Origin of the sequence: Aeromonas sp. FDAARGOS 1407, assembly GCF_019048725.1 — a bacterium.
GTDB lineage: Bacteria > Pseudomonadota > Gammaproteobacteria > Enterobacterales > Aeromonadaceae > Aeromonas > Aeromonas enteropelogenes.
This window is the reverse complement of record NZ_CP077399.1, coordinates 3,723,962-3,839,304: the sequence shown is the minus strand read 5'-3', so window position 1 is coordinate 3,839,304 and position 115,343 is coordinate 3,723,962. Positions and strand designations below refer to the sequence as shown.

The 115,343-nt window shown below is 58.8% G+C and carries 101 protein-coding genes, 4 tRNA genes, 1 other RNA gene and 1 pseudogene (2 of these 107 running past the window's edge); 71 read left to right on the top strand and 36 right to left on the bottom strand.

The window, feature by feature from the left end:
- The 30 genes from kdsB to selB form a co-directional block, all read left to right on the top strand.
- On the top strand, positions 1–156 hold the 3' end of the coding sequence (gene kdsB, locus I6L37_RS18010) for a 3-deoxy-manno-octulosonate cytidylyltransferase (RefSeq protein WP_042028670.1). 606 nt of this gene lie to the left of the window's left edge; only the last 156 of its 762 coding nucleotides appear in the window; its start codon lies off the left edge, out of view; the stop codon is at positions 154–156.
- Between the two features lie 211 nt (positions 157–367).
- On the top strand, positions 368–1,012 hold the full coding sequence (gene uvrY / locus I6L37_RS18005; RefSeq protein WP_026457117.1) for a UvrY/SirA/GacA family response regulator transcription factor: 645 nt from the start codon (positions 368–370) through the stop codon (positions 1,010–1,012).
- A gap of 129 nt (positions 1,013–1,141) precedes the next feature.
- Positions 1,142–2,995 carry an excinuclease ABC subunit UvrC gene (gene uvrC / locus I6L37_RS18000; RefSeq protein ID WP_216992585.1) on the top strand — a complete coding sequence of 618 codons (1,854 nt, stop codon included), beginning with the start codon at positions 1,142–1,144 and terminating at the stop codon, positions 2,993–2,995.
- 222 nt (positions 2,996–3,217) lie between these two features.
- Positions 3,218–3,772, top strand: coding sequence for a CDP-diacylglycerol--glycerol-3-phosphate 3-phosphatidyltransferase (gene pgsA, locus I6L37_RS17995; RefSeq protein WP_026457115.1), 555 nt, complete (start codon positions 3,218–3,220; stop codon positions 3,770–3,772).
- Between the two features lie 180 nt (positions 3,773–3,952).
- A tRNA-Gly gene (locus tag I6L37_RS17990) sits at positions 3,953–4,028 on the top strand.
- 35 nt (positions 4,029–4,063) lie between these two features.
- A tRNA-Cys gene (locus tag I6L37_RS17985) sits at positions 4,064–4,137 on the top strand.
- A gap of 41 nt (positions 4,138–4,178) precedes the next feature.
- Positions 4,179–4,265 (top strand) — tRNA-Leu (locus tag I6L37_RS17980).
- Positions 4,266–4,377: 112 nt separating this feature from the next.
- Complete coding sequence (locus I6L37_RS17975) at positions 4,378–5,406, top strand: site-specific integrase (protein ID WP_216992584.1); 1,029 nt, start codon at positions 4,378–4,380, stop codon at positions 5,404–5,406.
- Between the two features lie 493 nt (positions 5,407–5,899).
- Positions 5,900–6,037, top strand: a complete 138-nt coding sequence (locus tag I6L37_RS17970; protein ID WP_216992583.1) for a hypothetical protein — start codon at positions 5,900–5,902, stop codon at positions 6,035–6,037.
- Positions 6,038–6,283: 246 nt separating this feature from the next.
- Positions 6,284–6,523 carry a hypothetical protein gene (locus tag I6L37_RS17965; protein ID WP_199428770.1) on the top strand — a complete coding sequence of 80 codons (240 nt, stop codon included), beginning with the start codon at positions 6,284–6,286 and terminating at the stop codon, positions 6,521–6,523.
- 192 nt (positions 6,524–6,715) lie between these two features.
- A complete protein-coding gene (locus I6L37_RS17960; RefSeq protein ID WP_216992582.1) occupies positions 6,716–7,075 on the top strand; it encodes a hypothetical protein in 360 nt (119 codons plus the stop codon).
- The gene (locus I6L37_RS17955; RefSeq protein WP_216992581.1) at positions 7,068–7,256 is read left to right on the top strand and encodes a hypothetical protein; all 189 of its coding nucleotides are present in this window, start codon (positions 7,068–7,070) and stop codon (positions 7,254–7,256) included. Before I6L37_RS17960 ends, I6L37_RS17955 begins: the two co-directional genes overlap by 8 nt.
- Complete coding sequence (locus tag I6L37_RS17950) at positions 7,253–8,830, top strand: DUF3987 domain-containing protein (RefSeq protein WP_216992580.1); 1,578 nt, start codon at positions 7,253–7,255, stop codon at positions 8,828–8,830. The genes I6L37_RS17955 and I6L37_RS17950 overlap by 4 nt, the downstream gene beginning before the upstream one ends.
- 490 nt (positions 8,831–9,320) lie before the next feature.
- Positions 9,321–9,965 (top strand): hypothetical protein, encoded by a 645-nt coding sequence (locus I6L37_RS17945; protein ID WP_216992579.1) that lies wholly within the window; start codon positions 9,321–9,323, stop codon positions 9,963–9,965.
- Positions 9,966–9,967: 2 nt separating this feature from the next.
- Positions 9,968–10,366, top strand: a complete 399-nt coding sequence (locus I6L37_RS17940; RefSeq protein WP_216992578.1) for a hypothetical protein — start codon at positions 9,968–9,970, stop codon at positions 10,364–10,366.
- Positions 10,367–10,520: 154 nt separating this feature from the next.
- Positions 10,521–10,754, top strand: a complete 234-nt coding sequence (locus I6L37_RS17935; protein ID WP_182925707.1) for a hypothetical protein — start codon at positions 10,521–10,523, stop codon at positions 10,752–10,754.
- A 750-nt stretch (positions 10,755–11,504) separates the two neighbouring features.
- Entirely contained in the window at positions 11,505–12,422 is a 918-nt protein-coding gene (locus I6L37_RS17930) for an IS5 family transposase (protein WP_216992193.1), read from the top strand.
- Between the two features lie 1,404 nt (positions 12,423–13,826).
- Positions 13,827–14,852, top strand: coding sequence for an L-threonine 3-dehydrogenase (gene tdh / locus I6L37_RS17925; RefSeq protein ID WP_216994201.1), 1,026 nt, complete (start codon positions 13,827–13,829; stop codon positions 14,850–14,852).
- Positions 14,853–15,006: 154 nt separating this feature from the next.
- Positions 15,007–15,843: a sodium:alanine symporter family protein gene (locus I6L37_RS17920; RefSeq protein ID WP_216992577.1), complete on the top strand. Its 837-nt coding sequence runs from the start codon at positions 15,007–15,009 to the stop codon at positions 15,841–15,843.
- Between the two features lie 10 nt (positions 15,844–15,853).
- The gene (locus I6L37_RS17915; RefSeq protein WP_367948769.1) at positions 15,854–16,396 is read left to right on the top strand and encodes an alanine:cation symporter family protein; all 543 of its coding nucleotides are present in this window, start codon (positions 15,854–15,856) and stop codon (positions 16,394–16,396) included.
- A 1,063-nt stretch (positions 16,397–17,459) separates the two neighbouring features.
- Positions 17,460–18,713: an FAD-dependent oxidoreductase gene (locus I6L37_RS17910; protein WP_216992575.1), complete on the top strand. Its 1,254-nt coding sequence runs from the start codon at positions 17,460–17,462 to the stop codon at positions 18,711–18,713.
- Between the two features lie 6 nt (positions 18,714–18,719).
- On the top strand, positions 18,720–19,043 hold the full coding sequence (locus tag I6L37_RS17905; protein ID WP_216992574.1) for a co-chaperone YbbN: 324 nt from the start codon (positions 18,720–18,722) through the stop codon (positions 19,041–19,043).
- Between the two features lie 26 nt (positions 19,044–19,069).
- Entirely contained in the window at positions 19,070–19,546 is a 477-nt protein-coding gene (gene grdA, locus I6L37_RS17895) for a glycine/sarcosine/betaine reductase complex selenoprotein A (RefSeq protein ID WP_082043357.1), read from the top strand.
- A gap of 46 nt (positions 19,547–19,592) precedes the next feature.
- Positions 19,593–21,125 carry a glycine/sarcosine/betaine reductase complex component C subunit beta gene (gene grdC / locus I6L37_RS17890; RefSeq protein ID WP_216992573.1) on the top strand — a complete coding sequence of 511 codons (1,533 nt, stop codon included), beginning with the start codon at positions 19,593–19,595 and terminating at the stop codon, positions 21,123–21,125.
- On the top strand, positions 21,118–22,251 hold the full coding sequence (gene grdD / locus I6L37_RS17885) for a glycine/sarcosine/betaine reductase complex component C subunit alpha (protein ID WP_216992572.1): 1,134 nt from the start codon (positions 21,118–21,120) through the stop codon (positions 22,249–22,251). The genes grdC and grdD overlap by 8 nt, the downstream gene beginning before the upstream one ends.
- A gap of 10 nt (positions 22,252–22,261) precedes the next feature.
- Entirely contained in the window at positions 22,262–23,551 is a 1,290-nt protein-coding gene (locus I6L37_RS17880) for a glycine/sarcosine/betaine reductase component B subunit (protein WP_216992571.1), read from the top strand.
- A gap of 13 nt (positions 23,552–23,564) precedes the next feature.
- Positions 23,565–24,863 carry a glycine/betaine/sarcosine/D-proline family reductase selenoprotein B gene (locus tag I6L37_RS17875; RefSeq protein WP_254203509.1) on the top strand — a complete coding sequence of 433 codons (1,299 nt, stop codon included), beginning with the start codon at positions 23,565–23,567 and terminating at the stop codon, positions 24,861–24,863.
- A 48-nt stretch (positions 24,864–24,911) separates the two neighbouring features.
- Positions 24,912–25,301 (top strand): GrdX family protein, encoded by a 390-nt coding sequence (locus I6L37_RS17865; protein WP_082791937.1) that lies wholly within the window; start codon positions 24,912–24,914, stop codon positions 25,299–25,301.
- A 25-nt stretch (positions 25,302–25,326) separates the two neighbouring features.
- Positions 25,327–25,417 (top strand) — tRNA-Sec (locus tag I6L37_RS17860).
- A gap of 48 nt (positions 25,418–25,465) precedes the next feature.
- Positions 25,466–27,253, top strand: a complete 1,788-nt coding sequence (gene selB / locus I6L37_RS17855; protein ID WP_216992568.1) for a selenocysteine-specific translation elongation factor — start codon at positions 25,466–25,468, stop codon at positions 27,251–27,253.
- A 241-nt stretch (positions 27,254–27,494) separates the two neighbouring features.
- On the opposite strand, the gene I6L37_RS22245 is transcribed toward selB, so the two are convergent.
- Positions 27,495–27,932 (bottom strand): 4Fe-4S dicluster domain-containing protein, encoded by a 438-nt coding sequence (locus I6L37_RS22245; RefSeq protein WP_367948805.1) that lies wholly within the window; start codon positions 27,930–27,932, stop codon positions 27,495–27,497.
- Between the two features lie 107 nt (positions 27,933–28,039).
- On the bottom strand, positions 28,040–28,450 hold the full coding sequence (locus I6L37_RS17845; protein WP_302057035.1) for a molecular chaperone: 411 nt from the start codon (positions 28,448–28,450) through the stop codon (positions 28,040–28,042).
- 78 nt (positions 28,451–28,528) lie between these two features.
- Here I6L37_RS17845 and I6L37_RS17840 point away from each other — a divergent pair.
- The 4 genes from I6L37_RS17840 to I6L37_RS17825 all read left to right on the top strand — a co-directional run bounded on the left by I6L37_RS17840 (position 28,529) and on the right by I6L37_RS17825 (position 34,123).
- Positions 28,529–29,616 (top strand): IS3-like element ISKpn10 family transposase gene (locus tag I6L37_RS17840; protein ID WP_099368947.1). Its coding sequence is split into 2 segments (ribosomal slippage): positions 28,529–28,781 and positions 28,781–29,616, totalling 1,089 coding nucleotides; the frame shifts between segments, so codons are not numbered across the junction.
- A gap of 588 nt (positions 29,617–30,204) precedes the next feature.
- A complete protein-coding gene (locus tag I6L37_RS17835; RefSeq protein WP_254203507.1) occupies positions 30,205–32,649 on the top strand; it encodes a DmsA/YnfE/YnfF family dimethyl sulfoxide reductase in 2,445 nt (814 codons plus the stop codon).
- 9 nt (positions 32,650–32,658) lie between these two features.
- Positions 32,659–33,273 carry a DMSO/selenate family reductase complex B subunit gene (locus I6L37_RS17830; protein ID WP_061477193.1) on the top strand — a complete coding sequence of 205 codons (615 nt, stop codon included), beginning with the start codon at positions 32,659–32,661 and terminating at the stop codon, positions 33,271–33,273.
- Between the two features lies 1 nt (position 33,274).
- Positions 33,275–34,123 carry a DmsC/YnfH family molybdoenzyme membrane anchor subunit gene (locus I6L37_RS17825; protein ID WP_216992565.1) on the top strand — a complete coding sequence of 283 codons (849 nt, stop codon included), beginning with the start codon at positions 33,275–33,277 and terminating at the stop codon, positions 34,121–34,123.
- Between the two features lie 307 nt (positions 34,124–34,430).
- On the opposite strand, the gene I6L37_RS17820 is transcribed toward I6L37_RS17825, so the two are convergent.
- From I6L37_RS17820 to I6L37_RS17805, 4 genes are all read right to left on the bottom strand, one after another.
- Entirely contained in the window at positions 34,431–35,252 is an 822-nt protein-coding gene (locus tag I6L37_RS17820; RefSeq protein WP_216992564.1) for a hypothetical protein, read from the bottom strand.
- 188 nt (positions 35,253–35,440) lie between these two features.
- Entirely contained in the window at positions 35,441–36,973 is a 1,533-nt protein-coding gene (locus I6L37_RS17815; RefSeq protein WP_216992563.1) for a tripartite tricarboxylate transporter permease, read from the bottom strand.
- 9 nt (positions 36,974–36,982) lie between these two features.
- The gene (locus tag I6L37_RS17810) at positions 36,983–37,414 is read right to left on the bottom strand and encodes a tripartite tricarboxylate transporter TctB family protein (RefSeq protein WP_216992562.1); all 432 of its coding nucleotides are present in this window, start codon (positions 37,412–37,414) and stop codon (positions 36,983–36,985) included.
- 15 nt (positions 37,415–37,429) lie between these two features.
- A complete protein-coding gene (locus I6L37_RS17805) occupies positions 37,430–38,416 on the bottom strand; it encodes a tripartite tricarboxylate transporter substrate binding protein (protein WP_156130285.1) in 987 nt (328 codons plus the stop codon).
- Between the two features lie 159 nt (positions 38,417–38,575).
- On the opposite strand from I6L37_RS17805, the gene tctD reads away from it, so the two are divergent.
- Entirely contained in the window at positions 38,576–39,250 is a 675-nt protein-coding gene (tctD, locus tag I6L37_RS17800) for a transcriptional regulator TctD (RefSeq protein ID WP_042024946.1), read from the top strand.
- Between the two features lie 43 nt (positions 39,251–39,293).
- A complete protein-coding gene (locus I6L37_RS17795) occupies positions 39,294–40,640 on the top strand; it encodes a sensor histidine kinase (protein ID WP_216992561.1) in 1,347 nt (448 codons plus the stop codon).
- A gap of 59 nt (positions 40,641–40,699) precedes the next feature.
- Here I6L37_RS17795 and ssrS read toward each other — a convergent pair.
- Both ssrS and zapA read right to left on the bottom strand, forming a co-directional pair.
- A non-coding RNA gene (ssrS, locus tag I6L37_RS17790) (6S RNA) lies at positions 40,700–40,882 on the bottom strand.
- A 15-nt stretch (positions 40,883–40,897) separates the two neighbouring features.
- Positions 40,898–41,233, bottom strand: a complete 336-nt coding sequence (gene zapA / locus I6L37_RS17785) for a cell division protein ZapA (RefSeq protein ID WP_026458364.1) — start codon at positions 41,231–41,233, stop codon at positions 40,898–40,900.
- A gap of 173 nt (positions 41,234–41,406) precedes the next feature.
- Here zapA and I6L37_RS17780 point away from each other — a divergent pair, with 173 nt between their 5' ends.
- The 6 genes from I6L37_RS17780 (at position 41,407) to gcvP (ending at position 49,845) form a co-directional block, all read left to right on the top strand.
- Positions 41,407–41,976 (top strand): UPF0149 family protein, encoded by a 570-nt coding sequence (locus I6L37_RS17780; protein WP_042024943.1) that lies wholly within the window; start codon positions 41,407–41,409, stop codon positions 41,974–41,976.
- Positions 41,977–42,189: 213 nt separating this feature from the next.
- Entirely contained in the window at positions 42,190–43,428 is a 1,239-nt protein-coding gene (ubiH, locus tag I6L37_RS17775) for a 2-octaprenyl-6-methoxyphenyl hydroxylase (protein WP_216992560.1), read from the top strand.
- A gap of 86 nt (positions 43,429–43,514) precedes the next feature.
- Positions 43,515–44,783, top strand: coding sequence for an FAD-dependent 2-octaprenylphenol hydroxylase (locus tag I6L37_RS17770; RefSeq protein ID WP_216994199.1), 1,269 nt, complete (start codon positions 43,515–43,517; stop codon positions 44,781–44,783).
- Between the two features lie 429 nt (positions 44,784–45,212).
- On the top strand, positions 45,213–46,310 hold the full coding sequence (gcvT, locus tag I6L37_RS17765; protein ID WP_216992559.1) for a glycine cleavage system aminomethyltransferase GcvT: 1,098 nt from the start codon (positions 45,213–45,215) through the stop codon (positions 46,308–46,310).
- Positions 46,311–46,387: 77 nt separating this feature from the next.
- On the top strand, positions 46,388–46,777 hold the full coding sequence (gcvH, locus tag I6L37_RS17760; RefSeq protein ID WP_026457262.1) for a glycine cleavage system protein GcvH: 390 nt from the start codon (positions 46,388–46,390) through the stop codon (positions 46,775–46,777).
- A gap of 191 nt (positions 46,778–46,968) precedes the next feature.
- The gene (gcvP, locus tag I6L37_RS17755) at positions 46,969–49,845 is read left to right on the top strand and encodes an aminomethyl-transferring glycine dehydrogenase (RefSeq protein ID WP_216992558.1); all 2,877 of its coding nucleotides are present in this window, start codon (positions 46,969–46,971) and stop codon (positions 49,843–49,845) included.
- A gap of 166 nt (positions 49,846–50,011) precedes the next feature.
- On the opposite strand, the gene I6L37_RS17750 is transcribed toward gcvP, so the two are convergent.
- From I6L37_RS17750 to I6L37_RS17740, 3 genes are all read right to left on the bottom strand, one after another.
- Positions 50,012–51,664, bottom strand: coding sequence for a methyl-accepting chemotaxis protein (locus tag I6L37_RS17750; RefSeq protein WP_216992557.1), 1,653 nt, complete (start codon positions 51,662–51,664; stop codon positions 50,012–50,014).
- A gap of 577 nt (positions 51,665–52,241) precedes the next feature.
- Positions 52,242–53,540 carry an anaerobic sulfatase maturase gene (locus I6L37_RS17745; protein ID WP_216992556.1) on the bottom strand — a complete coding sequence of 433 codons (1,299 nt, stop codon included), beginning with the start codon at positions 53,538–53,540 and terminating at the stop codon, positions 52,242–52,244.
- Between the two features lie 115 nt (positions 53,541–53,655).
- Positions 53,656–55,149, bottom strand: coding sequence for an arylsulfatase (locus tag I6L37_RS17740; protein ID WP_302057033.1), 1,494 nt, complete (start codon positions 55,147–55,149; stop codon positions 53,656–53,658).
- A 567-nt stretch (positions 55,150–55,716) separates the two neighbouring features.
- Between I6L37_RS17740 and I6L37_RS17735 the strand changes: the two genes are divergently transcribed.
- Positions 55,717–56,466 carry a class I SAM-dependent methyltransferase gene (locus I6L37_RS17735; protein WP_216992555.1) on the top strand — a complete coding sequence of 250 codons (750 nt, stop codon included), beginning with the start codon at positions 55,717–55,719 and terminating at the stop codon, positions 56,464–56,466.
- A gap of 121 nt (positions 56,467–56,587) precedes the next feature.
- Here the strand turns inward: I6L37_RS17735 and I6L37_RS17730 are convergent, their stop codons facing one another.
- Positions 56,588–56,833, bottom strand: a complete 246-nt coding sequence (locus I6L37_RS17730) for a hypothetical protein (protein ID WP_042024934.1) — start codon at positions 56,831–56,833, stop codon at positions 56,588–56,590.
- A 92-nt stretch (positions 56,834–56,925) separates the two neighbouring features.
- Entirely contained in the window at positions 56,926–58,257 is a 1,332-nt protein-coding gene (locus tag I6L37_RS17725) for a GAF domain-containing sensor histidine kinase (RefSeq protein WP_216992554.1), read from the bottom strand.
- Positions 58,258–58,441: 184 nt separating this feature from the next.
- On the opposite strand from I6L37_RS17725, the gene I6L37_RS17720 reads away from it, so the two are divergent.
- On the top strand, positions 58,442–59,779 hold the full coding sequence (locus I6L37_RS17720; protein WP_223378083.1) for an MFS transporter: 1,338 nt from the start codon (positions 58,442–58,444) through the stop codon (positions 59,777–59,779).
- Positions 59,780–59,882: 103 nt separating this feature from the next.
- Here the strand turns inward: I6L37_RS17720 and I6L37_RS17715 are convergent, their stop codons facing one another.
- Positions 59,883–61,265 carry an amino acid permease gene (locus tag I6L37_RS17715; protein WP_216992553.1) on the bottom strand — a complete coding sequence of 461 codons (1,383 nt, stop codon included), beginning with the start codon at positions 61,263–61,265 and terminating at the stop codon, positions 59,883–59,885.
- A 342-nt stretch (positions 61,266–61,607) separates the two neighbouring features.
- Between I6L37_RS17715 and I6L37_RS17710 the strand changes: the two genes are divergently transcribed.
- The gene (locus I6L37_RS17710; RefSeq protein WP_254203505.1) at positions 61,608–61,925 is read left to right on the top strand and encodes a hypothetical protein; all 318 of its coding nucleotides are present in this window, start codon (positions 61,608–61,610) and stop codon (positions 61,923–61,925) included.
- A gap of 167 nt (positions 61,926–62,092) precedes the next feature.
- Here the strand turns inward: I6L37_RS17710 and I6L37_RS17705 are convergent, their stop codons facing one another.
- The gene (locus tag I6L37_RS17705; protein ID WP_026456094.1) at positions 62,093–62,905 is read right to left on the bottom strand and encodes a pyruvate, water dikinase regulatory protein; all 813 of its coding nucleotides are present in this window, start codon (positions 62,903–62,905) and stop codon (positions 62,093–62,095) included.
- A gap of 319 nt (positions 62,906–63,224) precedes the next feature.
- Between I6L37_RS17705 and ppsA the strand changes: the two genes are divergently transcribed.
- Positions 63,225–65,603, top strand: coding sequence for a phosphoenolpyruvate synthase (gene ppsA / locus I6L37_RS17700; protein WP_201941139.1), 2,379 nt, complete (start codon positions 63,225–63,227; stop codon positions 65,601–65,603).
- 80 nt (positions 65,604–65,683) lie between these two features.
- Here ppsA and I6L37_RS17695 read toward each other — a convergent pair whose 3' ends face one another.
- The 4 genes from I6L37_RS17695 to I6L37_RS17680 all read right to left on the bottom strand — a co-directional run bounded on the left by I6L37_RS17695 (position 65,684) and on the right by I6L37_RS17680 (position 69,097).
- Complete coding sequence (locus I6L37_RS17695) at positions 65,684–66,145, bottom strand: hypothetical protein (RefSeq protein ID WP_061477213.1); 462 nt, start codon at positions 66,143–66,145, stop codon at positions 65,684–65,686.
- 18 nt (positions 66,146–66,163) lie between these two features.
- Positions 66,164–68,041 (bottom strand): S8 family serine peptidase, encoded by a 1,878-nt coding sequence (locus I6L37_RS17690; protein ID WP_061477214.1) that lies wholly within the window; start codon positions 68,039–68,041, stop codon positions 66,164–66,166.
- A gap of 315 nt (positions 68,042–68,356) precedes the next feature.
- Complete coding sequence (locus I6L37_RS17685; protein ID WP_026457610.1) at positions 68,357–68,539, bottom strand: hypothetical protein; 183 nt, start codon at positions 68,537–68,539, stop codon at positions 68,357–68,359.
- A gap of 6 nt (positions 68,540–68,545) precedes the next feature.
- The gene (locus I6L37_RS17680) at positions 68,546–69,097 is read right to left on the bottom strand and encodes a hydrolase (RefSeq protein WP_216994198.1); all 552 of its coding nucleotides are present in this window, start codon (positions 69,095–69,097) and stop codon (positions 68,546–68,548) included.
- A 303-nt stretch (positions 69,098–69,400) separates the two neighbouring features.
- On the opposite strand from I6L37_RS17680, the gene I6L37_RS17675 reads away from it, so the two are divergent.
- Positions 69,401–70,222, top strand: a complete 822-nt coding sequence (locus tag I6L37_RS17675) for a MetQ/NlpA family ABC transporter substrate-binding protein (RefSeq protein WP_216992552.1) — start codon at positions 69,401–69,403, stop codon at positions 70,220–70,222.
- A gap of 62 nt (positions 70,223–70,284) precedes the next feature.
- On the opposite strand, the gene I6L37_RS17670 is transcribed toward I6L37_RS17675, so the two are convergent.
- Both I6L37_RS17670 and I6L37_RS17665 read right to left on the bottom strand, forming a co-directional pair.
- Complete coding sequence (locus tag I6L37_RS17670; RefSeq protein ID WP_042069726.1) at positions 70,285–72,141, bottom strand: DUF3413 domain-containing protein; 1,857 nt, start codon at positions 72,139–72,141, stop codon at positions 70,285–70,287.
- A gap of 47 nt (positions 72,142–72,188) precedes the next feature.
- Entirely contained in the window at positions 72,189–72,416 is a 228-nt protein-coding gene (locus I6L37_RS17665; RefSeq protein ID WP_005344699.1) for a YejL family protein, read from the bottom strand.
- Between the two features lie 73 nt (positions 72,417–72,489).
- Here I6L37_RS17665 and yejK point away from each other — a divergent pair, with 73 nt between their 5' ends.
- The 5 genes from yejK to I6L37_RS17640 all read left to right on the top strand — a co-directional run bounded on the left by yejK (position 72,490) and on the right by I6L37_RS17640 (position 78,963).
- Positions 72,490–73,551 (top strand): nucleoid-associated protein YejK, encoded by a 1,062-nt coding sequence (gene yejK / locus I6L37_RS17660; protein ID WP_061477216.1) that lies wholly within the window; start codon positions 72,490–72,492, stop codon positions 73,549–73,551.
- 396 nt (positions 73,552–73,947) lie between these two features.
- On the top strand, positions 73,948–75,129 hold the full coding sequence (malE, locus tag I6L37_RS17655; protein ID WP_216992551.1) for a maltose/maltodextrin ABC transporter substrate-binding protein MalE: 1,182 nt from the start codon (positions 73,948–73,950) through the stop codon (positions 75,127–75,129).
- A 72-nt stretch (positions 75,130–75,201) separates the two neighbouring features.
- Positions 75,202–76,854: a maltose ABC transporter permease MalF gene (gene malF, locus I6L37_RS17650; RefSeq protein WP_216992550.1), complete on the top strand. Its 1,653-nt coding sequence runs from the start codon at positions 75,202–75,204 to the stop codon at positions 76,852–76,854.
- Positions 76,855–76,866: 12 nt separating this feature from the next.
- Positions 76,867–77,757, top strand: coding sequence for a maltose ABC transporter permease MalG (malG, locus tag I6L37_RS17645; protein WP_005299600.1), 891 nt, complete (start codon positions 76,867–76,869; stop codon positions 77,755–77,757).
- Positions 77,758–77,826: 69 nt separating this feature from the next.
- Positions 77,827–78,963 carry an ABC transporter ATP-binding protein gene (locus tag I6L37_RS17640; RefSeq protein ID WP_216992549.1) on the top strand — a complete coding sequence of 379 codons (1,137 nt, stop codon included), beginning with the start codon at positions 77,827–77,829 and terminating at the stop codon, positions 78,961–78,963.
- Positions 78,964–79,059: 96 nt separating this feature from the next.
- Here I6L37_RS17640 and I6L37_RS17635 read toward each other — a convergent pair whose 3' ends face one another.
- Complete coding sequence (locus tag I6L37_RS17635; RefSeq protein ID WP_216992548.1) at positions 79,060–80,457, bottom strand: PLP-dependent aminotransferase family protein; 1,398 nt, start codon at positions 80,455–80,457, stop codon at positions 79,060–79,062.
- 111 nt (positions 80,458–80,568) lie between these two features.
- Here I6L37_RS17635 and I6L37_RS17630 point away from each other — a divergent pair, with 111 nt between their 5' ends.
- Together I6L37_RS17630 and I6L37_RS17625 are read left to right on the top strand one after the other, a co-directional pair.
- Positions 80,569–81,330, top strand: coding sequence for a transporter substrate-binding domain-containing protein (locus tag I6L37_RS17630; protein ID WP_216992547.1), 762 nt, complete (start codon positions 80,569–80,571; stop codon positions 81,328–81,330).
- Positions 81,331–81,339: 9 nt separating this feature from the next.
- Entirely contained in the window at positions 81,340–82,413 is a 1,074-nt protein-coding gene (locus I6L37_RS17625) for a succinylglutamate desuccinylase/aspartoacylase family protein (RefSeq protein WP_216992546.1), read from the top strand.
- A gap of 68 nt (positions 82,414–82,481) precedes the next feature.
- Here the strand turns inward: I6L37_RS17625 and ppk2 are convergent, their stop codons facing one another.
- Complete coding sequence (gene ppk2 / locus I6L37_RS17620; RefSeq protein WP_216992545.1) at positions 82,482–83,309, bottom strand: polyphosphate kinase 2; 828 nt, start codon at positions 83,307–83,309, stop codon at positions 82,482–82,484.
- 102 nt (positions 83,310–83,411) lie between these two features.
- On the opposite strand from ppk2, the gene I6L37_RS17615 reads away from it, so the two are divergent.
- Complete coding sequence (locus I6L37_RS17615; RefSeq protein ID WP_216992544.1) at positions 83,412–84,212, top strand: alpha/beta fold hydrolase; 801 nt, start codon at positions 83,412–83,414, stop codon at positions 84,210–84,212.
- 81 nt (positions 84,213–84,293) lie between these two features.
- Here I6L37_RS17615 and I6L37_RS17610 read toward each other — a convergent pair whose 3' ends face one another.
- The 3 genes from I6L37_RS17610 to I6L37_RS17600 form a co-directional block, all read right to left on the bottom strand.
- A complete protein-coding gene (locus tag I6L37_RS17610) occupies positions 84,294–85,103 on the bottom strand; it encodes a MipA/OmpV family protein (RefSeq protein ID WP_216992543.1) in 810 nt (269 codons plus the stop codon).
- 260 nt (positions 85,104–85,363) lie between these two features.
- On the bottom strand, positions 85,364–86,434 hold the full coding sequence (locus I6L37_RS17605; RefSeq protein WP_216992542.1) for an AI-2E family transporter: 1,071 nt from the start codon (positions 86,432–86,434) through the stop codon (positions 85,364–85,366).
- Positions 86,428–86,691 (bottom strand): sulfurtransferase TusA family protein, encoded by a 264-nt coding sequence (locus tag I6L37_RS17600; protein WP_124239970.1) that lies wholly within the window; start codon positions 86,689–86,691, stop codon positions 86,428–86,430. Before I6L37_RS17600 ends, I6L37_RS17605 begins: the two co-directional genes overlap by 7 nt.
- A 374-nt stretch (positions 86,692–87,065) precedes the next feature.
- On the opposite strand from I6L37_RS17600, the gene I6L37_RS17595 reads away from it, so the two are divergent.
- Complete coding sequence (locus I6L37_RS17595; RefSeq protein WP_354689014.1) at positions 87,066–88,520, top strand: M48 family metalloprotease; 1,455 nt, start codon at positions 87,066–87,068, stop codon at positions 88,518–88,520.
- A gap of 103 nt (positions 88,521–88,623) precedes the next feature.
- Here the strand turns inward: I6L37_RS17595 and I6L37_RS17590 are convergent, their stop codons facing one another.
- Positions 88,624–89,106: a TlpA disulfide reductase family protein gene (locus I6L37_RS17590; RefSeq protein WP_216992541.1), complete on the bottom strand. Its 483-nt coding sequence runs from the start codon at positions 89,104–89,106 to the stop codon at positions 88,624–88,626.
- A gap of 60 nt (positions 89,107–89,166) precedes the next feature.
- Here I6L37_RS17590 and arsC point away from each other — a divergent pair, with 60 nt between their 5' ends.
- Complete coding sequence (gene arsC, locus I6L37_RS17585; protein ID WP_042024913.1) at positions 89,167–89,517, top strand: arsenate reductase (glutaredoxin); 351 nt, start codon at positions 89,167–89,169, stop codon at positions 89,515–89,517.
- Positions 89,514–89,897 (top strand): DUF2069 domain-containing protein, encoded by a 384-nt coding sequence (locus tag I6L37_RS17580; protein WP_026457653.1) that lies wholly within the window; start codon positions 89,514–89,516, stop codon positions 89,895–89,897. The genes arsC and I6L37_RS17580 overlap by 4 nt, the downstream gene beginning before the upstream one ends.
- A gap of 40 nt (positions 89,898–89,937) precedes the next feature.
- Here the strand turns inward: I6L37_RS17580 and I6L37_RS17575 are convergent, their stop codons facing one another.
- Positions 89,938–90,558: an ACP phosphodiesterase gene (locus I6L37_RS17575; RefSeq protein WP_216992540.1), complete on the bottom strand. Its 621-nt coding sequence runs from the start codon at positions 90,556–90,558 to the stop codon at positions 89,938–89,940.
- 11 nt (positions 90,559–90,569) lie between these two features.
- Entirely contained in the window at positions 90,570–91,472 is a 903-nt protein-coding gene (locus tag I6L37_RS17570; RefSeq protein WP_216994197.1) for a lysine exporter LysO family protein, read from the bottom strand.
- A 533-nt stretch (positions 91,473–92,005) separates the two neighbouring features.
- Between I6L37_RS17570 and I6L37_RS17565 the strand changes: the two genes are divergently transcribed.
- The 11 genes and pseudogenes from I6L37_RS17565 to I6L37_RS17515 all read left to right on the top strand — a co-directional run bounded on the left by I6L37_RS17565 (position 92,006) and on the right by I6L37_RS17515 (position 102,860).
- Complete coding sequence (locus tag I6L37_RS17565; protein WP_026457651.1) at positions 92,006–92,776, top strand: ABC transporter ATP-binding protein; 771 nt, start codon at positions 92,006–92,008, stop codon at positions 92,774–92,776.
- Positions 92,777–92,825: 49 nt separating this feature from the next.
- On the top strand, positions 92,826–93,599 hold the full coding sequence (locus tag I6L37_RS17560; RefSeq protein ID WP_042024910.1) for an ABC transporter substrate-binding protein: 774 nt from the start codon (positions 92,826–92,828) through the stop codon (positions 93,597–93,599).
- Positions 93,600–93,738: 139 nt separating this feature from the next.
- Positions 93,739–94,479 (top strand): ABC transporter permease, encoded by a 741-nt coding sequence (locus tag I6L37_RS17555; protein ID WP_042024909.1) that lies wholly within the window; start codon positions 93,739–93,741, stop codon positions 94,477–94,479.
- Between the two features lie 3 nt (positions 94,480–94,482).
- Positions 94,483–95,175, top strand: a complete 693-nt coding sequence (locus I6L37_RS17550) for an ABC transporter permease (RefSeq protein ID WP_026457515.1) — start codon at positions 94,483–94,485, stop codon at positions 95,173–95,175.
- A 170-nt stretch (positions 95,176–95,345) separates the two neighbouring features.
- On the top strand, positions 95,346–96,005 hold the full coding sequence (locus tag I6L37_RS17545) for a TIGR01621 family pseudouridine synthase (protein WP_216992539.1): 660 nt from the start codon (positions 95,346–95,348) through the stop codon (positions 96,003–96,005).
- A 15-nt stretch (positions 96,006–96,020) separates the two neighbouring features.
- A complete protein-coding gene (locus I6L37_RS17540) occupies positions 96,021–96,701 on the top strand; it encodes an HAD family hydrolase (protein WP_216994196.1) in 681 nt (226 codons plus the stop codon).
- A 224-nt stretch (positions 96,702–96,925) separates the two neighbouring features.
- Positions 96,926–98,056 (top strand): 4-hydroxyphenylpyruvate dioxygenase, encoded by a 1,131-nt coding sequence (hppD, locus tag I6L37_RS17535; RefSeq protein WP_216992538.1) that lies wholly within the window; start codon positions 96,926–96,928, stop codon positions 98,054–98,056.
- Positions 98,049–99,205: pseudogene (locus I6L37_RS17530) on the top strand (homogentisate 1,2-dioxygenase). Before hppD ends, I6L37_RS17530 begins: the two are co-directional and overlap by 8 nt.
- Positions 99,206–99,214: 9 nt before the next feature.
- On the top strand, positions 99,215–100,210 hold the full coding sequence (locus tag I6L37_RS17525) for a fumarylacetoacetate hydrolase family protein (RefSeq protein ID WP_216992537.1): 996 nt from the start codon (positions 99,215–99,217) through the stop codon (positions 100,208–100,210).
- A 72-nt stretch (positions 100,211–100,282) separates the two neighbouring features.
- On the top strand, positions 100,283–100,918 hold the full coding sequence (gene maiA / locus I6L37_RS17520; protein ID WP_216992536.1) for a maleylacetoacetate isomerase: 636 nt from the start codon (positions 100,283–100,285) through the stop codon (positions 100,916–100,918).
- A gap of 445 nt (positions 100,919–101,363) precedes the next feature.
- Entirely contained in the window at positions 101,364–102,860 is a 1,497-nt protein-coding gene (locus I6L37_RS17515; protein ID WP_216992535.1) for a C69 family dipeptidase, read from the top strand.
- A 164-nt stretch (positions 102,861–103,024) separates the two neighbouring features.
- Here the strand turns inward: I6L37_RS17515 and asnB are convergent, their stop codons facing one another.
- The 4 genes from asnB to I6L37_RS17495 all read right to left on the bottom strand — a co-directional run bounded on the left by asnB (position 103,025) and on the right by I6L37_RS17495 (position 107,757).
- Positions 103,025–104,689, bottom strand: coding sequence for an asparagine synthase B (gene asnB, locus I6L37_RS17510; protein WP_216992534.1), 1,665 nt, complete (start codon positions 104,687–104,689; stop codon positions 103,025–103,027).
- A 206-nt stretch (positions 104,690–104,895) separates the two neighbouring features.
- Entirely contained in the window at positions 104,896–105,261 is a 366-nt protein-coding gene (locus I6L37_RS17505) for a cupin domain-containing protein (RefSeq protein WP_216992533.1), read from the bottom strand.
- A gap of 86 nt (positions 105,262–105,347) precedes the next feature.
- Positions 105,348–106,952: a cation:proton antiporter family protein gene (locus I6L37_RS17500; RefSeq protein ID WP_026456418.1), complete on the bottom strand. Its 1,605-nt coding sequence runs from the start codon at positions 106,950–106,952 to the stop codon at positions 105,348–105,350.
- A gap of 55 nt (positions 106,953–107,007) precedes the next feature.
- Complete coding sequence (locus tag I6L37_RS17495) at positions 107,008–107,757, bottom strand: HAD-IIA family hydrolase (RefSeq protein WP_026456419.1); 750 nt, start codon at positions 107,755–107,757, stop codon at positions 107,008–107,010.
- 186 nt (positions 107,758–107,943) lie between these two features.
- Between I6L37_RS17495 and I6L37_RS17490 the strand changes: the two genes are divergently transcribed.
- Positions 107,944–108,978 carry an adenosine deaminase gene (locus I6L37_RS17490; RefSeq protein ID WP_216992532.1) on the top strand — a complete coding sequence of 345 codons (1,035 nt, stop codon included), beginning with the start codon at positions 107,944–107,946 and terminating at the stop codon, positions 108,976–108,978.
- A 111-nt stretch (positions 108,979–109,089) separates the two neighbouring features.
- On the opposite strand, the gene I6L37_RS17485 is transcribed toward I6L37_RS17490, so the two are convergent.
- The 3 genes from I6L37_RS17485 to I6L37_RS17475 all read right to left on the bottom strand — a co-directional run bounded on the left by I6L37_RS17485 (position 109,090) and on the right by I6L37_RS17475 (position 113,120).
- Complete coding sequence (locus I6L37_RS17485) at positions 109,090–110,205, bottom strand: alkene reductase (protein WP_216992531.1); 1,116 nt, start codon at positions 110,203–110,205, stop codon at positions 109,090–109,092.
- Positions 110,206–110,371: 166 nt separating this feature from the next.
- Complete coding sequence (locus I6L37_RS17480) at positions 110,372–111,907, bottom strand: TerC family protein (protein WP_216992530.1); 1,536 nt, start codon at positions 111,905–111,907, stop codon at positions 110,372–110,374.
- A 286-nt stretch (positions 111,908–112,193) separates the two neighbouring features.
- Complete coding sequence (locus I6L37_RS17475) at positions 112,194–113,120, bottom strand: cation diffusion facilitator family transporter (RefSeq protein WP_026456425.1); 927 nt, start codon at positions 113,118–113,120, stop codon at positions 112,194–112,196.
- A gap of 168 nt (positions 113,121–113,288) precedes the next feature.
- Between I6L37_RS17475 and I6L37_RS17470 the strand changes: the two genes are divergently transcribed.
- Positions 113,289–115,343: the 5' portion of an FAD-binding and (Fe-S)-binding domain-containing protein gene (locus I6L37_RS17470; protein ID WP_216992529.1), read on the top strand. 1,017 nt of this gene lie beyond the right edge of the window; only the first 2,055 of its 3,072 coding nucleotides appear in the window; its start codon is at positions 113,289–113,291; its stop codon lies beyond the right edge, outside the window.

The window sequence follows — 115,343 nt, the reverse complement described above, 5'->3', positions numbered from 1 at the left end:
GCGCCGAGTGCACTGGAGCAGGTAGAAGCGCTGGAGCAGCTGAGGGTGCTCTGGTACGGCGAGAAGATCCACGTCGCCCAGGCCCTCGAGGCGCCGCCGGTCGGGGTGGATACCCCGGCGGATCTGGAGAAGGTGCGTGCTTTCCTGGCCAGCTGAATGCGTTGCCAGCAAAATGGAAAAACGGTGTCGCGAGACACCGTTTTTTGTTTTGATTATTTATATAATTATTTGATTTAAAACGCCATTAATGCACATTCTCAAACTTTTGGCCTGCGTAGTTTGCCAAAGCGACGAGTTTGGTTATGATGCAAGACGCCCTGTTAACCCTAACCGGGCGGCAATAACGAGATAAGAACGGGGTGTTTGGGTGATAAATGTATTCCTGGTCGATGATCATGAGCTGGTGCGTACAGGGATAAGACGCATTCTGGAAGATGTGCGCGGGATCAAGGTGGTGGGCGAGGCACAGAGCGGGGAAACCGCGGTGGCATTTTGTCGTCAGCACCATCCGGATGTGATCCTGATGGACATGAACATGCCGGGTATTGGCGGCCTGGAGGCGACCCGCAAGATCCTGCGGATCCGCCCCGATGTGCGCATCATAGTGCTGACCATTCATTCAGAAAATCCGTTCCCCACCAAGGTGATGCAGGCGGGGGCCGCCGGTTATCTGACCAAGGGGGCCGCACCTGACGAGATGATCCAGGCGATCCGGCTGGTGCACTCGGGCCAGCGCTACATCTCCCCGGAGATCGCCCAGCAGATGGCCCTCAGCCAGTTTGCCTCGGCGGACGAAAACCCCTTCAAGTCCCTCTCCGAGCGGGAGCTGCAGATTATGATGATGATCACCAAGGGGCAGAAGGTGACCGATATCTCCGAACAGCTCAACCTGAGCCCGAAGACGGTCAACAGCTACCGCTATCGACTGTTTAGCAAGCTGGGCATCAATGGCGATGTGGAGCTGACCCATCTGGCCATTCGCTACGGTATGCTGGATGCCGATACCCTGTAACCGGGTCATGTGTGGTCACAAAGGCGGCGTGTGCCGCCTTTTTGCTTTTTGCCGCCCTGGCGCAGTATGCTCTCCTCGTTGATGTTCACTGCACCTGTTTTCGCCCCTTTGTATTGAGTCGAGTCGCCGATGTCCCTATCTTCCGAGCCCCTCTTTGACAGCAAGGCCTTCTTGCGCGCAGTGACCCACCAGAGCGGCGTCTATCGCATGTACGACAGCGGTGGCATCGTCATCTATGTGGGCAAGGCCAAGGATCTGAAAAAGCGGCTCGCCTCCTACTTTCGGGCCAACGTCGACAGCATCAAGACCCGCACCCTGGTGCGCCAGATCGTCGATATTCAGGTGACGGTGACCCACACCGAGACCGAGGCACTGATCCTCGAGCACAACCTCATCAAGCAGTACCAGCCGCGCTACAACGTGCTGCTGCGCGATGACAAATCCTATCCCTGGATCATCATCACTGCCCATCAGCACCCGCGCATCGGGGTTCATCGTGGTGCCCGCAAGGTGAAGGGGGACTATTTCGGTCCTTACCCCTCCGGCGGGGCGGTGCGCGAGAGCCTGCACCTGATGCAGAAGATTTTTCCGGTACGCCAGTGCGAAGATGCCGTCTATGCCAACCGCACCCGTCCCTGCCTGCTCTACCAGCTCAAACGCTGCGCCGGACCCTGTGTGCCCGGACTGGTGAGTGAGGCTGAATATGCCCAACAGGTGGAGCTGGCCAAATTGTTTTTGGCAGGCAAGAACCAGCAGGTGATAGGCGAGCTGGTAGGCAAGATGGAGTCCGCCAGCGGCGATTTGCGCTTCGAGGAGGCCGCCCGCTACCGGGATCAGATCCAGGCGCTGCGCCGGGTCACCGAGCAGCAATCTGTGAGCGGCAACGTGCTGGACGAGCTCGATGTGGTGGGGGTCGCCTTCGAGCAGGGTTCGGCCTGTATCCACGTGCTCTTCATCCGCCAGGGCAAGGTGCTGGGCTCGCGCAGTTATTTCCCCAAGGTGCCGGGGGATACGCCGCAAGAGGAGGTGGTGCAGGCCTTCTTGCTGCAGTTTTATCTGTCGGGGCAGGGGGGACGGCAGATCCCGAGCGAGGTACTGCTGGATGTGGCCCTTGAGGACGAGGCGCTGATCGCCGAGACCTTAAGCCAGACTGCTGGCTACAAGGTGCGGGTGGTGAGCCGTACCCGCGCCGAGCGGGCCCGCTTCATCAAGCTGGCCGCCATCAATGCCGAGACGGCCCTGCGCTCGCGCCTGGCCCACAAGAGCACCATCACCGCCCGCTTCAACCAGCTTGAGGAGCTGCTGGAGCTGGAGGCCCCCATCGCCCGCATGGAGTGCTTCGATATCTCTCACACCATGGGGGAGCGCACCGTCGCTTCTTGTGTGGTGTTCAACCGGGAGGGGCCTCTCTCTTCCGAATATCGCCGCTTCAATATCGACGGCATCACGGGGGGGGATGACTATGCCGCCATGGAGCAGGCGCTGGAGCGTCGCTTTGGCAAGCCTCAGGAGCCGGACAAGGTGCCTGACATCCTGTTTATCGACGGCGGCCTCGGCCAGTTGCGCCGCGCTGAGGAGATCCTGGCCCGCCAGCTGGAGTTTCTCGGTGGCAAATACCCCTTGCTGGTGGGTATCGCCAAGGGGGTGACCCGCAAGGCAGGGCTGGAGACCCTGATCATGGGGGAGAGCCACGAAGAGCTGCACCTCCCGGCGGATATGCCTGCTCTGCATCTCATCCAGCATATTCGCGATGAATCCCACCGTTTTGCCATCACCGGGCACCGCGCTCGCCGCGCCAAGGCTCGCACCAGCAGCAGCCTGGAGGATATTCCCGGCGTCGGGCCCAAGCGCCGTCAGGCGCTGCTCAAATACCTGGGGGGATTGCAGGAGGTGAAACGGGCGAGCGTTGATGAGCTGGCCAAGGTGCCCGGCATCAGCCAGGAGCTGGCCCAAACCATTCATGATGGCTTGCACTCAGCCTGAGTCTTGAATGAAGCCGCTTATTCGACGGGGCCGACAGCCGGGGAAAATCGCTAACTCCTTGATGCACAAGAGCCGTGACGAAGAGGGGGCGTAAATGCCATAATGACCCCGCATTTCGTGAAGATTGCTGGGTTAACAAGACCAGGACGGGCGCCGCCGCGGTTGCATCGCAAATCGGCTTTGGCGCACTATGTAGCGACGTACAAGAAGTGGCTGAAAATAATGACAAACATACCTAACCTGTTGACGTTTTTCCGGATTTTGCTCATCCCCGTCTTCGTCATCATGTTCTATCTTCCCTACCAGTGGTCCTATCTGGCTGCGGCCATCGTCTTCATCCTGGCGGCCGCCACCGACTGGTTTGATGGTTACCTCGCCCGCAAGCTCAATCAGTCCACTGCCTTTGGTGCTTTTCTTGATCCGGTCGCGGACAAGATCATGGTTGCCGCTGCCCTAGTAGTGATTGTCGAGCATTACAACACTATCTGGGTAACCATCCCCGCCATGACCATGATTGGTCGGGAGATCATCATCTCCGCCCTGCGTGAATGGATGGCGGAGCTGGGCAAACGTTCTGCCGTCGCGGTCAGCTGGATTGGCAAGTGGAAAACCATGATCCAGATGGTGTCGCTCACCGGTCTTATCTGGCAGTACAACGTCTGGATGGTGTGGCTCGCCTATGTGCTGCTATATGTCGCCACCGTGCTTACCTTCTGGTCCATGTTCCAGTACATGAAGGCCGCCTGGGGTGATCTGACCCATCACTCCAGATTTTGAGTCGGTGAGATGGAATGTGCGCTTTCTGGCAATTTGATGGAAGAAATTGGCAAAGGCGCTAAAACTGCTCAAAAAGGGCAAAAAATGCCCGAACGATCAGTTAATTAAATATTTCTGGTTGACTGAGCGAGGAACATCGCTAGAATGCGTCTTCGTAGTCAGGCAGTCAGCCGGACCAATGCGGGAATAGCTCAGTTGGTAGAGCACGACCTTGCCAAGGTCGGGGTCGCGAGTTCGAGTCTCGTTTCCCGCTCCAAATTCAGACAATAGAGAGTCCTCTCTCTTTTGCATGGCGCGTTAGCAAAGCGGTTATGCAGCGGATTGCAAATCCGTTTAGTCCGGTTCGACTCCGGAACGTGCCTCCATATTGACAAGCCCGCGACGCGGACTTGATACCGATTGCGGTGCCCGAGTGGTGAAATCGGTAGACACAAGGGATTTAAAATCCCTCGACGTTCGCGTCGTGCCGGTTCGATTCCGGCCTCGGGCACCATTTAAAATCCTGCCTAGTCAACAGGTTAGCGTCAAACCAAGGCGCTAGAGTGATGAAAGTTGCGGTCAAAACCACCCTATCGAACGTGTAAAAGCGTGAAGGAGTTTTGACGATGGCAAGCGTACAAAAAATTACTGGTAAGCTGAAAACGACCTATCGGGTTCAGATTATGCGCAACGGCCAGCGCATCGGGAAAAGTTTCTCGACCAAGAAAGCCGCCGATTTGTTTCTGGCTCGCATTACTGCAAGTGATGATCTGGCCGAAGCCCTCACCGATGTAAGCCTGAACAGTATCCTTTTTAAGGATGCTGTTTGCTCGTTTCTGGACGAGTACAAAGGCCGTGACCAATCCATAATCCGCCGTTTGACTTGGTGGGCAGATCGCCTAGGTTCTAAGCCAGTGGGCAAGATCACCCGTCAGCACGTCAGAGCAGGGCTAACCGCGCTCGCCAGAGACGAGAAAGCCCCCGCCACCATCAATAGAACCAAAGCATGCCTTTCTAGCTTCTTTAAGTGGTTCAACAAAAAGCACGACACCCGCCATAACCCCTGCCGCGAGATAGAAGGGGAGACAGAAGGCCCAGGCCGCAGCCGTTTCTTGTCTGATGACGAGGTAAGCCGCTTGCTAGAGGCTTGCCAGAGCAGCGCATGGGAGCGCCTGCACCTGATTGTGCATATGGCCCTAGTAACTGGCGCTCGCCGTTCTGAGCTGTTGGGCTTACGCTGGTGCGATCTCGACTTTCAGCGCAAGACAGCAACCCTACACCTCACCAAGAACGGGGAGACCCGTAACCTTGCCCTTACTACGTCCCTAATTGCCGAGCTGATGCAGTGGCGCGAATTGGGGGATCGTTACCTGTTCCCTAGTCCGCACCACCTGAACGAGCCAATGCGCAACTTTGACCGCTTTTGGTATGCCGCGCTTGTAGCTGCCGAGATCAAGGATTTCCGCTTTCACGACCTACGCCATTCTAGCGCCTCAATCATGGCTAAAACTGGCGCGAGCTTGTTAGAGCTGGCCGACCACCTAGGGCATAAGACCATGGCAATGGTTAAGCGTTACGCCCACCTGAGCACCGCGCACAAGGTAGAGAAGGCCGAAAGCACGTTCGGGGATCTGGCACGGAGGGCAGCGAGATGAGCCAGGTAAATTTTGATTACCGATCCGGCATTCTCGAAGCCGCCGACCCTGCAACTGACCGCGAATGGTGTTGGTTCAAGGGAGACAGGTGGATAACCGAGACCCAGCACGGAGAGCACAGGGGAGTGATTGAAGCGCCCACAGGCTCAACAGTGGCCGATATTAAGCGCCTTATCCGTGCCAGAGCAAAGAGAGCTGCCGCACCGTGGCCAGGGGGTAACCCTATGACCTAACCAGCGCAGATCCGCGCCCGTAGAACACCGAACACCCGGCAATGGGGCCGCACTCTATAACCTATGAGGTTATGGGAGGGGGGATCCCTATGTCTGGCTAGCCTAAGCGCTACTGAAAAACCGTGCCATACCGCCAGATCTCGCCAGCTTGTTAGCCCTAAAGATGCTAGCCAGAGAAGAGATCAGCACAAAAGAAAACCCCCGCAACTGCTCGAACAGTTCGGGGGCATGGAACACAACTGATAGAGGGACTATCAATCATGAACACCCGCATTGTAACCAACCGCACACCCGCACAACAAGCAGCGCAGGCCGCCGTCATGGCCTATCGAGCCGGATTTCATCAAGAGGCTGCCATTCTTTGGCAAGCGGCCATTGCTTCATGGTTCAAAAAATAGGCAAACAGACCATTGCGGGAAAGTTTTTTTGATGATGAACAGGGTTCACTGTGCGATTTTTGAGCTCGTTATTTATCAATGAGTTAGCCTTGGTGTGTATACCGTGCGGTATACATAAGTTATTGATTAAGAAGGGCATTTTGATAAACACACCCCTTCCTTTTGTCAATTGTCTGGGTTAGCTTCTGGATCGACTTAGACCGCAGCTTTCACAGATTGACTAGAAACAACCGAGAGGACGCAAACATGAATCATATCGACCTGATTCGCATGAATCAGCAGCTTGAGAATTGGAAGAGCATTTCAGAGTTGGCAGATAGCTATCCCCAGTTCAGTCGCAGCACCCTGAAAACCTTGTTCTGGAAACGAGACGAGCGCCCGGGCTTGAGCCGTTGCGCCCGTATGGTGGGCAAAAAGCTGTTTGTTAACGTCCCAATGTTCGGCTTGTGGCTTGGTGGGCAACTGCCGGAGCAGATGGGGGAATAATGGGTTGTGGCCCTTCCAATCCATCGATAATCCCGCGCCTAGTAGCCTGCCGCGAGGGTAATGGGCAAATCGAGTGCAAAGCAGGCAAAAAAACGCCCCTTCAGCACTAACTGAAAGGGCATTTAGATCAAGAGGCTTGCTCGAACGTTTGACGACAGAGAGCAAGCCAAAAGACAAGGGGAAGATTATCCCATGAATAACCAAAACCCAAGAAAAAACCAGTTTGCGCGTGACATGCTGGCGGCCAATAAAAGCCGGTTCTCTGATAGGGAATTTCACATCCTCAGTCGCATAGCAGAGCGAGACAAATACGAGTATCGCAAAGAATACGAAGCGGCTGATGGCTCTTTGCCTTACCTGCCGAGCTTTGCCCAGAGGGTCGCTGACAAGTTGGCAGCTATTGGCTTGGAGCTGGAGGCGATCCCCGCTAACGATGGCACTTGCCGCAAACTCTATGCACTAAACCCCCTCAAGACTGACCACGCCGCCGCAACCAAGGCCATTCTGGACGGCTTCGGCTTTGGTGTTTATGGGAGTGCCGACCATGAATAAGGCACAGATCCCACGCTTGCCAAGTGGCGAGATTGACGTTTTCCGGCTCAAGATGCGCGACCCCGTGAGGGTTGATTATGCCGCATACGATGCAACCCCAAGTGAGCTGGCCGAGATGGTTTTAGCAGTGGCTAACATTCAGCGCCAGTTGCACGAGCAGCCTTTGGAGGTTGCCGCATGAGCAACGACTTGAACCAAGGCAACGGGACATTTGGCGATCCAGAACACTTGGCACGTTTTAAAAAGCCGAATCAGCAGGAAACGAAACCATCCCGTAAATCCCCACACCTGCCACAGCACGAGGCTGGCAGGATGGCCCGTGAGGTGATGGGAACCACCGAATCAACCCTAGATGACATACTCGCATCGGTAGCCGCCGAGAGTGCCGAGGGGCCGGAGATTGCCCCCGTATCGCTGTTAGAGATGGCCGGAGATCACCCGCTGGCAACTTACGCCCGACAGGTTGCGGACTCTATCCAGATAAGCCGAGATTCGACATTCATGATCGGCTTGGGTTTGACGTCTGCCGTTGTGGGCTCGACCCACAGCGTGAAAACGCCTTGGGATGCAGATTTGCCGCTTGGTTTGTATGTGACAGCAGAGCAACCGCCAGCCGCTGGCAAGTCTGGCGTCATGGCAGCATTTCAAAAGCCATTTAGATCAGCTTTGCGCAGCATGAACGACGCCAGAAACAATGCGCTGGACGCGCTAGAGGCCCAGATTGATGCTGCTGATGACCCCGCACTGAAGGGGGCGCTAGAGGAGCAAATGCAAGGGCAGGCAAAGCCAGTGAGGGGATGGATCAGCAACGCAACGCCGGAGGCACTAGAGAAGGATGCCATTAGCCCAAACGATGGTTTTTTCATGCTCGCCAGTGATGAAATGGGCCTGCTTAACAGCGTTTTCGGCCTGAGCTATGGAAAGGGGGCTCCCGCCAATATGGACGCCGCGCTAAAGGGGTTTGATGGTGGGGCCTATGTATCGGTGAGGGCAACACGGCGAGGCTTTGACGGCGAGGTTCACGGCTCGATCGTCTGCTTTGCGCAACCTGGCAGTATTGAATCTATTATGCTGGCGAGTGGAGGCACTGGGTTAGCCGAGCGTTTTTTGTGGCTTAGTGATGATCACAACCTCGGGAAGCGCGACCACTTGAAACCATGGATCAAGCCGGACGCCGAACAATTCACCCGCATGTGCGAAGAAACCATCAAGCTAATGCCGCTCGTCCCCTCACTGGATAGACTCACGCCGCTGGCAATCCCTGCCGCATTGTTGGGGGACTTGCGCAAGGCCAAGCAAGAGATCGAAAAGGAGTTAGGCGATAGCGGACAGTTTGGCAATGACGCAGTGAGGGGGGCCGCTGGTAAGTTTGATATGCAGGTGATGAAGGTTGCTTCAATCTTGCATGTTAGCCGCAATCTAATGCAGGGGATTGCCGTTCCGCCAAACATAGGGGCCGCTGATTTCAGGATCGCGCTAACCATTTGCCGCGAACTATTAAACCGCTACCGTCTGGCGCTGATAAGCAAGCGGATCATCGGGTTCGGTGCCGAGGCTGATGCAGTTATCAGCTATCTGGAGAGATTCCCGCAGGGTAAAGACATGGAGCAAGCAAAAAACAGCCTACGCTCCAAAGCGGCTTTCAAGGGTAGAGGAACCAAGCAGATCGGCGCGACTATCGAGAAGCTAATAGCCCTAGGGATCGCAATGGTAGAAACAGGGATGACGAAGCGCAAGACGATCCGGCTTGTTTGACCGTAACAACACCGACAGGGGCCTTGTGCCCCTTTTTTATTTCCCGAAAACACACAAAACACACAAAAAAGGGCCGAAACCCAGCAACGGCGCGGCTTTCCGGTTGTGTGTCGGTAACACAGGAATACACAAAACACACAAAATGGGATGCCGGAATTTGTGTGTTTTGTGCCTTTTTGTTTTTTGATACACAGCCCGCAAGGTACGCCACCACTGGGTTTAGCGTGTTTTTTGTGTGTTTTGTGCCTTTTTGGGTTTTCAGCGATCTGAGCAAGCAGATCACCCCCCACTCCTTTCTGGCTAGCCGTTCCTTATCTTCGCCTGCACTAACCCCAGATCATCCATTAAAAACAATAGCTTAACTATGCTTTGGCGTAGATAGGCGGGATTTGCTGTTTTTTACAGACAAAAACAGGCAAAAGCACTGTGTTTTCATACAGGTAAGCGTACAATGGTTGATGATCGGACATCATAACCAGAGAGACAGACCATGACCTATATCACCGAGCAAGCATTCGAAGACGCCAGCAAAGGCTTAGTTATTCATCCCCGAGTTGGCACAAGCGCAAGAGTTGCCGCCTTGTCTAACACCGCCGCCGACCTGATCAAGAAGGCCGCTAAAGTGGTTCATGAGACCCGAGAATCGAAGTTGTTGAGTCCGGGCCAAAAAGCCAAGGCGATCAGCAAGGCGCACAAGTCTTTTGACCAGCAAGCCACAGCCTGTCTCAACTACTTGAACACAGCAGCAGCACAAGAGCAGTCCGACACTGATGCAGCCATTGCCAAGCAGTTTGGCCACAGCATGAGCGATGAGATGGCGTTCTTGTTGGTTCAATCATTGCGCGGTCAGGCGGACGCTAACCAGATTGTGAAGAGCGACTCTCGTTACCTAGCAGCCCTCGACAAAGTACCGGCAGCAGTTGCAGGCCTGACACCTGAGCGCGTAGCAGAGTGGAAGGAGGCCGCCGTTATGTCAGTACCGGAGCTGGCAGAGATGCGCCGCATGAACGCGGCCAATGCTGCGACAGTCGAGCAGATCCATTCCTTGGGTATGGCGTGTGCTGGCTGGATGGCCGCCCAGGTGGACGAGGAAGGGATCGCAGAGTTCGATCGCCTGAGCGCTGGCGAGGTATAAGCATGGCGAAGTTTGAACGTGGCAAGTCAGGTAATCCAGCAGGGCGCCCACGTGGCGCTCTATCACCCGCTAACAAGCTGGTTAAGCAGGCTGCGCCCGAGATTCTGGAAAGCGTCATTGAGCAAGCCAAGGCGGGAGATCTGCAGGCCGCCGCCCTTGTTCTGGCCCGTGGTGTCCCAACCCTGAAAGCAACACAGGAGCCCGTGGAGCTGATCACCGCCGCCGAGTTTGAGCAGATGACGACACCAGAGCGAGCCGAGGCAATCCTAGCCGCTGCCGTATCTGGCAGAATCGCCCCTGACGTAGCCCAGCAGCTTATAACGAGCCTCACCGCCGTGGCAGGTGTGACGGAGTGGGCAGAGCTGGCGCAGCGTGTGGAGGAATTAGAGGCGCTTAAATGAAACGACCACCCCGCACAGCCCTAGCCAAAGTTGCCGCCCAGTTGAGCCGATCCCGACTAACAGATGACTTTGACGAGCTAATGAGTCGACCCAGTAAACCGACCACCCCCGAAGAAGAAGCCGCATTTCAGCGCATCATGCAGGAGCCAGAAGAATGAAAAGCGACCTGATCCCAATCACCTGTTTGTACTTCAAGCAGACCACCGCAGACGACACCAGAACGGGCACATGGGCAAAGCTACCCGAAGCCATACACCCATCGTGGCTGGCCTATGCCGTGAGCTATGAGGCATTTGCAGAGATGGCGCGGCGCAGCCCAACACAAGCGGGACATGTAGCCCTGATGCAATCGCCTTGGGAGACGTACATAGGAGAAGATCCGCAATGAACACCAGCCGCACAGCAATGAGAGGGGAGGCCATAACAGCGTGGAACCGATGGGGGCATAACCGCCCCCGTGCATGGCTGGCAAAGTATCCTCTCGCCGTCTTGTCCGTCCCGCCTGATCATGTGCTTAGGGATTTTACAGCCGAGGCCAAGGAGATGATAAAGCGGCCACGTCCACCCCTAGCCAGCAATGACCCCCGCATGTTCTCCGCCCCTTGATGGGGCTTTCTTTTTGCCCAAAGCATGAAGATGGCGCGTCCCTACGTGAAATTTTCACCAGTAGCAGGGAGATAGCCCCCTAGATTTCAAGCTGTAGCGCCGTATCAAATGTGTAATTGTGTGCAAACCTGCCAAAACAACACATAACCAGAAACAACCGAAAACCACTTGAAACAAGGGGATGCAGCGCTTAATATCTTCACAAGACCGCAGCTCTTGCATTTAAAATCCCTCGACGTTCGCGTCGTGCCGGTTCGATTCCGGCCTCGGGCACCATTAAAATCAAAGACTTACAAAGGCCACTAGCGATAGTGGCCTTTTTGTTTTTCCCCGTGTCTACGTTTGGTCCACACGGAATTTTCCTAACCTACTTCCGGCAGATCTTCGAGCGTCACGTCGAGGTTGATGTTGTTGCAACATGTATCCAACCTTCATGGTCTAAGAGGCGTTGTTGCCCAAATCGATGAAGCTTGAGTGGAACTAACTGAGGACTTGGTGATCTGATCACCACCATCCTCTTCAAGTCTGCATCATGAGCACGTCGCTTCACCCCATCACCAACTGGCCTAAATACAACAAGTCGTTGATTAATCGTGGTTCACTCACCTTCTGGGTTGATGCCGAGGCCATGAGCAACTGGTTTCACCACGACCATCATGGGCGGCGGGGCCGCTGCCAGCTTTACACTGACCAGACCATCTGTACCTTCCTGATGCTCAAGGGGATTTTCAACCTCACTCTGCGGGCCACTCAGGGACTACTCGACTCCCTGTTCGAGCTGATGAATGTGCCGTTGTGCGCACCGGACTATAGCTGTGTCAGCAAGCGAGCACGTACGGTGACAGTGGCCTATCGACAGCCCCCAAAGGGACGCATTACCGACTTGGTTATCGACTCAACCGGGCTGAAGGTGTTTGGTGAAGGCGAGTGGAAGGTCAGAAAACACGGCGCTGAGAAGCGGCGAGTCTGGCGCAAGTTGCATCTGGCAGTAGACCCGGTAACCCACGATATCGTGGCAGCGGAGGTGTCATTGGAAAATGTCCATGATGCCGAGGTGTTGCCGACCTTGCTCAATCCACTGCGGCGCAAGCTGGGACGAGTTTATGCAGATGGCGCCTATGACAGCAAAGCCAGCCATCAGCTTATCTCGCGCAAAGGGGCGACAGCTTGTATCCCGCCTCGCAAGAGCGCGGGGTTATGGAAAAAGGGACACCCAAGAAATGACGCTGTGCTGGTGATGCGCAAGGAAGGGCTGGCGCACTGGAAGAAGATATCGGGGTATCACCGTCGCTCGCTGGCAGAGACGGCGATGTATCGGTTCAAGCAGTTGCTGACGGGGAAAATCAGTCTGCGTAACTACAATGGTCAGGTGGGAGAAGTCATGGCGTATGTCAGCGCCATAAACAAACTGAATACCCTGGAACTACCTGTCAGACAGCCCCGAGTGTAGCGGTCACCCAGGGCAGGCGAAGTCATGACTTTCTGGCTGATTTGGGAAACAACGCCGGTCTAAGACGATGTGGTTTTTTGTTCTCTCAAGCCATATCAGGCAACCTCATGACATACCTGAGGGTATTTAGTGTGTATTGGGGGAAATACCCCAAACCGATGCCAAGCCTTGACCATTCAGCTCTGGCGCTACCTCTTTGCTTTCTCCTACATGTGAGAAGTCTCCCATGCTGATGCAGGAGATGCTCCATCCGATATCGTTGCCACAGGTAAAATTACAAAATGACCTGTGAGAAGAAACTGTGTTTGCCGGTCGATAAATTAGGCATGTACGGCCCGTCTGAAGTATCGCTATGGCGTTAAGGATACTCAGCTCGCACCAAAATGTTTCTCTCTCAAAATAGCTAGGTTAAAACGAGCCGAGGCACGATGCCTTCTGGCTGAAGGGGAAGATGAGTGGTCTAATCATCCCATTACTTCCCTGAAACCATGACATGGTTCACATAATGTGTTTTAGTTATAGCCTACGATGCCCGCTAGCGAATGCTAGTCAGTGGTTTGTATTTTGTGAGGAATGCAATATGTCACTTTTAGTGAAGGATAGATTTGTAGACCGTCATTGACCCGACTTTACCGACTGCGGAGTAGTCGCTCACTTCAGTAATCTATTAGTACTGCTCAAGTACGCGTGTCTTTTTCCAGATCACATACAGCGACAGTTTTTCTGTTGCCTCTTTTGCTATCCTTCCCTTTTATTATTCCTATTCGTTGTCATTCCTCACAGAGGCATAACAATGATCTTGATTAAACAAAATCAAGATATTACTTCCCTCCTGAAAAGTGATGGCAATCTGTCAGTTCGACTAATTGAGGCTGCATATAAAGTTATCGACAAGGTTTCAGTAATTGTTGGACTGGTAAAATTCGAGGGATTATTTTTCAGAAGATATCGAAAAGGGAAACAGATTTATATTTCAGGTTGCACAGAGAGATTGAATTTATCAAGACAGCGGATTGTCCCTTTACTAAAACGAATGGAGAGAAGGAGCTGGGTTAAACAAAAGGAGATTTTTCATTGTGCCATAAGAGGATTTCATAAGTATTCATAAATACTTAACAAAGGAACCATGATCTTCTCGAAGGGAAAAATGATGCCAATTTTTTTACAGTGAAGGAGGCGTGAAAATGTCATCAGAACATCCCGGAGAGCTAAACATCTGCTTAAGGAAGGTATCTATGTCATTGATTTTTATTTTCCAGTTGTACCCATAGGACAGGCCAGCATCCGTATATCGGTTGCTCACAGCCGTGACTAGTTGGACAAGGAAATCGCGGCCTTCACGGCCTTCATTAGAATCAGCGATGAAATGGATATTATCTGAAATTTTCCTTATGGAGTAACATGATGAAAGCACTAAGTAAACTAAAGCCTGAGCAAGGTATTTGGATTGTGGATGCGCCCAAGCCTGAAATGAGCCATAACGATTTGCTGATAAAAATCCGCAAGACGGCTATCTGTGGTACCGATGTACATATTTACAACTGGGACGACTGGTCTCAAAAAACCATCCCAGTTCCCATGATTGTAGGGCATGAGTATGTCGGCGAAGTGGTAGATATAGGTCAGGAAGTTCGTGGCTTCAATATTGGTGACCGCGTTTCAGGAGAAGGACATATTACTTGCGGCCACTGTCGTAATTGTCGCGGAGGTCATCCCCATTTATGTCGAAATACCATCGGAGTTGGAGTTAATAGAGAAGGGGCCTTTGCTGAATATCTGGTGATCCCTGCCTTCAACGCCTTTAAGATTCCTGATGATATCAGTGATGATTTGGCCGCTATATTTGATCCCTTTGGCAATGCTGTGCACACGGCTTTGTCATTCGATCTGGTGGGGGAAGATGTACTGATTAGTGGCGCGGGTCCTATCGGAATTATGGCTGCTGCCGTTTGCCGTCATGTTGGCGCACGCCACGTGGTCATTACGGATATCAACGATTATCGTCTTGAACTGGCAGATAAACTGGGCGCTACTCGTACTGTCAATGTCAACAAAGAGCAACTCGAAGACGTGATGCTCGAGCTTGGTATGACAGAAGGATTCGATGTTGGTTTGGAGATGTCCGGTGTCTCCTCGGCTTTCCATGTCATGTTGGACACCATGAATCACGGTGGAAAAATCGCCATGTTGGGTATCCCCAGTGATGGGATAGCGATTGACTGGAACCAAGTTATTTTCAAAGGTCTAATGCTCAAAGGTATTTACGGCCGTGAGATGTTTGAGACCTGGTACAAAATGGCGAGTTTGATTCAATCGGGATTGAATATTTCTCCCATTATAACTCACCACTATAAAGTGGATGACTTCCAGCAGGGTTTTGATGTCATGCGTTTGGGCCATTCAGGTAAGGTTATTTTAAATTGGAATTAAAAGCATGAGTAAAGTTTAAATGCACTTGTATCATAGGTGCATTTAAACTTTTGGCGATATTGTTGTTGGCCATTTGAAAATCAAACTCATGTCATCATAGTTATACCAAGGATATACTCTTCATTATAGTGTTAAGTGGGTAGGGAGATAGGGTATGCAATCGTTTGAAATTATCATTGATACATTAAATGTTTTTTTATGGGATTATTTTCTGGTAATCGTCCTTTGTGGTGTAGGGATATATTACACAGTCAGACTTAGATTTATCCAGGTGTTACGATTTAAACAAGGCATTTTATTATTGCTGCGAGGCATTTCTCTTTCCGGAGAAAAGGCGGGTAAGGCAGGGATGAGCTCTTTTCAGGCAATTGCAACTGCGGTTGCTGGACAGGTCGGGACGGGGAACTTGGCAGGACCTGCTACCGCAATTATCGCCGGGGGGCCAGGGGCTATATTTTGGATGTGGATATCTTCTCTTCTTGGAATGTCTACTATTTATGCTGAAGCTATCCTTGCTCAAAAATATAAATCTACTGATCGTAATGGACAGTTGGTTGGTGGTCCTGCATATTATATTGAGCAGGGATTGAAAAAGAAATGGCTGGCGGTTATATTTGCCATTCTCAATATTTTGGCACTAGGGTTAGTGGGGAATATGGTTCAGTCTAATTCTATTGCCAACGCTTTCCATAATTCTTTTGGTGTCAGCACATGGGTTGTCGGAATATGTATTGCCATTCTGGTCTCATTAGTAGTGGTTGGTGGTCTGCATTATATAGCTGCACTCAATGAAAAACTTATCCCAATAATGGCATCGCTTTACATCACCGGAGCAATTATTACATTAATAGTCAATTATCAATATGTTTCACAAGCATTCTATTTAATATTCGTTGCTGCATTTTCCCCTCAAGCTGCATTCGGGGGGGGCAATAGGCATATCTATTCAACAGGCTGCTCGCTTTGGGATTGCTCGAGGATTATTTTCTAATGAAGCTGGTATGGGCTCCACACCACATGCCCACGCTGTAGCAAAGGTAAAAAATCCAGAGGACCAAGGATTAATAGCCATGATGGGGGTTTTCACTGTTTGCCTCATTGTGACACTGACTGGTTTGGTTATTATTACCACCGGTTTGAGTTCACTTAATAAAGAGGGACTTCCTTTATCAGAACTTCTTTCCTTCATAGGTGAAAAAGGAACCGGTATAACAGTTACACAAAATGCCTATGAACAAACGTTTGGGTACTGGGGGAATATTTTCATATCTGTTTCATTGCTGTTTTTTGCATTTTCAACCATTATTGGATGGTATTATTATGCGGAGACAAATGTTCGTTATTTATGCAGTTCTGTACGCTGGTTAAGGTGTTTGAAAATCTTGGTGATATTATGTGTCTTTGGTGCTTCGTTATTTAACGTGGATTTGGTCTGGAACATGGTTGATGCTTTTAATGGGTTGATGGTTATACCTAATATAATTGCGCTGTTAATTCTATCGCCTATCGTTATTGAATACACTCAAAAACATGTTTACCGATAATAATATGACACCAACTGACTGGACAGCAGTAAACTAAAAATCATGAGTATCTACTGTTAACTCGTGTTGATGTTCTGGTCGGCATCAAAAAATAATATCCCCAGCCACGAGCACGGTTAATATTGGAGCATTTTGACAAGTATAACAAGGACGTTCAGTTTATTTACCGCATTCATATATACGTGATAACTTCCCTCACCTGATCGTTGTATTTTCGTAGAGAAACTTTCCCGGTTCTCATCTCTTTGAATCCAAATATTGTTTTCTCCGCCAGTAAACGACTGCGTTACCATGGACATTTTCAAAAGAGACTTCCAGTGCAACGATATCGATATCTTGGGTCGCGGGATCAACGACCAGAGAGCAACTTGTGCCAGCATCACTGTTGCCCGACACCGTGTTTTCTGAGCTTCCACTCGCTCTGACCACACACCTTGAGCCCGGTCAAGTAGGATAGCCAGGCTGGGGATTTCTCTTGGGCTGGCTGATTACAGACCACCTTCATCGTGCGAACCCGTTTGCTGACGCTGCCATAATGGACAGTGGCACACTCATCTGTTCGAACAGGGAGTCGAGTACTGTTTGGTCTGCTCACAGGAAATGATTAAAAATGTCCCTGAGCATTGGGAGACGACAAGTTGGCTGTGGTCCTGTCGTTCGTGATGCTTGGATGTCATGATAATTATCCCAGTACAAGAAAAACGATATAAGCGATAGGTGATATAGGACAAATAGAGCTAGATAAACTCTTTTGACAGTGATGTAGATCGCAAAACGGGTTACCGCAATGACCTATTTTGTTTTTCGTGCCAGAGGTTACTGAACTTAATCATCTATTTTAATCACGCCTTTGGGGAGTGTGTTATGTTGTTTACGTTGGTTGATAGCATTATCCGACTTTATCATTGACTCCTCACATTATGCTGCGGTGCAGCATGTCATCTAACTCTTCCTCAGCGGAATAGTTACGTCTGTATTTTATTAGCTCCATTATTTTCTACTATTCATCTCTCACTTTTGAGTTGTGCCGTTCTACGCCCGGTTCAGGGGCGTTTTTACCTTGATGCTGGAGGGACGCTTTGCCATGGGTAATGATGCGTATGATGTGATTATTATCGGCGGTGGCCCGGGCGGGTTAAGTGCTGCGATTTATTCATCACGCGCCAGATTAAAAACGCTGGTGGTGGAGGAAAAACGAAAACCAGGAGGGCAGTGTTCAACAACCGATACTCTGGAAAATTATCCAGGAGTAATTAAAGTAGGTGGTTCGGAATTAATGGATAATTTTACCGAACACGCCCGTCATTTTGGCACCGAGTTTATTCAGGGGCGCGTCCAATCCCTGATGCTGAGTGAAGATGGGTTGCAGAAAACGGTGCAATTAACAGATGGGAATGTGTTAACGGCGAAAAGCGTCGTCATTGCCACTGGCACGCGTCCCCGAGTATTGGGGATCCCCGGCGAGAAAGAGTTTGCCGGGCGTGGCGTCTCTTACTGCGCAACCTGCGACGCCGATTTTTACACCGACCTTGATGTTGTCGTGGTGGGCTCCGGCAATACGGCGGTCGAGGAGTCTGTCTTTCTTACTCGTTACGTTAACTCGCTGATGATGATTGTGATCCACGATGAAGGTCACCTTGACGCCGACCGGATCGTGTGTGAACAGGCTTATACCAACGAAAAAATTACCTTCCTCTGGAACAGTACGGTAATGGCGATTACCGGTGATGATCTGGTCGACGCCGTCGAAGTAAAAAACGTTAAAACCGGGGAATGTTCGCAGATTGCGACCAACGGTGTCTTTATGTTTGTCGGCACAGTGCCGCAGACTGACTGGTTGTCGCCGCTCAAAGAGGCGCTACCACTGACCAGGGCGGGCTATATCGATGTTAACGCACAGCAGGAAACGCGTTTGCCCGGTGTATTTGCCGTCGGTGATGTCTGCAATAAATTCCTTCGCCAGGTGGTTACCGCTGCGGGCGAGGGGGCATCCGCTGCCGTCGCCGCGAGCCAGTATCTCGAACAAGAAACCTTCTGGCAGCAGCATGTGCTGAGCAGCCCATTCAAAATACTGGTGCTGTTCTGGTCGCCGACAGTGCCGCAGAGCGTGCAGATGATGATGCAGCTTGAGCATGACATCGACAATCATCCTGACTGGCGATTGGTTCCGGTCGATTCCTACAAAAATCAAAGATTAGCGATGCGTTATGGCGTGACCGAGCTGCCTACGCTGTTGTGCTTGCACCAAGGTGAAGAGTTCCGACGACGCATCGTACAGCCAGATGAATTGCTAACTACTGCCATTTTTGCGGAGTGATCCCCCATGATTGAACTTAATAAAGACAACTTTGACGAAATGGTCGCGCAGGGCATCGTGCTGGTTGATTTCTGGAGCGAAAACTGCGAGCGCTGTAAAGAGCTGATGCCGGATATCCATCAGCTTGCCGATGCGTATAGCGGACAGGTGACTTTCTGTAGCTTGAATATTCAGGGCAACCGTCGGTTGGCGATGGCGCAAAAAGTGATGGGATTGCCCTCTATTGTCATCTGGCAAAACGGCGAGCGGACGATCCACCTGAGTGGAGAAGATCTGGATAGTGAACAAATTCGTCAGGCGCTGGAAACCTTGCTGCATGGCACTGCATAAAAATTTTATTACCAAAGGAGAGCGTTATGGATCTGAGTAGTAAAAAAGTCATCCTCCTCGGCGATCGGGATGGTGTACCTGGCCCGGCGATAGAAGCGTGCGTGCGTTCCACAGGTGCAGAAGTGGTGTTCAGCACAACCGAGTGTTTTGTCTGAACAAGTGCCGGAGCGATGGATCTGGAAAATCAGCGCCGCATTCTCACATTGTCAGAAACATATCCGCCGCAGGAACTGATTGTGATCCTGGGGGGAGCAGAGGCAGAAGCATCTGGGCTGGCATGTGAAACAGTGACTAACGGTGACCCGACTTTTGCAGGTCCTCTGGCCGGAGTTCAGTTAGGACTCCAGTGTTATCACATTGTTGAAGATGAAGTGAAGCAAGCCGTTGATGCAGAAGTGTATCAGCAGCAGGTTGGCATGATGGAGATGGTACTTGATGTCGACGCTATTGCCAGGGAGGTGCGCCACTATCGGGAAACATACTGTCATTACCTGGATCAGTGAGTGACTTTCCAGCCAGCTAATGACTGGAGTGACTCCAGGAGGAAATATGGGAAAAGCGGTAATACGGCAAGTAGGTTATATCTTGGCGCATGCCCCGAATTTGTTGATGTGGCACGGTAGCGCAGCGCAACAAGCACGGCTGCAAAACCCGGATGAACCTTGGCTAGCGGCGATTCCTGACCATCTGAGAACGTTTGATCAGGCGGTGAGTTATCCGCCGAATCAGTGCTACATCGGCAACCTCAGCCCTGCTCAGCTTGCGGCGACCCCCAAGCCGTGGACCCAGTCGGATTATGCTGGCGGCCCCCGCAGCGATTGGGGGGAAATCTATTGTGAAACTTTCTTATATGCGCTGCTTTGCTACGTCGACGCATTTGATTTAACTGCGTGGCAGGCATCGTTTATTAGTGAAATGAAGGACCAACTCAGCAAACACCCGACGCTGTCACAGCATGCGCTGCTGGACAGCGCGGTCACGGTGAGCGATGACGAGCTGGCACTTCTGGTTGAGCAACATTCGGCTCCGCTATGGTTTGGCAATCGGCTGGTTGGATGTGTGAAGGCAGCTCACGAGCTGGACATCAACCTTTCCGCACACGTGATGCTGGAAAACCTGGTGGCGAAAGCCAGTGCGGTGCTGGCAGGTTGGCAGCTTCCTGATGAGGCCTTGGCACAAGTTGAGTACGTCATCGAGTGTTCAGAGGAGGCGATCGGCGATGTCAATCAGCGCGGCGGCGGTAACCTGGCAAAGGCAGTAGCAGAAAGCATCCACTGTCGACAGGCCACAGGGATCGACATGCGCGGCTTTTGTGCTGCGCCGGTTCACGCGCTGGTTAATGCTGCTGCGCTGGTACAAAGTGGCATTTATAAGAGCGTACTGGTGCTGGCGGGCGGCTCGGTCGCCAAACTCGGCATGAATGGCCGCGATCACATTAAGCATGGTATGCCACTGCTGGAGGATATGATTGGCAGTTTCGCCTTGCTGATCACCGCCGATGATGGCGTGAGTCCTGTCGTGAATACACGTGTATCGGGGCGGCATACGGTAGGTACGGGGTCATCGCCGCAGTCGGTGATGGCATCACTTATCTCGCAGCCGCTGAAAGCGGTGGGCATGACGACGGAAGATGTTGATAAGTTCAGTGTCGAGTTGCAGAACCCGGAGATCACCCAGCCGGCAGGTGCGGGCAACGTGCCTGAATCCAACTACAAAATGATTGCGGCATTGAGCGTCATGGAGGGATGGCTGGAGCGCAGTCAGCTCGACGACTTCGTGGCTCGCCACGGCATGCCGGGGTTTGCACCCACGCAGGGACATATCCCGTCCGGTATCCCGTTTATCGGGCACGGCGTGCGCGCGATTGCCGAGCAGGCGATACAAAACTTCATGGTCGTCGGCAAAGGTAGCCTGTTCCTCGGAAGGATGACCAGTCAGTTCGATGGTATCAGCGTTCTGGTGGAACGTAACCGGGGAGATGAAGAGAGCAGCACTCAGGGGCAGCACGAACTTTCCGCGCAGTTGGCGGAGGCTATGCGTAAGGTTGCCGACGTACTGGATGCGGGAGGTCAGCGTGGCTGAACACTCAATTGCACAGGCGTTACGCGGCATGGCGGATGCGCTCGTCGGCGAGTCTGAACGGCCAAAAATCGCCTTTACCACGCTGGGGAGCGAGCTGCCCGTGGAAGTCCTGCTGGAGGCAGCAAAACAAGCGACGGAGCAGCTCATCCCAGTCATCATCGGCCCCGTCGGGTTGCCCGGATACCCCCATCTGCCTGCCGACGATCTTTCGTCAGCGCACCGTATCATGGAACAGCAACTGGCATCGGGTGAGGTGGCTGGTGCCGTCACACTGCATTACAACTTCCCGCTTGGCGTGGCGACCGTGGCACAGGTTTACTCCGTGGCCACAGGACGTCAAATGGTGCTCGCCAGTACCACGGGCAGCAGCGATGTCCGGCGACCGGCTGCGATGGTGAGAAATGCGATCGCCGGGCTGGCACTGGCCGATGCGCTGGGCATCGCTGACCCCTACCTGGGGATCCTCAATGTGGACGATGCCACTGCGGTGCAACGGTTGTTGACGCGGCTAAGCGAAGCGGGATTTTCGTTACGCTTCGCCTCATCAGGCAGGGCGGACGGCGGCGCGCTGATGCGTGGCAACGATCTGATCCGCGCCACACCGGACGTTATGGTCTGCGACACCCTGACCGGCAATTTGTTGATCAAGCTGTTCAGTGCCGGTCAGAGCGGCGGAACAGTGGAAACCCTCGGCAGCGGTTACGGTATTGGCCTGGGGCCGGAGCAGAAAGCGACTATTGGCATCATCTCCCGCGTCAGCGGCCCGGCGACGATCGCCAATGCGCTGCGGTTCTGCGCCCTGATGACGCAGAGACAGTTGATGACTTGCTGGCAGCGTCGCTGGCAGCAAGCCTGCGCATGCGGCATTGAGGATGTTCTTCGCCAGGATGCGCCCCCCGTAGCCACTAAGGTGGAACCTTCATCTGAGGTTGCCCCACCGCCAAAGGTGGTGCTGGACGATGAGATCCACGGCATCGATATTTTGCAACTCGATGAGGCCAGGCTGTGCCTGTGGCGAGCAGGTATATATGCCGAAACCGGCATGGGGTGCACCGGCCCGGTGCTGATGGTTAATCACCAGCGACGCGCTGATGCACTCACGCACCTGCAATCGTATTTGAACTAAGGAGCCAGCGATGAAACTGGAACTTGGCACAATTCATATCCAACAGTTCACGTTTGCTGACACAACATCACTGCAGGACGGTCATCTGCAGCTCAGTAAAAGAGAACTTGAGCAGTATATCCGTACGCTCCACCCGCAGATCGTCGAACTGGAAGCGACAATAGTTAATCCCGGCGATTCAGTAAGAATCATGCCGGTAAAAGACGTGATTGAACCTCGTACCAAACTGGATGGGGGATGCTGTTTCCCCGGTCTCAACCAGGGTGAAGAGAATATTGTCGGCAGCGGTAAAACGCTGGCGCTGAAAGGGGTTGCCGTCGTCACGACGGGTAAAATCGTGGGCTTTCAGGAGGGCATCATCGATATGAGCGGCCCGGGCGCAGCCTACAGCCCGTATTCTTCGTTATGCAACCTGGTGCTGCGAATCGAAGTGGATGAGCATTGCAACCAGTATCAGCACGAAGAGATCTTGCGCCGGGTTGGCCTGATGACCGCCCGCTGGATTGCCGAGCAGGTAAAATCCACACCGGCTGACGATGTTGAGTGTTTTGAAACGCTACCGCTGGCTGAACAGCAGGCGCAATACCCGGATCTACCATCCGTGGGCTATGTCTATATGCTCCAGAGCCAAGGGTTGCTGCACGACACCTGGTACTACGGCGTGGATGTGAAAAAGATTGTGCCGACACTGATGTACCCCACCGAGGCGATGGACGGCGCAATTGTCAGCGGCAACTGCGTGTCCGCCTGCGATAAAAATACCACCTGGAGTCATCAGAATAACCCTGTCATTCGGGCGTTATACCGCCGCCACGGGCAGGACCTCAACTTTATCGGCGTCATTCTCACCAACGAGAACGTCACCCTGGGTGACAAGGTTCGTTCATCCAATATGGTCGCCAAGATGGCTGAGCTACTTGGTCTGGATGGCGCGATTATCACGGAAGAAGGGTTCGGCAATCCGGATGCGGACCTGATGATGAACTGCCACAAACTGGAGGCTCTCGGCATCCGGACCGTGCTGCTGACTGACGAGTATGCCGGACGTGGTGGCGAGAGCCAGTCACTGGCGGATGCGGATGCGTCGGCGGATGCGGTGATCAGCGCCGGGAATGCCAACGCGTTGATTAAGCTGTCGCCGATGGAGCGGGTGATTGGTCATTCGCTGTATGCCGACGTGATTGCGGGTGGTTTCGATGGCAGCCTGCAGGACGATGGCAGCATTACCGTAGAGCTACAGGCCATGATGGGGGCAACCAGCGAACTGGGTATCCATACCCTGTCGGCGCACAGTGGATAAGGAGTGAACGCAAATGAGTTTACGGATCCTGTATTATCTCAACCAGTTTTTTGGTCAGAAGGGCGGGGAAGAGGCTGCGGGCTACATGCCTGAAATGCACTCTGGTCCTGTCGGTGTTGGGTTACAGCTGGAGAAGATGCTTGGTGGCGACGGCAGTATCGTCACCACCATCATCTGCGGCGACAGCTATTTCAACGAAAATAACGAAGCGTGCAAACAGTATGTTCGCGACGTGCTGGCAGAGGTTCGTCCGGATATGGTTGTGGCCGGGCCGGCGTTTAACGCCGGACGTTACGGGATGGCCTGCGGTCAGGTAGCGCAGGTGGCCGCTGAACAGGATATCCCGGTAATAAGCGGCATTTACCCGGAAAACCCCGGCTATGAGCTGTATCGTCCGTGGATGTATGCCGTTGAAACCGGCAACTCTGCCGCCAGCATGCGTAGCGCACTTCCGGCGATGGTGGCGCTGATCAAGCGCTTTATCGCCACTCAGGGTAACCCCGGCCTTCCTGAAGAGGCTGGTTACTTACCACGGGGCGTGCGGATCAACCACTTTGAGACGCAGAACGGTGCCGAGCGCGCCGCCGATATGCTGGTGAGCAAGCTCAAAGGCGAGACTTTCCGTACCGAGTACCCGATGCCGGTATTTGATCGGGTGGATCCGCAGCCGCCTGTGGTGGGCATGGCGCAGGCTACGATAGCGCTGGTGACTTCCGGTGGCGTCGTGCCGAAAGGCAATCCCGATCATATCGAGTCATCCAGCGCATCCCGTTACGGCGAGTATTCGCTGGATGGGATTGAAGCGCTGGACGCAGACAATTATCAGACGGCGCATGGCGGTTATGATCCGGTGGCCTGTAATGACGACCCTAATCGCGTGTTACCGGTTGATGTACTACGTGATCTGGAGCGTGAAGGGGTCATAGGAAAACTCTATCCCCACTATTACGCGACGGTCGGGAACGGAACGTCGGTAGCAAACGCTCGTAAATACGGCGCGGATATTGCGCTGAAACTGCAAAAGGCCGGGGTGAGCGCGGCTATCCTGACGTCAACCTGAGGCACCTGTACTCGTTGCGGTGCAACGATGGTGAAAGAGATCGAAAAACTGATGCCAGTGGTACATATCGCAACCGTCGTACCTATCTCACTGACCGTAGGGGCCAACCGTATTGTGCCTGCTGTCGCTATTCCGCACCCTCTGGGTAACCCACAGTTGGAGCTTGAGGAAGAGAAGCAGCTTCGTCGTCAACTGGTGGACAAGGCGCTGCAGGCGCTGCAAATGCCGGTAACAGGACAGACGGTATTTTAAAACCCGGTGCACTGGCCTTTGGTCGGGGCGTTAAACGATGGGGATGGCATGGTGACGACGCTGTTTATTGTGACCAATAACCCTATGGTGGCGGCGCGTTATGCCGACTATCCGGTTTGTCAGCAGGTCAATTATCTGCAGGTTCTACTGGCCGCACGCGATGCCGTTCATCAGGGGAAGCGTTTGTTGATGCACCCGGAAAGCGGCAGCGTGCAGCCAGGGCAAACGCCGTACCGGTCGCTGCTGCTGGAGGACGTAAATGCGAGTCTGGATATCACGTCGCTGGAGATGATCGAAAACGCGCTGGCTCGCTATCGTCATTTTTCCGGTACTGGTCGGCCTCTCGTGGCCTGGACGGATGCAATTTTACGTGATTTCCAGCTCATCGATTTGGGCTTCATGCGCCAGGCAATGGAGGTCTGCGACAAACGTCATTGAACAGGGAGCAACACTGTTTTTTTGAGGAAGTTGATGGGGCCCGGTGGTCCCCGCGGTCTTCAAAACCGTCGTCAGTCTATCGGCTGGGGCAGGTTCGACTCCTGTCACTTCCGCCATATTTATCCCGTATCCCTTCCAGCAGGCATCAAAAGGGAGAGAGCCTAATGTATGCGGTCATTGGTACAGCCGGACATGTCGATCATGGTAAATCGGCCCTGATCCAGGCGCTCACTGGCGTTCACCCTTCACACCTTCCACAGGAACTCATGCGCGGTATGACCATTGATTTGGGTTTTGCCTGCCTGCGCAGTTCTGACGACGATGAGATAGGCATCATCGATGTTCCAGGGCATGAGCGATTCTTGCGAAATATGCTCAACGCCTTATGGGGGTTGGATATGGTGCTGTTTGTCGTCGCGGCGGACGAAGGATGGTCGCCGTTAAGCCAGGAACATTTACGGGTCATTGGCGCGTTGGGCCTTCGGCACATTGTCGTTGCCGTTACCAAGTGTGATCTGGTTGACGACACTCGCATGGGGCAGGTCGAGGAAGAAATCCTCGAACATTTTCTTGCCGAATGCGACATGTTGCCTGACATTTGGCGAGTAAGTGCAAAGACCGGCGAGGGCGTTGACGCGCTGCGTCAGGGGTTGCTGGCGCGGGTTCGAAGCTTGAGCGTGCCAAGGCCGTTAACGGAAGGGCCGCATCTCTACATTGATCGAGTTTTTTCCGTCAACGGTGTGGGTACGACGGTTACCGGGACGCTGCGCGGTGACACGATTGATGTGGGAGATGTACTGCGTCTTTTTCCTGGCAACCAGCTGGTGAAGGTGAAATTGATACAGAGTTACCACCTTGCGCGCGAACGGGCGCAGCCCTGTAGCAGGGTGGCAATGAGTTTTCGCCAGCTGAAAAAAGATGCCGTGGCGCGCGGTGATTGTCTGGCCAAGCCGGATGCTGACATTACCGCCAGTCGGGAGTGGCTTGTTCAGCTACAACCTGGCTTTTGTATGCCGAAGAAGCAGTGCCAGCTGGAAGTTGCGGTGGGGACCTCTCATACACAGGCGCGCTGCTATTTATTGGGTGAGGGCAACCTGGCCCGGCTGCAGTTGTTAAAATCGCTGCCGGTTTTTTGGGGACAAAATGTCCTGCTGATGATGCCAGGCGGCCACCGTATGGCTGGGGCCGGCCGTGTGGTCTGGAGAGGACCGTTGAAGCGGGAACAGCGGCCACGGCTTATCGAGACGTTGCTTGCGGCGCAGGAGGTGGATTTACCTCAGTTGCGATACCGCGTACAGCTGGCGGTGGATGGTTATGTTCGCGCCAGTGATGAGATGATAACGCCACCGGAATGCCATGTCCTTGCTGGCTGGTGGCTGACGGAGCACTACTGGCAGCACGGCTTATCGAGTCTGAATCACATCCTTCAGCAGGCGACATCGGCGTTAACGGTGGAAGAACTGGCGACAAGGGGAAATATGCCGGTGGAGCTGGTTGGCGAGCTGGTCGGCGAACAGTGCAAGGAGAGGGAATGGCAAACGACGGCAGAAGGTGTCAGCCTGGTGGGGGCCAGTTTTGGCCGACTCAATCACGAGCAGCAGACGTTGCTGGATGAAATCAATACGGCAGGCAAGCTCTGTTTTTCTGCCGTTCAGCATGAACGCCCGCATCTGACGCAACAGCTCAAAGCGCTGACAGAAAAAAAATACATAGTCCCCATGGGCGACAAACTGTTTATTGCACGCGAGTGCTATCAGACGTTGCTGAAAGATATTTTCCATGCAAGTCATCCCGGCGAATTGCTCTCGATTGCTGATGTCAGACAGCGGACGGGTCTGGCAAGAAAGCAGGTGATACCACTGCTTAATCGAATGGAGAGGGATGGCTGGGTTCGACGGGAAGGCGATCTTCGGCGCGTGAAAAAGTGCTGGCGGGCAGAGTCTGCGGTATGACTCCGGGTATTGATGGTGTTGTTATATAAACATCAGTAACAGCGGCGGCTTGAAAATAAAAACAATGATTTTTCAATTTATCTCTCTGGCCACAATCCATGCAATCATTGGCGGTTGATAATGTATTTACAGCCTGATAGTTGTTGAAACAGAAAGTTGGAATAGCGAAGGAATGGCAGATCAGTGTGGTGGCAAATTGTTATCTTGAACACGCTATTCGCGCAATATAGTGAACAATGCCTTAGCCAGGGATCATCGTCAGGGAACCTATATAGCAGCCAGCTCTGCACGCACCACAACCATTGCACTCATCCGAAATAATAGGGAGCGAGTTTGCTGGAACGCTGATGGCACTCAACGGGCATATAGCTGCACATTCATCACAGTTGCCCAGTGTGCGGGCATTGCAATTGTCTGCAATCTGGGGTCGCCACCCGGTATCGTTCTGACCAAGGTTATTCAGGGCCATCGTCTGACAGGCATTCAAACATTGGTGGCACAGAGTACAGTGATTAAGAGATAGATCCATCCTGGGCCCGTCTGACGTCATATGTAATACATATTGAGGACAGGCCGAGATACAGTCGCCACAATGATTGCATAGTCGTTGAAACAGGACTTCTTCGACGGCCCCCAATGGGCGCCCTGTATTTATCGGACGTTGCGATTCTTGCGCCATGGTTGCCCTGGCACTGCGAGCGACGCGCTCAAACAATTTCCGGCGGCCAGGATTGGCGGGCACGTCATTGATATCATCAGGGAAGTACATGGCAGTTATCCTGGGTTTCAACAACAAGGTCTTGGCACAATATCGATAGCGTGTTCTGCGCAGTACAGGTTTAACCAACTCAATGTGAAAGCCGCAACAGCTTGATAGAAATCGGTATTGGCATTTTCCTTCATCTTGCCCAGCATTGTGGGGGCAAAGGGCATCAGATGTGCCGCCAACAGGGTATTGGCATTGGCAATATCGCCTCTCTCCAGCAGCACTGAAAACATCATCAGCATCAGGCCGATATGATCTTCCGGTTCACGCATACCGGTATCGCACGTCATGCCCAAATGGCTCAAGAAGGTCCGGTATTCCAGTGTTGAACAGCCAAACAGCACGTTTTCAGGGTCGAGATAGACGGAGCCCCAGGGGGGAGAAGGCATGGTGCCACTGCCTTGCAACAGGTTGAAAAAATCGGCGGCCAGCTCATCCGGTAATCCCCCCGAAAAACCAGGGTGCTCATAAGTAGAATTTTCCCGTACCTTGAACGCAGGAGGTTCTACATGAAAACATCACGCTTTAGCGATACCCAGATCATCGCCATCCTCAAACAAGCTGAGGCTGGAGCTCCCGTCCCGGAGCTCTGCCGCGAGCATGGCATCAGCACGACCACCTTCTACAAGTGGCGTTCCAAATTCGGGGGGATGGATGCCTCCCTCATGGCTCGACTCAAGGAGCTGGAGGACGAAAACCGCCGCCTCAAGAAGATGTACGCCGAGGAGCGCCTCAAGGCAGAGATCATCACCGAGGCCATGGCAAAAAAGTGGTAACGCCATCTGCCCGCCGGGAGATGGCGACCAAAGCCGTGACTCACTACGCCATATCCATCCGTCTGGCTTGCCGGATCTTCAAGGTCAGTGAAAGCTGCTATCGCTATCAGCCCGTGCTGGTCGATGAAAACCAGGAAATTGCCGATTGGCTGCTACGTATCACGGCCAGCCAGCGCAACTGGGGCTTCGGGTTATGCTTTTTGTACCTGCGCAACGTCCAAGGCTTTGGCTGGAATCACAAACGGGTATACCGGATCTATCGGGCGCTGGAGCTCAATCTGCGGATAAAACCCAGGAAACGGTTGGTTCGGGCTAAGCCAGAGCCGTTGGCGGTTCCCGACCAGCCTAATCAGTGCTGGTCGATGGACTTTATGCATGACCAGCTCAGCGATGGCCGCTCGGTGCGGCTGTTTAATGTGATCGATGACTTCAATCGTGAAGCGCTGTGCATCGAGGTGGATTTCTCCTTACCCGCCTCACGAGTCAAACGGGCGCTGGAGCAGGTGATCACGTGGCGAGGTAAGCCCGCCATTATCCGATGTGACAATGGCCCGGAATACATCAGCGAAGAGCTCAAGCGATGGGCGAAACAGGAGGGGATAACCCTGGGCTATATCCAGCCAGGAAATCCGCAGCAGAATGCCTACATCGAACGGTTTAACCGCACGGTGCGCTACGACTGGCTGGGCCATTACCTGTTTGAGTCACTGAATGAACTACAGGAGTTTGCCACGAACTGGCTGTGGGTTTATAACCATGAGCGGCCCAATATGGCGCTGGGTGGCTACACGCCGAAACAGCGTCTGGCACAGGCCGCATGACCTCTACTTTTGAATGCCCCTAAAAATGGGGGGATTACCATCCGGCATTGTTGTCCCGGCGAGTCGGGACAACCGTTGCAGCAGTTCATCCTCCTGCTCGGCAAAGCCGTCAAGTATGGTGACGACAGTCTGCGATGACGGGGGATGATAGAGCAGCGCACCCAACAGGCGCGAATATATAGCATCGTTAGTTAACATAGTTGTACAGCCAACTTATATTTTGCCAGTAACTCGGTTTATTCCAATAAACCATAGGAGGTTTGTTTTTGTCAAAGATTGGCACCCCGGAACGAGAATGTTGAATTAATAAATAAAATGAATGGTTTGTGATGTTTGTTGTCATTGTAATACATGTCTTGATTAGCAAGCTAATCAGGAGTTGTTAGATATGCTAACCATATTAAAGATAATAATCACAATCAGTTTATAAAATTTATATTGTCGCCATTGATCTCATTTTCCAACATCGGCAATAGCCGTTTTCAATTTTTTTGATTTACGACAACGTTTACCTGATTCCGAAAGGATAGTAGTCCATATGATGTGGGCTATTTAGTCTGTGATAACCACTTATCGAGACGTTGTCATATGAAAGATGCACTGGAATCATTATTGACCGGCGGGTTGACCAGGCGGGATTTTATCAAGTCCTCCAGTGTCGCAGCAGTCGGCCTGGCTGCCACGGCGGGCGCCGTGGCACTGCCTTTCAAGAGCATGGCGGCTTCTGCTCCAGCAGTGAAAGAGGAGAAGATAGTCTGGAGCGCCTGTACGGTGAACTGCGGCAGTCGCTGTCCGCTGCGCATGCATGTGGTAGATGGCGAGATCACCTGGGTCGAAACCGACAACACGGGCAACGACCTGTACGGCAATCATCAGGTGCGCGCCTGTCTGCGTGGCCGTTCGATGCGCCGCCGGATCTACAATCCGGACCGGCTGAAGTACCCGATGAAGCGTATTGGCAAGCGAGGTGAGGGCAAGTTCAAGCGGATCAGCTGGGACGAGGCGTACGATGAGATCGCTGCCAGTATGAAGCGCATCATCAAGGAGTACGGTAACGAAGCCATCTATCTGAATTACGGCACGGGAACCCTGGGGGGGACCGTGACCAAGTCCTGGCCTCCAGGCAGCACCCTGATTGCCCGCCTGATGAACCTGATCGGCGGCTACCTCAATCATTACGGAGACTACTCGACAGCCCAGATCACGGTTGGCCTGGATTATACCTATGGCGGTGGTTGGGCCGATGGCAACTCATTTTCCGATCTGGAGAACAGCAAGCTGATTGTCCAGTTTGGCAACAACCCGGCAGAGACCCGCATGTCGGGGGGCGGTCTGACTTATTATCTGGCAGAGGCGAAGGCGCGTTCCAACGCCCGCATGATAGTCGTGGACCCCCGCTATACCGATACGGCAGGAGGGCGCGAAGAGCTGTGGATCCCCATCCGCCCCGGAACCGACACGGCGTTTGTGGCGGCCATGGCCTATGTGATGATCACCGAGGATCTGGTCGATCAACCTTTTCTGGACAAGTATTGCGTCGGTTACGACGAGAAAACCCTGCCGGCTTCCGCCCCGGCCAGGAGCGACTACAAGTCTTACATTCTGGGGCTGGGGCCGGATGGTATCGCCAAGACGCCGGAATGGGCGGCCAGGATCACCGGCATTCCGGTTGAAACCATTATCCAGACGGCCCGTGAGATAGCAACAGCCAAGCCCTGCGCCATCCTGCAAGGTTGGGGCTTGCAGCGCACCGCCGCCGGGGAAATCGCATCGCGTTCCATCGCCATGCTTGCCCTGCTGACCGGCAATGTCGGTATCAACGGGGGAGGCACCGGGGCCCGTGAATCGGATTACAGCATCCCCTTTGTCCGGTTTCCTACCCTGACCAACCCCGTTAAAGCCTCCATCCCCATGTTCCTATGGACGGATGCCATCGTGCGCGGCACCGAGATGACCGCAACCCGGGACGGGATCCGGGGCGTGGACAAGTTGAAGGCCCCCATCAAGTTCCTCTGGAATTATGCGGGAAATTGTCTCATCAACCAGCATGCGGACATCAACCGGACCCACGACATCCTGCAGGATGAGAAGGCATGCGAGATGATAGTGGTGATTGATAACCACATGACGTCGTCCGCCAAGTACGCCGACATAGTGCTGCCGGATCTGACTACCTCAGAACAGGCCGATTTCTGCATGGATGCCTTTGCGGGGAACATGGGGTACTTCATTTTTGCCGATCAGGCCATCGCACCCCAGTTCGAATCAAAAGGGATTTACGAGATTTGCTCCGAGATCGCCGAGCGCATGGGCGTCGGGGAGGCTTTCACGGAAGGCCGTGATCAGGAGAGTTGGCTGCGCCATCTCTACACCCTGACCCGGAAGCAAGACCCAGGGCTGCCGGATTTTGAGACCATGCGAAAGCAAGGCATCTACAAGCGACGGGATCCGGACGGTCACTATGTTGCTTACAAGGCATTTCGCGAGGATCCGCAGGGGAATCCGCTCGGTACACCATCGGGAAAAATCGAGATCTACTCTGAGCGGCTGGCCCGGATCGCCGCAACCTGGGAGCTGAAAGAAGACGAGGTGATCCACCCGTTACCTGTCTATGTATCGACCTTCGAGGGGTGGGATGACAAGAAGCGGACCATTTATCCGCTGCAGCTGACCGGCTTCCACTACAAGGCTCGTACTCACTCGACCTACGGCAACGTGGACATTCTCAAAGATGCGGCACGTCAGGAGCTGTGGATCAATCCCCTTGATGCCGACGAGCGAGGTATCCAGCAAGGCGATCTGATCCGCATCTTCAACGATCGCGGTGAGGTCCACATTCCGGCCAAGGTCACACCACGCATCCTGCCCGGTGTGGTGGCGCTGGGGGAGGGAGGCTGGTATGCCCCGGACGGAAGCAAGGTCGACAAGGGAGGTTGCATCAATGTGCTGACGACTCAGCGACCGAGCCCGCTCGCTAAGGGCAATCCCCAGCATACCAACCTGGTGGATGTACAACTGGTGAAGAAGGCATAAGGGCTAACCATGAAACAGTTCGGTTTTTACATCGATTCAAGCAAGTGCACCGGATGCAAGACGTGCCAGCTCTCTTGCAAGGACGTCAAGGATCTGAACGTTGGCACCAACTACCGCCGTGTCTATGAATACGCAGGAGGTAGCTGGGTGAAAGACGGCGATGCATGGCGTCAAGACGTTTATGCCTATTACGTGTCGATAGCGTGCAATCACTGTGCCGAGCCAGCATGTACCAAGGTGTGCCCGAGCGGCGCGATGCACAAGCGGGAAGACGGCTTCGTGGTGGTGGATACGGATACCTGCATCGGTTGCAGATATTGCGCCATGGCCTGCCCTTATGATGCGCCGCAATACAATGCGCAGAAGGGTCATATGACCAAGTGCGATGGCTGCTACGAACGGGTTGCCGATGGCAAGCCGCCGGTGTGTGTGGCCTCCTGCCCGTTGCGGGCGCTGGCGTTCGGTCCCATCGAAGAGTTGCGTGCCAAGTACGGCTCTCTGGCCGAAGTGGCGCCATTGCCGCCGTCGTCCTTGACCAAACCCAACATTATTATCAAACCAAACCGCCATTCCCGACCTTGTGGGGATACGACTGGGTACTTGGCGAACCCGAAGGAGGTGTAATATGGCTTGGCATGAATGGCCGCTAATCCTGTTCACAGTGATGGCCCAGACTGCGGTGGGGGCGTTTCTGATATTAAGCACACTGCTGCTTGCCCGGCGCATCTCGGCGGAAACGGAACCACGGTTGCATCGAGCCATGTTGGGACTGTGGGTGCTTATGGGGCTGGGCCTCGTTGCATCCGTGATGCACCTGGGGAGTCCGCTTCGTGCAATGAATGCACTGAACATGGTGGGCCACTCCTGGCTGTCTAACGAGATCGCCGGCGGCATGGCTTTTTTCGCTTTCGGCGGCTTGTATTGGTTGCTTTCGGTATTGGACAAAGGGAGCGAAGGGGGACGCAGAGGTCTGATGCTGGGGGCCATCCTGGCGGGTCTCTTCTTCATGTACGCCATGATCATGGTTTACATGATTGATACTGTGCCGACCTGGTACACAGGTTTAACACCGGCTTCTTTTCTGCTGACCATGGGGGTAGGGGGAGGCGCCCTGGCGCATTTGCTGTTGCTGGCGGCGCGTCACGATGTCGCTGTGGCTGACACAGTTCTTCCCGTTTGGGGGCTGCTGGTGGCGCTGGGGGTGGCCATCGCGGTGATGTTGTTGTCGCTCCATCTTGGCGGGATTGAAACCAGCGTGACGAGCGCACTGGCCAGGGTACCTGATCTGGCTGTTACCCAGTCGGTTCGTCTCGTGTTGCTGGCCGCGGGAGTCTTGCTGTGGTTGTGGCCGCTGTTTACCAAACGAACCCCCACTGCGGCGCTGATGGCTGCGTCGTTTGGCTTCATCCTGGTGTCCGAGCTGGTGGGGCGCGGGGTGTTCTACGGGGTTCATCTCACCGCGGGTTTGGGGTGATCCGAGGACTGGTGCTGACAGGCAGGATATGTCCCAGGCTAGCAGATCATGGGGGGCGGCTGAGGATGGGGAATGACTATCTTGTTGGCCCGATATCTTGCTGAGGCAAGCTTCAGGCACCAGTGATTGAACACAGCAAGCAAGGCTTTATCAAGGCCGCAGCAATAGCGGCCTTTTGTTTATCGTGAAATGGCTCCCGGATGGTGATGGAAAGTGAGTGGGATAACACCAGTCTCGAGAATAGAAAATGCAATAAACCGGATGCCAGAAGGTATCTCGCTGCGGCAGGCAAGATAGCAGCCTCTGTTCATTTACCCATATTGTCTTCCTTTGCTGGCTTGTTTGCGTCGTCCACAGGTGCCATCCATCGCACCAGCTCAACCTGATCATGGCGCACCAGTTTCATCTCTCCGCCTTTGAGGCGATAGGCGCAGTGGCTGGTATTGCACATGACCCTGATGTGCGCGGTTTCGCCCAGCAGAGGCGACAGGGCCCGATCCGACCGTTCGCTCAACTGGTCGTTTTCCAGTTTTGTGACTCGCGCTTTTTCGGCATCGAGCCCTTCCATGAAATTGGAGAGTGTGGGCAACAGAATAATGAGCGCCGGCACAACCAAAATGGCAAAGCGGTTGTAGATAACCTCAACCCAGGAGATTAACAAAAAGAGCCTGGGGGCCGGGACTCGTGCCCTGCGGCGAAAGAAACGCCTTGTTCTTGGATATTGTCGTGAACCGATGCGATGGCAAAACCATGCCCAGCGCAGACGAAGCCTGACCGAGAGAAACAACACGAAAGTGAGCAGCACAATACCGGCAACGGCATAGAGCAGGTAAGGGCCATATAGCTTGCCCATCTGCAGCCAGAGCAAATAGCCCGTGGCGAGCGTGATATCAGCCGGTTGGGGAAACTCTGCGATATCGAGGCCATGGACCAGACATCTGCCGTAAAAGTGAGCCATGCCGCTCAAATAGATACTGGCGGTGATAATCGGGATGGCTGCAAAGAGAGTGGTCAGGAAGTGGGCCATCTTGACCTGGGGCTCTTCTGGTTCCGGTGACTTGCGTACCTGCTTGAGGTGCTGCCTTAACCAGTGCCAACGCTCCCAGTTGATTGCTTTTCTCTTTTTCATGTATCCCTACGCCAGAAAAGATGAGCTTCAAAGTTGTCCGCTATTGTAGCGAGACCACAGAGAATGAACATGTGGTCTGGTGGCGGGATCCACACATTGGCAGCAAGTGTTATCCGGCAAATAAAAGAGGGCCTCACTCTGTGAGGCCCTCTTGTTATGGGATGGCAACCTTAACGAGGTGCACAGTGTCAGGAGCCGGATCCCGTGCTGGCCTCTGACATGGCGGCGGCACTCTTGCGCCGGCGCAGCACGCGCACCAGGGGGGGCAGGACGATGACCAGCACCGCCAGCACCAGCAGGCTCTGGCTGATGGCGCTGCCCCACAGGATGTCGAGTTCGCCGTTGCTGATGGAGAGCGCCCGGCGCAGGTTTTGCTCCAGCATCTCCCCCAGCACGAAGCCCAGGATCAGCGGTGAGAGGGGGAAGTTGAGCTTGCGCAGCACATAGCCAAACACCCCGAGACCGGCCATCAGCAGCAGATCGAAGGTGGTGCTGTGCACCGCGTAGACCCCCACCGCCGAGACGGTGGCGATGGCCGGGGCCAGGAACCAGAGCGGAATGCTGAGCATGCGGGTGAACAGCCCGATGAGGGGGATGTTCATGATGAGCAGCATGATGTTGGCCAGCAGCAGGGCGGCGATCAGCCCCCAGACGATGTCCGGCTGTTCGGTGAACATGGTCGGACCCGGGGTGATGTTGTAGAGGGTCAGGGCCCCCATCATCACCGCCGTGGTGCCCGAACCCGGCACGCCCAGGGTCAGCATGGGGATGAAGGAGCCGCAGGCGGAGGCGTTATTGGCCGCCTCGGGGGCCGCCACGCCGCGGATGTCACCCTGGCCGAAGGTGCCCTGCGGGCCGGCCAGGCGCTTCTCGGTCATGTAGGTGAGGGCGCTGGCGATGGTGGCACCTGCCCCTGGCAGGATGCCGACGAAGAAGCCGGCGGTGGCCGAGCGCAACATGGTGCCGGTGCACTGGGTCAGCTCGTGGAAGCTGAACAGCAGGCGGCCGGTCTGGCGTACCAACTGCTGACCCCCCTTGGTGTGCTCGAGCATCAGCAGGATCTCGCTCACCGAGAAGAGGCCGATCACCACCACGATGAACTGGATCCCGTCCGACAGGTGCACGCTGTCGAAGGTGAAGCGGTAGACGCCGGTGTTGGCGTCGACGCCGACGGTGGCGAGCCCCAGGCCAATCAGGGCGGCGAGGAAGGACTTGAGCGGGTTCTGGCTCATCATGCTGCCGAGGCAGGCGATGGCGAACACCATGAGGGCGAAGTACTCGGCCGGGCCGAAGGCGAGCGACCAGCGAGCCAGGGCCGGGGCGAACAGTATGATGCCGCCGATGGCGAGCAGGGAGCCGACGAACGAGCTCACCGCCGAGATGGATAGCGCCACCCCGGCACGCCCCTGCTTGGCCATGGGGTAGCCGTCGAGCGCCGTCATGATGGCGGCGGCGTCCCCCGGCACGTTGAGCAGGATGGAGGAGATCCGCCCGCCGTACTCGCAGCCGATGTAGACGGTGGCGAGCAGGATCAGGGCTGACTCGGGGGGCAGTTTCAGGGCAAAGGCGAGGGGCAGCAGGATCGCCACGCCGTTGATGGGGCCGAGCCCCGGCAGCAGCCCGACCACGGTGCCGACGAAGCAGCCGATGAGGGCGATCAGCAGGTTTTCGGGGGTGAGGGCCACCGCGAAACCTTGCGCTAGGTACATCCAGGTATCCATGACAACTCCTTAGGCCAGCCAGGCGCCGAGCGGCAGGGTGACATCCAGCAGCCGGTCGAAGGCGTAAAAGAGGCAGATGCCGAGCAGGGGCCCGGCGATGAGGGCGGCGCGCCAGCTGGCGCCAAACAGCCGCCCGACCACCACGGTGAGCAGGGTGGTGGCGAGCGGAAAGCCCAGCCACTCAAAGCCCCAGCCGTAGCTAAACAGGGCCAGCACCATGGCGGCGATGCGCAGCAGCGCGGGACGCTCCGGCCAGCTGGCCGGATCCGGCGTGCGCCTCAGCAGCAGCAGGGCGCAGCCGGCCATCAACAGGCTGATGACCAGCGGGAAGGGGCGCGGCCCCACCGGCTCGTAGCTGTATTCGCTGTGCAGCTGCCAGGCGAGGGCGGCGGCCCCCAGGCTAAGCAGCAGCCAGCACAGGGCAAACAGACGATCGCTCATGGTGCTGGCTCCCTCTTACTTGGCCAGACCGAAGGCCTTGGCCTGCTCGCGATAGTCGGCGACCTGGGCCTTGACGTAGCTGTCCAGTGCCTCGCCGGTGAGATCGAACTCGAACAGGCCGCGCTGATCACGCTGGGCCTTGAAGGTGTCGGTCTTGACCAGTTGATCGAAGGTCTGCTTCCACCACTGGTACTCGGCGTCGCTCACCTTGGGGCCCACGTAGAAGCCGCGAATGACCGGCCACTCCAGGTCATAACCCTGCTCCCTGGCGGTGGGGATGTCGGCCAGCTTGCCCGGCAGGCGATCCTTGGCAAACACCGCCAGCACCTTGAGTTTGTCGCCGCCAAGGTGGGGCACCATCTCGCTCAGATCGCCGGAGACCGCCTGCACGTGGTTGCCGAGCAGGGCGGTGACCGGCTCGCCACCGCCTTCAAAGGCGACGTAGCGCATCTTGTGGGGATCGACCCCGGCCAGCTTGGCCAGCAGGGCGGCCTTCATCCAGTCCTGGCTGCCGATGGAGGCGCCGGCGCCGATCACCACGCTGTTGGGATCGCGTTTGAGGGCGGCGACCAGCTCCTTGAGGTTCTGGTAGGGGGCGTCGTGGCGCACCGCGATCATGCCGTAGTCGGTGCCAACGGCGGCCAGCCAGCGCACGTCATCGACCCCGTAGCGGCCGAACTTGCCCTGGGAGAGGTTCAAAAGCGAACCGCCGGAGAAGGCCACCACTGTGCCGGCCTCGGCCGGACGCTGGGCCACGATGGCGTTGTAGGCCACGGCGCCAACGCCGCCCGGCATGTAGGTGACGCGCATCGGCTTGTCGATGGTGTTGGTCTCCTGCAGGCTCACCTGCAGCAGCTTGCAGGTGAGATCGAAACCGCCGCCCGGTTTGGCGGGGGCGATGCATTCGGTCCGATCAGGGGCGCTGGCGGTGTCGGCAGCTTGCAGTGGCAGGGCACCGAACAGAGCCAGCAGGGCGAGGGCATGACGTGTGTGTTGCTTCATGGAGTGCTCCATCTTGTTGTTGTTTTTTCCGGGTGTGACCTCGTCGGTAGACGAGGTGATGCGAAATTGTTAAAACAACAACCTTTCATTCACCTTTCAGCCGTTGCTGAATTGCTGGGAGCGTGAAGTGGATCACACCTCGCAGTATGGGGAGACGAGATGCGTTTACTGCTGGCCGAAGACAATCATGAACTGGCGCACTGGCTTTCGCGGGCCTTGACCAGCGCCGGATTCGCCGTGGATTGGGTGGCTGACGGCGACAGCGCCGATCAGCTGCTGCGCCAGGAGCGTTATGCTCTGGCGATCCTGGATATCGAAATGCCCAGGCTGGATGGGCTGACAGTGCTCGGCCGGTTGCGCCGCCGCGGCCAGGGCTTGCCGGTGCTGCTGCTCACCGCCCGTGGCGCGGTAGAGGAGCGGATCTGCGGTCTCAATGCTGGCGCCGACGACTATCTCGCCAAGCCGTTCGATCTGGGGGAGCTCGACGCCCGTCTGCGGGCGCTGCTGCGACGCAGCGAAAGTGGCGGCGCCGAATTGCGGCTGGGGCAGCTGATGCTGCATCCGGACGGTTACTTCGTGGTGAATGACGCCAGGCTGGCCCTGACCCCGCGCGAGCAGGCGCTGCTCACCGCCCTCATGTATCGCCAGGGGCGACCGGTGGCCAAGGGGCAGCTGTTCGAGCAGGTGTTCAACCTCGATGACGAGGTGGGGAAGGAGAGCATCGATCTCTACATCCACCGGCTGCGCAAAAAGCTCGTCGGCAGTGGCGTGGTGATCACTACATTGCGCGGGCTGGGTTATTTGCTGGAAGCGGCGCCGGAGGCTTCCCATTAACCGCTCGCTCCTTCATCAACTGCTGCTGTTTCTTGGCGCTCCCTTGCTGATCCTCTGGGGGGCGTCGGCCTGGTACAGCTACTACGGCGCCCTGGCCGCCGCTACCCAAGCTTATGATCGCACCCTGCTCGCCTCGGCGCGCACCGTGGCCGAGCGCCTCGATGTGCAGCAGGGGCGGCTGCGGGTCGATGTCCCCTACGTGGTGCTCGACAGCTTCGAGCGCAACATGCGCGATCGCCTCTTCTATCAGGTGCGCTCGCCATCCGGTCGGGTCATCTCGGGCTATGAGGAACTGCCGGCGAGGCCGGACAAGACGCCGCTCACCGACCGTTATCCGGCGCTCGCCTACTTCTATGACGGAGAGTTCCAGGGCACGCCTATTCGCGCCGTCGCCCTGCTGCAACCGGTTAACGAAGGGGGGTTGAGCGGCATGGCCACCATCACGGTGGCCGAAACCCTGATGGGGCGTCGTGAACTCGCCGAGCAGCTGTTGTGGCATGCGGTGCTCTCTCAGGGAGCCCTGGTGGCCCTGACCCTGCTGCTCGCCTACCTGCTGCTCAAGCGCCTGCTTACCCCGATGCGCCGTCTGTCGCGCGAGCTATTGCGCCGCGATGCCGCCAACCTGGCGCCGCTGCCGGACTTGCTCCCCTGGCAGGAGACCCGGCCGCTTATCCTCGCCTTTAATCGCCATCTGGCCAGATTGCGTCAGCTGGTGGCCCGTCAGGAGCGCTTCAGCGCCGATGCGGCGCACCAGCTGCGCACCCCGCTGACCATACTGAAGACCCAGGTGGAGGTGGCCCGCAGCGGTCACGATCCCGCCCTGATGCAGGAGAGCCTGACGGCCATGGCGGCCCGGCTCGATCACACCATAGCGCTGACCGAACGCTTGTTGCTGCTGGCCCGCCTCAAATCCGACGAGTGCTCCGGCCTTCGCCAGCGCGAGCCCATCGAGCTGGTGGCGCTGGTGCAGCAGGCTTGTCTCTCCCGCTTGGCACAGGCCCGCAGCAAGGGGATCGATCTCGGCTACGAGGGGGAGGATTCCGCCATCATGGTGGCCGGGGAGCCGCTGCTGCTCGGGGAGCTGTGTGCCAATCTGCTGGACAACGCCATCAAGTACAGCCCGGCAGGTGGCACAGTGACGGCCCGGGTGCAGGCCGCCGGTAAGCAAGTCTGGCTGGAGGTGGAAGACAGCGGCCCCGGCATCGCCCCCGAGCAGGCCGAGCGGGTTTGGCTGCCGTTCCAGCGGCTCGAAAACGGTGCCGATCAGCCCGGCGCCGGCCTTGGCCTCGCTCTGGTGCGCGACATCGCCCACTACCATCATGGCGAGGTGTTGCTGCTGCCTGCGCCGCAACTCGGCGGCCTGCTGGTAAGGCTGAGCCTGCCGATGTGAGGCTGGCGAGGGGAGAATAAAGAAAAAGCCCGTCACCATGGTGACGGGCTTTTTGCTGTTGGAACCCCGGAGATGCCGTTGCCGGTTTGGGCCCTTGAACCGTCGGTTCAAGGCGGGGATCGGATCTGACCGCAGGCTTCTCGGTCGTGCCGAGCATGCGCAATAGCCAGAAGGCAGATCCCCTGTTTGGTATGAATATCGGCTCGGGGACTTGAACCGGCTGACAAACACCCCAGGGAATTTAAAACGGTGCGAGATTAGGGCTGTTGCCCCTCTTCTTCGCTGGAATCACCATACTGTCCGTGCTCTATCAAGGCCGCTTCTATGGTGCGTTGCAGCATCTTGATCCGCTTGTCCATGGTCTCAGAGTATTGGTGGTTTTTCTCTTTTTCAAGGCAGAGCTCATGGCAAAAATTGAGCGCCGCCATCACAGCAAGCTGTTCGTTGCTGGAGACTTTGGAACGTTGACGCAGGTCGATCAATTTTTCGGTCAGCTGCTCGGCGGCCTGGCGCAGGGCATCCTGTTGTCCCAGGGGACAGGATACCTTGTAGGGACGTCCCAAAATGACGATTTCTACGGCCTCTGTGCTCATGCCTTCCTCAATACGGCGAAGAAACTTTCCGCCTTTATCCACGTGGACAACTGGGCGGGACTATATAGCGCAGATGCATAACTTTCAAGGCCTTGCTGGCTCTGGAAGAGGGAGAATGCTAGGATCCTGACCATAAATTTTGCAAACTTGCATGAACTTTGAGCGGATCCACTATGAGCAAGACAACCCCCCTTAACTATGCGGCCGTGACGGCCATCATGGAGCAGCATGAGCTGATGGCCAGTGCGGTCGAGGCTCACGGTGTGATCTGTGGTCTGGTATGTGGTGGCGTGGCGCTGGATGAGAAGAGCTGGGTGCCCCATTTCAACGATCTGGTGAACGACGGATTCGGCCTGCCAGCCCCGGTGCGCCAGCTGATGACCGATCTTTATCACAATGTGGTCGAGAGCCTGATGGCGCAAAAAGGGGTCGAGCTGCTGTTGCCCGGCGACGAGACGCCGCTGGATGAACGCATCGATTCGCTGGTGGACTGGTCCCAGGCGTTTCTGGCCGGTTTCGGTGTGGTGCAGCAGGAACTCTCCCGCGCCTCGGAAGAGCTGCAGGAGATGATCCAGGATATCGCCAGCATCACCCAGGTCTCTGCCGAATTCGATCAGGAAGATGACGAGAACGAAGCCTCCTTCCTGGTGCTCTACGAGCACGTCAAGCTGGGGGTCATGATGGCCTTTGAAGAGTTTGGCAAGCGCCCGGACAGTCCGGTTACCCCGCCGACCCTGCATTGATGTACCGATTGTGGTGACAGATCACCCTTTGTCACCCGATGAAAGCAAAGAGCGCCCCGTGGCGCTCTTTTGTTGTGGCAAAGTGATAGCAACGTGATGGCAAAGGCTGACTAACCCTGTGAGCTGACACCGGTTTTTTGCCGCCCACCACGCAACCGGCCTCTCCCTTTGTGGTAGCATGAGGCCACGTTTTTGACTTCTCCTTCTCTGCTTATGTCCCAATCTGATGTGCGACAGGTCGATGTGACCCTGGTCGGTGGTGGAATGAGTGGTGCCGTGCTGGCCCTCTCTCTGGCGGCCCTGCGCAAGCCCGATGGATCGCCCCTGTCGATCCTGCTGCTGGAGGCCAGTGCCCCCGACATCCATGCCTCTGCACCGGCTCACCCGGGCTTCGATGCCCGCGCCATCGCGCTGGCGGCGGGCACCTGCGAGGCGCTGGAGCGGCGTGGGCTCTGGCCCCTGTTTGCTCCCCACTGCGCCCCCATCACCCATATTCATGTCTCGGATCGGGGCCACTGCGGCCAGACTCGTCTGTCAGCGGCTGAATACGGTCTGCCCGCCCTGGGGCAGGTCATTGAACTGGCGGCCGTGGGTCACACCTTGCAGCAGGCCATGGCGGCCTGCGAGCAGATCCGGGTGGTGTGTCCGGCGCGGGTCGGCGATATCCAGCCCCGGGAGGAGGCGGTCAGGCTCACGCTTGAGAGCGGCGAGCAGGTAGAGACCCGGCTGCTGGTGGCGGCCGACGGGGGCAACTCCTTCGTGCGCCAGCACTTCAAGCTGGCGGTGACCCGCCACGATTTTGAACAGAGTGCCATCATAGCTACCGTCAAGACCGCCGAAGATCCCGCCGGCCGCGCCTTCGAGCGCTTTACCGAGCAAGGGCCCCTGGCCCTGCTGCCGATGCAGGAGGGGCTCTCCTCTTTGGTCTGGAGCGTCGCGCGTCATGAGGTGGACGAGCTGATGGGACTGGATGAGGCCGCGTTTCTGGCTCGCCTGCAGGCGGCGTTTGGCTGGCGGCTGGGACGTTTCGAGCGCACCGGTCAGCGCCACGTCTATCCGCTGGTATTGACCGCCTGCGACTATCCGCTGGCCCAGCGTACCGTGCTGGTGGGCAATGCCGCCCATGCCCTGCACCCCATTGCCGGTCAGGGCTTCAATCTCGGCATGCGGGATCTCGATCTGCTGACCGATGCCATCGCCAGCGCCCTGGCGGTGGGGGAGGATATCGGCAGCTTCGCCGTACTCAATGGCTACTGGCAGCAGCGCAAGGTCGATCAGGCGCAGACCGTCTGGCTCACCTCCTCGCTGGCCCAGCTCTTCTCCAATGGTCACGATCCCCTGGTGGCGGGGCGCAACCTGGCGCTCTCCCTGATGGGGCGGCTCCCCTGTCTCAAGGCGCCGCTTGCCTCCCGTACCCTGGGCTTTGTCGCAGATGTATGTGGCAAGCGTTAAGTCGCCCGGGGCCAACTTATGCTGAAAGGGGATGTGCGATGGTGCCCCCTGCTGGCCACGCTGGCCAGCCATGAAAGGAACAGATGATGCAGATGCAAGATGTGGATGTGGTGATTGTCGGGGGCGGCATGGTGGGCCTGGGGCTCGCCGCAGCGCTCAAGGAGAGTGCCCTCAAGGTGGTGGTGGTCGAGGGGCGTCTGCCCGACTCCGAGCTTGGCGAGGTGGCCGACAACCGGGTCAGCGCCCTGAGCCTCGCCAGCCAGCGCATTCTGCAGCGGGTCGGGGCCTGGTCCGGGATTGCGGCGCGCCGCCTGCAGCATTACGACAAGATGGCGGTGTGGGATCAGGACAGCTTCGGCCATATCGATTTTGATGCCGCCAGCCTGCGCCAGAGCGCCCTCGGCCATATCGTCGAGAACCGGGTCATCCAGCTGGCGCTGCTGGAGGCGATCGAGGGCGCCAGCAACATCCAGCTGCTCACACCGGCTCGCGCCAAGAGCCTGCAGAGCGGCCCGGCGGGGGCCCTGCTGCTCCTTGAAGATGGCCAGGCCATCGTGGCGAAACTGGTAGTGGCGGCCGATGGTGCCCACTCCTGGGTCCGTCGTCAGGCCGATATTCCACTGACCAGCTGGGATTACGGCCATCACGCCCTGGTGGCAACCGTGCGCTGCGCCGAGTCCCATCAGGCGGTGGCCCGCCAGATCTTTACCCCGGAAGGGCCGCTCGCCTTCCTGCCCTTGTGGCAGGGGGAGCTCTGCTCCATCGTCTGGTCCCTGCCTGCCGCGCGGGCCGAGGCACTGTGCGCCTGCGACGATGAGAAGTTCAATCGCCAGCTCACCGCGGCATTCGATGCGCGGCTCGGCCTGTGCAAGGTGGAGGGGCCGCGCAGCGCCATCCCGCTCACCGCCCGCTATGCCCGCGATTTTGCCCGCGAGCGGCTGGTGCTGGTGGGCGATGCCGCCCACACCATACACCCGCTGGCAGGGCAGGGGGTCAACCTCGGCCTGCTGGATGCCGCCGCCCTGGCTGAGCTTATCCTCGCCAACCAGCGTGCCGGCAAGGATATCGGCCTGCAGGCCAACCTGCGCAGCTACGAGCGCTGGCGCAAGAGCGAGGCGGCCAGGATGCTGGCGGCGATGGAGGGGCTCAAGCGACTGTTTAGCGGCGCTCACCCCCTCAAGAAGCTGGTGCGCGGGGTGGGATTGCGTGCGGCCGATCTGCTGACGCCTTTCAAAGAGGGGGTGATCCGTGCCGCCATGGGGCTGGAGGGCGAATTGCCCGCCCTGGCCCGTCCCGAGTGGGTGCCGGAGGCGCCGGCCAACCCGGTGCCGCGGGCCAAGCTTTCGCCAAAATGATGAAAAAAACTAATATTACCCGGCTTTTTTTATAAAAAAAGTAATCTGGCAAGGCTGATGCCCCTGACGAGGCGTCAGCCTTTAATTTTGGTGCAGTGCGAAACGTTTTTCTGCAAATTGTGACGAAACGGTGAAAATCGAAATTTAATCTCGACTTCTTCCGTTTACGGCTGTTTTTATCTTGGCGTTTATCTTAGTGTCTGGAAGCACTTAAACGGGAGGGGATTAGTTTTTTTTGAGCGGTGCATGGGCCCGCTTGGCATATAATCCGTCCCGTTCAAGGAATCCCTCTTGCCCGGCAAGGGCAGGAGCGAGCACAGACCCGGTGACCGGCTCTCTTTGCTGTGAAGGCTTATCTTTGCAGTGAACCAGGCGGGTTGCGAGAGTTGTCGCTAACGCTAAAGGGCTTTTTGCTAAGGAAAGAATGCGATGATCCAGACTACTGTACTGCATCCCAAACACCTGGAAGCCGGCGCCAAAATGGTGGACTTCCATGGTTGGGAAATGCCCATCAACTACGGTTCCCAGCTGGAAGAGCACCACGCGGTGCGCAGCGACGCCGGCATGTTCGATGTCTCCCACATGACCATCGTCGATCTGACCGGCGAGCGGGTCAAAGCCTTCCTGCAACACCTGCTGGCCAACGACGTGGCCAAGCTGACCGTCTCCGGCAAGGCCCTCTACAGCGGCATGCTCAATCCCGAAGGGGGCGTCATCGACGATCTCATCACCTATTACCTGACTGATACCTTCTACCGTCTGGTGGTCAACTCCGCCACCCGCGAGAAGGATCTGGCCTGGATCCGCCATCACGCCATCGATTTCGATGTCACCGTGACCGAGCGCCCCGAACTCGCCATGATCGCGGTGCAGGGCCCCAACGCCAAGCTCAAGGTGGCCTCCGTCCTGAGCGCCTCCCAGCGTACCGCCGTGGTGGGGATGAAGCCCTTCTTCGGCGTGCAGGCTGGCGATCTCTTCATCGCCACCACCGGCTACACCGGCGAAGATGGCTACGAGATCGTGGTGCCGCAAGAGAAGGCGTGCGATCTGTGGCAGGGGCTGCTGGATGCAGGGGTTGCCCCCTGCGGCCTGGGCGCGCGGGATACCCTGCGTCTCGAAGCCGGCATGAACCTCTATGGTCAGGACATGGACGAGTCTATCTCTCCGCTCGCTGCCAATATGGCCTGGACCATCGCCTGGGAGCCGGCCGATCGCCAGTTTATCGGCCGCGCCGCGCTGGAAGCGCAGAAAGCGGCGGGCAACCAGCACAAGCTGGTGGGCCTGGTGATGGAAGAGAAAGGGGTCTTGCGTGCCGGCATGGCGGTCACCTTTATCGGTGCCGATGGCGAGCCGCGGGAAGGGGTGATCACCTCAGGCTCCTTCTCCCCGACCCTGGGCTACAGCATCGCCCTGGCGCGGGTGCCCCGTGACATCGGCGCACAGGCCCAGGTTGAGATCCGCAAGAAATTGGTTACCGTGAAGGTGACCAAGCCCGCCTTCGTCCGCAATGGTCAGGCGCTGGTGTAATGATTGATGGCGGCGCAGGAAGGTCTTGCGCCGCGCCCTTTTGTAAAAAGTGATCCAAGTACATTAAGGAAGCACAAATGAGCCATATCCCGAGCGAACTGAAATATGCCACCTCCCACGAGTGGATCCGTGTCGAAGCCAACGGTGAGGCCGTCGTCGGTATCACCGAGCACGCCCAGGAGCTGTTGGGGGACATGGTGTTTGTCGAGTTGCCCGAGGTGGGTAAGCAGGTCAGCGCCGGTGACGACTGCGCCGTGGCCGAGTCGGTAAAAGCCGCCTCCGACATCTACAGCCCGGTGAGCGGCGAGATCATCGCCGTCAACGAAGAGCTGGAAGGCAGCCCCGAGCTGGTCAACTCCGATCCGTACCAGGCTGGCTGGTTGTTCCGCATCAAGCTGGATGACGCAGGCGAGCTGGCCAACCTGCTGGACGCCGAAGGCTACCAGAACGTGGTGGACGAAGAGTAATGCCTCCGGGCCCTGCACAGCGTGCGGGGCCCTTTTGTATGACGGTCTGCCAACGAGCGGGCCGCAGGATGCCGGCGCGCATCCGCCACAATGGGATAACAGTTCCATTGCGGCACCCATGAACATGAGTGGAGTCGGTCCAGGCCGACTATCAGTGCTTTTTATCAGGATTTATGAGCAGGAATAGGGAAATGACCCAGTCATTGTTTGAACTCGAGCAAAAAACCGATTTCATCCGCCGTCACATCGGCCCGGGTGAGGAAGAGCTGCGCGTGCTGTTGGCCGAAGTGGGTGCCGAGAGCCTGGACGATCTGATTGAGCAGACAGTCCCGGCCGCCATCCGTCGTCCCGGCCCTCTGGGGATCGGCGCCAGCATGACGGAGGTGGAGGCCCTGGCCAAGCTCAAGGGGTACGCCGCCCAGAACAAGATTGCCAAGAGCTATATCGGCATGGGTTATCACGATACCCACGTGCCCCACGTCATCCTGCGCAACGTGCTGGAGAACCCGGGCTGGTACACCGCCTATACCCCCTATCAGCCCGAGCTGGCCCAGGGCCGTCTCGAAGCCCTGCTCAACTTCCAGCAACTGACTCTGGACCTGACCGGCATGGATCTCGCCAGCGCCTCCCTGCTGGATGAAGCCACCGCCGCTGCCGAAGCCATGGCACTCGCCAAGCGGATGGCCAAGTCCAAGTCCAACCTCTTCTTCGTGGCCGACGACGTGCATCCCCAGGTGATCGACGTGGTCAAGGAGCGGGCGGTGCACTTTGGCTTTGACGTGGCGGTCGGTGCCGCCTCTGATGCGGTGAGCGAAGAGGTGTTCGGTGCCCTGTTCCAGTACCCCACCACCACGGGTGAGGTGAAGGATCTGCGGGCGCTTATCGCCGCGGTGCAGGCCCAGAAGGGCCTGGCCTGCGTCAGCGCCGACATCTTGTCGCTCCTGCTGCTCAAATCCCCGGGCGAGCTGGGCGCCGATGTGGTGCTGGGCTCTGCCCAGCGTTTCGGTGTCCCCATGGGTTACGGTGGCCCTCACGCCGCCTTCTTCGCTACCCGCGATGCCTACAAGCGCTCCATGCCGGGCCGCATCATCGGCGTCTCCAAGGATGCCCGTGGCAAGAATGCCCTGCGCATGGCGATGCAGACTCGCGAGCAGCACATCCGCCGCGAGAAGGCCAACTCCAACATCTGTACCGCTCAGGTGCTGTTGGCCAACATGGCGAGCTTCTACGCCGTCTACCACGGTCCGGTTGGGCTGAAAACCATCGCCTCCCGCGTCCATCGTCTGACCAGCATTCTGGCGCTGGGGCTGAAAGCCAAGGGTGTGGCCCTCAAGCACGACAGCTGGTTCGATACCCTGACCGTAGTGACTGCCGACAAGGCTGCGCTGATTGCCAAGGCCGAGGGGCTGGGCATCAACCTGCGCGCCGATCTGGATGGCGCCGTGGGGGTGTCTTTGTCCGAGACCACCACCCGTGATGACGTGGTCGAGCTGTTCGAGCTGTTCCTGGGTGCAGGCCATGGCCTGGAGCTGGAGGCGCTGGACAAGGCAGCCCAGGCCCATCACGCCATCCCGCAGGATCTGCTGCGTACCGACGCCGTGCTGACCCACGAGGTGTTCAACAAGTACCACTCCGAGACCGAGATGCTGCGCTACATCCACCGTCTCGAAGCGAAAGATCTGGCGCTCAACTATGCCATGATTTCGCTCGGCTCTTGCACCATGAAGCTCAACGCCACCGCCGAGATGATCCCGGTGACCTGGCCCGAGTTTGGCAAGCTGCACCCGTTTGCACCGCTCGAGCAGGCCAGGGGTTACCAGCTGCTGCTGGCAGACCTTGAGGACTGGCTGGTGAAGGTGACCGGCTACGATGCGGTCTGCATGCAGCCCAACTCCGGTGCTCAGGGCGAGTACGCGGGCTTGCTCGCCATCAAGAAGTACCACGAGTCTCGCGGCGAGGGGCATCGCGACATCTGCCTCATTCCGGCTTCTGCCCACGGTACCAACCCGGCCTCTGCCCAGATGGCGGGCCTCAAGGTGATCGTCACCGCCTGTGACAAGGCCGGCAACGTGGATCTTGATGACCTGCGCGCCAAGGCGGCCGAGGCGGGGGAGAAGCTTAGCTGTCTGATGGTGACCTACCCCTCCACCCACGGGGTGTACGAGGAGACCATCAAGGAGGTGTGCGACATCGTTCACCAGTACGGTGGTCAGGTCTATCTGGACGGCGCCAACATGAACGCGCAAGTGGGCCTCACTGCGCCTGGCTTTATCGGCGCGGACGTCTCCCACCTCAACCTGCACAAGACCTTCGCCATCCCCCACGGTGGTGGCGGTCCGGGCATGGGCCCCATCGGCGTCAAGCAGCATCTGGCACCGTTCGTAGCCGGTCACGCCGTGGTCAAGACCGATAAAGAGAGCCGGGACAACGGCGCCGTATCGGCGGCACCGTTCGGCTCGGCCAGCATCCTGCCCATCAGCTGGATGTATATCGCCATGCTGGGTGACGAGGGGCTGAAGAAATCCACCCAGGTCGCCATCCTCAACGCCAACTACCTGGCCAAGAAGCTCGGCGAGGCCTTCCCGGTGCTCTACACCGGGCGCAACCATCGCGTTGCCCACGAGTGCATCCTGGATATCCGTCCGCTCAAAGAGGCGTCCGGCATCAGCGAGATGGACGTGGCCAAGCGCCTGATGGATTTTGGCTTCCACGCGCCGACCATGAGCTTCCCGGTGGCGGGCACCCTGATGGTCGAGCCGACCGAATCCGAATCCAAGCGCGAGCTGGATCGCTTCGTCGAGGCGATGATCGCCATCCGCGCCGAGATCGCCAAGGTGCAGGACGGCCACTGGAGCCTGACCGACAACCCGCTGGTGCACGCGCCCCACACCCAGGATGACGTGATGGACGAGCAGTGGAACCGCGCCTACAGCCGCGCCGAGGCGGTCTTCCCCTCCGACGCCGTGCGCGCCAGCAAGCTGTGGCCGTCGGTCAACCGCATCGACGACGTCTACGGCGATCGCAACCTGTTCTGCTCCTGCGTACCCACCGAAGATTACGCCAAGTAAGAAGAGGCGTTCGCGGCTAAAGCGCCGTGACCTTGTGAACCATAAGGCCCTGCATCAGCAGGGCCTTTTTTATGTCGCTCGGCGAAAGAAAGTTAGAGAGGCATAAAAAAACGGCGCCATTGAATGGCGCCGTGAAAATAGGGGGAGCTTGTTGTTGGTATAGGTATCAGGTCAGGCTGAAGCGGCCGATGCTCTGCTGCAGGTGAATGGCCAGTTTATTGAGATCCTGACAGGCCTGGGCCGTGTGTTGCGCACCCTGAGCGTTCTCGTCGGCGACCTCGTGAATGGTGACCATGTTGCGGTTGAGCTCGCCCGTCACCGTGTTCTGCTGCTCGGTGGCGCTGGCAATCTGGGTGTTCATGTCGGTGATATGAGTCACCGCTTCGTTGATCTTGCCGATGCTGTTGCCCGCCTGGCGTGCCAGCTCGACGGAAGTCACCATCTGGTCGCGGTTGGCCTGCATGGCATTGCCGGCATCGATGGCGCAGTTTTGCAGTATTTCGATGATCTTGTTGATCTCGCAGGTCGAGTCCTGGGTGCGTTTGGCCAGGGTGCGTACCTCATCGGCCACCACGGCAAAGCCGCGACCCTGTTCACCGGCGCGCGCGGCCTCAATGGCGGCGTTGAGAGCCAGCAGGTTGGTCTGATCGGCGATGCCGCGGATCACGTCCAGTACCACGCCGATATTGCTGCTCTCCTGCTCCAGGTTGTGGATCACCCGGCCGGTCTGCTCCAGCTGGCTGGAGACCTCTTCGATGCTGTCGATGGCATCCAGCACGACCTGGTTACCCTGATGGGACGCTTCAAAGGCGTGCTGGGCCGCGACGGCCGCGTCGGTGGAGTTGCGGGCCACTTCATGTACCGTGGTCTGCATCTCGTTCATGGCGGTGGCGACCTGGGCAATCTCCTGCTGCTGTTGATGCATGCTTTGGGAAGCCTGAACCGAGATGGTACTCACCTCTTCCACGGCGCAGCTCAGTTGGCTGACCGAGGCGTCGATGTCGTTGACCAGGTCGGTCAGCCCCTCCTTCATGTGGCGGATGGAGTGGGCAAGCTGGCCAATCTCGTCCTTGTGGAAGCGGCCCTGATCGAACCAGTCGCACAGGGTGCCGCGCCCCAGACGGCCGGACGCAATCTGCTGGGCCTGATCGGCCAGCATCAACAGGGGATCGCGGATCTGACGAGTCAGGATGGTGGCGAATACGACCACGGCGATGACCCCCAGCAGCAGGGTGATCATGATGTTGATGCGTGCGTTGCCATAGGCCTGTTCGGCCATGCTGCGCCCTTCGACCGCATAGTCCTGGTTGATCTTGATGAGCGCCTCGACGGCCTCGTGGAGCTTGTCGTAAAGGGGCGTGCCATCGCGCAGGAACATATAACGTGCGTTGAGGGTATCACCTTGTTCCAGAGTATTTTTTACCTTGTAGTAAAAATTCAGGTAATTGCGCCAATCGGATTTCAGATCTTCGAAAAGACGGGTCTCGTTTTGATCAAATAGCGTCTTGCGATATTCCTCGAGCAGCATGTCCATTTGTACCGGCTTGCTGTCCATGATGACTCGATATTCATTTCGTTTTTGCTCATCATCGAAATTGACGAAATAGAGCAATTCATGGCGACGCAGATCGGTCGCGACATTGCGAATATCGTTGGCGCGATTGATGCTGGGGATCACCGCATCTGTGATATCCAGCGTCTGCGTGTTCATATTCTCGAACTGCAGCAGGGAGAAGCCGCCGATGGAGGCCAGCATCAGCCCCAATACGATGAATGCGGCGCTCAGCTTCTTGCCGATGGTCATGTTGTTGATGGACATAGAGGATCCGAACTGTGAGTGTGATTTTTCCTTCCGAAATAGCTGCACTCATCCCGCCAAAATAAATTCAGGCAAGAGAGAATCAGGGGTCCTTGATATAGCGCGGGGTATTGTTTTTTATTATTTAACTTGAGATTTCAGGTGAAACCAAAAGGCGAATTAATTTCTACTATATGATAAAAAGGCATGTTTGGTCAAATGCAATGAGTCGATTAATATCATTTTAGATGGTAAATCGTTTTCTTTTTTATGTTCTGCTGGATGTATTCAGCCTGTTTTTTAATGAAATTGAACATTGCAAAATGTAACAAAATTTATTTTTGGTCAGACCAGATAATATGACCTGGATAAAAGGACTGAGAGTTGGAAAATAAAAATCAGAATTGTCAGTTATTTATTGGCGTTAATACCTACATGGGGTTAGCCATGAAACATGGCGTGCCGGGCAGGTAAAGAGGGGCAACCCACCGCGATGGCCGGTGGGTTGGAGAAGGTTGGAGAAGACAAGAGGCTGACAAAGAGAGTTGATACAGAGAGCGAAAAAGTGGGCAAACGCTGGGCGGCCATGCCCGGCGCGTTATCTGCCCTGATCCTGCTCTTTGAGCACGTGGGCGATGCCTGCCAGTATGGGGGCCGCGTAGTCGAAGAAACGCTTTATCCCGGGGCAGAGGTAGTTCAGGCCAATCTCGCCATCCGGGGTCCTGATCAGGCGATTCTTGGGGCATTTGCCCCAGCAGAGCGTCAGGTAGGGACACTTGAGGCAGTAATCGGGCAGGCTGTCCCGCTTGGACATGCCAAATGCCTCCTGGCGGGTGGAGAAGGCCATGTGGGTCAAGGGGCGCTGTTTGATATCCCCCAGCCGATACTCCGGATAGACGAAGTGATCGCAGGAGAAGACGCTGCCATCGTGCTCGATGGCCAGCGCCTTGCCGCAAAACTCGGCGGTGACGCAGAGCTGGGAGGGGTATCCCATGGTTTGGGCCACGGTGGTTTCGAACAGATTGACCAGCACGCGCCCCAGGTCGTTGTTGACCCACTCCTCGAACACGGTTGCCAGAAAGGTGCCCCAGTCATCGGGATCCACCGACCAGTCCGTGACGATCGACATGGGGTAGCCGGGTTTGCTGAGCTCGCTGCCAACCAGGGGCAGCATGCTGTCGTTCCAGAATTGCGGGGCCGTGCGTTTGAAATCGCTGGCCTCGACGCAGGGGGTGAACTGGATGTAGGTGGCCCCCAGTTCCCGGGTCAGAAAGCGATACACCTCGAGGGGATATTTCGCATTGTGCCGGTTGATGACGGTCAGGGCATTGAAGGGAACCTGATGTTTGCGCAGCAGCTCGGCCGCCGCCATCACCAGATCGAAGGTGGGTTTGCCGCTGCGGGTCACCCGGTATTTGTCGTGTAGTGCGCGGGGCCCGTCGATGGAGAGGCCAACCAGAAAGCCGTGCTCCTTGAGAAACCGGCACCACTCGTCATTGAGCAGGATGCCGTTGGTCTGCAAGTCGTTGCGGATGCTGACCCCGGGTGGGCAATACTTTTGCTGCAGCGCCACTATCTGGCGAAAGTAGTCGATGCCGAGCAGGGTCGGTTCACCGCCCTGCCAGGAGAAGACGATCTCGTCGCCATCCTGCCCCTCTATGTAACTACGGATGAAGGTGTCCAGGGTCTCTTCATCCATCCTGGGTTGTCTGGGTTGATGGAGCAGGTCTTCCTTGTGCAGGTAGAAGCAATATTGGCAATCTATGTTGCACTTGGAGCCCCCCGGTTTGGCCATGACATGGAAGCGGCGGGCATAGGCGCCGCTGCTGTCGCGGCTGGCGGTTTTGAGCGGGGTGACGTCCAGGTGCGTCGTGTCACGGGTCCGGATTTTGTTCATCGTTACTCTTCTGATGACGACGGGTGAGGTCGATACGGGATGAAAACCTGACGAAAGGGAAAGGTGTCAGCCAGCGGGATGAAGATGGCGGAGGGATAGCCCTCCGCCGTATCGTTTACTGCTGGGTTTTCTGCATGGCTTCCTGAATGACCTTGGCCATGTCGAAGGTGGTGCTCCCCTGAACCGGCGGATACTTGACCAGGGTGTTGACGTGCTCGCCGACCATCTCGCTGACCGGTGCCAGCATCCAGGACATCTTCTGCAACAAGTGGCCGTTGGCATCGACGGAGTCGTAACTCTCGAACGGATCGGCCCTCAGGTTGTAGAGCTTGGGTTTGGTGAGCGGGGTGAGGTTGTCATAGTAGTTTTCTGCCACCGCGAAGTGGAACTTCCAGGGGCCGACCCGTACCGCCGAGAGCTTGTCCTCGAAGTAGTAGAAGATGGAGTCGCGAGCCGATTCCTTGCTCTTGCCTTCCCAGTAGGCGAGGTTGTTGACGCCATCTATGTACTGTTTCTTCTCGTCCATCATCTTCTTGCTGACGTCAGGAACGCCAGCCGCCGCTGCCAGGGTGGTAAAGAGATCCTGGTGACCCTGGATGCCATTGAGTACGCCACCCGCCGGGATCTGTGCCGGCCAGCGTGCCATCATGGGCACTCGGACGCCCCCTTCATAGGTGGTCATCTTCTCGCCGCGGAACGGCGTGGTGGCGCCATAAGGCCAGGAGGAGTGTTCCGGACCATTGTCGGTGGTATAGATGACGATGGTGTTCTCTTTCAGACCCCGCTTTTCCAGTTCGTCGAGCAGATAGCCGATGTCGCTGTCGTGCTGCATCATGCCGCTACCATGGTAGTCGTATTCACTGGTGTACTGCTCGGCAGCATAGCGCCACTTGTCGTTGAGACGGGTATAGAGGTGCATGCGGCTGGTATTGACCCAGGTAAAGAAGGGCTTGTCTTCCTTGAGCGAGTTGTCGATGAACTTGAGGGCGGCCGGGATCATCTCGGCGCGGTCGAAGTCCTTCATCCGCTCCTGGCCCAGCGGGCCGGTATCGGTACATTTCTGTTTGCCGACTTCACCGAAACGCGGGTCGACCGTCTTGTCTTCGGTCTCGGTGGCGTAGCAGTGCAGGACGCCGCGGGTACCGAACTTCTTGCTGTACGCCTCCACCGAGCCAGAGTACTGCTTGGCAAAATTCTGGTAATCCCGTTGCTCGTGTTCTTCTTGGGTATTGAGGTGATAGAGGTTGCCGAAAAATTCGTCGAAGCCATGGACGGTCGGCAGGGCAAAGTTGTGATCCCCCAGGTGGTTCTTGCCGAACTGGCCGGTCTTGTAGCCAACGGCTTTCAGCACTTCGGCCAGAGACGGGGAGTCTTTCTTCAGACCCAGCGCACCACCGGGCATGGCCACCGTCGTCATGCCGGAGCGAATGGGGTACTGGCCGGTCAGGAAGGCGGCGCGGCCCGCCGTCGAACTCGGCTGCGCGTAATGATCGGTGAACTTGATGCCTTCGTTGGCGATTCGCTCGATGTCGGGGGTGGTGTAACCCATGGTGCCCATGCCATAGGCACTGACGTTCTGCCAGCCGATGTCATCACCAAAGATGACCAGAATGTTCGGTTTATCCGTTTATGCCATGACACCGGCGGAGAGGATGATGCTCACTGCCGCAGATATTTTTCCTAATCTCATGTTGTCGCTCCATCTAGGTTCAAAAGAAACCTCATCATCAGTCGAACGGCCTGTACATCCATTACACAGCAGCACATTGAGTCCGGTACACCAAGATACTGTACCCATGTGAACAATGACACGGCACGCCCAGCTTATTACGCAGACACTGACTAATAACCAGAGTGTCAGTTGCGGGATATGAAGAGTGTGATGGGGCTCTCATGAGGAATATTCAAACATGACTTCTGTTCAGGTCATGGTATGAACGTCTGATGATGCCAAAGGGGAGGGTGCCTCTCTTTATGCCGGCTCAACAAGAGGTCAATCTGGTCATATTGATAGGCTGGCGCCAGTGCCATGAATAAATACGCAGACTCTGGCCCGCCGCGATTCGACTCGCCAAGGCCGTGAACGTCGTTGTTGGCCTTGAAGCCTGAGCGTATGGAGGGCCTGGCTGGCAGTTGCAGGAACGTTATTGTGTGACAGCATAATGAGGAGTGATGGATGGACAATACCGAACGATTTTCAGCCCGCGTCGAAGCCTATGTGAAATACCGCCCCGGCTACCCGTCAGCCATGCTGGATTTTCTGGCCGATGAGCTGGCCATGGGGTCAGAGACCCTGGTTGCCGACATCGGGGCGGGTACCGGCATACTGACGGCGCTGCTGGCTCCCAGGGTGCGTCAGGTTCTGGCCGTCGAACCCAATCCGGATATGCGTGCGGCGGCGCAGCAGCTGCTGGCCGAGGCTCCCAATGTCGTCTGTCATGACGGTCGGGCCGAGGCGACCGGCCTGCCGGATGGGTGTGTGGATCTCGTCACGGTTGCTCAGGCGTTCCACTGGTTCAATCGCCCGGCCTTCAAGGCCGAGTGCCGCCGCCTGCTGAAGCCTGGTGGCAGAGTGGCCCTCATCTGGAACGACAGGCTGACGGACACCGAATTTCTCAAGGCCTACGAGGGCGGGCTGCGCACCTATTCCGGCGACTATGAGGAGGTCAATCATCGCAACCTGGGGGAGGATGACTTTGCCGCCTTCTTCGAGGGGGGCTATCGGCTCAGCCGGTTCGACAACTGCCAGTATTTCGATCTGGACGGGGTGCTGGGTCGGCTCAACTCCTCTTCCTATGCCCCCGCTATCGGCACGTCGGCTTATGAGCAGTTGACGGCACTGATCCGTCGCGAGTTTGCGCGCTGGGAGCAAGATGGGCGGATTGCCTTCAATTACAGCACCCTGGTCTACAGCGGCCGGGTCTGATGCTATGGATTGGCAGGGCGTTTGCCAGGATGCCATTACCAGGGGGTCATTAATGGCAGAGCCCTCACCGTGGCCGGAGAGGGCTCTGTTGTCATCTGTTGCCCCGGGGAGTGGGCACGCGTCAGTGGTTCTCTATCTCCAAGAGGGCCATGGCTTTGGCCAGCGCATCGACGGATTCCTGATGCTTGCCCGCCTGGTGCAGAGACTCCCCTTCGGCACGCAGCTTTTTCACCTGTGCCAATTGCTCGGCACTGAGGTCGGGGGCTCTGGCCAGGGCATCGTCAATCTTCTTCATGTCGGCAGGGCAGTGAAAGGCGAGCGCGCCGCCGGCAAAGAGCAGGGTGAATACAAACAGGAGTGATTTCATCTTGATTACCTCGCTGGGGGACATCTGCAAGAATAGACGTCGTCAGGGCGCAACGAAGGCCCGTGTTTTGGATAGATGGCAAAGGAGCGTTGTCACAGGCGACCCGGAGCCATGCGCGGGAAGGTCAGGGTAAAGCAACTGCCCTCTCCCGGTGACGAACGCGCCGTCAGGCTGCCACCCAACACCGAGGTGGCGATGCGGCGGCAGATGGATAACCCCAGCCCCGAGCCACCCTTGCCCAGGGTGGTGGTAAAGAAGGGATCGAAGATGTGGGCCAGTACGTTGGGGGCCATGCCCTGACCGTTGTCCAGCACTTCCAGGTAGATGGTCTCCTTGTCCTGATAGGCGCTGATCACTATTCGCCCATCCTGTCTGGCCCCTATGCCATGTACAGCGGCGTTGTGAACGAGGTTGAGCAGGACCTGGCTCAGGGGGCCCGGGTAGGTGTCACAGAGAAGTCCCTCACCGACGGTATTTTGCATGATCACACGGTCATAGCCCTGTCCGGCCTTGAGGTTGGCCAGGTTGTCGTCGATGAGGCGCTTGAGTTCGAAGCTGCGCCGGCTCTCCGAAGTCTGATCGATGGCCACTTGTTTGAAGCTCTTGACCAGCTTGGCTGATTGGGTGATGGCCTGCAGCGCCAGCTCACTCATCTCCTGGGTGGCTTTGATGAACTCTTCCAGGGTGGAGCGACGGATCGTCTGTGCCCCCAACTGGGCGGCCAGTTGCCGCGTTCTCTCCTGCAGAGCCGTGGTGGCGATCAGGGCATTGCCGATAGGGGTGTTCAGCTCGTGAGAGATCCCCGCCACCATGGCCCCCAGTGCCGCCAGGGTTTCGGTGTGGATCAGCTCTTCCTGGGTCTTTTTCAGGCTATCTAGGGTCTGGGTCAGCTGTGCCTTGTGCTGCTCGAGCTCTTCCTGCGTCTCATGAAGACGGATATTGTCGTAGAGGGTATGCATGCTCTGCTGCACCGAGTCACGAAATTGCCAGAGCAGTTGTCGATAGAGACCACCGTAGTCGTTCTCCTCCCGGCTCAGCACGCAGATGGTGCCGAAGATCCGGCCATCTGGCCAGCAGAGCGGCAGGCCGCAGTAGGAGATCATGCCGAGTTTGATGTCAGGGTTGTGATCCCACTCGGGATCCTTGAGGGCATTGGGAACGAGGAGCTCCTGGCGGGTATCCATGACCCGTTCGCAATAGAGCCCGGAGTCGAGGTGCTCGCGCGCTCCGGCAGGGTAGCAGTTGTCCGGCGTCTGGCTGGTGATGAAGACTTCGATCTCGTTGGGATGTACCCGCATGATGAGCCCGGCCGGCACGTGAAACAGCTCAGCCATCAGATTGATGGTTTTTTGCCAGGAGAGACGCAGGGAGTCCGGGATCTCGAACTCGGGGGCGATCGGGTACTTGGCGATGCTCGCAGACATGAAGGCGTTCCTGTTTGCTGGGACTATGGTGAGCGGACTCTATTTCCCATTCTAGTTGTCCGGTTCAGGCCGTGCGCGCCATGGTTTGGCAAACGCCGCAGGGTTGAAGCGAACCGGAAGCAAACGGTACCATGATCCTTTCGCCGAATTATTCGCCACCCTTATTCATCATACTGGAGTGCCCATGACCCTCAGACGATTGTTGTCCCCCCTGACCAGTCTGGTGATCTTCATCCTGGGGCACGGCATGTTCAACACCCTGTTGACGGTGCGCCTGTCGGCCGAGGATGTCTCGGCCCAGGCCATCGGCCTGGTGTCGGCCGCCTATTTCGGTGGCCTGGTGCTGGGGGCTTTCGTCAACGCCCGCCTCATCATCCGGGTGGGGCATATCCGGGCCTATGCGGCCTATGCCTCCCTGCTCTGCTTTCTGTTCCTGTTGCACGGCATGGTGGTCGAACCCATCAGCTGGGCGGCGATGCGTCTGGTGGGGGGATTTGCCACCGGCGGCCTGTTCGTGGTGCTGGAGTCCTGGATGCTGGTCTCGAGTACCCCCGCCAACCGGGGGCGGTTGATGTCCCTCTACATGATCCTGCTCTACGGATCCCTTGCCATGGGGCAATTGTTGCTCAAATGGATCGATCCTATGGTGCTCACCCCCTTTGCTCTGTGCGCCATGGCCGCCACCCTGTCGGTAGTGCCGCTCGCTATCTCGCGGGTGGCCATGCCCGCCATGGTTGCGCCGCAGCCGGTCGGGGTGCGTGAGCTGGTGCGCCTCACCCCGGCGGGGATGGGCAGCAGTTTTACCTCGGGCCTTATTTTGGGGGCTATCTATGGCTTGCTGCCCCTCTATTTTGCCGATACCGGGGCCTCCCTCTCCCGGGTGGCGGACATGATGGCGCTGGTGATCCTGGGGGGGATGTGCCTGCAGTATCCCATTGGCCGCATGTCCGATCGTTTCGACCGGCGGCTAGTGATCCTGCTGCTGTGCAGCGTGCTGACCCTGCTTGCCCTCTTGATGGTGGCGCTGCCCGCCGGCTGGCGCGAGCCGATCGCGGGGGCCCTGGTGTTCCTGCTCGGCGGCATGGCGTTTTCCATCTATCCCCTGAGCCTCAGCCACGCCTGTGACGAATTGCATCCGGATCAGGTGCTGGGGGCCAACCAGGGGTTGCTGCTCGCCTACAGCATGGGGGCCATGATAGGCCCGCTGCTGGCGCCGCTCCTGATGCGTCCCTTCGGGCCAGAGGGGTTGTTCCTCTACTTTGCCCTGTGCGGGGCGCTGCTCGCCACTTACCTTGGCTGGCGCAAGCGGCAGCGGGCGCCCATTCCGCTGGACGAACATCAGGTGTTTATCCCTGTGCCACCCAATACCCCCATGACCGCCGAGCTGGAGCCGAGAACCGATCTGGCGGGGGAGGCGGTGCCTACCTCCTATGCCACTCCTGATGCTCCCCTTGACACGGCTCCCGAGAACACACCCGACCTGACTTCCGGCAACACAGGGGGGGCCAGAGAGGGGGCCTAGCCACTTCCTCGTTTGGCCATTTGCCATGGTCAACGACTCTTCCCAGACAATAAAAAACGCCGATCATCCGATCGGCGTTTTTCTTGTTTTGTATTGCTTGGGGTTAGCCGAGCTCGACAACGGCCTTGCTCTGGGCCTGGCTCTTGCGCTTGATGGCAAACCCCACCCCCAGCACCACCAGCCACACGGGGATTAGCTCAACCGAGATGCGGGTGCCCTCGTTCAAATACATGATCACCAGGATGGCGGCCATGAAGGCAAGGCAGAGGTAGTTGCCAAACGGGCTCCACAGAGCCTTGAACTTGGTAGTCACCCCTTCGGCGGCCTTGACCTTGCGGAACTTGAGGTGCGCCAGGCTGATCATGGCCCAGTTGATGACCAGGGCGGAGACCACCAGGGACATCAAGAGGCCGAAGGCCTTGCCCGGGATCAGGTAGTTGATCAGCACGCACAACAGGGTGGCGGCGGCCGAGATGGAGATGGCGGTCAGGGGAACTCCGCTCTTGTTGGTCTTGAGCAGCGCCTTGGGACCGTTACCCTGCTTGGCCAGGCCAAACAGCATGCGGCTGTTGCAGTAGACACAGCTGTTGTAGACGGAGAGCGCGGCGGTCAGTACCACCAGGTTCAGCACGTTGGCCACCAGGTTGCTGTCCAGGGCGTGGAAGATCATCACGAACGGGCTGCCGCCTTCCACCACCTTGCCCCAGGGATAGAGGGAGAGCAGTACGGCCAGGGCACCGATGTAGAAGATGAGGATGCGGTAGATCACCTGGTTGGTGGCTCTGGGGATGCTCTTCTCCGGGTTGTCGGCTTCTGCCGCCGTGATGCCGACCAGCTCCAGGCCGCCGAAGGAGAACATGATGAAGGCCATGGCCATCACCAGCCCGCCCACGCCGTTGGGGAAGAAGCCGCCCTGGGCCCAGAGGTTGCTGACCGTGGCCTCGGGGCCGCCGCTGCCGGAGAGCAGCATCCAGCCGCCAAATCCGATCATGCCGAGGATGGCGACCACCTTGATGATGGCAAACCAGAATTCCATCTCGCCGAACGCCTTGACGTTGGAGAGGTTGATGGCGTTGATCAGCACGAAGAAGAAGGCGGCCGACATCCAGGTCGGGATCTCGAGCCACCAGTACTGGACATAGATACCCACTGCGGTCAGCTCGGCCATGCTCACCAGCACGTAGAGTACCCAGTAGTTCCAGCCGGAGGCAAAGCCGGCGAAGTCACCCCAGTACTTGTAGGCAAAGTGGCTGAACGAGCCGGCAACCGGCTCTTCCACCACCATCTCGCCAAGCTGGCGCATGATGAGAAACGCAATGAAGCCGCCGATGGCATAGCCCAGCAGCACCGAAGGGCCCGCCATCTTGATGGTGTCGGCGATGCCGAGAAACAGGCCGGTGCCGATGGCGCCGCCCAATGCAATCAACTGAATGTGGCGGTTTTTAAGGCCGCGTTTCAGCTCTTCGCCGTCTTGTTTCAAATCCATGGTCTGTCCTTATCTCTCTGTTATCTCTGTCGGTGTTGGGCTCATCCTGAGCAGGCCGCGATGCGTAGCCAAAACCTGACGAAAGCTGTATTTATTTCGTTACGGAATGCGATTTGTGATTTTTCATGCTGGCTGGCAACGCAAGCAGAATAGTGATAATCCGCCATAAATGCACCTGTTTTCCATGTTGAACGGTGGTGTTTTGCACGACGGCCAGCTTTTTCATGAGTTGATCAAGCTTTCGGTTGGTGGTTGGGTGAAAAATAAGCAATCGAATTGAATTTTGTTGACATGATTTTTTGATAGTGATTTTTCATTGCTTTTACTGAGAAAGGGATGCAAATGATGCACAAGCTGGCTGAAGGGGCGGATAAAGGGGGCCTGGTACAACAGGGGGTGGCCAAGGGGGTACTGCTGGTGCTCTGGTTGGCCATGGCGGCCTGCCCACTGCTCCTGACGATGGCGATCGCCATCCTGGCCGGTTGGGGCTGGCTGGGAGATGAAGGGTTGCTGCAGCACTGGCCACGGCTTCTGCTGGCAGGGGCACTGATCGGGGGAGTAGCCGGTTGCTGGCTGGCTGAGCGGGTACGCCGAAATGACGGTTTGCTGGCCTGCTATGCTCGCCTGATGAATAACCCTGAGCTCAATCGCCACCACTAAACGGCGCGTTTGATAAGATGGGAAAAAGGAGGGGCAAACGCCTTGATGCGCTTGCCCCTCGTTGTATCCGTCGCCTCAATGGTCACTGTGATGGCTAGCCATGCCTTGGTTGGCAAGGGCAGACCCCGGATTTTGTCATTATCCTCAGCGATAGCTGTCAAGCTGGCTTAACAGAGGTGGCGGCGCAGGCCGGTTGCCTCCAGGATCTTGGCGCTGATCTCCTCCACCGAGTGGGAACTGGTATCGAGAAAGCGGATCGCCTCCCGGCGAAACAGTCGCTCCACGCTCGCCAGCTCCTGCTCGCACTGTTCCAGCGAAGAGTAACGGCTGTTGGCGCGGCGCTGGTTGCGGATCTCGTGCAGCCGCTGGGGCGCGATGGTGAGGCCGAACAGCTTGTGGCGATTGGCCTTGAGGGCGGTGGGCAGATCCAGGGAACCCATGTCCTGTTCGATGAAGGGGTAGTTGGCGGCGCGGATGCCAAACTGCAGCGCGAGATAGAGGCTGGTGGGGGTTTTGCCGCAACGTGACACCCCGATCAGTATGATGTCCGCCTCGTCGTACTCCCGGGTGGTGATGCCGTCATCGTTGGCCAGGGCGAAGTTCACTGCCTCGATGCGATCGTCATAGAGCTTGCGGTTCTCCATGCCGTGGGTGCGATGGAGCCTGGGCTCGGCCTTGACCCCCAGCTCTTGCTCCAGCGGGCTCACGAAGGTGTTGAGAAAATCGTGACCGCAGGCCTCCGCTTTGAGCACCTCTTCCCGTACTTGCGGGTCGACGATGGTGTGGAACAGGATGGGGCGCACCCCGGTCTGGCGGAACTGTTCGTCGATACGAGCCCGTACCTGCCTCGCCTTTTCCAGAGTCTCCACGAAGGGGATGGTGATCTGTTCAAACGCCAGCGGAAACTGGCTCAGCACGGCGTGGCCGAACACTTCGGCGGTGATGGCGGTGCCGTCGGAAACATAGAATACGGTGTGCACGGGGGCTCCTGTGGTGGGGATTGGCATGGTGACGAGGAGGAAGTATCTCTCGAAACTATATCAATTTTGTCAACCGGTCTGCTGTGCCCAAGTTGTGAAGTGGCTTGCAAACCTGAGTCGTTACCTTTTTGTGTTGGCATTGTAGAATGTCTGTGTCATTCGGCCATCCCCAAATCTTGCGTGGGGATTTTTTTGACAATAAGTAGAAAACGTTTTCTTGGTCGTTGGCAACAGCACAAACAGACAATAACGCACAAAACTCACGTACATAAATCAGGGGACAGGGAGCTCTGACTCCCGAGCCCACCAACCTGGAGACATGCAAGTGCAACAGTACGTACTCTGGTACGAGCAACTCGGAATGCAAGATGTAGAACGAGTTGGCGGCAAGAACGCATCCCTTGGCGAGATGATCAGCAACCTCTCTGGCGCCGGTGTATCCGTGCCGGGGGGTTTTGCCACCACCGCCTATGCGTTTAACGAGTTTCTGGAGTCAAGCGGCCTCAACGACAAGATCCACGATCTGCTCGACGCCCTGAATGTGGACGACATCGCCGCCCTCAACCGGGCCGGCCAGCAGATCCGCGACTGGGTGATCGACGCCCCGTTCCAGCCCGAGCTGGAGCAGGCGATCCGGGTTGCCTACGAGAAGTTGAGTGCAGGTGTCGAGGCCTCCTTTGCGGTGCGATCGTCCGCCACCGCCGAGGACATGCCGGATGCCTCCTTTGCCGGCCAGCAGGAGACCTTCCTCAACGTACGCGGCATCGACGCCGTCATGACGGCCGTCAAGCATGTGTTTGCGTCACTGTTCAACGATCGCGCCATCTCCTACCGGGTGCATCAGGGCTATGACCACAAGGGCGTGGCGCTCTCGGCTGGGGTACAGCGCATGGTGCGCTCGGATCTCGCAGCCTCCGGCGTCATGTTCACCCTGGATACCGAATCCGGCTTCAACGACGTGGTCTTCATCACCGGGGCTCACGGCCTTGGCGAGATGGTGGTGCAGGGCGCCGTCAACCCCGACGAGTTCTATGTGCACAAGCCGACCCTCAAGGGCGGGCGTCCCGCCGTAGTGCGCAAGACCCTGGGCTCCAAGCTTATCAAGATGACCTACTCCGACGATGCCGGTCACGGCCGTCAGGTGAAGATCGTCGATACCGTGGATACAGAGCGCAGCCGTTTCTGCATCACCGACGAAGAGGTGATGGATCTGGCCAGACAAGCCCTCATCATCGAGCAGCACTACGGCCGCCCGATGGATATCGAGTGGGCCAAGGATGGTCAGGATGGCAAGCTCTACATCGTCCAGGCGCGCCCGGAAACCGTGCGCAGTCGCCAGGAGGCCAACACGCTCGAACGTTTTGCCCTCAAACAATCCGGCAAGGTGCTGATCGAAGGGCGTGCCATCGGCCACAAGATAGGGGCGGGTCCGGCGCGGGTCATTTCTTCCATCAGCCAGATGGATGAGGTGCAGCCCGGCGACGTGCTGGTCACCGACATGACCGACCCGGACTGGGAGCCCATCATGAAGCGGGCCTCCGCCATTGTCACCAACCGGGGCGGGCGCACCTGCCATGCCGCCATCATCGCCCGCGAGCTGGGCATTCCGGCTGTGGTCGGTTGTGGCAACGCCACCGATCACATCAAGGATGGCCAGCTCATCACCGTCTCCTGTGCGGAAGGGGATACCGGCTTCATCTACGACGGCGAACTCGACTTTGATGTGGCGGTGACCGAGGTAGGCAACATGCCGCGCCTGCCCATCAAGATCATGATGAACGTGGGCAACCCGGACAGAGCCTTCGACTTCGCCCAGCTGCCAAACGCCGGTGTGGGGCTGGCCCGCCTCGAGTTCATCATCAACCGCATGATCGGCGTGCACCCCAAGGCGCTGCTGGAGTTTGATCAGCAAAGCCCCGAGCTTCAGGCCACCATAGCCAAGATGATCGCCGGCTACGAGAGCCCGCGCGAGTTCTACGTCGCCAAGCTGACCGAAGGCATCGCCACCCTGGGCGCCGCCTTCTGGCCGGAGCGGGTGATAGTACGGATGTCGGACTTCAAGTCCAACGAGTACGCCAACCTGGTGGGCGGTCGTGACTACGAGCCTCATGAAGAGAACCCCATGATTGGTTTTCGTGGTGCGTCCCGTTACATCGCCGACAGCTTCCGCCCCTGCTTTGCTCTCGAGTGCGAGGCGATCAAGCGGGTGCGCGACGTCATGGGGCTGACCAACGTCGAGGTGATGATCCCCTTTGTGCGCACCGTGGGTGAGGCGGAGCAGGTGATCGACATCCTGGCTGAAAATGGCCTGCGCCGCGGCGAGCGGGGGCTCAAGGTGATCATGATGTGCGAGATCCCGAGCAATGCCCTGCTGGCCGACAAGTTCCTCGAGCACGTCGATGGCTTCTCCATCGGCTCCAACGACATGACCCAACTCACACTTGGACTGGACAGGGACTCGGGCCTGATTGCCCACCTGTTCGACGAGCGCAACGAAGCGGTCAAAGCGTTGCTGGCCATGGCCATCCAGGCTGCCCGCAAGGCCGGCAAGTATGTGGGGATCTGCGGCCAGGGGCCGTCTGATCACGCCGACTTCGCCGCCTGGCTGGTGGAGCAGGGGATCGATTCGGTGTCGCTGAACCCGGATACCGTGGTCGATACCTGGCTTTATCTGGCCGAGCAGCACGGCGGCAAGTAAGTCTGCAAGCGTGCAGCAATGACAAGGGGGCCTGATGGCCCCCTTGGTTTTTACGGGCGGCAGCCTGGCTGCCGGCGTGCTTATTTGGGCTGTTGCTCTGTTCCGGACAGCTCAATCTGCACCTTCACCCCTTCCTCTTTGAGCCGGGTGGCGATGGCGTTGAGATCCGTGCTCGGCTTGGCCTCCAACAGGGCAATGCCGCCGCTGCTCTGCTTGAATTGCAGGCCGTGGCGGCTTGCGATCGCCTTGGCCTGACTGTCATCGGCTTCCACCAGCAGGGTGCCGCTGACGGTCAGCTCCGGGCTGGCAACGCCCTGCAGCAGGGCATCGCCCCGGCGCAGGGTCTGCTGCGGCACCTTGCCGTCCAGACTGCGGGTGACCCGCTTCTTGTTGCCATCATCAGGGGTCAGGTAGGTCTGACCATTGACCTCTATGGTGCGATATTGCTTGCCATCTATGGTCACTGACTCCTCGGCACTGGCATAGGTGGTGGCCGTTGCCAGCAGGCTGGCGAGGGCAAGGGTGATCATGGTCTGTTTCATGGAATGATTCCTCTGTAATCAGGCGCGGGGCGCGTCATGGCCCAGTACGCGCAGAGACCAGTCGATAAGCTTGCCCGGCTGGCTGTTGTTGCGTTCGGTCAGGGTGCTGCGGGTGTTGGTTCGGCGATCAAGCAGTGAAACCTGACGAGTGCCGTTGGCGATGTCGGTCACCTCCAGTCGCCATTCCCCCTGAGCCGGTTCGCCATAGAACTTGTGGGAGAGCAGGCGCATGTCACGCAATCCTCTGGTGCGAACATAACCCAGTTGCTGCCGGTCGAGGGACTGACCCACCAGGCTGTTGTAGGGGTTGAGCAGCACGCTGCGGGTGCCGGACGGAGAGACCAGCTCGATCAGCAGATCAGGCAGGCGCTGGTGATCCAGGTTGACCATGACCTGTACCGCTTCCACCGTCAACGCCTGCTCGATCTGGATGGCCGAGCGGGTCGGGGCAGCACCGACGTCAGGAATGGCTGCTGCCCTGCTGTCGCTCGAGGAGACCTTCTGCCAGGGCAGTTGCACCAGCGGCGGCAGCGGGTTGTGGTTGGCGGCGCGCGCCAGAGCCTTGTTGACATCGATCAGACCAAAACCGTAAGTCGGGCTGAACCACATGCCGGCGGCGTTGCGCTCCCACCCTTCCAGTGCGGTGACCGTGCGGGCGCTGCCTGCGCGGCTGGTGTAGCTCACCTGTACCGCCGGATGCGCGGCATCGACCCGGGTGGCGCTGCGGGCTAGCAGATCCCGCAGGTCCCGCACCGACAGATCCGGATAAGCGGACATCAGCAGCGCTACCGAACCCGAGGTGTTGGGGGTCGCCGAGGAGGTACCATTCATCACGCCGTTGTAATCGCAGCGCGCATCCAGTTGCAGATTGCCGTGCAGCCGGTTGGCGCTGGGATCATCATTGCGGTTGTAACCCATGTCGCACCCGGGCAGATCCGTGGTGACCATGGCTGGCGTATCGGTGCCATATTCTCCCCCGGGGGCGCTCAGGAAGACGTTGCTGCCGACGCTGGAATAGGAGGAGCGTTTGCCATCGGCATTGAGGGCGCTGACCACCAGGTTCCAGAAGTTGCTGTTGGCGGGATCGATATTGCTGTTCTCGAAGGGCAGGAGAGGGCCATTGCCGGTGCGGGAGAGGGCATAGTTGCCGGCGCCGATGCGTTTGAAGCCGTTGCCCGCCGCCTTGATGTAGGCCGCGCCTTCCGCCTTGAGGGTTTGCTGCTCGAACAGGCGATCGAGCTGGGCCTGATCCAGATCGGTGGCCCCTTGCGGGTCGACCAGGCTCATGCCGTAGCTCTGGTTGAAGACCCGGTTGTCACGGCTGGCCTGGCTGTCGCCAAGGGCATAGAGCCAGTCCTTCTGCAACTGCCGGCTGTCGTTGTCGAGCAGGTTGAACCCCTGCAACTGGGCCTGGGGGGCGACGCCTTTGGTGCCGACGGCGTTGTCCGCCGCAGCGATGAGACCGGCTACCGAGGTGCCGTGGGCGCTGTCGGGATCCGTCGGGGTGGGATCGCTGCCGCCGGTAACCACGTTTTTGGAGCCCGGCCGCACGTTGTCGGCCAGATCAGGGTGGGCAATGGCCAGGCCGTCATCCACTACGGCCACATTGATCCCCTGTCCCAGCACACCGGTGCGGTGTGCCCACCAGAGGTTGAGGTCGTTGCCAGCCACGCCGCCGCGAGCGCTGAAGGCATCCTGGCCGCTGTTGAGCAGGTGCCACTGCTGATCCTGCAGGGGATTGCTGCCCGGCAGGCAACGCATTGCGCTATTGCGGGCGGTATCCACGCCACTCTCCTTGCCGGTGAGCGGGGCACAGTTTTCATTTGCCTGAACGAGTGCGACGGGCAGGGTCGACAGCAGTGCTGTGATCGCCAGTGCTAACGATGTTTGCTTCATTATTTTTAACTCCATCTAGGATCGCACCTTCCTGGGTGCGAATGGAATCTATACACGGGATGAAGCGAGTCAAAAGACTCTCTTTAAGGAACTATGACGAGCTTCAAAGAAATCCGATTTGGTTTGTGGTGGGTATTCCATTGGCGCTCTTTATGCGATTTATTGAGAGCATTTCTCATTTTCATTTATTGATCTTTTTGTTTTTTAAATGCTTTGCGAGCGCCATATCGGGTGGGATGAGTAGCGGGGAGTGGACCGGCCCTGTCGCAACAGGAGCCGGTATGAGAGCCATAGGGTATGGCAAGCAGCAGGTGGTCAGATGGCGAGCTCGGTCACAGGGAAACCCGCCAATAGCCAGAACAGGGCGGCGAACAGGGCTAGGCCTATCAGGCTCCAGCGCAGATAGCGGCGGGTCGCCGCCATGCCGATCACCGCCACGATGGCCGCCACCCAGCCGGCTACCAGCAGGTAGATGAAGGGGGCCATGTTGTCCATCATGGTGCCTTACCTCACGAGTGCCAGCACCTGGCGAAACGCCGGATGGCGGCAATTTCCCAGCAGTTCGTAGAGGCACATCTCCACCGAGGTGAGCTCGGCCCCTCGGGCTGCAAGTTTGCCGATGGCCAGCTCCCGGTTGGCGGGAGTGCGTGAGGAGACCGCATCTACCACCAGTGAAACCTCGCAGCCGTTTGCCAGCAGCCCAAGTACCGTTTGATAGACGCAGATATGGGTCTCGATGCCGCACACCAGCCAGTGGTTGACCCCGGTCTGGGTGAGAGCGGCGGCCACGGTCGGCTCACCCAGGGCACCGAAGCTGAACTTGCTGAGTACAAGGCTGCCTGCCTGCAACCCTTGCAACTCGGGCACAGTGGTTCCGAGCTTGTCCGGATTTTGCTCCAGCCAGACGACCGGCAATCCCAGCGCTCTGGCCCCTTGCACCAGGCGCTGCGTATTGGCGATAAGGGCCTCGCTCCCCTCGACCAGGCGCGCCAGCTTGCCCTGAATATCGACGACCAGCAGGCCGGTCGTGGCCACCGTCAGCGGCTGTATTCCCATCATTTGCTCTCCTTGCAGCGGTTTTCTCGGGCCGATTGCGCCAAAGGGGCGCGCCCCCTGAATGCTTGACTATACCGGAATCGCCTCCAATTCAAGCTCTCTATGAATCCTTTGTTTGTGTCATGAAGGACAGGTAACCCTCATTTTCCAGTCTGCCCTGTTTTGCCGCTTGGCGAAGGGAAGGGGCTCTGTTATTGTGGCTGAAATAGCCGTTTGGATGGCTAGATGGTTACTGTGTGACGTTTATCGTCCCGGATTGCACCTCTGGCCACCCTCTTGATGATTTTTTGACAGGGAGTCCCTATGCAACGCCGTTCCTTCTTCAAGCTCTCCGCACTGGCTTTGTTCGCCAGCAGTCTGCCGTTTTCCGTCCTCGCCGCCGATCCGGCCAAGGCCAAGAAAGAGATAGTGATCGGCACGACCGTGGGCGATTTTGCCGACATGGTGACCGATTCCATCAAGCCGCAGCTGGAGGCCAAGGGCTACCGGGTCAAACTGGTGGAGTTCACCGACTACGTAACCCCCAATATCGCCCTGGCCGATGGTTCGCTCGATGTGAACTGCTTCCAGCACAAGCCCTATCTGGAGAGTTTTGCCAAAGACAGGGGCTTGTCGCTCGCCCCCATTACCCAGGTGCCGACCGGTCCCATGGGCCTCTATTCCGGCAAGAAGGGGCAGCTGGCCGAGGTGGGTGAGGGGAGTTCTGTAGCCATCCCCAACGATCCCACCAACCAGGCGCGGGCGCTCCTGATGCTGCAGGACTTGGGCTGGCTCAAGCTCAAGGAGGGGATCAATCCGCTCAAGGCGAGCGAGTTCGACGTGGTGGACAACCCCCACGACATCAAGCTGGTATTGCTGGAGGCGGCCCAGCTGCCACGCTCGCGGGAAGACGTGGATTTCTCCGTCATCAACGGCAACTTCGCCGCCTCCAGCGGCATCCCGTTCAGCGAGGGCTTGTTCCTCGAACGCAGTTACGACTTCATCAACTGGGTGGTGGTGAAGAGCGCCGATGCGGGCAAACCGTTTGCCAAAGACGTGGCGGCAGCCTACAACTCCCCCGAATTCAAGGCCTATGCGGCCAAGCGCTTCGCGGGTTACAAGTACCCGCAGGGGTGGGGCGGTTAATACCGGCACGGCGACAGACAATAAAAAACGCCCCGCATGCGGGGCGTTTTCATGTTCGGCCATCAGGGATGGCGATAGAAGCGGTTCAGCTCGTTCATCACCTGGATCATGGCTCCCATGTCCGGGTTGCCGTGCTTGATGGGGCGATAGCTCTTTTGCTCCAGCAGCTCGAAGTCACCCTGCTTGTTGAAGTGGGTGATGGTGTTGTCCTGATAGATGGCAAAGTCGTTCTGATCGCCAGCCAGCAGCCAGGGGCGCGGGCTGGTATCAAACAGGCTGCGACCTATGCTGTAGTCCCGCGCCGGGTTGCGCACCCCCAGCATGCCCTGCATCAGGGTTGGTACCAGATCGAGATGGCTGCTGGGTTGTGACATCACCTGGCTGTCGCGACCCGGCCAGGCCAGCACGAAGGGCACCTGCACCTGATAGGGGGAATAGTTGGTGCCGGCTCCCCAGCTGTTGCTGCGGGTGTCGTTGAACTCCTGGCCATGATCCGAGGTGATGACGACTATGGTGTTGTCGCTCATACCCTGCTGTTGCAGCTGGGTCAGCATCTGCTCCAGCAGCTGGTCGGTATAGAAGACCGAGTTCTTGTAGCGGTTTTCGAGCTTTTGCAGGTTCTCGGCCCGATAGGCGGTGGCCGGGTTGAAGTTGGTCAGCTCCGGCTGGAATGGCCCCTTCATGGTCGCCGGCAACTGGTAGTCGCCTGGGCTCGACAGATAGACCAGCGAGAACCAGGGGCGCTCCGGCGTGCGCTTCTCGAGCCAGCCCTGCCAGTCGGACAGCAGCTTACCGTCGTCGAGCTCTTCGGAGACGAATACCTGTTTGCGCAGGCCGGCCAGAATGCTCTGGCGATACTTCTGGGCATCTTCCATCGCGCCAAACAGGCCGAACTGGTAGTCCTGACGCAGCATCTCGTCGAACAGCACGGGGGGCCGCTTCTCGCTGCTGATGTCCTGGTAGTAGTGGCCGGGCAGACCGTAGAAGAGGCCGAACATGCCCATCAGCGCGTCGTTACCGCTGCTTAAGTGATTGCGGAACGTCAAATTCCGGGAGGCATAACGCTGCAGATTGGGCATGTTGATGTTGTTCAGCATGTCAAAGCGCAGGGAGTCGACCACCACCACCAGCAGGTTGTTGTGGCTGCTGGGGGCGTTGACGTTGAGCGGGCGCAGGGGATAGTGCATCCGGCTGTCGCTGCCACTGTTGTTCTCCGACGCCGCCTGCTTCTTCTCGTACTGATCCAGATCCAGCCAGCCATGCTTGGCCAGGAAGGAGCGAGCCGTCATGGGGTAGGAGAGGGGGAAGTTGGCCCGTTGCATGGTGATGGGCTGATACAGGGTGGCATCCGCCCAGCTGTTGACCAGGTGGGTCAGGATGAAGCAGACCAGCAGGGCCAATCCCACCTGATTGCCGTACTGACGGCGCTTGCGCTTGTTGATCTTGCGCCAGACGTAGGCTGACAGCAGCAACTGCAACAGGAAGATGGTGGGCACTGCGACGAAGATGATGCTCCAGATAGAGCCCTCCTCGGTCTGGGCCTGATCCAGCAGCAGTTGCCACACCTGGGCATTCAGGTGGAACTTGAACAGCCTGAATACCTGGGTGTCGATAAGCAGCAGCACCAGCGCCAGGGTGGCGACGATGGCCGAAATAAAGCGCAGGGATTTCTCTTTGGGCAAGAGGAAGGTGAGCGGAAAAATCGTCAACAAATAGGTGACGAAGCTCAGGAAAGAGAAGTGGCCAATCCAGCTCACAACAAGGTAGATCACGCCGAGCGTGGTCGATGGCCAACTGATGGCACCCAGATAGCGGGTGGCGATCAGCATGGCCAGGATGATGTTGAAGAAGGAGAACCAATGCCCCCAGGTGATCAGGCGAGAGACATTATCACGATAGGGGTTACCGGTTTCGACCATAGTGATCCATCTGCGTAGAGAAACGTCAAATCAACGGAGTCGGGGACTCAGTGTGTGTCGTGGCGATTGTCGACCGATGCGGTCAGGGCCTGGACAAACTTCTCGGTGATGGCCTGGCGCTGGGCCGGTGCCATACCGTTGATGATATTGGTGGTCAGGTTGCCAAGCACCATGAGGCTGAGATCCACCGGCGCCTTGTGCTTTTCCAGCGCGGTGATCAAGTCGTTCATCAGGGCGTCAAACTGCTCGTTATTGTACTTTGATACGATGGGCATAATCTTCAGTTCATCTCGGTTCAAAGCGCCTTATAATACTTCACCCTTTCGGCTAACACTATGGCTTTGTGACATGAGTCTCGATATCGACAAGATCATACTTCACTCCCTGCGCCAGGGCGGCGATGGTCAACCTTACGCCGATACCCGCAGCCAGACCCTGCCCCCCGACGAGGCGGTACAAGGGCTGATGGCGGAATTGCATCGCATCTACAACGGCAAGGGTGGCAAGGGCTTTGGCTTTTTTGCCGACCCCGAGGAGGCCGTCGCCGAACTGGCTGACGGCGAAGAAGCCCCCAAGCAACCCTCTCCCGCGTTTCGTATCGCCCTCGAACAGCTGCTCGACGAGCAGACGGAATTTGTCCCCTTCTCGGTCACCGTGACCCAGATGCTGGTCAAGCAGCTGGTGGAGCATGCCCTGGATGAACAGGGGGTGCTGCTGTTTGCCAAATACAACTACGTTGGCGTCGATTATCTGCTGATCGCGCTGCTGGAAGGCAAGGAGAGCGTCACCGTCAGCGAGGCGCTGGAATTGCGTCATATCCAGTATCTGGATATCGGCAAACTCAATCTGGTGGCCCGCATCGATCTCACCGAGTGGAAAACCCAACCCGATTCGCGCCGTTATATTACCTTCAGCAAGGGACGCATAGGCCGCAAACTTGGCGACTTCTTTATGGATTTGCTGGGTGCCCGCGAAGGGATGGATGCCAAGATCCAGAATAAAGGCTTGCTGCAGGCGGTCGAAGATTATTGCGACAGTCGTCAGCTCGAACCGGCCGAGCGCAATGATTATAAAAAGCAGGTTTTCAAATATTGCACCGAGCAGGCCAGTGCCGGCGAAGAGATTGAAATCAGGGAGCTCTCTGCCGAACTTTCCGCAAAAGAGGCGGGGGAGGGGGATCTCGATTTTTACAGCTTTATCGGTCAGGAGTATGAGCTGGAAGAGCGTTTCCCTGCCGATCGTTCCACCCTGCGCGGTCTGACCAAATTTGTCGGATCCGGCGGCGGCCTGACTCTGAGCTTCGAGCAGAAGCTACTGAATAGCCGCATTTTTTACGATCCGGACACCGACACCCTCACCATCAAGGGGGTGCCACCCAACCTCAAGGATCAGCTGCTGCGCCAGTCGTAATGTGATCCGGTCGTCATATTTGGCAAAAAGGGACCCCGCTTCGGCGGGGTCCCTTTTTTATGGCGTTCGTGGCGCAGGACGAAACCGGGGCGGTGCTTTGTTAACATATAAAACAGAATCGATTGTCTGAAAGGGTTTTCATTCAAGTGAAAACCCTTTCAATGAAGTAATAAAATTTCATAATGGTAATTATATTTCTGTGTTGGTTGCGAGATAAGCCGATAAAATCGGTTATTACCGCGATTTAAGAAAATGTTTTCAAAACTTTCTGGAAGGAAATACGTAATTGCATTTCAAAAATGCGAGTTACGTCATGTGAGCCGTTTGCCGCTTGGGATAATATTCATCTCGCACACAAATGCTCTTACAGCGCGGAACTAATACAAGGAAAGGCTCATGAAAAAGAAATTGCTGTCATCCCTGATCGGTCTGGCCACTCTTGGTGTCGCCTGCTCTGCCACTGCTGCCATCGACGAAGGCCAGCTGACCATCTGGATCAACGGTGACAAGGGATACAACGGCCTGGCTGAAGTGGGTAAGAAGTTTGAAGCAGAAACCGGCATCAAGGTGACTGTGGCCCACCCGGATCAGGTTGAAGTGAAATTCCAGCAAGCCGCCGCCACTGGCAACGGCCCGGACATCTTCTTCTGGGCTCACGACCGTTACGGTGAGTGGGTCAAAGCCGGTCTGCTGGTGCCCGTGACCCCCAATGCCGACACCAAGGCAAAGTTTGAACAACTGGCATGGGATGCCATGACCGTCGATGGCAAGACCTATGGTTACCCGGTTGCCATGGAAGCGGTCAGCCTCATTTATAACAAGGATCTGCTGCCCGAGCCGCCCAAGACCTTCGAAGAGATCGCCAAGATCGACGAAACCCTGAAGAAGGATGGCAAGCGCGCCATCATGTGGGCCTATGACACCCCCTACTTCAGCTATCCGCTGGTAGCCGCCAACGGTGGTTACGCCTTCAAGAAAACCGCCACCGGTTATGACGTGAAAGACACCGGTGTGAACAACGCGGGCGCCAAGATGGGCGTGGGCTACATCTCCGAGATGATCAAGTCCGGTCACCTGGAGAAGGGCATCGACTACGGCGTGATGGATGCCAAGTTCAACAAGGGCGAAGTGGCCATGATGATCAATGGTCCCTGGGCCTGGAGCAACCTGGACAAGAGCGGCATCAAGTACGGCGTCGCCCCGCTGCCGACCCTGAACGGCAAGCCGGCCAAGGCCTTCGTTGGCGTGCTGGGTGCCACCATCAACGCCGCCAGCCCGAACAAGGACCTGGCCATCGAGTTCCTCGAGAACTACTTGCTGACCGATGCCGGTCTGGCGCCGATGAACGCCGACAAGCCGCTGGGTGCCGTGGCCCTGAAATCCTTCCAGAAGACCCTGGAATCCGATCCGCACATCAAGGCGACCATGCAAAACGCCCAAGCTGGCGAGCCGATGCCGTCCGTGCCCGAGATGAGCCGTTTCTGGTCCTCCTTTGAAACTGCCCTCAAGAACGTGACCTCCGGCCGTCAAGGTGTTGATGAAGCCCTCGATACCGCTGCCAAGCGTATCATCCAGTAAGTTCGCACTACCCGGGAGGTCTTCGGGCCTCCCACTTTCTCCTCTCTCTTGGCGTTATAAAGGTTAATTGGCATGGAAGTAGTACCTTCTGTTGAGTCCTATGCCGGTCCGAAGGATAAGCACGTCTGGCTCAAGTGGACCATAGCGGCCCTGGTTGCCATCCTCAACGGCTACGCAGCCGTGATGATGTATGCCAGTGGCGAGTGGGTATTCGCGTTGCTGGATCTGGTGGTGGTATCCGCCGGCCTGTATGTCTTCATGAACAAGAAGACCTATGCCCATCGTTACATCTTTCCGGGTGTGGCGGGCATGGTTGTATTTATCATCTTCCCTCTTGCCTACACGATTGGCATCGCCTTCACCAACTATTCAGGCGCCAATTTGCTCTCGGTGGAGCAAGCGCGGGATTATCATCTCAAGAAATCCTACAAGGTGGCGGGTGGTGAATTCGATTTTACCCTGCTGGAAGCCGACAACGGCCAGTTCCAGCTGCTGCTGAACCAGGGTGAACAGACCTTTGTCAGCCAACCTCTCTCCCTGATGAACAACAAGGCCCGCGAGCTGGCGGTGCGCGAGGGACGGGCACAGGCGGCCCCGCAACTGGTCGAGTTGCAGGTGGCAACCGCCGAGACCGAGCGCAAGTCCGCGCCCATTCGCGTCATCGTCGAGCATCGTACTCACCTGAGCGGGCTGGATCTGGTGCTGCCGGACGACGGCACTCACCTGACCCTGAGCAGCCTGCGCAAGTTTGCCGCCCAGAAGCCGCAATACACCCGGCTGATGGATGGGGCCGTGCTCAAGTCCGGGGTGGTGATCAAGGATAGCAACCTGCTGCGTGACAACCAGACCGGCGAGCTGATGCTGCCCAACGGTGACACCGGCTTCTATCAATACATCGACGAGCAGGGTCAGTTCGTCGGCAAGGGTATCGCCCCCGGTTTCGTGGTGAGCGTAGGCTGGAAGAACTTTGCCCGCATCGTGACCGACCCGGGCATCCAGGCGCCGTTCCTGCAGATCTTCGTCTGGACCGTGATCTTCTCCACCTGCTCCGTCGCCTTCACCCTGGCCATCGGCATGGTGCTGGCTTGTCTGGTGCAGTGGGAAGAGCTCAAGGGGCGTGGCTTCTACCGGGTCATGCTGATCCTGCCCTATGCCATCCCGGCGTTTATCTCCATCCTGGTGTTCAAGGGCTTGTTCAACCAGAACTTCGGTGAGATCAACATGTTCCTGGAAGCGGCATTCGGCATCAAACCGGACTGGTACACCAACCCCTTCCTGGCCAAGGTGATGATCCTCATCGTCAACACCTGGCTCGGCTACCCCTACATGATGATCCTCTGCATGGGCCTGCTCAAAGCCATTCCGGAAGATCTCTATGAAGCGTCCGCCATGGACGGGGCCGGCCCGGTACAGAACTTCTTCAAGATCACCGTACCGCTGTTGATGAAGCCGCTGACACCGCTGCTGATCGCATCCTTTGCCTTCAACTTCAACAACTTCGTGCTCATCCAGTTGTTGACCAATGGCGCCCCGGACATCATTGGCGCCAGCACCCCGGCCGGTACCACCGACCTGCTGGTGAGCTACACCTACCGGATCGCGTTCCAGGGCTCGGGTGGTCAGGACTACGGTCTGGCCAGTGCCATCGCCACCGCCATCTTCCTCATCGTGGGTGCGCTGGCCTTGCTCAACCTGAAATTGTCCAAAGCCGACAAGCAACTGTAAGGAGGCTTCAACATGGCAATCGTACAACCCAAATCAGTCAAATACCGGGTGTGGGCAACCCACCTGGTGATGTGGGGCTTCCTGGCACTGATCATCTTCCCGTTGATCATGGTCATCGCCATCTCGTTTAGAAACGGCAACTTCGCGGTAGGGGAGATCATCCCCTCCAACCCGACCCTGGATCACTGGAAGCTGGCGCTTGGCATGTCCATCACCAACGCCGACGGCAGCATCACGCCGCCGCCGTTCCCGGTGCTGACCTGGCTGTGGAACTCCATCAAGATCGCGGGGATTACCGCCCTGATGATAGTGGTGCTCTCCACCACCTGTGCCTACGCCTTTGCCCGCCTGCGTTTTCGTGGCAAGTCCACCATCCTGCAGGGCATGCTGATCTTCCAGATGTTCCCGGCGGTGCTGGCACTGGTGGCCATCTATGCGCTGTTCAACAAGATTGGTGACTACATTCCCTGGCTGGGTCTCAACACCCACGGTGGCCTGATCCTGGCCTACATGGGGGGCATCGCCCTGCACGTCTGGACCATCAAGGGCTACTTTGAGACCATCGACTCCTCCCTGGAAGAGGCGGCGGCCATCGACGGTGCCACCCCGTGGCAGGCGTTCCGCCTGATCCTGCTGCCCCTGTCGGTGCCCATCCTGGCGGTAGTGTTCATCCTGGCTTTCATCGGTTCCATCACCGAGGTGCCCATGGCCTCCATCCTGCTGCAGGATGTGAACAATCTGACCCTGGCGGTCGGGGCCCAGCAGTACCTCTATCCGCAGAACTACCTGTGGGGTGACTTCGCCGCGGCCGCCGTGCTGTCCGGCTTCCCCATCACGGTCGTCTTCCTGCTCGCCCAGCGCTGGCTGGTGGGCGGTCTCACCGCCGGTGGCGTCAAAGGTTAAGGTTTGTGGCCGGGGGAGCTGGCTCCCCCCGCCATCACGATTTGCAAAGATTCAAGAGCGGAGCTCGACATGGCTGAAGTAGTACTCAACAACGTTCGCAAAAATTACGATCCGGCTGTCCACAAGGACACCCTGCGCAATATCAACCTCTCCATCAAGGAAGGGGAGTTCATCGTCTTCGTCGGCCCGTCCGGTTGCGGCAAATCCACTCTGCTGCGGATGATCGCGGGTCTGGAAGACATCACCAGCGGCGAGCTGACCATCGGCGGTCGCTACATGAACGACGTGCCGCCGGTGGAGCGCAACGTGGGCATGGTGTTCCAGTCCTACGCCCTCTATCCGCACATGAACATCTACGAGAACATGGCCTTCGGCCTCAAGCTCAAGAAGATGGACAAGGAGAACATCCACAAGCGGGTGATGCGCGCCGCCGAGATCCTCGGTCTCGAGCCGCTGCTCGAGCGCAAGCCCAAGGCCCTCTCCGGCGGTCAGCGCCAGCGGGTGGCCATCGGTCGCAGCATAGTGCAGCAGCCCCAGGTGTTCCTGTTTGACGAGCCGCTCTCCAACCTCGACGCCGCCCTGCGGGTCAAGATGCGTATCGAGATCGCCAAGCTGCACAAGGAGCTCAACTCCACCATCATCTACGTGACCCACGATCAGGTGGAGGCCATGACCCTGGCCGACAAGATAGTGGTGCTGAGCCCGCTCAAGGGCGAGGCGGCCACCAACCTGGAGCAGTTCGGTTCCCCGCTCGATCTCTACCACAACCCGGACAACAAGTTCGTGGCGGGCTTCATCGGCTCCCCCAAGATGAACTTCCTGGCGGCCGAGCTGGTGGAAATTGGCGAGCAGGAGTGCCTGGTCAAGCTGAGCTCTGGCGACAACGTGCGGGTGCGGGTCGATGCCCGTCGCGGCGCGGTTGGTGACAAGGTGGAGCTGGGCATTCGTCCCGAGCACCTGGTGCCGCTGGATCACGCGCATGCCGACAGCCGCGTGAGCGGGGTGGTGCAGGTGGCTGAACACCTGGGGGCGGAGTCTTTCGTCTACATGGATGTGGATGGTCACGACTTCACCGTCAAGACCACCTCGGACGTGGACGTGGCGGCCGGCCAGACCTACAGCGTGGGGATCCCGGCCGAGGCCTGCTATCTGTTCGATGCCAAGGAGCAGGCGTTCCCCCGTACCGCCAAATACATCCGTACCTGACGGGTACTGGTGCAGGTTTTCCTTATCTTCAATGCCTTTTTGCCGGTCGCAAGACCGGCTTTTTCATTTCTGGTCGGGTGCAAATAGAGCATCGCTTCATGACAATCCCTCCTGCTGGCGGGCCCAGCGCTGCAGAAAGTCGAGCAGGGGCTGATGGCTGTATGCCAGGTTGCACCTCAGCCAGGGTGTGGCCGGGGCATCGACCCGAAACTGGCTGCCCGGGGCCAGCAATAACCCTTCGGCCAATGCGGCCTCGCTCAGGGGCAGGGCATCCTGATGGGGCTCAGGGAGCCTGACCCAGGAGAAGAGACCGCCCTGGGGCGGACAGAAACTCTGCCAGCGGATCTGCTCCAGCCCCTGTTGCCAGCGCTCACCGGCCCGCAGCAGTCGATCCCGCAGCCGCTGCTGCTCTTTCGGGGTGTCGGGATCCTTGAGCATCCGCAGCACCAGACGCTCCGCCAGTTCGGAGGAGGCGATGGCGTTCATCACCTTGTAGCGCAGCAGACGGTCGGTGCGCTCCTCGCTCGCCAGCAGATAACCCACTCTCAGGCCCGGGGCCAGCGCCTTGGCAAAGCTGCCGATGTAGATGATGTGCTCCAGACCCGCCAGCGCCGCCAGGGTCGGGGTGGCGCTCTGGGTCAGCGCCGCACTCACGTCGTCCTCGACGATCAGGCAGTGGTGCTGCGCCGTGAGCTGCAAGACCCGAAACGCGGTGGCGGCCGAGTAGCTGGCGCCGGTGGGATTGTGCTGGCGCGGGTTGGTGAAGAAGGCCTTGGGCCGCGCCAGGTGCAGTTGCTCGGCCAGCACGGCGCAATCGGGGCCCTGCGCCGTCCAGGGGACGCCGATCACCCTCATGCCGGCGTGTTGCAGCAGGGTGATGAGGTTGCAGTAGCCAGGGTCGTCCACCAGCACTGTGTCGCCTGAGCGGAGTTCCGACTGCACCACCAGTGTCAGGGCCTGACTGGCCCCCTGGGTCAACAGCACTCCTTGCGGCTCCACCGGAATGCCGAGTGCCTCGTGGTGTTGCCAGAGGTGCTGGCGCAGCGGCTGCCAGCCTGCCGAGTGACCATAGGCGATGCCGCAGTCGGCCTCTCGTCCCTGCTGGCGCAGGGCGCGTTGCAGGATCTGGGTCGGGTACCACTGGCTGGGCAGCCAGCCACAGCCGGGCTGAACCACCTCGGGGCCCGGGGTGATCCTGTGGTCGGTCAGCCAGCGGGCATCGGGTACCGGCGGCGGTGCCATGGGCGGGGCCAGCGGTGTGCGGGCCACATAGTAGCCATCCCCCCGTCTGGCGACGATCACCCCCTGTTGCACCAGCCGGCTGTAACCGTCGGCAACGGTGAAGGTGCTGATGCCAAGGGTGGCGGCGAGTTGGCGCACCGAGGGCAGGCGCTGGCCCGGCGCAAGCTGGCGCGCGGCGATGGCCTGCTGGATGGCGTGTATCAGCTGCTGGATCAGGGAACCCTGGGTCGGATCGAGGGAGAAGGAAGGCATACTGTAGTGGCTCTTTGACCTGTACGGTTGGGATGATTGTTAATGGATTGTATATGTAACGTATCGGGCAAATGCAATAGTGTCGAGCCATCTACCCAGAGGAGTGACACCATGAAACGAGCCCTGTTATTACTCACCGGCCTGCTGTTTGCCCAGTCCGTTCTGGCCGACCCCGTCCTTCGCATCGCGACCGACGGCACCTTCCCGCCCTACAGTACGGTCAATCCGGACGGTTCGCTGGCCGGGTTCGATGTTGATATCGCCAATGCGCTGTGCGCCGAGATGAAGGTGACCTGCGAGCTGAGACAATACGACTTCGACGGCATGATCGCCGGGCTCAAGGCCAGAAAATTCGACATGATCGTCGCCTCCATGGCGATCACCGAGGAGCGCCTGCGCCAGATCGCCTTCAGCGACAAGTATCAGGGGGGCTACTCCCGTTTCATGGGGCCTCGCGATACATCCCTGAATGGTGAACCCGCTGCCATGGCCGGCAAGCGGATAGGCGTGCAGCTTGGTTCCATTCAGGAGAACTATGCCAAGGATGTCTATGGCAAGGCGGGGGCCGAGGTGCGCACCTACGGTTCGGCAGAGCAGGCCTGGCTGGATCTGATGGCGGGTCGGCTGGATGCCATCGTGGTGGAAATCGGCGTCGGCATGGAGTTCAAGAAGCGGGAAGGGGCGGCCGGGTTCGACTTCTTCGGTCCCAGGATGAATGACCCCGCCTACTTCGGTACCGGCTCCGGCATCGCGGTGCGCAAGCAGGACGCCCGCCTGCTGGGGGAGGTCAACAAGGCGCTCGGTACCCTGCTGGCCAACGGCACCTACCAGCAGATCAACGACAAGTACTTCGATTACGACCAGTACGAATAAGGGGACAGGATGAAGGAGATCAAGCTCCCCATGCCCGGCGGCACGCCGGGCAGTCAACGGGTGTTGCAGGCCTGGGAATTTGGCAGCCGTGGGCCCCTTGCCTATCTGCAGGCGGGGCTGCATGCCGACGAGTTGCCCGGGGTGCTGGCCCTGCATCGCCTGCGCCAGCATCTGATGGCCCTGGAGCAGCAGGGAGCCCTGCTGGGGCGCATCCGTCTGGTGCCCCAGGCCAATCCCATCGGTCTGTCCCAGTGGCATCTGGGGTTGCATCAGGGGCGCTTTCTGGCCGCCACCGGACAGAACTTCAACCGGGGATATCCCCTGCTGGTGGCGAAGGGGGAGGCAATACCCACCCACCTGACGGCGCGGGATCTGTTGCTGGCCAGGCTGGCCGAACGGCGTCCCTGCGGCGAACTGGCGTGGTTGCAGCACACCCTGTTTGGCTGGGCGCTGGAGGCCGATCTGGTGCTGGACATCCATTGCGACAGCGACGCCCTGCTGCACCTCTATGGCCACGTTCGCCAGCGCAGCCAGGTAGAGCGCCTGGGTGCCTGCCTCGGGGCCGGGGTGATGCTGCTTAGCGAGCAGGCGGGGGGCATGTCTTTTGATGATGCCCTGCTGCAGAACTGGTATGCCCTGATGGAGGGGCCACAGGTGCCGGTCGCGGTGACGGTGGAGCTGAGAGGGCAGCAGGATGTGGCCGATCATCTGGCCGAGCAGGACGCCCGGCGGCTGCTGGCCTGTCTGGTGGAGTCTGGCTGGATTGATCCCACATTCAGGATGCCAGCCGAGCCGCCCGCCTGCACAGAGGGAAAGGTGACGCCACTAGCTGCGGTGGAGGTGATCCCGGCCCCGGCGGCGGGGATCCTGAGCTACGAGGTTGCACCCGGGGATCGGGTGCTGGCGGGGCAGCGGGTCGGCTGGCTGACGGATGCGCAAACCGGGGAGCGTATTGCTCTGACCGCGCACCACGAAGGCCTCTGTTACGCCAGGGTGCTCAACCGGCTGGCCTGCACCGGGGATGAGGTGATCTTCCTGGCCGGTGAGGTTGCCCATCGGGAAGGGGACTTGCTGGGGCTGTAAATGGCTACCCGGAGTTTTGTGCGCTGCGTTGACAGGCCAGCCAGAGCGGCTGGCCGGGTCTGGCGTTATCAGTGTTCGTCTTTGTCATCAAGATCGGCAGTGATGTCCGGCACAAAGTTCTGGCTGGTGAGCGGCGGGCGTTCGTAACCTTCGGTGCTGATGGGAGGCAGCTCTATGTGCTCGTAGTGGATCGCCTCGTAGGGCACCTTGCCCAGCAGGTGGGAGATGCAGTTAAGGCGGGCACGGCGTTTGTCATCCGCCTCCACCACGAACCAGGGGCTGTCCTGGGTGTCGGTGTAGGTGAACATGTCATCCTTGGCGCGGGAGTATTCGACCCAGCGCGAGCGGGATTGCAGATCCATGGGGCTGAATTTCCAGCGCTTGATGGGGGTGCTGATCCGCTCCTTGAAGCGCTTCTCCTGCTCCTCGTCGCTGACCGAGAACCAGTACTTGATGAGGGTGATGCCGGAGCGGATCAGCATCCGCTCGAACTCTGGGCAGGCGCGCAGGAATTCCCGGTACTCCTCGTCGCTGCAAAAGCCCATCACCCGCTCCACCCCGGCCCGGTTGTACCAGGAGCGGTCGAACAGCACCATCTCGCCGGCGGCGGGCAGGTGGGCCACATAACGCTGGAAGTACCACTGGGAGCGTTCCCGGTTGGAGGGGGCTGGCAGGGCGGTGACCCGGCACACCCTGGGGTTGAGCGGCTCGGTAATGGCCTTGATGACGCCCCCCTTGCCGGCGGCATCGCGTCCCTCGAACACCACCACGACTTTCAGTCCCTCCTGCTTGACCCACTCCTGCAGCTTGACCAGCTCCTCCTGCAGATGGGCGAGGTGATGCTCGTAGCGCTTCTTGTTGAGGCGCGGGCGTTTCTTGCTCTTGTCCTTTGGCATGATCTTCTCCTTGTTGACACTCTTCCAGATTGCACCACAGAAGCGTCATCGCCAAGGGGGGCGTGATACACTGCCGCTCCACTAGAGGCAACAGGAGAAAACATGAAGCAGTTTATGGAGATAGCGGGTCGCCGCATGGCCTATCTGGACGAGGGGCAGGGCCCTGTGCTGCTGTTTGGCCACAGCTATCTGTGGGACAGCGCCATGTGGGCGCCGCAAGTCGAGGCGCTCAAGGGGCAGTATCGCTGCATCGTGCCCGAGCTCTGGGGCCACGGGGATTCCGATGTGTTGCCACAAGGCCCCTGCACCCTGGCGACCCTGGCCCGCGATCACCTGGCGCTGCTCGATGCCCTCGGGGTGGAAGAGTGCGTGCTGGTGGGCCTCTCCATCGGCGGCATGTGGGGTGTCGAGCTCGCGCGCATGGCGCCGGAGCGTCTCAAGGGTCTGGTGCTGATGGACAGCTTCGTTGGCCTCGAGCCCCAGATCACCTGCGAGCGCTATCTTGGCATGCTCGCCATGATCGAGCAGCTTGGCACCATTCCTGCGCCCATCGTGGAGCAGGTGGCGCCGCTCTTTTTTGCCCATCAGCCGGATGCGGCCTTGATGGATGGCTTCAAGGCGCGCCTGGCGAGTTGGCCCGCCGACAAGGTGGCCGCCATGGTGGCGGTTGGGCGCAGCTTCGTGACCCGGGAAGATCGCATCGACTGGCTCGAAGAGATCGCCGTACCCAGCCTGGTGATGACAGGCTGCGAGGACAAGGCCCGTCCCGTGCTGGAAGGCTATCTGATGGCCGAGGTGCTGGGTTGCCCCTTCAAGGAGATCCCGGCAGCGGGCCATATCTCCACCCTGGAGAATCCCGACTTCGTCAACGGCGCGCTGGGAGCGTTTCTGGCCGGGCTGTGAGGGTGACACCTTGCCGGATAGCGAGAAAAGGAGCCATGGGCTCCTTTTCTCTTTTGTCTTGCGACTTGTGCGGCTGAGGGGTTACCAGATATAGCCGAGGCCGAAGCCTGCATAGAGCTCGCCCTTGTGCTGGACGATGGGGCTGTCGGCGATGTCGTCGTCATAGCGTTCGTAGTTGACGCCAAAGCCGCCAATCCAGTTGGCATTGAAGCGATAGCTGCCGATGACTGAGACCATGGGGGAGAGGGTGGTGCCCGTGTTCCACGCCTGCCGGCCTGCCCGGGCCTCTTCTTGCGACACGCCGCCGAAGTAATAGTTGGCGAGGTTGTGGCTGCGCAGCATCACGCCAGCCCCCGGCATCAGCAGCAGCGGGCCGCGGATGATGGGGAAATTGGCCCACAGCATCACCTCCTGACCGTTGCTGTTGCCGGTCACGTCCGTGGTGGCCCGCATGGTCCACAGGGCATAGGGGGTGATGAGATCGGCCCCGAAGCCGGCCTCGAACTCCCCTTTGCGCTTGTTCAGACCGTGCAGGAAGGCATCATCGTCCGGATCCAGGTTGCCAAAGCGCATCCGCCCGAAGGCATAGGTGGAGAAGCCGCCATCCCGGGTGAGGTAGTAGCGGGCCCGATCCCCCAGATACATCAGGTTGTCGCCAAAATAGAGGGCGCCCGGGATGGGCAGCCGGGTGTCGTCCTGATGCTGGTAACGGGCCTGGCCTGCGATAAAGGCGCCGCCCACGACCAGTCCCTTGGGAATGGGGCTGCTTGGGCTGTCGCTGGAGAAGGCGCTGAGTGCCCCGAGATCGAGGTCGGCCCGGACGGGGGCCGAGAGCAGCAGCGCCAGAAGGGCGCCAAGAGAGGCATGGCGCAAGGCCGGGACTGGGGGCATATGAATATCCTTATAGGTCGGTGAGCGATGCAGTGGTGGCGCAACAGGGGGCCGGTGGCGTAGCCAGTTAAGCCGATTTGTATTGTGAATTCAAACCGATAGAGCAAAAAGAGTGGCGTGTTGCCAACGCTGGCCCCAATGGACGCCCGGCCTGGGCTGTGAGAGGCATTGTCGGCAGGCAGATGAGCGCAGCCGCCAACAAAAAAGAGAGGCTTGGCCTCTCTTTTTGGTCTTTGCCTGTCGTTGCAGGGATGTCCCCATCAGGGGGCGGGGCGGGGCAGCTCTTCCCGCTTGGGCCAGACGTTGAGCACCGCCTTGACCAGGGTGGCGAGGGGGATGGCGAAGAAGACCCCCCAGAAGCCCCACAGGCCGCCAAACACCAGCACGGCGATAATGATGGCCACCGGATGCAGGTTGACCGCCTCGGAGAAGAGCACCGGCACCAGCAGGTTGCCATCGAGGGCCTGAATGACCAGATAGGCCACCATCAGCCAGGCGAAGTCGGGGGTGAGCCCCCACTGGAACAGGGCCACCATGGCCACCGGCACCGTCACCACGGCGGCGCCGATATAGGGGATCAGCACGGAGAAGCCGACCGCCACCGCCAACAGGGCCGAGTAGCGCAGTCCCATCAGGGCGAAGGGAATATAGGTCGCCACCCCGACGATGAGGATCTCGATCACCTTGCCGCGGATGTAGTTGATGATCTGGTTGTTCATCTCCACCCAGACCCGGTTGACCAGGGTGCGGTTGCGCGGCAGGAAGCGACGCAGCCCCCCCATCAGCACCTGCTTGTCTTTGAGCATGAAGAAGACCATCAGGGGCACCAGGATGAGATAGACCATGATGGCCACCACGTTCACCAGAGAGCTCAGGGAGGCGCTGACCAGGTGCTCGCCCCCGCTCAGGATGCGTTGGCGCATGTTGTCGATGACGGTTTCCACCAGGCTGACATCGACAAGCTCGGGGTATCTGTCCGGCAGGGTGCGCACATAGTCCTGGGCATGGGTCAGCATGGCCGGGGCTTCTTTGGCCAGATTGATGCTCTGGTGGACCAGAGTCGGGATAAGGCCCAGGACTGCGGTCACCGCCAGGGTGATGAAGATGAGCAACACCAGACTGGTGGCCAGGGTGCGGGAGAGCCCCGCTTGCTGCAGCCGGACCACTGGCCACTCCAGCAGATAGGCCATGACGATGGCCACCAGGATGGGGGCGAGCAGGTTGCCAAACAGCCAGAGTCCGGCAAAGCCGAACAGCAACAACAGGAAGAGGGTGACGGCATCGGGATCGGAAAAACGGGTCTGATACCAGCGCTTCAATACTTCTAACATCTAGCGTCCTTACACGACGGGGTCTGTGAGAGTGGCCTGGCCCCGACAACCAGTAGTAAAGAGAGGGTCTGATCCGGCGCCTGTTGCAGCGTGACCTGATGGCCGAGGCGTTGCAGATAGGCCGGAATATCCTGCCGCGAACCCGGATCGGCCAGGCGGATGGTCACGACCTGGCCTGGTTGGGCTTCTCTTAACCAGAGTTTGAGCCGGATCAGGGGCTCGGGGCAACGCCAGGGGGTCAGGTCGAGGTACTCCATGAGGGCTCCATCTCGCGAGTGGTCGCTATTATGGCCGCGATGACAGCACGAAACAACGCTTGTAGCCCTTCTGGGGCAAGGGTATTCTGCCGAAGCCCCGGTAGGGTCTGCTGACGTTTCGTCACGACCGCGACGGCGTCAGTTTTTGCGCAAGACCAGGCTGCGCCACCCCCGGGGCATGGATCGAGTCACGACGTTTTGCGCAAAAGCTGGCCTGTCCCTACGGGTTGCGCGGTAAATGACGCCATGCGTCGTTGCAGGAGTGGCCAAGGGTATGGCCATGGTCGGCGTTCCGCGCCTTGCCTGGCGCCATTTGTCGCTGCAACGCGGCTTGCGCCGCAACGTCAACAGACCCTATTGGAGATAGAGATAACGTGGCACGCTTTTCCCCCCTGATGGCATCCATTCCCCTGCTGGCCTCCCTGATGGGCGCCACGTTTCATGCCCAGGCGAACAACCAGCTTCCCGACATCGGCACCGCCGGTGTCTCGGCCCTGCCCATCGAGCAGGAGGTCCGTTACGGCAATGCCTTCATGCGCTTCGCCCGGGCGGGTCTGCCCATCATCGACGACCCCGTGCTCAACCAGTACATCGACGATCTGGGCCAGCGTCTGCTCTCCAATGCCGACGGGGTACGCTTCCCGTTTACCTTTTTCCTCATCAATGACCCCAGCATCAACGCGGCCGCCTTCCTCGGCGGGCGGGTCAAGGTGCATACCGGCCTGTTTCTCTACGCCGACAACGAGAGCGAGCTCGCCTCGGTGCTGGCCCACGAAATCACCCACGTGACCCAGCGCCACATCGCCCGCTACATGGAAGCGCAGGCGAGCAGCTCCGCCATGACCCTGGCCGGTCTGGTGGGCTCTATTGCGCTGGCGGTGATCAACCCCACCGCCGGTATCGCCGCCCTGCAGACCACCCTCGGCCTCTCCATGCAGTCCGCCATCAACTACACCCGTGACAACGAGTACGAAGCGGACCGCATCGGCATGAAAACCCTGTATGACGCCGGCTTCGATCCCATGGGGATGGCGACCTTCTTCCAGAAGCTGGCCGCCGAGTACCGCTATGCCAGCAAACCGCCCGAGATGCTGTTGACCCACCCGCTGCCGGAGACCCGGATCAGCGAGGCGCGCTCCAGGGCGAGCAACTACAGTCGCCGCAACCTCTCACCCAGCCTCGATTTCTGGCTGGCCAAGGTACGTATCCAGGTGCGCTACGGCACGGACACCCCCCAGGGGCTGTTGAGCTACTTCGACACCCGCATCCAGAAGGGAGATTATCCCCTCAAGGATGCCGCCATCTACGGCAAGGCGCTGGCGCTGATCCAGCTCAAGCGCACCGACGAGGCGGATGCCCTGATGAAGGAGCTGGCCTCCCGCCATCCGGAAGACTTGTTCGTGGTGGATGCCCTGACCGACATCGATCTTGCCAAGGGGCGCAGCGCCCAGGCCATCGCCCGGCTGGAAAATTTCCGCACCCGCATGCCGGACAACGAGGTGATAGTGGTGAACCTCGGCAACGCCTATCTCGAGAGCGGCAACTACAAGAAATCCATCGCCATTCTCGACCCCTATGCCCGCGAGCATGAGGAGAACAACCTGGCCTGGAACCTGCTCTCCGATGCCTATCGCAAGGCGGGACGGATGACCGAGCTGCACATGGCGCGGGCCGAGATGCTTGCGCTGCGCGGGGATTATCAGGCTGCCATCGACGAGCTCATCGTGGCTCGTGGCACCACCAAGGATCGGATGACGCTGGCCCGGCTCGAGGCCAGGATCACCGAGCTGGAGCGGGCCAAGAAGGATCTCGACAGTCTCAAGGGGTGATGACCCTGCATGCGGTTAGCCAACAAGGGCGCACCTCGGTGCGCCCTTGTCATTGATGGTCAAATATGGCGAGTGACAGCCTGCGTGATGACGGGGGGAAGGGCTAGTTGCCCAAGGTGCGGGCTGCCGCCTTGAGGGCATCGATCTGCGGCTGGTCGAGCTCGCCGACCAGGGTCTGCTGCAGTCGACCCTTGCCATTGAGCAGATAGCTGGTGGGCAGCCCGGTCGGGCGCGGGAAGGGGAGCGTCGCCGTCTCGTTGGCGATCAGCAGCGGCAATGGGATGTCATAGTGCTCAGCCAGTTGGCCCAGCTCAGCCGGCATCGCCGGGTCATAGTTGATAGCCACCACGGCGATCTCGCCTTCCCGGGCGAGTGCCGCGAGGCGCGGCATCTCCCGAAGGCAGGGGGCGCACCAGGGGGCGAAGTAGTTGACCAGGAGCGGCTTGCCGGCGAAGTGCGACAGGGAGAGAGGCTGGCCCTGCGCATCGGTGAACTCGGGGGCCGGCGTACAGGCGCTCAGCAGGCCGGCCACAATCACCCAACAAATTCGTTTCAATTCCTTTCCACTGCCGCTTACCCTGACCATCACTTTCCCCTACAATAGCGCCGTTTCTTGTCCCATCTTGCGATTAATCAGGGAGTTACCATGAGCGAGACCCAAATCTACCACAATCCGCGCTGCTCCAAGAGCCGTGAAACCCTGGCCTTGCTGGAACAGCGCGGGATCGCCCCGGACGTGGTGCTCTATCTGGAGCAGGCCCCGAGCGTGGAGACCATCCGCACCCTGCTGGGTCAGCTTGGCTTCACCGATCCGCGCCAGCTGATGCGCACCAAGGAAGATCTCTACAAAGAGCTGGGACTGGCCGGGCAGAGCGGTGAGGCATTGATCCAGGCGATGCACCAGCATCCCAAGCTGATCGAGCGCCCCATCGTCATCAAGAATGGCCAGGCCCGTATCGGCCGTCCGCCAGAGCAGGTACTGGAGATCCTCAAGTGACCACCCGCCTTGCCCGTCTGCTGACCCTGGTCGGCTTCTTCGGCCTGCTGATCTGGGTGCTGCTGTGGCACCTGTGGCTCTCGCCCCACCCGGACCTCAACCCCTGGCTGCTGCCGGTGATCTGGACTGTGCCACTGCTATTTCCCCTCAAGGGGATAGTGCAGGGCAACCCCTACACCCACGCCTGGGGCAACTTCGTGCTGATGCCCTACTTCCTCCATGCCCTGACTCTGATCACCACGGATGAAGGGGAGCGGTGGCTGGCGGTGGTGGAACTGCTGCTCACCACCCTGGCCTTTGTTGGCACCATCTACTACGCCCGCCTGCGTGGCCGCGAGCTGGGTTTAAGCATTCGTAAGAAGAAAGAGGAAGCGAAATAACGCATCCGGCTGTCAAAAACGCCCCGAACGGGGCGTTTTTTTATGGCATTTGGCGATGGGTAGCCGCCTCGCTGCGGTACTTGGCCAGCTGTTGGCGGCTGAACGCCATCTGCTCGGGGTAGAAGCGCAGAAACCCCTGTTCGCACCGGCGCCAGCGGCTCTCATCCAGGGTGAGCAGGGCATCCCCGAGGGGCAGGGGACGGCGCAGGCGACGACCGATGCCGTTGAGGGCCTGACCCAGCCCCTCCCTGTGGTGATAGGAGGCAATCCAGTTCTGCTGCGCCATCCGCATGAGCGGGGCGGGCAAACCATCCGGCAGGATGCGGTGATCTGCCAGCAGCCGGGCATAGCTCTGCTGCAAGAAACTGGGCAGGGGATGCTCGTGAAATTGCGACCAGTGCTGGCTGAGCCAGTGATCGTAGAGCATGTCCACCAGGATGCCGCCAAAGCGGCGCCAGGGAGCTTCGAAGCAGGCCACTGCCGCCCTGTGTTCGGGGTGGGCGTCGGTGAAGCCATCTATCTTGCGATGCAGCCAGATCCCCTCATCAAAAGGGGCATCCAGCCCGGTCGGCAGCGGCCCCTTGATAAAATCCCCCAGCAGATTACCGGTGAGGGAGCTCTCGGTGTGGGCCGCCAGATGCAAATGTGCCAGAAAGTTCATGATGCTGGCGCTCAGATCGCCAGAAAGCCCAGGATCAGGATGGGGCCGAGCAGGCTCAGGATAAAGCCCGAGACGATGGCCACCGGGACCACCTGGATGCCCCCCGACTTCTGGATCACCGGCAGGGTGAAATCAAGGGCTGTGGCGCCGCCGTAGCCGATGGCCGCACTGGGGTGGCGGCGCATCAGCACCGGGATGATCAGGATGGCGATAAGCTCGCGGCCGAGATCGTTGATAAAGGCGGCGGAGCCCAGCACGGGGCCCAGCTTGTCAGCCACCAGGATGCCGGAGAGCGAATACCAGCCGAAGCTGGAGCTGATCGCCAGAGCGTGGCTGGCGGGCATCTCCAGCAGCTGGGCGGCCAGCAGGCTGCCGAGCCAGCTGCTGAGAATGACGGTGGCGGCTATCTTCATGCCCCAGGGGTTGAGCAGGATCTGGCGCAGCCGCATGCCTGAGTTGCGCATCTGCACCCCGATGAGAAACAGCAGCAGCATCAGCGCCCATTCGCTCCATTTGTCGATGGGCAGGGCGCGCAGGTCCACCAGCAGCCCCAGCAGCACGCCGCCGAGCACCACGAAGCAGAGCTGGAGCGACTCCCACAACAGGTGCAATTTGCTTGGCATCTTGCCGTCGCTGGCCTCGTGGGTCGGAGGAGTGCGCCGGTCCAGCCACCAGAGCGCCAGCAGGTTGCACAGGGTAATGGCGGTGAGCATGACGCCGGCCACCTTGAAGATCACTGCCAGGTTGCTGCCGAGGTTCTCCACATAGGCAAGCCCCAGCCCCATCAGGAACAAGATAAGGTAGACCATCTTGCCGAGAGACTGGTTGACCAGCTTGATCAGCCGGGCAGAGGAGAGGGGAACCAGATAGCCGATCACCAGAGGTAACAGGATCAGCAACACATTGAGCAACATCGGGGCCTCGGTCACAAAAATTGATAAAAACACCACCTTATCATTACTTCTTGGCTCTGTGTCACATATCTGTGGGTTTGCGTGGTTCATCCGACACTTTTTTATCGATTTGTTATCTTTCTGGTGCAAAACAGGGCGCTGAACCAATCTGGTTCCCCACCCGGGTGCAAGCGGGTTTTGGCAGGGGAGAGTCCATTTTTCAACAAGATGCGATCAAGGATTGGCTGAATAAAGTGAATTTTGTCTGCTTGTCGGTCATTGACCTGATTTTTCTTGCCACCCTTGCGCTGCAAGTATAAAAAGGCGGTGTTGTCAGAACGGTGTGATTAGGGTTTTATGCACACAAAGTGCTGAAAAATACCTTGCTGGCCAATAAAAATACAGACAAAACACCAAAGACACCTGTTCTGTATTGTTTTTTAACTATCCCGATGATATTTTCGCTGAAGGTTGCCATCGGTTAACTATTTGTTAAAAAGAGATGGTGTGAGTCACGCCCCAGCGGCGTCTAGGGACAGACAAGGTTGTAATGGATGAGCGACGTTGCCGCACTGGAAGTACGTGATCTGCATAAGTATTTTGGCACCCACGAAGTGCTCAAGGGCATCGACATGACCGCCCACAAGGGGGATGTGATCTCCCTTATCGGCTCCTCCGGCTCGGGGAAGTCGACCTTTCTTCGCTGTATCAATCTGCTGGAAACACCCTCTTCCGGCACGGTTTCACTCCATGGCGAGCTTATTCGCATGAAAACCAGCCGCGCCGGCGAGCGCCTGCCGGAGGATATGCGCCAGGTGGAGCGCATTCGCAGCCGCCTGGCCATGGTGTTTCAAAGCTTCAACCTCTGGTCGCACATGACCATCATGCAGAACATCATAGAGGTACCCATCCAGGTGCTGAAGGTGCCCCGTGCCGAGGCCATCGCCAAGGCGGAGCATCTGCTCAACCGGGTCGGCCTGTGGGAGCGCCGCGACTATTATCCCGGCCACCTCTCCGGCGGCCAGCAGCAGCGGGCGGCGATAGCCCGTGCCCTGGCGGTGGAACCCGAAGTCATGCTGTTTGACGAACCCACCTCTGCGCTCGACCCCGAGCTGGTGGGAGAAGTACTCGGTCTGATGCGCGAGCTGGCCGAAGAGGGGCGCACCATGCTGGTGGTGACCCACGAGATGTCGTTTGCCCGTGATGTATCGAACAAGGTGATGTTCCTGCATCAGGGCCGCGTGGAGGAGGAGGGCAACCCCAAGGAGATCTTCGCCCATCCCAAATCCGAACGGTTCAAGCAATTCATCTCCTCCATCTATTGATGGACGGGATTTCGAATCAACGATCAACTGTTTTATCAAGGAGAGATACATGAACAAGCTGATGCTGGCGACCGCCGTTGTGACTGCTCTGTCTTCCGGCAGCCTGATGGCCAAGGAGTGGAAAGAGGTGCGGATCGGGGTGGAAGGGGCTTACCCTCCCTTCTCCTGGACCGAGCCGAGCGGCGAGGTGAAAGGCTTTGACATCGATATCGCCAACGCCCTGTGCGACGAGATGAAGGTGAAGTGCACCCTGGTCAAGCAGGACTGGGACGGCATCATTCCGGCGCTGCTGTCGCGCAAGTATGACGCCATCATCGCCACCATGGACATCACCGAAGAGCGCAAGAAGAAGGTGGACTTCACCCAGAAGTACCAGCACATTCCGGCCCGTTTCGCCGCCAAGAAGGGCACTGACGTCAAGCTGGATAAGGCCTTCATGGACGGCAAAACCGTGGCCGTGCAGCGTGCCACCTCCATGGACACCTTTATTACCGACAACTTCCCCAACGCCACCATCAAGCGTTACGGCACCGCCGATGAGGCCTATCTCGACCTGAAATCCGGCCGCGTCGATTACGTGCTGGCCGACTCCGCCGCCATCAGCGACGGTCTGCTCAAGAAAGAGGGCGGCGATGCGTTTGAGTTCGTGGGCCCGAAACTGACCGATCCCAAGTGGTTCGGTGAAGGCGCCGGCATCGCGGTGCGCAAGGCCGACAAGGATCTGAAAGAGAAATTCAACGCCGCCATCCTGGCTTTGCGTGCCAACGGCAAGTACAAGGAAATCAACGACAAGTACTTCGACTTCGACGTCTACGGCGAGTAACTCCCAAGGCTCTTTGCCGGGAGCAGGAGCCAGGGCGTGACACGCACAATAGCGACAGGTTGACCCTCGTCTGTAGTCATCGGGCCCGTTGTCTCTCGCAAGGGAGTGATGGGCCCGCTTAGTTGCGATGGAACTGCATATGTTTGATTTGAAAGGATACGAAACCTCCCTGCTGGAGGGGGCCTGGGTCACCCTGGAGGTGGCGCTGGCCTCCCTGCTGCTGGCGCTCCTGCTCGGCATGCTGGGGGCGTTGGCCAAGCTCTCCCCCTACAAGTGGGCCCGCGGCTTTGCCACCGCCTACACCACCATCATTCGTGGCATTCCCGATCTGGTGCTGATGATGTTGCTGTTCTTCGGCGGCCAGGTGCTCATCAACAACCTCTGTACCTGGGTCAACGAGACCTACAACAACTATCTGCTGGCGAGCAATCCCAATCAGGAGTGGGTCTCCCTGCTGCCCGATTACATCGATATCAGCCCGTTTGCGGCCGGGGTGGCCACCATCGGCTTTATCTTCGGCGCCTACATGACCGAGACCTTCCGCGGCGCCATTCTGGCGGTGGACAAGGGGGAGCTTGAGGCGGCCCGTGCCTTTGGCATGCGAGCGACCCAGGTGTTTCGTCGCATCCTGTTTCCCCAGATGATGCGCCACGCCTTGCCGGGCTTTGGCAACAACTGGCTGGTGCTGCTGAAAACCACGGCGCTGGTTTCCATCATCGGGCTCGATGACATGGTGCGCAAAGCCTCTCTGGCGGCGGGCTCGACCCAGCTGCCCTTCACCTTCTACATGGCGGTGGCGCTTATCTTCCTGATCTTCACCGCAGTCTCCACCTCGGCACTGAAGTGGGCCGAGCGCCACTACGCGATCAAGACGAGGTAAGCCATGGATTTTTCAATCATCCTCACTGAATGGCCCACCTACTGGCAGGGCCTCTACACCACTGTACTGTTGGTGGCAGCCTCCCTGGTGCTCGGCCTGCTGCTGGCGGTGCCCATGGGCATACTGCGCAACAGCCGCAACTGGCTGATCAAGGGACCGATCTGGGCTTATATCTACTTCTTTCGCGGCACCCCGCTCTTGGTGCAGCTCTTTATCATCTACTACGGCGCCGCCCAGTGGGAGTGGCTGAAAAACAGCGCCGCCTGGTCGCTGTTTGCCGAGGCCTGGTTCTGCGCTCTGCTGGCGTTCACCCTGAACACGGGGGCCTACACCGCCGAAATCGTGCGTGGCGCCGTGCAGAACATGCCCAAGGGGCAGATTGAGGCGGCCAATGCCTTCGGCATGACCCGCTGGCAGACCCTCACCCGGATCATCTTGCCCAACTCGTTTCGCCGTGCGCTGCCCGCCTACAGCAACGAGGTGATCTTCATGCTGCAGGGCTCGGCGGTGGCGGGCATCATCACCATCGTCGATCTGACCGGTGCGGCGCGGATCATCAACTCCCGCTACTACAGTCCGTTTGAGGCGTTCCTGACTGCCGGTCTGCTCTACATGGTGCTGACCTTCGTCATCGTCTGGCTGTTCAAGAAGTGGGAGGCGCGCTGGCACGCCCACCTGCGCCCGCGCAGCGTCTGACCAACGGTTCTCCCGGTTTCGTGACGACGGCCCCCGCCCGGCAACAGGCGGGGGCCGTTTTTTATCCCGGCACATCGGGTTTGCCAAATGGCGGGGGAGCGGGGAGAATGCCTCGCCTGAGCGCGGCCCCCTGACGGGCCGCGAAGGCTTTTTTTGTTTATCGAGGTTTTATGTACCGGATCCTGTTCCAGCACCCCGCCTTCCTGGTTATCGACAAGCAGCCCGGCATCGGCATGCACGATGAGGGAGGGGAGCCCGGTCTGCTTAATCCGGGTCTGGTCAGCCGGGTTAAGGCGGACACTGGCCTCACCCTCTATCCGGTGCACCGCCTCGACAAGATGACCTCCGGGCTGGTGCTGTTGGCGCGCACCACGGAGGCCAACCGCGCCCTCAGCATGGCCTTCGCGGCGCGGGAGGTGAGCAAGCAGTATCTGGCCCTCTCCGATCGCAAGCCGAAGAAGAAGCAGGGCTGGGTGAAGGGGGACATGCAAAAGGGGCGGGGCGGCAGCTGGATGCTGACCCGCACTCTCGACAACCCCGCCATCAGCTGGTTCGATTCGGTGTCGGTACGCGAGGGGTTGCGCCTCTATCGCATCAAGCCCCAGACCGGCAAGACCCACCAGATCCGGGTGGCCTTGAAGAGCATTGGTGCTCCCATCCTCGGGGATGAGCGCTACGGCGGCACGCCTGCCGATCGCGGCTACCTGCACGCCTGGCGTCTGCGTTTTACCCTGGCGAACGAGCCGTTCGACTTTGTCTGTCCGCCAAACCTGGGGGTCGAGTTCGTGACCCCTGAACTGGCGGCGGCCATCGAAACCCTGGCGCCCTGAGTCCGGGAGTGCATGATGCAGTTGGATGATGATCCAGAGAAGACGAAAGCGGGGAGCGCAGCAGAGACGATCGGCTGGATCCTGGCCGATTTTGACGACACCCTGGCCCCCGGTGACAGCCATGCCGGGCTGCTGCGTTACATCCTGCGTCGCCGCCGCTGGCCGCTGCTGTTGCTGCCGGTCATCGCCCTGGGCGGGCTGGTCTATCTATTGCCCAGCCAGCGTCGTCAGGGGATTTCGCTTATCTGGTGGGCCATCACCCTGGGGCTCTCCCCCCTTGGCTGGCGCAAGCTGGTGCGGGCCTATTGCTGCACCCGCCCGGGTCTCTTTCGGGAGGCGCACGCTCTGCTTGATGAGGCGGGGGCGCGCTGCTGGGTGATCTCCGCCAGCCCCCGCGCCTTGGTGCGTGGCCAGCTCTACCAGCAGCGCCCGGGCAAGCTGCCCTGCCGCATCCTGGGCTCGCGGATGCACTACCGTTTCGGCGGCCTGATGCCGCGCTTTTATTGCCACGGGGTGCACAAGCTGTTGCCCGAGGTGCGCACCCTTGAGCCTGTCCTTACCTTAAGCGACAGCCTGCACGATCTGCCGCTGCTGGCGTTGGGGCAAGAAGCCTGGCTTGTTAATCCCTCCCCGGCACGCCTCGCGCGGGGGAGGGCGCAACTGCTCCGGCTTATCCCGAAAACCTGGCGACTGTAAGACAAAGCTGACAGGGGGGAGGCACTCCGGCGCTTTGATCGCAGGCCTTCGTCCTGAATGTCACAATTCATTTACATTCATGACCTGCTTGGGCGAAAAACTATCTGAGGGCTCCCTCTTCTCTTCCTGCCGCGCACTGCCTCTAATGAAACAAGTTGTTAACACTTGTCGCGGGCAGTGTGTCACCGCCCGCGCTGTTTTCCTGATGGAGCAAGGAGCGCCCGATGAATGCCACCCCCTCTACCACCCATACCATCAATCCGCTTGGCACCGACGGCTTTGAGTTCGTCGAATACACGGCCCCGGATGCCAAGGGCATTGCCGCCCTCAAGGCGCTGTTCGTCTCGCTGGGGTTTGCCGAGGTCGCCCAGCACAGACACAAGCAGTGCTGGCTCTATCGCCAGGGGGATATCAACTTCGTGGTCAATGCCGAGCCTCACTCCCAGGCCGAGCAGTTTGCCAGCCTGCACGGGCCGAGTGTCTGCGGCATGGCGTTTCGGGTCTCTGATGCGGGCAAGGCCCAGCAGTACGCCATCGCCAAGGGGGCCAAGCCGTTTGTCGGCAAGATAGGGCCCATGGAGCTCAATATTCCCGCCATTTACGGCATCGGCGAGAGCACCCTGTCGTTTGTCGACCGTTATGGCGAGCGGGGTTCCATCTATGAGGTGGATTTTGTCTTCTATCCCGACTGGCAGGCCCGCATGGCCGAAGTGGATGCCGGGCTCCTTGATATCGATCACCTGACCCACAACGTCCATCGCGGCAACATGGATGTGTGGTCGAACTTTTACGAGCGGATCGGCAACTTTCGCGAAATTCGCTACTTCGACATCGAGGGCAAGCTGACGGGGCTCCATTCTCGCGCCATGACCGCCCCCTGCGGCAAAATCCGCATCCCCATCAACGAGTCGGCGGACGACAAGTCCCAGATCGAGGAGTACCTGCGCCAGTACAAGGGGGAGGGGATCCAGCATATCGCCCTGGCGTCCGCCGACATCTACCAGACCATTCGCTCCCTGCGCAGTCGTGGCACCGGCTTTATGCCAACTCCCGACACCTACTACGAGAAGGTGAACAGCCGGGTCGAGGGGCACCAGGAGGATCTGGCAGCGCTGAAAGAACTGCGGATCCTCATCGACGGCTCCCCCACCAAGGACGGCATACTGCTGCAGATCTTCACCGACACCGTCATCGGCCCCGTCTTCTTCGAGATCATCCAGCGCAAGGGTAACGAGGGGTTTGGCGAGGGCAATTTCCAGGCATTGTTCGAATCCATCGAACTGGATCAGATCCGCCGTGGCGTGCTCAGTGGCAGCGAACAGGGTGAGAGAAAAGGGGAGGAGAGTGATGCGTAACTGGATAAGTTTCCCCCATCGGGAGGGGACCCACTCCCGCCAGGCTCATGCCGACCTGCCCGAGCAGGCCATCTACGAGCGTGAACTGGGCCGCTCCGGCTTTTTCGGCCCGGCTACCCACATGCACCACAAGCATGCCCCCACCGACTGGATCAACTGGGAGGGGCCGCTGCGCCCCCGGGCCTTCGATCTCAACGGCTTGCAGGAGGAGGTCAGCTCCCTCTCCCCATGGGTGATGCCGGATATTCTGAGCAACCCCCACTGCCGCTACCGGATCTGGCGCCTGCATGAGCCTATGCCGTTTCTGGTGCGCAACGCCGATGGCGACGAACTGCTGTTTATCCACGAGGGGGCGGCGAGTTCTATTGTGACTATGGCCACCTGACCCTGCGGGATGGCGACTATGTGGTGATCCCCCGCGGCACCATGTGGCGCATCGAACCCACCGCGCCCCTCTTCATCCTGATGATCGAGGCCACCAACGACAGCTACCAGCTGCCGGACAAGGGGCTGGTGGGCAATCACGCCATCTTCGATCCAGCGGCGCTCGATGTGCCCGCCATCAACGAACGTTTTCTGGCCCAGCAGGATGAGAATCCCTGGTCGCTGCAGGTCAAGCGCCACGATCAGGTCTCCGTCATCACCTGGCCATTCAATCCGCTCGATGCCCAGGGGTGGCACGGGGATCTCTGTGTGGTGCGTCTCAACTGGCGCGACATTCGCCCGCTGATGAGCCACCGCTACCACCTGCCCCCCTCGGCCCACTCCACCTTCGTGGCGAGCCGCTTCGTCATCTGCACCTTCGTGCCGCGCCCCATCGAGAGCGATCCCGGCGCCCTCAAGGTGCCCTTCTACCACAGCAACGACGACTACGACGAGGTGCTCTTCTATCACGCCGGGGACTTCTTCAGCAGAGACAACATAGAGCGGGGCATGGTCACCTTCCACCCCGCCGGGTTCACCCACGGTCCCCATCCCAAGGCGTTTGCGGCGGGTCAGGCCTACGCCAAGAAGTTCACCGACGAGGTGGCGGTCATGCTCGATACCCGCGATGCGCTCCATGTCGGCAGCTTGTGCGAGGGGATAGAAAACCCGGCGTATGTCACCAGCTGGCAGCACCCCGGACTCACCAGTGGCAGCGGCAAATAAGGAGTCATCATGAAACTGGCAACATTGAACAATGGCAAGCGCGACGGCGCGCTGGTGGTGGTGAGTCGGGACTTGCGCCACGGGGTGCGGGTGGCAGATATAGCGCCCACCCTGCAGGCGGCGCTGGATGAGTGGGCTGTCACCGAGCCTCGACTGGCCGCCGTCTATCGGGCGCTCAACGATGGAGAGTGCCCCGAGGCGTTTCCTTTCGACGAGACGGCCTGTCTCTCCCCCTTGCCCCGCGCTTACCAGTGGGCCGATGGCAGTGCCTACGTCAATCACGTGGAGCTGGTGCGCAAGGCCCGCGGCGCCGAGATGCCTTCGAGCTTCTGGCACGATCCTCTGATGTATCAGGGGGGCTCCGACAGCTTTCTCGCCCCCCGTGGCCCCATCGTCATGGAGTCCGAGGCGTGGGGCATCGATTTTGAGTCCGAGATCGCCATCATCACCGACGATGTGCCCATGGGGGTGAGCCGTGAGGCCGCAGCCAGCCACGTCAAGCTCTTGATGCTGGTCAACGATGTGAGCCTGCGCAACCTTATTCCGGCAGAGCTCGCCAAGGGTTTTGGCTTCTTCCAGTCCAAGCCCTCCAGCGCCTTTTCGCCGGTGGCCATCACCCCGGACGAGCTGGGGGAGGATTGGCGTGAGGGCAAGGTTCACCTGCCCCTTGAAACCTACCTCAACGGCGCTCTGTTCGGCGCGCCCGATGCGGGGGTGGACATGACCTTCAACTTCTATGAGTTGATCGCCCACGCCGCCAAGACCCGGCCGCTCGGGGCGGGCTGCATCATAGGGTCGGGTACCGTCTCCAACTATGATCGCAGCGCCGGATCATCGTGTCTGGCCGAACAGCGCATGCTGGAAATTCTTGATTGTGATCAAGCTACAACCCCCTACCTGAAGTTTGGTGATAGAGTGGCCATCACCATGCAGGATCGCCATGGCAAGAGTCTGTTTGGCACCATCTCCCAGCAAGTGGTGCAGGGTGGTGGCCAGACGGGGTGATGATTCCCGAGCGTACGGGGGCCGACCCTGGGTGAGCTCGCCCTAGGTCGGCAGATAAAAAAAGGACGAAGTATGTTGCAGTTGTTTGGCTATTGGCGCTCATCGGCAAGTTTCAGAGTACGGATCGTGTTGCAGCTCAAGGGGCTCGATTACGAGCAGCATCCGATCAATTTGCGGCAGGATGAGCAGCGGGAGAAAGCCTATCGTCGGGTCAATCCGCAAGGCTTGGTGCCCTTTCTGCTGGATGGGGATGTGCGGGTCGGCCAGTCGGTCGCCATCATGGAGTACCTTGATGAAACCTATCCTGCCCACCCCCTGATGCCCTCGGCCGCAGAGGACAAGGCCCAGGTACGCCAGATCGTCAACATGATTGCCTGTGACATCCACCCCCTCAACAATCTGCGAGTCCTCAATTATCTGGGCCAGGAGTTCAGGGTCAGCAAGGCGCAGGAGGCGGCCTGGTATCGCCACTGGATCACCGAGACCTTCACCGCCCTCGAACAGCTGCTGATGAGCACGGCCGGTGTCTATTGCGTCGGGGACGAGGTGACCCTGGCGGACTGCATGCTGGTGCCCCAGGTCTACAACGCCCGCCGCTACGAGATGTCGCTGGAGGAGTACCCCACCATCAGCCGCATCGTCGCCAACTGCGAGCAGTTGCAGGCCTTTATCAAGGCCGCCCCCGCCAATCAGCCGGATGCACAGTGACAAGCTGACACATCAAAAAGGGCGGGATGGTGTCTACACCATCTCGTTCTCTACCTCTCTACCTCCTTCTTTTACTCGACCCTATGCCCGCTTGCCCATTGAAGTGAGGTTGCTGGAAAGCTGAAGGTTGTTAATCCTGCGTTTGTCGCCATCATCGACATTTTTAATTGGCTTTATCTTGATGATTGGTGTTTTGCGTTACCAATCACATTTGCATCAGTCAATTAGGCCTAGTATCGCGACGCTGGGAGAAGATGCGAACAGGTCGTGCATCGGTGGATTTGGGATTTCTGCCTACCACGACAAGAGATGTCCACCCTTCTCCTGTTCATGTCTTTATCGTTTGATGGCCCGTTATGCACAGCCTGTGTCACCATCGCGATCAGTTGCAGCAGGGGGCAGGAGGGACGAGCGAGCCACCGCCAATTTGCAACAAGGAGATCTCATGCATTCCTTCAAGAAGTGCGTCGTCGCACTCTCCATCAACCTTGCGCTCTTCTCTTCGGCATTCGCCTGTACGACCCTGTTGGTCGGCAGTGAGGCCACCGCCGATGGCTCCATGATGGTGGCCCGCAGTGCCGACAGCGATGCTCTGAAAGCCCAGCACTTCGTGATCCATCCGGCAAAGCAGGGGCAAAGCGGTATGCACAGCTCCAGGGCCCACAACGGCGCCAATGATTTCAGCTACCCCTTGCCGAAAAACTCTCTGCGTTACACCACGGTGCCGAACTGGAAGACCCAGCTGCACGGTGCCACCGGTTTCAATGAGAAAGGGGTGGGGGTGAGCGGTACCGAGTCCATTTTTGCCTCGCCAGAGGCGCTCGCCTTCGATCCCTATGTCGAGGACAAGGGGATCACCGAGGATGATATTCCCGATGTGCTGCTCTCCCGCGCCACATCGGCCCGTGAGGCGGTTGCCCTGCTTGGCAATATCATCGAAACCATAGGCGCAGGGGAAGGGTTTGGCGTCGCCGTGGTGGATGATGACGAGCTCTGGTATCTGGAGACTGCCACCGGCCATCACTGGATGGCACAGCGTTTGCCCAAGGATAAATATTTTGCTTCAGGTAATCAGGGACGCCTGCAACAGTACGATCCCGCGAGTGCCGACATGATGGGCTCGAAAAACCTGATTGAGTTTGCCACCGAGAAGGGGCTCTATGATCCGCAAAAGGATGGGGTCTTCAACTTCTCCAAGGTTTATACCCGTGATGACGAGCGGGATCGCACCTATAACGATCCGCGGGTCTGGACCATCCAGAAGATGTTCAATCCATCGCTCAAGCAGGCGGTGGATGCCGGCCGCCAATTCCCGGTCTATCTGACCCCGGAGAAGAAAATGACGCTGGAAGAGGTCAAGGCGGTGCTGCGCAATCACTATGACGGTACCGAGCATGATCCCTACAGCAAGGGGTTGAATGGACTGGAGCCGTGGCGCCCCATCAGCGTGTTTCGCACCTATGAGTCCCACGTGATGCAAGTGCGACCCTGGATGCCGCGAGAGGTGGGCGAGGTGACCTATGTGGGCCTCGGCATGGCGGATTTGACGGCTTACGTTCCCTATTACAGTGGTCTGGAAGCCTATCCAGCTCACTATGCCATGGGTAGCGACAAGGCAGACAGCGACTCCATCTACTGGAAATATCGCAAGTTGCAGACGCTGGTGATGACCGATTACCCCAAGCTGGCACCGATAGTGAAACAGGCTTACCAGAGCTGGGAGGCGAAGATCGCCAAAGAGCAAAAAGAGATGGAGGCCAGCTATCTGAAAATGGCCAAAACCGACAAGGCCGCTGCCAACAAGATGCTCAACGACTTCAATCTGCGGGTGATGAAAGAGGCCGAGACCCTGACGGAAGATCTGACCAACCAGATCTTTACGGTGCGCACTCAGGATATTCAGGCTGACATCTTCTTTGCCAACCAGGCGAAAAAGGATTAATCGCGACGCACTCATAGTGAAAAAGGGAGTGCCAGGCGGTCAGCTTGATTGGCCGCCACCGCTGTTTGGGGCCCTATATAAAGAGCCCTTCACCATGGTGAAGGGCTCTTGCTATTTAGCGTTATCTGGTCGCTTATTTGGTCGTGGTCGTACTGCTCAGTGGGTTAGTAACCCTGCTGGTGGACGTCCATCACGGCGCGGCCGGACGGGTCGGCCATCTCCTTGAACTTGGCGTCCCACTCCAGCGCGGTCGGGGTGGAGCAGGCGACCGACTTGCCGTAGGGCACGGTGCGGGCGGCGGATTCGAGCGGGAAGTGCTCGTCGAAGATGGCGCGGTAGTAGTACGCCTCCTTGGTGAGCGGGGTGTTGATGGGGAAGCGGAATGCCGCCGCCTCGAACATCTGATCCGTCACCTCCTGCTCGACCATGGCCTTGAGGCTGTCGATCCACGAATAACCCACACCGTCGGAGAACTGCTCCTTCTGGCGCCAGGCTACCTCGTGGGGCAGCAGATCCTCGAAGGCTTCGCGCAGGATGTGCTTCTCGATCTTGCCCTTGCCGCACATCTTGTCGGCGGGCTGCAGGCGCATTGCCACATCCATGAACTCCTTGTCGAGGAAGGGCACGCGGCCCTCCACGCCCCAGGCAGCCATGGACTTGTTGGCCCGCAGGCAGTCATACAGATGCAGAGCGGAGAGTTTGCGCACCGTCTCCTCGTGAAACTCCCGGGCGTTCGGTGCCTTGTGGAAGTAGAGGTAGCCGCCGAACAGCTCGTCGGAGCCTTCGCCAGAGAGCACCATCTTGATGCCCATCGCCTTGATGTAACGGGCCATTAGATACATGGGGGTGGAGGCGCGGATGGTGGTGACGTCATAGGTCTCGAGGTGATAGATGACATCCGTCAGGGCATCCAGCCCCTCCTGCACCGTGAAGTGGATCTGGTGGTGGATGGTACCCAGGTGATCGGCCACCTTCCGGGCGGCGGCGAGATCCGGCGAGCCTTCCAGGCCGACGGCGAAGGAGTGCAGCTGGGGCCACCAGGCCTCGCTCTTGTCGTCGTCTTCGACCCGGCGGGCGGCGTAGAGCTTGGTGATGGCTGATATGACGGAGGAGTCCAGACCGCCTGAGAGCAGTACGCCGTAGGGCACGTCGCACATCAGCTGGCGCTTGACCGCCGCTTCCAGCGCGGCTTTGAGCTCCGCCTTGTCGCTCTGGTTGTGCTCGACCGCGCCGTACTCCATCCAGTCGCGCTTGTACCAGGTTTTAAGCTCGCCATCCTTGCTCCACAGGTAGTGTCCCGGCGGGAAGGTTTCGACGCTCTTGCACACCGGCACCAGCGCCTTCATCTCGGAGGCGACATAGAAGTTGCCGTGCTCGTCGCGGCCAGTGTAGAGGGGGATGATCCCCATATGGTCGCGACCGATAAGGTAGGCGTCTTGCTCCGCGTCGTAGAGGATAAAGGCGAAGATGCCGTTGAGATCGTCCAGGAACGCTGGGCCCTTCTCCTTGTAGAGGGCGAGCAGCACCTCACAGTCGGATTGGGTCTGGAACTGGAAGTCGACCTTGAGGTTTTTCTCCAGCTCCTTGTGGTTGTAGATCTCGCCGTTGACCGCCAGCACATGGGTGCGTTCGGGGTTGTAGAGCGGCTGGGCGCCGTTGCCCGGGTCGACGATGGCCAGGCGCTCATGCACCAGAATGGCCTTGTCGGAGCTGTAGACGCCGGACCAGTCAGGCCCGCGGTGACGAAGTCGCTTGGACATCTCCAGCGCCGATTTGCGCAGGGCTGCTGCATCGGATTTGATGTCCAGAATGCCGAAAATAGAACACATTGGCGGTAATCCTCTTGATTTTTATATGAGCCCCCCACGTTTGGGCTCGAAATTCCATTTACATTCCTCGCCAATCACAATGCCTAGCGGAAAACCCTTTTGCAAGCGGGAAAACCGCAGAAAATCATGCCGTAAGCGTCAAGCCGGTGGGGCAGTGCGGCGACCCGTCCGGTCGCCGGGAAAAGGAGATGAGGTTGACGTGAACGTCAGGCGGCGGGTTCGAAGATCACATAGACCTTGCGACAGGGGGTGAGGGTCTCCCACTGCCCGACAAAGCCGGCGGGGATGACGAACTGATCGCCGGGCTTGAGGGCAAGCTGGCCCCCCTCACTGTCATGGATCACCACCTCGCCCTCCAGCAGCTGGCAATACTCGTGTTCTGTGTAGTGCACGGCCCAGCGCCCGGGCTCACAGGCCCAGAATCCCACGTGAAACTGCTGGCTGGCATCGGAGTAGTGGTTCCACACCGTCTGGCGTGGGTTGCCGGCGCTAATCCGTTCGGGGGCGGGCATCAGCGGGGTGGGGGGAGCGTCATGGCGATCGAGCAGTACCCAGTCGTTGAGGGTCTTCATGGGGCATCCTTGTCTGTGGCGGCATTGAAAACGGGGCCATCCAGGCCCCGCGGTTGTTTGTTTTATTAAACGGAGTTGCGCTTACGTTAAACGAAGCGTGCATCCTTGCCAAGATCTGACAGGGGTTGCAGGCGATGGATCACGTGGCGGGCAAAGCCGCTGCCCGCTTCGTTGTAGACGTTGAATACCGCATCCACCCCCTGTTCCGTGAGGGAGGCGATGTCATCTTCAAAGCGCACGATGGCGGCAATCTTGCCGGTAAAGCCGTGGCTGCGCAGCTTCTCGATGGCGTAGAGGTTACCCGAGTGGTGGGGCATGGCCAGTAGCACCAGGTTGACCTGGTTGGAGAGCAGCACCTTGTCCCAGAAGTCGGTATCGGTGGCATCTCCCTCGATGACGTTCATCCCCTGGGCACGCAGGGTCGGCAGCTTCTCGCTGTCGTTCTCCACCCCCAGGATGACGTTGCCGTACTTGTTCTCCAGCTCGAAGTAGGCTCCCTGACCAATGCGTCCCATGCCGAGGATGATCACCTCGGCATCGCCCAGCTCGATGGGCCTGTCCTCGGGGTGCAGGTTGCTCGCCTGCAGCCCCTTCAGCCAGCCGCCGAGTTTGTGATAGATCCGCTCGCTCTGGCTGTTGAGGGGGGCGGAGATCATGAAGCTGGCGGCGAGTGCCAGGGAGACGGCCACCAGCCACTCGTGGGAGAGCCAGCCCGCCTTGGCGGCGATGGCCGCGACGATGAGACCGAACTCCGAGAAGTTGCTAAGCGCCAGGGTGGAGAGCAGCACGGTGCGCACCCTCAGGTGGGCGCCGCTGTAGACCAGATAGTAGAGGGCGCTCTTGAGGGGCAAGGCCAGCACCAGCACCAGGGCCAGCAGCATGGTGTCGTGGGTCGGCAGGCCGTTGAGGCCGATGGTCAGGAAGAAGCAGATGAGAAAGAGGTCTTTGAGGTTGAACAACGCCTTGGCAAGCCCCGCCGCCGCCGGGTGAGAGGCCAGCATCATGCCGATGATGAGGGCCCCAAGGTCGGGCTTGAGCCCCACCACCTCAAAGCCGGCGGCCCCCACCACCAGCGCCAGGAAGACGCCGAACAAGACCTGCAGCTCGCCGTGGCCGGCCCGCTCCAAGAGCTTGAACAGCAGGGGGCGCAGCAGCGGTAACCCCAGCACCCAGAGGGCCCAGATGCTGGGCCACTTGCCGCTGGAGAACGCCAGAAACGCCACCGCGAACACATCCTGCATGACCAGCACCCCGATGGCGAGGCGGGCATAGAGGGCATTCATGTCGCTGCGCTCCTCCAGCACCTTGACCGCAAACACGGTGCTGGAAAACGAGAGGGCGAAGCCGAGCAGGATCGCGAGTTGCCAGTTGAGCGACAGGGCAAGTTCCAGCCCCAGCCCCTTGCAGACCAGCAGCACCACGGTAAAGAGCAGGGTGGAGAGCAGCAGGTGCACGCTGGTGGTGCCCCAGACGTCGCGCCGCATCAGGGTCTTGACGTTGAGCTTGAGGCCGATGGTGAAGAGCAGCAGGGTCACCCCGAGATCGGCCACTTCACTCAGGGCCGGGGTATTTTCATAGCCCATGCCGTTGAGGATAAAGCCGGCGGCGAGAAAGCCGAGCAGGGGAGGCAACCCGATGAGGTTGACCAGCATGCCGCAACCAAAGGCCACGGCGATAAGAATTGGTTCCATGTCAGTTCCAGCGAGGGCAGGGCCGGCCTGCCCTCTTCATATCCTTGGTTGGGGGTTAGACGATATCGATGTCGACCACGGAGTCGAAGATGTGGTTCGGCCGAAACGGCATGCGGTCGATATCCGCCACCTTGCTCACCCCGGAGAGTACCAGCACGGTCTCGAGGCCGGCCTGGAAGCCCGCCAGAATATCGGTGCGCAGGTTGTCGCCGATGATGAGGGTATTGTCGGAGTGGGCTTCCATCCGGTTGAGCGCCGCCCGGATGATCCAGGCGCTCGGCTTGCCCACGTAAAACGGCTTCTTGCCGGTCATCCGCTCGATGGGGGCGCACAGGGCGCCACAGGCCGGGTGCATCAGGGGACCGTGGGTATCCGGGTTGGTGGCGATGAAGCGGGCTCCCTGATCCACGAACTTGGCACCCTGCTGCATCATGGTCCAGTTGTAGTTGCGGGTCTCGCCCACCACCACGAAGTCGGGGTCGATGTCGGTGATGGTGAAACCGGCCTTGTAGAGCTCGTGGGTCAGGGCCCCTTCGCCGATCACATAGGCCTTCTTGCCATCCTGGCGCTTGAGAAAGTCGGCGGTCCCCATGGCGGAGGTGTAGAAGCATTCTTCCGGCACTTCTATCCCGGCGGAGCGGAAGCGATTTTGCAGATCTTTCTGGGTCTGGGCCGGGTAGTTGGTGAGGAACAGCAGCTTGCTGCCCTGCTCCAGCAGGCGATGAACGAAGCGATCGGCGCCGGGGATGAGGTCGTTGTTGTGCAGGATGACACCGTCGATGTCACAGATGACGTTCTTCTTCATGAAAACTCCTTGTCGGGGCGCAGAACCTAATATGTTCAATCAATTATGATTTTTGTGACGCCATTATAAGTCTGTTTGATGACATGTCTCCCCCGTCGCGTAACTTGGGTGCACAATAAAACAACCAGGGGGTCAGCTTGGTGGAGAGGCAGACTCCGGACTCAACGTGCTGATGGAGTGACCGACATGGATAACCTTGCTGCCAGCAACTTTATTGCCGATCTGCCCAAACTGGAGCTGCACCTCCACATCGAGGGCACCCTCGAACCCGAGCTGATGTTTGAACTGGCCGGGCGCAACGGGGTGCTACTGCCCTGGCCAGACGTGGCGAGCCTGCGTGCCGCCTATGATTTTGACTGCCTGCAATCCTTTCTCGACCTTTACTACTGTGGCGCCAGCGTACTGGTGACCGAACAGGATTTCTTCGACCTCACCTGGGCCTATCTCGAGCACTGCGCCACCGACAAGGTGAGGCATGTAGAGATCTTCTTCGACCCGCAGACCCACACCGCTCGTGGCATCCCCTTTGCCACCGTGCTGGGGGGGATTGAGCGGGCGCTGCAGGCCGGCGAAGAGACGTTCGGGATCAGCTGGCGCCTTGTCATGAGCTTCTTGCGCCACCTGAGCGAAGAGGAAGCCTTCGCCACCTTGCGCGAGGCCGAGCCCTTCCTTTCACGCATTCACGGCATCGGGCTCGATTCGGGGGAGAAGGGCAACCCGCCAGGCAAGTTTGCCCGGGTGTATGCGCGCTGCCGCGAGCTGGGGCTGCCGGTAGTGGCCCACGCAGGCGAAGAGGGGCCTGCGGAGTACATCTGGCAGGCCATCAGGGAGCTTGAGGTGTGTCGCATCGATCACGGAGTGCGCGCGGCGGACGATCCCGAGCTGCTGCGCTATCTGGCCGATACCCGGTTGCCGCTGACCGTCTGCCCCCTCTCCAACACCCGGCTCAAGGTGTTTGACCAGATGGCCCACCACAATGTGCTGCGGCTTTTGGAGCAGGGGCTCTGCGTCACCATCAACTCGGACGATCCCGCCTATTTTGGCGGCTACATGAACGCCAACTTCCAGGCGCTGGCAGACGAGCTGGGGGCCACGGCGAGCCAGCTTGGCCGCTTGTCGCTAAACGCCGTGGAGGCGAGCTGGCTGAGCCTGGCCGACAAGGCGCGCCTGACCCGGGATATTCGCAGCCACGCTGCCAGTCATGGGGTGAGCCTGAGCTGAGCTCATCCACGTTGTGCCTAAAGAGAAAGACAAAGACCCGCCATCGCTGGCGGGTCTTTTTATTGGTGGACGGTTTATTGGCGGGGAGTGCGGCTGAACCATTGTTGGGGATCAGGCTGGGACGTTCTCCTTGCCATAGACGGGATAGTCGGTCAGCCCCTGTTCGCCACCGCCAAACAGGGTGGCGGGATCGTGGGGGGCAAGGGGATAGCCGCGGCGCAGCCGCTCGGGCAGGTCGGGGTTGGCCACGAAGGGGCGGCCAAAGCCAATCATGTCGGCCCAGCCCGCCTCGAGGGCGGCCCGCGCCCGCGCGCCATCGTATTTACCGGCGTAGATGAGGGTGTTAGGGAAGACCTCCCGCAGCCCCTGCTTGAAGCTCTCCGCCATCAAGGGGGCATCGTCCCAGTCCGCCTCGGCGATGTGCAGGTAGACGATGCCGAGCTCACCCAGCATCCTGGCAGCGGCCAGATAGGTCTCCTGCGGGTTGGCATCCACGGTGCCGTTGAGGGTGGTGAGGGGCGCGAGGCGCACCCCGACCCGCGCCATGCCAATCTCGCGGCCGACCGCCTCGGTCACCTCCTTGAGGAAACGCAGCCGATTTTCCAGCGGGCCACCGTACTGGTCGGTGCGGGTATTGGACTCGGAGTCGAGGAACTGGTTGATGAGGTAGCCGTTGGCGGCGTGCAGCTCGATGCCGTCAAAGCCCGCCAGCATGGCGTTGCGGGCCGCCTGGCGAAACTGCTCGATCACCATCGCTATGTCTTCCCGGGTCATGGCGCGCGGGGTGACCGTCTCGACGAAACCGGGAGCATCGCTGCCGTTATCGACGAACACCTTGACCCCTTCAGCCTTGATGGCCGATGAAGAGATGGGCTGGGCGCCGCCTATGTTGTCCGGGTGGGTGACCCGGCCCACGTGCCAGAGCTGGGCGAACATGGTGCCCCCCTTGGCGTGCACGGCATCGGTCACCAGCCGCCAGCCGGCGACCTGCTCGGCGCTGTGGATCCCCGGTGTCCAGGCGTAACCCTTACCCATGGGATCGACTTGCGTGCCCTCGCTGATGATGAGGCCGGCACTGGCGCGCTGGGCATAGTAGGTGGCCATCATGGCGTTGGCCACGTCGCCGGGCTGGCTGGCGCGCGAGCGGGTCATGGGGGGCATGACGATGCGGTTGTTAAGGTGCAGCTGGCCGAGGCGCAGCGGGCAGAACAGGTGATCCTGGCTCATCTTGAGTTCCTCATGGTGGAAGTGGGGCCACTCTACTGCGCCGGTTTGTTGTGAAAAAGAGGGGGGATTGCACCATTGAATTGCGCTCAGAGCAGCAATTAGGGGCTTTCTGTCTCCCGGACATAAAAAAGAGGGCCCGCAGGCCCTCTTGTTGACAGTATGAAGATCAGATTGCCGCAGGCGTCACCCGTACCCGCTCGATGCGACGCTCGCTCACCTCGAGTACCTCGAAGCAGAGTTGCTGCAACTGCACCTGCTGGCCCGGGGCCGGCAGGGTGCCGAAGTGGGAGAGCAACATGCCCGCGAGAGTTACGTATTCGTCGCTCTCGCTCACCAGCCCTTCGTGTTCCAGCACCTGCTCCACATGGTGGATGTTGGTGCTGCCGTTGATGAGCCAGCCCTCGCCATCGCGCACCATGTCCGGGGTTTCGTCTTCGTCCGGCAGTTCGCCAACGATGGCCTCCAGCAGATCGTGGGTGGTGACCAGACCCTGGATGATGCCAAACTCGTCGGCCACCAGAATGAGGCTGCCGCGCGCCTGGCGCAGCTCCGCCAGCAGACGGATCACGTTGATGGTCTGGGGCACGATAATGGGGTCGTTCTGTTTGGCCAGCTCGCTCAGGTGCTGCCCTTCGTTGAGGGCAAACAGCAGATCTCGCGCCTTCACCACCCCGATCACTTCGTCCAGATCCCCGTCACAGAGGGGGAACAGGCTGTGGGGCTCCTGTTGCAGCTGGGCACGGATATCGTCCGCCGAGTCGTTGATGTCGATCCAAGCAACGTCCGAGCGCGGGGTCATGACGGTGCGGATGGAGCGCTCGGCCAGGGACAGCACACCGGTCACCATGTAGCGCTCCTCCTCGCCAAAGCTCACCGGCGCTGCGGGGGAGGCATCCTCGTCGTCATCCGGCGTCTCCTGATAGGCCTTGCTGCCCATCAACTTGAAGATGGCGGCAGTAGTGCGCTCGCGCAGGGGCAGTTTGGCCTCGTGGCGACGGGCGCTGCGCTGGGCCAGCTGGTTGAAGAACTCGATCAGCACAGAGAAGCCGATGGCTGCATAGAGGTAGCCCTTCGGAATGTGGAATCCGAACCCTTCCGCCACCAGGCTGAAGCCGATCATCAGCAGGAAGCTCAGGCAGAGCACCACCACGGTCGGGTGGGCGTTGACGAAGCGGGTCAGCGGTTTGGAAGCGAGCACCATCACCACCATGGCGATGGTCACGGCGGCCATCATCACCCACAGCTCGTCCACCATGCCGACGGCGGTGATGATGGAGTCCAGGGAGAAGACAGCATCCAGCACCAGGATCTGGGCGATCACTACGCCGAAGCTGGCGTAGGCGCCGACCGGACCATCCTCCTGGGGCTTGGCCTCCAGCCGTTCATGGAGCTCGGAGGTGGCCTTGAACAGCAAGAACAGGCCGCCCCCCATCAGGATCAGATCCCGACCGGAGAAGGGGTGATCCCAGATATGCAGGATGGGGGTGGTCAGGGTGACCAGCCAGGACATGACGCTCAAGAGTCCCAGACGCATCATCAGCGCCAGCGACAGGCCGATGACGCGGGCCTTGTCCCGCTGGGCGGGGGGCAGTTTTTTCACCAGGATGGCGATGAAGACCAGGTTGTCTATCCCCAGCACGATTTCCAGAACGATCAGGGTAAAGAGACCGATCCAGATGTGGGGATCCAGCAGAAATTCCATGTTATGACCTCAATAAAAAACAGACAGCACGAACGGTGGACACGGCAAGTGGGGCCGTGGTGACAGCAAGGCAATGACGTTATTCAGAGGCGCGGATGAAGCAGGTAAAGAGAGAGTTTGACGGGAGTAAACGAAGGACGACTTCGGGGATTGTCCATGATGGGCAATAAAACCTCGGGTTAAAAGTGAGCCCTGATGATAACGGCTGGCGCCGTTTTGGCAAGAGGGAGTGCATGAAGATGTGATGACACGGGGGAGGCGACGGGCCGCCTCCCCCAGGCGGCGGTTACAACCAGCGCTTCTCGCGGGTGAAACAGACCGACAGCCAGGCGTCCCCCAGGGTATCGCCGAGGCGGGACCAGAGCTCCTGGCGCAGGGCATCCTGACGCTCGACGGGCCACTCCTGATCCGGCGCCACCAGAATGTTGAGTTCGAGATCGAAACGGCGGCCGCTTTTCGCCAGGTGGCTGTAGCACTCGACGCCATAGCGCTGGCGCAAGGCGTCCACCTCCCGGGCGACGCGCTGTGAGACATCCCCCCTTGGGGCGATTTTCAATACTTCCCGCAGGTTGCGACCGAGCACCTTGATGGGGATGAGGGTGGCACACAGGGCCAGCAGAGAGACCAGTACCGGGTCTATGTAGCGGTTGTAGTGGCCGTAGCCGATGGCATCGAGGCCGATGGCCACCACGAAGCCGATGAGCAGGGTGGCGCTTAGCAGGGTATCCACCAGCCACTCCTTGGAGTCCACCCGCACCAGCTCGGAGTCGACCCGCTCGGCCACGTCGGCCTCAATGAGGTAGATGATGGCGCAGAAGAAGGTGGAGACGGCGGCATAGATGAGGGCGTGGCCGAGATCGATTTCCCGTCCTCCCTCAAGCAGGGTGGTGATGCCGCTGTAGAGGGCCCCGAGACAAAGCAGCAGAATGATGACGCCGTTGATGACGTTGGTGATGGGCTCGAAGTGGGCATAGCCGTACTGGAAGCGCTCATCGGAGGGGCGGGTAACGAGATAGGCAGTGACGAGTCCCAGGCCCGTCATCCCCATACTGAACAGGGTGAAGATGCCATCGAGCATGATGGCGTTGGAGCCGACGAAGAGGCCGTAACCGATGCCGAACAGCGCAAACGAGATGCAGCCGAACAGCGACAGGGTCAGGGCCTGTTTCTCTGTAGTGACCAGCGTACTGATAACATGGCTGTGGTGAGCCATAACAATCCTCCTTTCAAATGGTGAATATTTTGCCCGCGCAAGGGATTTTTGAGCTGATATACTGCCCGCTCACATGTGAGCGGACTGGTCCGGAGTGCCCAGAGAGGCAGTGGGCCAGTCGTTGTCGCCGGAGTTCCGGCATCAAGCAAATGAAGGGAACAAGGATTCATGATCCCGAGACTCGATTACCAGGACAGTTTGTCAGCCACAACCCTGCAGTTCCTTGACTCATTGGGGCGCAGCGCATTCCGTGGCGATATCGAAAAGTCTTATGCAAGCCGGCTGGCGATGGCGACGGACAACAGCGTCTATCAGGTCGTACCTCAAGCGGTTCTCTATCCGCGCAGTGCGGATGACATAGCGGCGATGCTCAAGCTGGCCGGTGCACCGGAGTTTGCCACCCTGAGTTTCTTCCCTCGCGGCGGCGGCACCGGCACCAATGGCCAGTCGTTGGGCGGCGGCATTATCGTCGATCTCTCGCGCCATATGAACCAGATCATGGAAATTAATCTGGAAGAGGGGTGGGTACGGGCCCAGGCCGGGGTGGTAAAGGATCAGCTCAACGCCTATCTCAAACCCCACGGCTACTTCTTCTCGCCGGATCTCTCCACTTCCAACCGCGCCACCTTGGGCGGCATGGTCAACACCGATGCCTCGGGGCAGGGGTCGCTCGTCTACGGCAAGACTTCGGATCACGTGTTGGGTCTCAAAGCCGTGCTGGAGAATGGTGACATCATGGCCACCGAGCCGGTCAATGGCTCGCGTCTTGAAGTCAAGCTGGCCCTTGAGAATCGCGAGGGGGATATCTATCGCACCCTCTATCGCATCGGCCGCGAACGGCGCGCCGACATTGAGGCCACCTTCCCCAAGCTCAACCGCTTTTTGACCGGTTACGATCTCAAGCACCTCTATCAGCCGGAGAGCGACACCCTGGACATCAGCCGGGTGCTGTGCGGCTCTGAAGGCTCTCTTGGCTTCATCACCGAGGCCAAACTCAACATCACCCCCATTCCGCGCTATCGGACGCTCGTCAACGTCAAGTACGACAGTTTCCCCTCTGCGCTCAGAAATGCCCCCTTTATGGTGCAGGCGCAGGCCCTGTCGGTGGAGACGGTGGACTCCCGGGTGCTGGGGCTGGCCCGGGCCGACATCATCTGGCATTCGGTGAAGGAACTTATTCAGGATGTGCCCGGCAAGGATCTGCAGGGGCTCAACATCGTCGAGTTCGCCGATACCGACGAGGCCGAACACAAGGCCAAGGTGGCCGAGCTGTGCCGCCGCATCGACGATCTGCTGGCCCAAGGGGAGGCGGGGATCATCGGCTATCAGGTGTGCGATCACCTGCCGAGCATCGAGACCATCTATGCCATGCGCAAAAAATCGGTGGGGCTGCTCGGTAACGCCGAGGGGCGCAAGAAGCCGGTGGCCTTCACCGAAGACACCGCCGTGCCGCCGGAATCCCTGGCCGATTTCATCATGGAGTTTCGCGCCCTGCTCGATGCCCATGGCCTCGACTACGGCATGTTCGGCCACGTGGATGCGGGTGTCTTGCATGTGCGTCCGGCGCTGGACTTGTGCGATCCCGAGCAGGAGGTATTGCTGCGGCGTATCTCGGATCAGGTGGTGGCGCTCACCGCCAAATATGGCGGCCTGATGTGGGGGGAGCATGGCAAGGGTTTTCGTTCCGAATACAGCCCCGCCTTCTTTGGCGAGCTGTGGGAGGAGCTGCAGCGGGTCAAGGGGGCCTTCGATCCCCAGAACCGCATCAACCCGGGCAAGATCTGCATGCCTTATGGCAGCGGCGCCGAGCTGGTGTCGGTGGACGGGCCCAAGCGCGGCAAGTTCGACCGCCAGATCCCGGTGGCGGTGCGGGAAAGCTACACCCGGGCCCTCGATTGCAACGGCAATGGCCTCTGCTTCACCTTCGAGACCGATTCCCCCATGTGCCCCTCGGTCAAGATCAGCCGCGACCGGCGCCACTCCCCCAAGGGGCGGGCCGGCCTGATGCGCGAATGGCTGCGTCAGCTGGCGGAGCAGGGGTTCGATCCGCTGGCCGAAGAGGTAGCGCTGCAATCGGGCGGCGTGCGCTTCAAGCAGCTGGTGGACAAGGTGCGCAACAGCTGGGGCAAATACAGGGGGGAGTACGACTTCTCCCACGAGGTGATGGAGGCGATGGAGGGGTGCCTGGCGTGCAAGGCGTGCACCAGCCAGTGCCCCATCAAG

Excerpts from the sequence above, each read along its gene's own strand:
- hppD (WP_216992538.1), top strand. The coding sequence starts at position 96,926 with ATGAATGCCACCCCCTCTACCACCCATACCATCAATCCGCTTGGCACC.
- I6L37_RS17935 (WP_182925707.1), top strand. The coding sequence starts at position 10,521 with ATGAAAAGCGACCTGATCCCAATCACCTGTTTGTACTTCAAGCAGACC.
- malE (WP_216992551.1), top strand. The coding sequence starts at position 73,948 with ATGAAAAAGAAATTGCTGTCATCCCTGATCGGTCTGGCCACTCTTGGT.
- tdh (WP_216994201.1), top strand. The coding sequence starts at position 13,827 with ATGAAAGCACTAAGTAAACTAAAGCCTGAGCAAGGTATTTGGATTGTG.
- I6L37_RS17690 (WP_061477214.1), bottom strand. The coding sequence starts at position 68,041 with ATGAAGCAAACATCGTTAGCACTGGCGATCACAGCACTGCTGTCGACC.
- I6L37_RS17635 (WP_216992548.1), bottom strand. The coding sequence starts at position 80,457 with ATGCCTTCCTTCTCCCTCGATCCGACCCAGGGTTCCCTGATCCAGCAG.
- I6L37_RS17490 (WP_216992532.1), top strand. The coding sequence starts at position 107,944 with ATGGATAACCTTGCTGCCAGCAACTTTATTGCCGATCTGCCCAAACTG.
- I6L37_RS17880 (WP_216992571.1), top strand. The coding sequence starts at position 22,262 with ATGAAACTGGAACTTGGCACAATTCATATCCAACAGTTCACGTTTGCT.
- I6L37_RS17495 (WP_026456419.1), bottom strand. The coding sequence starts at position 107,757 with ATGAAGAAGAACGTCATCTGTGACATCGACGGTGTCATCCTGCACAAC.
- I6L37_RS17715 (WP_216992553.1), bottom strand. The coding sequence starts at position 61,265 with ATGGATTTGAAACAAGACGGCGAAGAGCTGAAACGCGGCCTTAAAAAC.
- I6L37_RS17610 (WP_216992543.1), bottom strand. The coding sequence starts at position 85,103 with ATGCCCCCAGTCCCGGCCTTGCGCCATGCCTCTCTTGGCGCCCTTCTG.
- ubiH (WP_216992560.1), top strand. The coding sequence starts at position 42,190 with ATGTCCCAATCTGATGTGCGACAGGTCGATGTGACCCTGGTCGGTGGT.
- I6L37_RS17540 (WP_216994196.1), top strand. The coding sequence starts at position 96,021 with ATGCAGTTGGATGATGATCCAGAGAAGACGAAAGCGGGGAGCGCAGCA.
- I6L37_RS17780 (WP_042024943.1), top strand. The coding sequence starts at position 41,407 with ATGAGCAAGACAACCCCCCTTAACTATGCGGCCGTGACGGCCATCATG.
- I6L37_RS17930 (WP_216992193.1), top strand. The coding sequence starts at position 11,505 with ATGAGCACGTCGCTTCACCCCATCACCAACTGGCCTAAATACAACAAG.
- I6L37_RS17865 (WP_082791937.1), top strand. The coding sequence starts at position 24,912 with ATGGTGACGACGCTGTTTATTGTGACCAATAACCCTATGGTGGCGGCG.
- I6L37_RS17965 (WP_199428770.1), top strand. The coding sequence starts at position 6,284 with ATGAATCATATCGACCTGATTCGCATGAATCAGCAGCTTGAGAATTGG.
- malG (WP_005299600.1), top strand. The coding sequence starts at position 76,867 with ATGGCAATCGTACAACCCAAATCAGTCAAATACCGGGTGTGGGCAACC.
- grdC (WP_216992573.1), top strand. The coding sequence starts at position 19,593 with ATGGGAAAAGCGGTAATACGGCAAGTAGGTTATATCTTGGCGCATGCC.
- gcvH (WP_026457262.1), top strand. The coding sequence starts at position 46,388 with ATGAGCCATATCCCGAGCGAACTGAAATATGCCACCTCCCACGAGTGG.
- asnB (WP_216992534.1), bottom strand. The coding sequence starts at position 104,689 with ATGTGTTCTATTTTCGGCATTCTGGACATCAAATCCGATGCAGCAGCC.
- uvrC (WP_216992585.1), top strand. The coding sequence starts at position 1,142 with ATGTCCCTATCTTCCGAGCCCCTCTTTGACAGCAAGGCCTTCTTGCGC.
- I6L37_RS17695 (WP_061477213.1), bottom strand. The coding sequence starts at position 66,145 with ATGAAACAGACCATGATCACCCTTGCCCTCGCCAGCCTGCTGGCAACG.
- I6L37_RS17730 (WP_042024934.1), bottom strand. The coding sequence starts at position 56,833 with ATGAAATCACTCCTGTTTGTATTCACCCTGCTCTTTGCCGGCGGCGCG.
- tctD (WP_042024946.1), top strand. The coding sequence starts at position 38,576 with ATGCGTTTACTGCTGGCCGAAGACAATCATGAACTGGCGCACTGGCTT.
- I6L37_RS17550 (WP_026457515.1), top strand. The coding sequence starts at position 94,483 with ATGGATTTTTCAATCATCCTCACTGAATGGCCCACCTACTGGCAGGGC.
- I6L37_RS17940 (WP_216992578.1), top strand. The coding sequence starts at position 9,968 with ATGGCGAAGTTTGAACGTGGCAAGTCAGGTAATCCAGCAGGGCGCCCA.
- I6L37_RS17515 (WP_216992535.1), top strand. The coding sequence starts at position 101,364 with ATGCATTCCTTCAAGAAGTGCGTCGTCGCACTCTCCATCAACCTTGCG.
- I6L37_RS17565 (WP_026457651.1), top strand. The coding sequence starts at position 92,006 with ATGAGCGACGTTGCCGCACTGGAAGTACGTGATCTGCATAAGTATTTT.
- I6L37_RS17675 (WP_216992552.1), top strand. The coding sequence starts at position 69,401 with ATGCAACGCCGTTCCTTCTTCAAGCTCTCCGCACTGGCTTTGTTCGCC.
- pgsA (WP_026457115.1), top strand. The coding sequence starts at position 3,218 with ATGACAAACATACCTAACCTGTTGACGTTTTTCCGGATTTTGCTCATC.
- I6L37_RS17970 (WP_216992583.1), top strand. The coding sequence starts at position 5,900 with ATGAACACCCGCATTGTAACCAACCGCACACCCGCACAACAAGCAGCG.
- I6L37_RS17835 (WP_254203507.1), top strand. The coding sequence starts at position 30,205 with ATGAAAGATGCACTGGAATCATTATTGACCGGCGGGTTGACCAGGCGG.
- gcvT (WP_216992559.1), top strand. The coding sequence starts at position 45,213 with ATGATCCAGACTACTGTACTGCATCCCAAACACCTGGAAGCCGGCGCC.
- I6L37_RS17920 (WP_216992577.1), top strand. The coding sequence starts at position 15,007 with ATGCAATCGTTTGAAATTATCATTGATACATTAAATGTTTTTTTATGG.
- ppsA (WP_201941139.1), top strand. The coding sequence starts at position 63,225 with ATGCAAGTGCAACAGTACGTACTCTGGTACGAGCAACTCGGAATGCAA.
- I6L37_RS17590 (WP_216992541.1), bottom strand. The coding sequence starts at position 89,106 with ATGGTCAGGGTAAGCGGCAGTGGAAAGGAATTGAAACGAATTTGTTGG.
- I6L37_RS17615 (WP_216992544.1), top strand. The coding sequence starts at position 83,412 with ATGAAGCAGTTTATGGAGATAGCGGGTCGCCGCATGGCCTATCTGGAC.
- I6L37_RS17500 (WP_026456418.1), bottom strand. The coding sequence starts at position 106,952 with ATGGAACCAATTCTTATCGCCGTGGCCTTTGGTTGCGGCATGCTGGTC.
- I6L37_RS17945 (WP_216992579.1), top strand. The coding sequence starts at position 9,321 with ATGACCTATATCACCGAGCAAGCATTCGAAGACGCCAGCAAAGGCTTA.
- gcvP (WP_216992558.1), top strand. The coding sequence starts at position 46,969 with ATGACCCAGTCATTGTTTGAACTCGAGCAAAAAACCGATTTCATCCGC.
- I6L37_RS17605 (WP_216992542.1), bottom strand. The coding sequence starts at position 86,434 with ATGTTAGAAGTATTGAAGCGCTGGTATCAGACCCGTTTTTCCGATCCC.
- I6L37_RS17625 (WP_216992546.1), top strand. The coding sequence starts at position 81,340 with ATGAAGGAGATCAAGCTCCCCATGCCCGGCGGCACGCCGGGCAGTCAA.
- I6L37_RS17665 (WP_005344699.1), bottom strand. The coding sequence starts at position 72,416 with ATGCCCATCGTATCAAAGTACAATAACGAGCAGTTTGACGCCCTGATG.
- selB (WP_216992568.1), top strand. The coding sequence starts at position 25,466 with ATGTATGCGGTCATTGGTACAGCCGGACATGTCGATCATGGTAAATCG.
- I6L37_RS17560 (WP_042024910.1), top strand. The coding sequence starts at position 92,826 with ATGAACAAGCTGATGCTGGCGACCGCCGTTGTGACTGCTCTGTCTTCC.
- arsC (WP_042024913.1), top strand. The coding sequence starts at position 89,167 with ATGAGCGAGACCCAAATCTACCACAATCCGCGCTGCTCCAAGAGCCGT.
- I6L37_RS17820 (WP_216992564.1), bottom strand. The coding sequence starts at position 35,252 with ATGAAAAAGAGAAAAGCAATCAACTGGGAGCGTTGGCACTGGTTAAGG.
- maiA (WP_216992536.1), top strand. The coding sequence starts at position 100,283 with ATGTTGCAGTTGTTTGGCTATTGGCGCTCATCGGCAAGTTTCAGAGTA.
- I6L37_RS17910 (WP_216992575.1), top strand. The coding sequence starts at position 17,460 with ATGCTGGAGGGACGCTTTGCCATGGGTAATGATGCGTATGATGTGATT.
- I6L37_RS17570 (WP_216994197.1), bottom strand. The coding sequence starts at position 91,472 with ATGTTGCTCAATGTGTTGCTGATCCTGTTACCTCTGGTGATCGGCTAT.
- I6L37_RS22245 (WP_367948805.1), bottom strand. The coding sequence starts at position 27,932 with ATGGCGCAAGAATCGCAACGTCCGATAAATACAGGGCGCCCATTGGGG.
- I6L37_RS17815 (WP_216992563.1), bottom strand. The coding sequence starts at position 36,973 with ATGGATACCTGGATGTACCTAGCGCAAGGTTTCGCGGTGGCCCTCACC.
- I6L37_RS17475 (WP_026456425.1), bottom strand. The coding sequence starts at position 113,120 with ATGGCTCACCACAGCCATGTTATCAGTACGCTGGTCACTACAGAGAAA.
- I6L37_RS17545 (WP_216992539.1), top strand. The coding sequence starts at position 95,346 with ATGTACCGGATCCTGTTCCAGCACCCCGCCTTCCTGGTTATCGACAAG.
- zapA (WP_026458364.1), bottom strand. The coding sequence starts at position 41,233 with ATGAGCACAGAGGCCGTAGAAATCGTCATTTTGGGACGTCCCTACAAG.
- I6L37_RS17600 (WP_124239970.1), bottom strand. The coding sequence starts at position 86,691 with ATGGAGTACCTCGACCTGACCCCCTGGCGTTGCCCCGAGCCCCTGATC.
- I6L37_RS17750 (WP_216992557.1), bottom strand. The coding sequence starts at position 51,664 with ATGTCCATCAACAACATGACCATCGGCAAGAAGCTGAGCGCCGCATTC.
- I6L37_RS17670 (WP_042069726.1), bottom strand. The coding sequence starts at position 72,141 with ATGGTCGAAACCGGTAACCCCTATCGTGATAATGTCTCTCGCCTGATC.
- I6L37_RS17525 (WP_216992537.1), top strand. The coding sequence starts at position 99,215 with ATGAAACTGGCAACATTGAACAATGGCAAGCGCGACGGCGCGCTGGTG.
- yejK (WP_061477216.1), top strand. The coding sequence starts at position 72,490 with ATGAGTCTCGATATCGACAAGATCATACTTCACTCCCTGCGCCAGGGC.
- malF (WP_216992550.1), top strand. The coding sequence starts at position 75,202 with ATGGAAGTAGTACCTTCTGTTGAGTCCTATGCCGGTCCGAAGGATAAG.
- I6L37_RS17830 (WP_061477193.1), top strand. The coding sequence starts at position 32,659 with ATGAAACAGTTCGGTTTTTACATCGATTCAAGCAAGTGCACCGGATGC.
- I6L37_RS17575 (WP_216992540.1), bottom strand. The coding sequence starts at position 90,558 with ATGAACTTTCTGGCACATTTGCATCTGGCGGCCCACACCGAGAGCTCC.
- I6L37_RS17805 (WP_156130285.1), bottom strand. The coding sequence starts at position 38,416 with ATGAAGCAACACACACGTCATGCCCTCGCCCTGCTGGCTCTGTTCGGT.
- I6L37_RS17975 (WP_216992584.1), top strand. The coding sequence starts at position 4,378 with ATGGCAAGCGTACAAAAAATTACTGGTAAGCTGAAAACGACCTATCGG.
- I6L37_RS17905 (WP_216992574.1), top strand. The coding sequence starts at position 18,720 with ATGATTGAACTTAATAAAGACAACTTTGACGAAATGGTCGCGCAGGGC.
- I6L37_RS17950 (WP_216992580.1), top strand. The coding sequence starts at position 7,253 with ATGAGCAACGACTTGAACCAAGGCAACGGGACATTTGGCGATCCAGAA.
- I6L37_RS17735 (WP_216992555.1), top strand. The coding sequence starts at position 55,717 with ATGGACAATACCGAACGATTTTCAGCCCGCGTCGAAGCCTATGTGAAA.
- I6L37_RS17960 (WP_216992582.1), top strand. The coding sequence starts at position 6,716 with ATGAATAACCAAAACCCAAGAAAAAACCAGTTTGCGCGTGACATGCTG.
- I6L37_RS17825 (WP_216992565.1), top strand. The coding sequence starts at position 33,275 with ATGGCTTGGCATGAATGGCCGCTAATCCTGTTCACAGTGATGGCCCAG.
- I6L37_RS17710 (WP_254203505.1), top strand. The coding sequence starts at position 61,608 with ATGATGCACAAGCTGGCTGAAGGGGCGGATAAAGGGGGCCTGGTACAA.
- I6L37_RS17725 (WP_216992554.1), bottom strand. The coding sequence starts at position 58,257 with ATGTCTGCGAGCATCGCCAAGTACCCGATCGCCCCCGAGTTCGAGATC.
- I6L37_RS17685 (WP_026457610.1), bottom strand. The coding sequence starts at position 68,539 with ATGATGGACAACATGGCCCCCTTCATCTACCTGCTGGTAGCCGGCTGG.
- I6L37_RS17770 (WP_216994199.1), top strand. The coding sequence starts at position 43,515 with ATGCAGATGCAAGATGTGGATGTGGTGATTGTCGGGGGCGGCATGGTG.
- I6L37_RS17485 (WP_216992531.1), bottom strand. The coding sequence starts at position 110,205 with ATGAGCCAGGATCACCTGTTCTGCCCGCTGCGCCTCGGCCAGCTGCAC.
- ppk2 (WP_216992545.1), bottom strand. The coding sequence starts at position 83,309 with ATGCCAAAGGACAAGAGCAAGAAACGCCCGCGCCTCAACAAGAAGCGC.
- I6L37_RS17630 (WP_216992547.1), top strand. The coding sequence starts at position 80,569 with ATGAAACGAGCCCTGTTATTACTCACCGGCCTGCTGTTTGCCCAGTCC.
- I6L37_RS17505 (WP_216992533.1), bottom strand. The coding sequence starts at position 105,261 with ATGAAGACCCTCAACGACTGGGTACTGCTCGATCGCCATGACGCTCCC.
- I6L37_RS17810 (WP_216992562.1), bottom strand. The coding sequence starts at position 37,414 with ATGAGCGATCGTCTGTTTGCCCTGTGCTGGCTGCTGCTTAGCCTGGGG.
- I6L37_RS17745 (WP_216992556.1), bottom strand. The coding sequence starts at position 53,540 with ATGAACAAAATCCGGACCCGTGACACGACGCACCTGGACGTCACCCCG.
- I6L37_RS17680 (WP_216994198.1), bottom strand. The coding sequence starts at position 69,097 with ATGGGAATACAGCCGCTGACGGTGGCCACGACCGGCCTGCTGGTCGTC.
- I6L37_RS17720 (WP_223378083.1), top strand. The coding sequence starts at position 58,442 with ATGACCCTCAGACGATTGTTGTCCCCCCTGACCAGTCTGGTGATCTTC.
- I6L37_RS17555 (WP_042024909.1), top strand. The coding sequence starts at position 93,739 with ATGTTTGATTTGAAAGGATACGAAACCTCCCTGCTGGAGGGGGCCTGG.
- I6L37_RS17915 (WP_367948769.1), top strand. The coding sequence starts at position 15,854 with ATGGGCTCCACACCACATGCCCACGCTGTAGCAAAGGTAAAAAATCCA.
- I6L37_RS17640 (WP_216992549.1), top strand. The coding sequence starts at position 77,827 with ATGGCTGAAGTAGTACTCAACAACGTTCGCAAAAATTACGATCCGGCT.
- I6L37_RS17480 (WP_216992530.1), bottom strand. The coding sequence starts at position 111,907 with ATGGAATTTCTGCTGGATCCCCACATCTGGATCGGTCTCTTTACCCTG.
- I6L37_RS17955 (WP_216992581.1), top strand. The coding sequence starts at position 7,068 with ATGAATAAGGCACAGATCCCACGCTTGCCAAGTGGCGAGATTGACGTT.